The organism is Cryobacterium sp. AP23 (assembly GCF_054075385.1).
The window spans coordinates 3855892-3968468 of sequence record NZ_CM133415.1 but is presented as its reverse complement, the minus strand read 5'-3'; the positions used below and the strand labels follow the sequence as shown (position 1 = coordinate 3968468).

General features: G+C 68.8%; 104 protein-coding genes and 2 tRNA genes (2 of these 106 only partly in view). 48 read left to right on the top strand and 58 right to left on the bottom strand.

Going from position 1 to position 112577, the window contains the following annotated elements:
• Together ACU5E9_RS18725 and ACU5E9_RS18720 are read right to left on the bottom strand one after the other, a co-directional pair.
• On the bottom strand, positions 1 to 170 hold the 5' end (the start) of the coding sequence (locus ACU5E9_RS18725) for a type II secretion system F family protein (RefSeq protein ID WP_456811390.1). It extends 691 nt beyond the left edge of the window; only the first 170 of its 861 coding nucleotides appear in the window; the start codon lies at positions 168 to 170; its stop codon lies beyond the left edge, outside the window.
• On the bottom strand, positions 167 to 1399 hold the full coding sequence (locus ACU5E9_RS18720) for a CpaF family protein (protein WP_456811389.1): 1233 nt from the start codon (positions 1397 to 1399) through the stop codon (positions 167 to 169). The genes ACU5E9_RS18725 and ACU5E9_RS18720 overlap by 4 nt, the downstream gene beginning before the upstream one ends.
• 144 nt (positions 1400 to 1543) lie before the next feature.
• Between ACU5E9_RS18720 and ACU5E9_RS18715 the strand changes: the two genes are divergently transcribed.
• The 4 genes from ACU5E9_RS18715 (at position 1544) to ACU5E9_RS18700 (ending at position 3943) form a co-directional block, all read left to right on the top strand.
• Positions 1544 to 1625: transfer RNA gene (locus tag ACU5E9_RS18715), tRNA-Leu, on the top strand.
• Between the two features lie 131 nt (positions 1626 to 1756).
• Positions 1757 to 2419 carry a biliverdin-producing heme oxygenase gene (locus ACU5E9_RS18710; protein WP_456811388.1) on the top strand — a complete coding sequence of 221 codons (663 nt, stop codon included), beginning with the start codon at positions 1757 to 1759 and terminating at the stop codon, positions 2417 to 2419.
• Between the two features lie 3 nt (positions 2420 to 2422).
• On the top strand, positions 2423 to 3073 hold the full coding sequence (locus ACU5E9_RS18705; protein ID WP_456811387.1) for a DedA family protein: 651 nt from the start codon (positions 2423 to 2425) through the stop codon (positions 3071 to 3073).
• Positions 3074 to 3208: 135 nt separating this feature from the next.
• Positions 3209 to 3943, top strand: a complete 735-nt coding sequence (locus ACU5E9_RS18700; protein ID WP_456811386.1) for a DedA family protein — start codon at positions 3209 to 3211, stop codon at positions 3941 to 3943.
• Between the two features lie 40 nt (positions 3944 to 3983).
• Here the strand turns inward: ACU5E9_RS18700 and ACU5E9_RS18695 are convergent, their stop codons facing one another.
• From ACU5E9_RS18695 to murI, 4 genes are all read right to left on the bottom strand, one after another.
• Complete coding sequence (locus ACU5E9_RS18695) at positions 3984 to 4904, bottom strand: cation diffusion facilitator family transporter (protein ID WP_456811385.1); 921 nt, start codon at positions 4902 to 4904, stop codon at positions 3984 to 3986.
• A gap of 111 nt (positions 4905 to 5015) precedes the next feature.
• Positions 5016 to 5606 carry an RdgB/HAM1 family non-canonical purine NTP pyrophosphatase gene (gene rdgB / locus ACU5E9_RS18690; protein WP_456811384.1) on the bottom strand — a complete coding sequence of 197 codons (591 nt, stop codon included), beginning with the start codon at positions 5604 to 5606 and terminating at the stop codon, positions 5016 to 5018.
• A 1-nt stretch (position 5607) separates the two neighbouring features.
• A complete protein-coding gene (gene rph, locus ACU5E9_RS18685; protein ID WP_456811383.1) occupies positions 5608 to 6342 on the bottom strand; it encodes a ribonuclease PH in 735 nt (244 codons plus the stop codon).
• Positions 6339 to 7211: a glutamate racemase gene (gene murI, locus ACU5E9_RS18680; RefSeq protein WP_456811382.1), complete on the bottom strand. Its 873-nt coding sequence runs from the start codon at positions 7209 to 7211 to the stop codon at positions 6339 to 6341. The genes rph and murI overlap by 4 nt, the downstream gene beginning before the upstream one ends.
• Positions 7212 to 7389: 178 nt before the next feature.
• Between murI and ACU5E9_RS18675 the strand changes: the two genes are divergently transcribed.
• Positions 7390 to 8622, top strand: a complete 1233-nt coding sequence (locus ACU5E9_RS18675) for a beta-ketoacyl-[acyl-carrier-protein] synthase family protein (RefSeq protein ID WP_456811381.1) — start codon at positions 7390 to 7392, stop codon at positions 8620 to 8622.
• Positions 8623 to 8675: 53 nt separating this feature from the next.
• The gene (locus ACU5E9_RS18670; RefSeq protein ID WP_456811380.1) at positions 8676 to 10013 is read left to right on the top strand and encodes a nicotinate phosphoribosyltransferase; all 1338 of its coding nucleotides are present in this window, start codon (positions 8676 to 8678) and stop codon (positions 10011 to 10013) included.
• A gap of 81 nt (positions 10014 to 10094) precedes the next feature.
• Here the strand turns inward: ACU5E9_RS18670 and ACU5E9_RS18665 are convergent, their stop codons facing one another.
• Genes ACU5E9_RS18665 through ACU5E9_RS18655 form a run of 3 tightly spaced genes read right to left on the bottom strand, consistent with a single transcriptional unit; the run spans position 10095 to position 12787 of the window.
• Positions 10095 to 10391, bottom strand: coding sequence for a DUF3039 domain-containing protein (locus ACU5E9_RS18665; RefSeq protein WP_265399575.1), 297 nt, complete (start codon positions 10389 to 10391; stop codon positions 10095 to 10097).
• An 18-nt stretch (positions 10392 to 10409) separates the two neighbouring features.
• A complete protein-coding gene (locus ACU5E9_RS18660) occupies positions 10410 to 11912 on the bottom strand; it encodes a hypothetical protein (RefSeq protein WP_456811379.1) in 1503 nt (500 codons plus the stop codon).
• Between the two features lie 47 nt (positions 11913 to 11959).
• Positions 11960 to 12787, bottom strand: coding sequence for an ABC transporter ATP-binding protein (locus ACU5E9_RS18655; RefSeq protein WP_456813578.1), 828 nt, complete (start codon positions 12785 to 12787; stop codon positions 11960 to 11962).
• A gap of 1718 nt (positions 12788 to 14505) precedes the next feature.
• Here ACU5E9_RS18655 and ACU5E9_RS18650 point away from each other — a divergent pair.
• The 4 genes from ACU5E9_RS18650 to ACU5E9_RS18635 all read left to right on the top strand — a co-directional run bounded on the left by ACU5E9_RS18650 (position 14506) and on the right by ACU5E9_RS18635 (position 17836).
• Positions 14506 to 15198, top strand: a complete 693-nt coding sequence (locus ACU5E9_RS18650; protein ID WP_265399573.1) for a phosphocholine cytidylyltransferase family protein — start codon at positions 14506 to 14508, stop codon at positions 15196 to 15198.
• Between the two features lie 70 nt (positions 15199 to 15268).
• Positions 15269 to 16069, top strand: coding sequence for an ABC transporter permease (locus tag ACU5E9_RS18645; protein ID WP_456811378.1), 801 nt, complete (start codon positions 15269 to 15271; stop codon positions 16067 to 16069).
• Positions 16069 to 16815 carry an ABC transporter ATP-binding protein gene (locus tag ACU5E9_RS18640; RefSeq protein ID WP_456811377.1) on the top strand — a complete coding sequence of 249 codons (747 nt, stop codon included), beginning with the start codon at positions 16069 to 16071 and terminating at the stop codon, positions 16813 to 16815. Before ACU5E9_RS18645 ends, ACU5E9_RS18640 begins: the two co-directional genes overlap by 1 nt.
• 118 nt (positions 16816 to 16933) lie before the next feature.
• Entirely contained in the window at positions 16934 to 17836 is a 903-nt protein-coding gene (locus ACU5E9_RS18635; RefSeq protein WP_456811376.1) for a hypothetical protein, read from the top strand.
• A gap of 125 nt (positions 17837 to 17961) precedes the next feature.
• Here the strand turns inward: ACU5E9_RS18635 and ACU5E9_RS18630 are convergent, their stop codons facing one another.
• The 7 genes from ACU5E9_RS18630 to ACU5E9_RS18600 all read right to left on the bottom strand — a co-directional run bounded on the left by ACU5E9_RS18630 (position 17962) and on the right by ACU5E9_RS18600 (position 25668).
• Positions 17962 to 19245 carry a hypothetical protein gene (locus tag ACU5E9_RS18630; protein WP_456811375.1) on the bottom strand — a complete coding sequence of 428 codons (1284 nt, stop codon included), beginning with the start codon at positions 19243 to 19245 and terminating at the stop codon, positions 17962 to 17964.
• Positions 19246 to 19328: 83 nt separating this feature from the next.
• A complete protein-coding gene (locus ACU5E9_RS18625; protein WP_456811374.1) occupies positions 19329 to 20225 on the bottom strand; it encodes a glycosyltransferase family 2 protein in 897 nt (298 codons plus the stop codon).
• Positions 20226 to 20239: 14 nt separating this feature from the next.
• On the bottom strand, positions 20240 to 21052 hold the full coding sequence (locus ACU5E9_RS18620) for a CDP-alcohol phosphatidyltransferase family protein (protein ID WP_456811373.1): 813 nt from the start codon (positions 21050 to 21052) through the stop codon (positions 20240 to 20242).
• Positions 21049 to 22110: a glycosyltransferase family 2 protein gene (locus tag ACU5E9_RS18615; protein ID WP_456811372.1), complete on the bottom strand. Its 1062-nt coding sequence runs from the start codon at positions 22108 to 22110 to the stop codon at positions 21049 to 21051. Before ACU5E9_RS18615 ends, ACU5E9_RS18620 begins: the two co-directional genes overlap by 4 nt.
• A 168-nt stretch (positions 22111 to 22278) precedes the next feature.
• Positions 22279 to 23979, bottom strand: coding sequence for a trypsin-like peptidase domain-containing protein (locus tag ACU5E9_RS18610; RefSeq protein ID WP_456811371.1), 1701 nt, complete (start codon positions 23977 to 23979; stop codon positions 22279 to 22281).
• Positions 23980 to 24160: 181 nt separating this feature from the next.
• Positions 24161 to 25042, bottom strand: a complete 882-nt coding sequence (locus ACU5E9_RS18605; RefSeq protein ID WP_456811370.1) for a PKD domain-containing protein — start codon at positions 25040 to 25042, stop codon at positions 24161 to 24163.
• 38 nt (positions 25043 to 25080) lie between these two features.
• Entirely contained in the window at positions 25081 to 25668 is a 588-nt protein-coding gene (locus tag ACU5E9_RS18600) for a hypothetical protein (protein ID WP_456811369.1), read from the bottom strand.
• A gap of 128 nt (positions 25669 to 25796) precedes the next feature.
• Here ACU5E9_RS18600 and ACU5E9_RS18595 point away from each other — a divergent pair, with 128 nt between their 5' ends.
• Complete coding sequence (locus ACU5E9_RS18595) at positions 25797 to 26987, top strand: aminotransferase class I/II-fold pyridoxal phosphate-dependent enzyme (protein ID WP_456811368.1); 1191 nt, start codon at positions 25797 to 25799, stop codon at positions 26985 to 26987.
• Positions 26988 to 27066: 79 nt separating this feature from the next.
• On the opposite strand, the gene ACU5E9_RS18590 is transcribed toward ACU5E9_RS18595, so the two are convergent.
• Positions 27067 to 28140 carry an alkene reductase gene (locus ACU5E9_RS18590; RefSeq protein WP_456811367.1) on the bottom strand — a complete coding sequence of 358 codons (1074 nt, stop codon included), beginning with the start codon at positions 28138 to 28140 and terminating at the stop codon, positions 27067 to 27069.
• Between the two features lie 188 nt (positions 28141 to 28328).
• Here ACU5E9_RS18590 and ACU5E9_RS18585 point away from each other — a divergent pair, with 188 nt between their 5' ends.
• Both ACU5E9_RS18585 and ACU5E9_RS18580 read left to right on the top strand, forming a co-directional pair.
• Positions 28329 to 29312 (top strand): alpha/beta fold hydrolase, encoded by a 984-nt coding sequence (locus ACU5E9_RS18585; protein WP_456811366.1) that lies wholly within the window; start codon positions 28329 to 28331, stop codon positions 29310 to 29312.
• Positions 29313 to 29441: 129 nt separating this feature from the next.
• Positions 29442 to 29828 carry a DUF7882 family protein gene (locus ACU5E9_RS18580; RefSeq protein ID WP_456811365.1) on the top strand — a complete coding sequence of 129 codons (387 nt, stop codon included), beginning with the start codon at positions 29442 to 29444 and terminating at the stop codon, positions 29826 to 29828.
• Between the two features lie 8 nt (positions 29829 to 29836).
• Here the strand turns inward: ACU5E9_RS18580 and ACU5E9_RS18575 are convergent, their stop codons facing one another.
• Complete coding sequence (locus ACU5E9_RS18575; RefSeq protein ID WP_456811364.1) at positions 29837 to 30661, bottom strand: carbon-nitrogen hydrolase family protein; 825 nt, start codon at positions 30659 to 30661, stop codon at positions 29837 to 29839.
• A 104-nt stretch (positions 30662 to 30765) separates the two neighbouring features.
• Between ACU5E9_RS18575 and ACU5E9_RS18570 the strand changes: the two genes are divergently transcribed.
• From ACU5E9_RS18570 to ACU5E9_RS18520, 11 genes are all read left to right on the top strand, one after another.
• Positions 30766 to 31440: a response regulator transcription factor gene (locus tag ACU5E9_RS18570; RefSeq protein WP_456811363.1), complete on the top strand. Its 675-nt coding sequence runs from the start codon at positions 30766 to 30768 to the stop codon at positions 31438 to 31440.
• A gap of 13 nt (positions 31441 to 31453) precedes the next feature.
• Positions 31454 to 32833 (top strand): sensor histidine kinase, encoded by a 1380-nt coding sequence (locus ACU5E9_RS18565; RefSeq protein ID WP_456811362.1) that lies wholly within the window; start codon positions 31454 to 31456, stop codon positions 32831 to 32833.
• A gap of 126 nt (positions 32834 to 32959) precedes the next feature.
• Positions 32960 to 33715, top strand: coding sequence for a polyprenol monophosphomannose synthase (locus ACU5E9_RS18560; protein WP_456811361.1), 756 nt, complete (start codon positions 32960 to 32962; stop codon positions 33713 to 33715).
• A gap of 91 nt (positions 33716 to 33806) precedes the next feature.
• A complete protein-coding gene (locus ACU5E9_RS18555; RefSeq protein WP_456811360.1) occupies positions 33807 to 34550 on the top strand; it encodes an NUDIX hydrolase in 744 nt (247 codons plus the stop codon).
• Entirely contained in the window at positions 34547 to 35878 is a 1332-nt protein-coding gene (gene nadA / locus ACU5E9_RS18550; RefSeq protein ID WP_456811359.1) for a quinolinate synthase NadA, read from the top strand. The genes ACU5E9_RS18555 and nadA overlap by 4 nt, the downstream gene beginning before the upstream one ends.
• Positions 35879 to 35880: 2 nt before the next feature.
• Positions 35881 to 37497 carry an L-aspartate oxidase gene (gene nadB, locus ACU5E9_RS18545; RefSeq protein WP_456811358.1) on the top strand — a complete coding sequence of 539 codons (1617 nt, stop codon included), beginning with the start codon at positions 35881 to 35883 and terminating at the stop codon, positions 37495 to 37497.
• Positions 37491 to 38366: a carboxylating nicotinate-nucleotide diphosphorylase gene (nadC, locus tag ACU5E9_RS18540; RefSeq protein ID WP_456811357.1), complete on the top strand. Its 876-nt coding sequence runs from the start codon at positions 37491 to 37493 to the stop codon at positions 38364 to 38366. Before nadB ends, nadC begins: the two co-directional genes overlap by 7 nt.
• Positions 38367 to 38401: 35 nt before the next feature.
• Positions 38402 to 39547, top strand: coding sequence for a cysteine desulfurase family protein (locus ACU5E9_RS18535; protein ID WP_456811356.1), 1146 nt, complete (start codon positions 38402 to 38404; stop codon positions 39545 to 39547).
• Positions 39548 to 39794: 247 nt separating this feature from the next.
• Positions 39795 to 42488 carry a bifunctional acetaldehyde-CoA/alcohol dehydrogenase gene (gene adhE / locus ACU5E9_RS18530; protein WP_456813577.1) on the top strand — a complete coding sequence of 898 codons (2694 nt, stop codon included), beginning with the start codon at positions 39795 to 39797 and terminating at the stop codon, positions 42486 to 42488.
• Positions 42489 to 42588: 100 nt separating this feature from the next.
• Positions 42589 to 42930, top strand: a complete 342-nt coding sequence (locus tag ACU5E9_RS18525) for a hypothetical protein (protein ID WP_456811355.1) — start codon at positions 42589 to 42591, stop codon at positions 42928 to 42930.
• A 156-nt stretch (positions 42931 to 43086) separates the two neighbouring features.
• Positions 43087 to 44289 (top strand): epoxide hydrolase family protein, encoded by a 1203-nt coding sequence (locus ACU5E9_RS18520; protein ID WP_456811354.1) that lies wholly within the window; start codon positions 43087 to 43089, stop codon positions 44287 to 44289.
• An 86-nt stretch (positions 44290 to 44375) separates the two neighbouring features.
• Here the strand turns inward: ACU5E9_RS18520 and ACU5E9_RS18515 are convergent.
• The 3 genes from ACU5E9_RS18515 to ACU5E9_RS18505 all read right to left on the bottom strand — a co-directional run bounded on the left by ACU5E9_RS18515 (position 44376) and on the right by ACU5E9_RS18505 (position 48732).
• A tRNA-Met gene (locus tag ACU5E9_RS18515) sits at positions 44376 to 44449 on the bottom strand.
• A gap of 160 nt (positions 44450 to 44609) precedes the next feature.
• Entirely contained in the window at positions 44610 to 47519 is a 2910-nt protein-coding gene (locus ACU5E9_RS18510; RefSeq protein ID WP_456811353.1) for a UPF0182 family membrane protein, read from the bottom strand.
• Positions 47520 to 47628: 109 nt separating this feature from the next.
• The gene (locus tag ACU5E9_RS18505; protein ID WP_456811352.1) at positions 47629 to 48732 is read right to left on the bottom strand and encodes a YlbL family protein; all 1104 of its coding nucleotides are present in this window, start codon (positions 48730 to 48732) and stop codon (positions 47629 to 47631) included.
• A gap of 140 nt (positions 48733 to 48872) precedes the next feature.
• Here ACU5E9_RS18505 and ACU5E9_RS18500 point away from each other — a divergent pair, with 140 nt between their 5' ends.
• Positions 48873 to 50234, top strand: coding sequence for a zinc-dependent metalloprotease (locus ACU5E9_RS18500; protein ID WP_456811351.1), 1362 nt, complete (start codon positions 48873 to 48875; stop codon positions 50232 to 50234).
• A 99-nt stretch (positions 50235 to 50333) separates the two neighbouring features.
• On the opposite strand, the gene ACU5E9_RS18495 is transcribed toward ACU5E9_RS18500, so the two are convergent.
• Entirely contained in the window at positions 50334 to 51284 is a 951-nt protein-coding gene (locus ACU5E9_RS18495) for a sugar-binding transcriptional regulator (protein WP_456811350.1), read from the bottom strand.
• Positions 51285 to 51375: 91 nt separating this feature from the next.
• Complete coding sequence (locus ACU5E9_RS18490; RefSeq protein WP_456811349.1) at positions 51376 to 52605, bottom strand: MFS transporter; 1230 nt, start codon at positions 52603 to 52605, stop codon at positions 51376 to 51378.
• 23 nt (positions 52606 to 52628) lie between these two features.
• On the opposite strand from ACU5E9_RS18490, the gene ACU5E9_RS18485 reads away from it, so the two are divergent.
• A complete protein-coding gene (locus ACU5E9_RS18485; protein WP_456811348.1) occupies positions 52629 to 53315 on the top strand; it encodes a maleylpyruvate isomerase family mycothiol-dependent enzyme in 687 nt (228 codons plus the stop codon).
• Here ACU5E9_RS18485 and ACU5E9_RS18480 read toward each other — a convergent pair.
• The 5 genes from ACU5E9_RS18480 to ACU5E9_RS18460 all read right to left on the bottom strand — a co-directional run bounded on the left by ACU5E9_RS18480 (position 53312) and on the right by ACU5E9_RS18460 (position 56825).
• On the bottom strand, positions 53312 to 54253 hold the full coding sequence (locus tag ACU5E9_RS18480; protein ID WP_456813576.1) for a bifunctional riboflavin kinase/FAD synthetase: 942 nt from the start codon (positions 54251 to 54253) through the stop codon (positions 53312 to 53314). The genes ACU5E9_RS18485 and ACU5E9_RS18480 overlap by 4 nt on opposite strands.
• A gap of 20 nt (positions 54254 to 54273) precedes the next feature.
• Positions 54274 to 54738, bottom strand: a complete 465-nt coding sequence (locus tag ACU5E9_RS18475; protein ID WP_456811347.1) for a hypothetical protein — start codon at positions 54736 to 54738, stop codon at positions 54274 to 54276.
• 68 nt (positions 54739 to 54806) lie between these two features.
• Entirely contained in the window at positions 54807 to 55175 is a 369-nt protein-coding gene (locus ACU5E9_RS18470; RefSeq protein WP_456811346.1) for a hypothetical protein, read from the bottom strand.
• Positions 55172 to 56185, bottom strand: a complete 1014-nt coding sequence (gene truB / locus ACU5E9_RS18465) for a tRNA pseudouridine(55) synthase TruB (protein ID WP_456811345.1) — start codon at positions 56183 to 56185, stop codon at positions 55172 to 55174. Before truB ends, ACU5E9_RS18470 begins: the two co-directional genes overlap by 4 nt.
• Positions 56178 to 56825: a TetR/AcrR family transcriptional regulator gene (locus ACU5E9_RS18460; RefSeq protein ID WP_456811344.1), complete on the bottom strand. Its 648-nt coding sequence runs from the start codon at positions 56823 to 56825 to the stop codon at positions 56178 to 56180. The genes truB and ACU5E9_RS18460 overlap by 8 nt, the downstream gene beginning before the upstream one ends.
• Before the next feature lie 89 nt (positions 56826 to 56914).
• On the opposite strand from ACU5E9_RS18460, the gene ACU5E9_RS18455 reads away from it, so the two are divergent.
• Complete coding sequence (locus ACU5E9_RS18455) at positions 56915 to 58372, top strand: MFS transporter (protein ID WP_456811343.1); 1458 nt, start codon at positions 56915 to 56917, stop codon at positions 58370 to 58372.
• Between the two features lie 35 nt (positions 58373 to 58407).
• Positions 58408 to 59409, top strand: coding sequence for a ketopantoate reductase family protein (locus ACU5E9_RS18450; RefSeq protein WP_456811342.1), 1002 nt, complete (start codon positions 58408 to 58410; stop codon positions 59407 to 59409).
• Here the strand turns inward: ACU5E9_RS18450 and ACU5E9_RS18445 are convergent.
• The gene (locus tag ACU5E9_RS18445) at positions 59393 to 59995 is read right to left on the bottom strand and encodes a hypothetical protein (protein ID WP_456811341.1); all 603 of its coding nucleotides are present in this window, start codon (positions 59993 to 59995) and stop codon (positions 59393 to 59395) included. The genes ACU5E9_RS18450 and ACU5E9_RS18445 overlap by 17 nt on opposite strands.
• A gap of 23 nt (positions 59996 to 60018) precedes the next feature.
• Between ACU5E9_RS18445 and ACU5E9_RS18440 the strand changes: the two genes are divergently transcribed.
• The 3 genes from ACU5E9_RS18440 to ACU5E9_RS18430 are packed head-to-tail and all read left to right on the top strand — an operon-like array spanning position 60019 to position 63249.
• Positions 60019 to 60978, top strand: a complete 960-nt coding sequence (locus ACU5E9_RS18440; RefSeq protein WP_456811340.1) for an A/G-specific adenine glycosylase — start codon at positions 60019 to 60021, stop codon at positions 60976 to 60978.
• A 35-nt stretch (positions 60979 to 61013) separates the two neighbouring features.
• Positions 61014 to 62285, top strand: a complete 1272-nt coding sequence (locus ACU5E9_RS18435; protein ID WP_456811339.1) for a D-arabinono-1,4-lactone oxidase — start codon at positions 61014 to 61016, stop codon at positions 62283 to 62285.
• Positions 62278 to 63249 carry an aldose 1-epimerase family protein gene (locus ACU5E9_RS18430; protein ID WP_456811338.1) on the top strand — a complete coding sequence of 324 codons (972 nt, stop codon included), beginning with the start codon at positions 62278 to 62280 and terminating at the stop codon, positions 63247 to 63249. The genes ACU5E9_RS18435 and ACU5E9_RS18430 overlap by 8 nt, the downstream gene beginning before the upstream one ends.
• Before the next feature lie 14 nt (positions 63250 to 63263).
• Here ACU5E9_RS18430 and ACU5E9_RS18425 read toward each other — a convergent pair whose 3' ends face one another.
• The 5 genes from ACU5E9_RS18425 to nusA all read right to left on the bottom strand — a co-directional run bounded on the left by ACU5E9_RS18425 (position 63264) and on the right by nusA (position 68860).
• On the bottom strand, positions 63264 to 63728 hold the full coding sequence (locus ACU5E9_RS18425) for a DUF805 domain-containing protein (protein WP_456811337.1): 465 nt from the start codon (positions 63726 to 63728) through the stop codon (positions 63264 to 63266).
• 182 nt (positions 63729 to 63910) lie between these two features.
• A complete protein-coding gene (gene rbfA / locus ACU5E9_RS18420) occupies positions 63911 to 64453 on the bottom strand; it encodes a 30S ribosome-binding factor RbfA (protein ID WP_456811336.1) in 543 nt (180 codons plus the stop codon).
• Between the two features lie 198 nt (positions 64454 to 64651).
• A complete protein-coding gene (gene infB, locus ACU5E9_RS18415; RefSeq protein WP_456811335.1) occupies positions 64652 to 67507 on the bottom strand; it encodes a translation initiation factor IF-2 in 2856 nt (951 codons plus the stop codon).
• Between the two features lie 76 nt (positions 67508 to 67583).
• Complete coding sequence (locus ACU5E9_RS18410) at positions 67584 to 67841, bottom strand: YlxR family protein (RefSeq protein WP_110126028.1); 258 nt, start codon at positions 67839 to 67841, stop codon at positions 67584 to 67586.
• A gap of 8 nt (positions 67842 to 67849) precedes the next feature.
• The gene (gene nusA / locus ACU5E9_RS18405; RefSeq protein ID WP_110126027.1) at positions 67850 to 68860 is read right to left on the bottom strand and encodes a transcription termination factor NusA; all 1011 of its coding nucleotides are present in this window, start codon (positions 68858 to 68860) and stop codon (positions 67850 to 67852) included.
• 161 nt (positions 68861 to 69021) lie between these two features.
• On the opposite strand from nusA, the gene ACU5E9_RS18400 reads away from it, so the two are divergent.
• Positions 69022 to 69858: a DUF1206 domain-containing protein gene (locus ACU5E9_RS18400; protein WP_456811334.1), complete on the top strand. Its 837-nt coding sequence runs from the start codon at positions 69022 to 69024 to the stop codon at positions 69856 to 69858.
• Positions 69859 to 69968: 110 nt separating this feature from the next.
• Here ACU5E9_RS18400 and ACU5E9_RS18395 read toward each other — a convergent pair whose 3' ends face one another.
• From ACU5E9_RS18395 to ACU5E9_RS18370, 6 genes are all read right to left on the bottom strand, one after another.
• A complete protein-coding gene (locus ACU5E9_RS18395) occupies positions 69969 to 71738 on the bottom strand; it encodes a proline--tRNA ligase (RefSeq protein WP_456813575.1) in 1770 nt (589 codons plus the stop codon).
• Between the two features lie 153 nt (positions 71739 to 71891).
• A complete protein-coding gene (gene ispG / locus ACU5E9_RS18390; RefSeq protein WP_456811333.1) occupies positions 71892 to 73052 on the bottom strand; it encodes a flavodoxin-dependent (E)-4-hydroxy-3-methylbut-2-enyl-diphosphate synthase in 1161 nt (386 codons plus the stop codon).
• Between the two features lie 98 nt (positions 73053 to 73150).
• On the bottom strand, positions 73151 to 73480 hold the full coding sequence (locus tag ACU5E9_RS18385) for an SHOCT domain-containing protein (protein ID WP_456811332.1): 330 nt from the start codon (positions 73478 to 73480) through the stop codon (positions 73151 to 73153).
• 125 nt (positions 73481 to 73605) lie between these two features.
• Positions 73606 to 74265 (bottom strand): response regulator, encoded by a 660-nt coding sequence (locus tag ACU5E9_RS18380; RefSeq protein WP_456811331.1) that lies wholly within the window; start codon positions 74263 to 74265, stop codon positions 73606 to 73608.
• Positions 74262 to 75566, bottom strand: a complete 1305-nt coding sequence (locus ACU5E9_RS18375; RefSeq protein WP_456811330.1) for a sensor histidine kinase — start codon at positions 75564 to 75566, stop codon at positions 74262 to 74264. Before ACU5E9_RS18375 ends, ACU5E9_RS18380 begins: the two co-directional genes overlap by 4 nt.
• A gap of 93 nt (positions 75567 to 75659) precedes the next feature.
• On the bottom strand, positions 75660 to 77039 hold the full coding sequence (locus tag ACU5E9_RS18370) for a M50 family metallopeptidase (protein ID WP_456811329.1): 1380 nt from the start codon (positions 77037 to 77039) through the stop codon (positions 75660 to 75662).
• A gap of 58 nt (positions 77040 to 77097) precedes the next feature.
• Here ACU5E9_RS18370 and ACU5E9_RS18365 point away from each other — a divergent pair, with 58 nt between their 5' ends.
• Genes ACU5E9_RS18365 through ACU5E9_RS18355 form a run of 3 tightly spaced genes read left to right on the top strand, consistent with a single transcriptional unit; the run spans position 77098 to position 79992 of the window.
• The gene (locus tag ACU5E9_RS18365; RefSeq protein WP_456811328.1) at positions 77098 to 78462 is read left to right on the top strand and encodes a serine/threonine-protein kinase; all 1365 of its coding nucleotides are present in this window, start codon (positions 77098 to 77100) and stop codon (positions 78460 to 78462) included.
• Positions 78459 to 79019: a hypothetical protein gene (locus tag ACU5E9_RS18360; protein WP_456811327.1), complete on the top strand. Its 561-nt coding sequence runs from the start codon at positions 78459 to 78461 to the stop codon at positions 79017 to 79019. The genes ACU5E9_RS18365 and ACU5E9_RS18360 overlap by 4 nt, the downstream gene beginning before the upstream one ends.
• 55 nt (positions 79020 to 79074) lie before the next feature.
• Positions 79075 to 79992, top strand: a complete 918-nt coding sequence (locus ACU5E9_RS18355) for an NAD-dependent epimerase/dehydratase family protein (protein WP_456811326.1) — start codon at positions 79075 to 79077, stop codon at positions 79990 to 79992.
• A 4-nt stretch (positions 79993 to 79996) separates the two neighbouring features.
• On the opposite strand, the gene ACU5E9_RS18350 is transcribed toward ACU5E9_RS18355, so the two are convergent.
• Positions 79997 to 81085 (bottom strand): 1-deoxy-D-xylulose-5-phosphate reductoisomerase, encoded by a 1089-nt coding sequence (locus ACU5E9_RS18350; RefSeq protein ID WP_456811325.1) that lies wholly within the window; start codon positions 81083 to 81085, stop codon positions 79997 to 79999.
• 160 nt (positions 81086 to 81245) lie between these two features.
• On the opposite strand from ACU5E9_RS18350, the gene ACU5E9_RS18345 reads away from it, so the two are divergent.
• From ACU5E9_RS18345 to ACU5E9_RS18335, 3 genes are all read left to right on the top strand, one after another.
• Complete coding sequence (locus ACU5E9_RS18345; protein ID WP_456813574.1) at positions 81246 to 81983, top strand: lysophospholipid acyltransferase family protein; 738 nt, start codon at positions 81246 to 81248, stop codon at positions 81981 to 81983.
• Positions 81984 to 82142: 159 nt separating this feature from the next.
• A complete protein-coding gene (locus ACU5E9_RS18340) occupies positions 82143 to 82493 on the top strand; it encodes an ArsR/SmtB family transcription factor (RefSeq protein WP_456811324.1) in 351 nt (116 codons plus the stop codon).
• Positions 82490 to 82957, top strand: coding sequence for an SRPBCC family protein (locus ACU5E9_RS18335; RefSeq protein ID WP_456811323.1), 468 nt, complete (start codon positions 82490 to 82492; stop codon positions 82955 to 82957). The genes ACU5E9_RS18340 and ACU5E9_RS18335 overlap by 4 nt, the downstream gene beginning before the upstream one ends.
• Positions 82958 to 82967: 10 nt before the next feature.
• Here the strand turns inward: ACU5E9_RS18335 and ACU5E9_RS18330 are convergent, their stop codons facing one another.
• The 4 genes from ACU5E9_RS18330 to ACU5E9_RS18315 all read right to left on the bottom strand — a co-directional run bounded on the left by ACU5E9_RS18330 (position 82968) and on the right by ACU5E9_RS18315 (position 86495).
• Entirely contained in the window at positions 82968 to 83915 is a 948-nt protein-coding gene (locus tag ACU5E9_RS18330) for an HAD family hydrolase (RefSeq protein WP_456811322.1), read from the bottom strand.
• Between the two features lie 134 nt (positions 83916 to 84049).
• Positions 84050 to 85102, bottom strand: coding sequence for a medium chain dehydrogenase/reductase family protein (locus ACU5E9_RS18325; protein ID WP_456811321.1), 1053 nt, complete (start codon positions 85100 to 85102; stop codon positions 84050 to 84052).
• A gap of 90 nt (positions 85103 to 85192) precedes the next feature.
• Entirely contained in the window at positions 85193 to 85777 is a 585-nt protein-coding gene (locus ACU5E9_RS18320; protein ID WP_456811320.1) for a TetR/AcrR family transcriptional regulator, read from the bottom strand.
• A gap of 64 nt (positions 85778 to 85841) precedes the next feature.
• Positions 85842 to 86495 (bottom strand): IMPACT family protein, encoded by a 654-nt coding sequence (locus ACU5E9_RS18315; protein WP_456811319.1) that lies wholly within the window; start codon positions 86493 to 86495, stop codon positions 85842 to 85844.
• 122 nt (positions 86496 to 86617) lie between these two features.
• On the opposite strand from ACU5E9_RS18315, the gene ACU5E9_RS18310 reads away from it, so the two are divergent.
• On the top strand, positions 86618 to 87961 hold the full coding sequence (locus ACU5E9_RS18310) for an aminotransferase class III-fold pyridoxal phosphate-dependent enzyme (protein WP_456811318.1): 1344 nt from the start codon (positions 86618 to 86620) through the stop codon (positions 87959 to 87961).
• Positions 87962 to 88080: 119 nt separating this feature from the next.
• Here the strand turns inward: ACU5E9_RS18310 and ACU5E9_RS18305 are convergent, their stop codons facing one another.
• On the bottom strand, positions 88081 to 88569 hold the full coding sequence (locus tag ACU5E9_RS18305; RefSeq protein ID WP_456811317.1) for an OsmC family protein: 489 nt from the start codon (positions 88567 to 88569) through the stop codon (positions 88081 to 88083).
• 89 nt (positions 88570 to 88658) lie between these two features.
• On the opposite strand from ACU5E9_RS18305, the gene gabT reads away from it, so the two are divergent.
• Positions 88659 to 90041, top strand: a complete 1383-nt coding sequence (gene gabT / locus ACU5E9_RS18300) for a 4-aminobutyrate--2-oxoglutarate transaminase (protein ID WP_456811316.1) — start codon at positions 88659 to 88661, stop codon at positions 90039 to 90041.
• A gap of 2 nt (positions 90042 to 90043) precedes the next feature.
• Positions 90044 to 91081, top strand: a complete 1038-nt coding sequence (locus ACU5E9_RS18295; protein ID WP_456811315.1) for an asparaginase — start codon at positions 90044 to 90046, stop codon at positions 91079 to 91081.
• Here the strand turns inward: ACU5E9_RS18295 and ACU5E9_RS18290 are convergent.
• Positions 91078 to 91725 carry a cob(I)yrinic acid a,c-diamide adenosyltransferase gene (locus ACU5E9_RS18290; RefSeq protein WP_456811314.1) on the bottom strand — a complete coding sequence of 216 codons (648 nt, stop codon included), beginning with the start codon at positions 91723 to 91725 and terminating at the stop codon, positions 91078 to 91080. The two genes, ACU5E9_RS18295 and ACU5E9_RS18290, sit on opposite strands and share 4 nt — an antisense overlap.
• A 134-nt stretch (positions 91726 to 91859) precedes the next feature.
• On the opposite strand from ACU5E9_RS18290, the gene ACU5E9_RS18285 reads away from it, so the two are divergent.
• Positions 91860 to 93569, top strand: coding sequence for a BCCT family transporter (locus ACU5E9_RS18285; RefSeq protein ID WP_456811313.1), 1710 nt, complete (start codon positions 91860 to 91862; stop codon positions 93567 to 93569).
• On the opposite strand, the gene ACU5E9_RS18280 is transcribed toward ACU5E9_RS18285, so the two are convergent.
• Genes ACU5E9_RS18280 through ACU5E9_RS18265 form a run of 4 tightly spaced genes read right to left on the bottom strand, consistent with a single transcriptional unit; the run spans position 93566 to position 97713 of the window.
• Complete coding sequence (locus ACU5E9_RS18280; RefSeq protein WP_456811312.1) at positions 93566 to 94375, bottom strand: ABC transporter permease; 810 nt, start codon at positions 94373 to 94375, stop codon at positions 93566 to 93568. The genes ACU5E9_RS18285 and ACU5E9_RS18280 overlap by 4 nt on opposite strands.
• A complete protein-coding gene (locus ACU5E9_RS18275) occupies positions 94372 to 95289 on the bottom strand; it encodes an ABC transporter permease (RefSeq protein WP_456811311.1) in 918 nt (305 codons plus the stop codon). The genes ACU5E9_RS18280 and ACU5E9_RS18275 overlap by 4 nt, the downstream gene beginning before the upstream one ends.
• Positions 95290 to 95291: 2 nt before the next feature.
• On the bottom strand, positions 95292 to 96494 hold the full coding sequence (locus ACU5E9_RS18270) for an ABC transporter ATP-binding protein (RefSeq protein ID WP_456811310.1): 1203 nt from the start codon (positions 96492 to 96494) through the stop codon (positions 95292 to 95294).
• A gap of 4 nt (positions 96495 to 96498) precedes the next feature.
• A complete protein-coding gene (locus tag ACU5E9_RS18265; protein WP_456811309.1) occupies positions 96499 to 97713 on the bottom strand; it encodes an ABC transporter substrate-binding protein in 1215 nt (404 codons plus the stop codon).
• A 285-nt stretch (positions 97714 to 97998) separates the two neighbouring features.
• On the opposite strand from ACU5E9_RS18265, the gene ald reads away from it, so the two are divergent.
• A complete protein-coding gene (ald, locus tag ACU5E9_RS18260) occupies positions 97999 to 99114 on the top strand; it encodes an alanine dehydrogenase (RefSeq protein ID WP_456811308.1) in 1116 nt (371 codons plus the stop codon).
• Between the two features lie 13 nt (positions 99115 to 99127).
• Here the strand turns inward: ald and ACU5E9_RS18255 are convergent, their stop codons facing one another.
• The 4 genes from ACU5E9_RS18255 to ACU5E9_RS18240 form a co-directional block, all read right to left on the bottom strand.
• The gene (locus tag ACU5E9_RS18255; RefSeq protein WP_456811307.1) at positions 99128 to 102016 is read right to left on the bottom strand and encodes an FtsK/SpoIIIE domain-containing protein; all 2889 of its coding nucleotides are present in this window, start codon (positions 102014 to 102016) and stop codon (positions 99128 to 99130) included.
• A gap of 87 nt (positions 102017 to 102103) precedes the next feature.
• Positions 102104 to 102514 (bottom strand): FHA domain-containing protein, encoded by a 411-nt coding sequence (locus ACU5E9_RS18250; RefSeq protein WP_456811306.1) that lies wholly within the window; start codon positions 102512 to 102514, stop codon positions 102104 to 102106.
• Positions 102515 to 102766: 252 nt separating this feature from the next.
• Complete coding sequence (locus ACU5E9_RS18245) at positions 102767 to 103615, bottom strand: PP2C family protein-serine/threonine phosphatase (protein WP_456811305.1); 849 nt, start codon at positions 103613 to 103615, stop codon at positions 102767 to 102769.
• A gap of 136 nt (positions 103616 to 103751) precedes the next feature.
• The gene (locus ACU5E9_RS18240) at positions 103752 to 105179 is read right to left on the bottom strand and encodes a gamma-aminobutyraldehyde dehydrogenase (RefSeq protein ID WP_456811304.1); all 1428 of its coding nucleotides are present in this window, start codon (positions 105177 to 105179) and stop codon (positions 103752 to 103754) included.
• 124 nt (positions 105180 to 105303) lie between these two features.
• Between ACU5E9_RS18240 and ACU5E9_RS18235 the strand changes: the two genes are divergently transcribed.
• Genes ACU5E9_RS18235 through ACU5E9_RS18220 form a run of 4 tightly spaced genes read left to right on the top strand, consistent with a single transcriptional unit; the run spans position 105304 to position 108116 of the window.
• Positions 105304 to 105786 carry an Lrp/AsnC family transcriptional regulator gene (locus ACU5E9_RS18235; RefSeq protein WP_456811303.1) on the top strand — a complete coding sequence of 161 codons (483 nt, stop codon included), beginning with the start codon at positions 105304 to 105306 and terminating at the stop codon, positions 105784 to 105786.
• A 5-nt stretch (positions 105787 to 105791) separates the two neighbouring features.
• Positions 105792 to 107216, top strand: a complete 1425-nt coding sequence (locus ACU5E9_RS18230) for an aspartate aminotransferase family protein (protein WP_456811302.1) — start codon at positions 105792 to 105794, stop codon at positions 107214 to 107216.
• A gap of 32 nt (positions 107217 to 107248) precedes the next feature.
• Complete coding sequence (locus ACU5E9_RS18225) at positions 107249 to 107689, top strand: helix-turn-helix transcriptional regulator (protein WP_456811301.1); 441 nt, start codon at positions 107249 to 107251, stop codon at positions 107687 to 107689.
• A gap of 10 nt (positions 107690 to 107699) precedes the next feature.
• Positions 107700 to 108116, top strand: a complete 417-nt coding sequence (locus tag ACU5E9_RS18220) for a VOC family protein (protein ID WP_456811300.1) — start codon at positions 107700 to 107702, stop codon at positions 108114 to 108116.
• 3 nt (positions 108117 to 108119) lie between these two features.
• Here the strand turns inward: ACU5E9_RS18220 and ACU5E9_RS18215 are convergent, their stop codons facing one another.
• Positions 108120 to 109352 carry a DUF4192 family protein gene (locus tag ACU5E9_RS18215; protein WP_456811299.1) on the bottom strand — a complete coding sequence of 411 codons (1233 nt, stop codon included), beginning with the start codon at positions 109350 to 109352 and terminating at the stop codon, positions 108120 to 108122.
• Between the two features lie 171 nt (positions 109353 to 109523).
• Here ACU5E9_RS18215 and ACU5E9_RS18210 point away from each other — a divergent pair, with 171 nt between their 5' ends.
• Entirely contained in the window at positions 109524 to 110153 is a 630-nt protein-coding gene (locus ACU5E9_RS18210) for an acetate uptake transporter (protein WP_456811298.1), read from the top strand.
• Between the two features lie 80 nt (positions 110154 to 110233).
• Here the strand turns inward: ACU5E9_RS18210 and ACU5E9_RS18205 are convergent, their stop codons facing one another.
• Both ACU5E9_RS18205 and ACU5E9_RS18200 read right to left on the bottom strand, forming a co-directional pair.
• Positions 110234 to 112189, bottom strand: coding sequence for an ABC transporter ATP-binding protein (locus ACU5E9_RS18205; RefSeq protein WP_456811297.1), 1956 nt, complete (start codon positions 112187 to 112189; stop codon positions 110234 to 110236).
• On the bottom strand, positions 112186 to 112577 hold the final stretch of the coding sequence (locus ACU5E9_RS18200; RefSeq protein ID WP_456811296.1) for an ABC transporter ATP-binding protein. 1342 nt of this gene lie beyond the right edge of the window; 392 of the gene's 1734 nt are visible here — the last part of the coding sequence; its start codon lies off the right edge, out of view — the gene reads right to left on this strand; its stop codon occupies positions 112186 to 112188. Before ACU5E9_RS18200 ends, ACU5E9_RS18205 begins: the two co-directional genes overlap by 4 nt.

Sequence of the window (112577 nt, the reverse complement as noted above, 5' to 3'; positions counted from 1 at the left end):
GTCGCGAACACCGACAGCGGCAACGTGCCGAACCCGGCCTGGGCCAGGCGGGCCCGCCAGCCGGCCGCCAGCCGGCCACCCCGGGTGCCCGGCCGGCTGGCCGGCCACAGCAGCGGTGCGCTCATCAGCACCAGCCCGGCTCCGAGCAGGCTGCCCAACAACAGGATCATGCCGCTCCCCTCCGCAGCACCTCGGCGGGGTCCAGGCCCGCGGCCCGGAACTTGGCGAGTTTGGTGGGGAAGCCGCCGGTGTGTTCGAGCACGCCGTCCTTCATCAGGAACAACGGACTGGCCTCGATGGTGGACCCGGTCAACTGTCCGCTCGGCGCGATGATCTCCGTCACCCGACGGCGGCCGTGCCGGTCGATCTCGCAGTGCACGACGATGTCGATGCATCCGGCCACGGTGGGCAGCACGAACGCGGAATCGATGTTCCGTCCGGCCAGCAGCGGCAGGGTCGACAGCTTGCCGAGCGCGTCCCTGGCACTGTTGGCATGGATCGAGCACATGCCCGGGAGTCCGCTGTTCAGCGCGATGAGCAGGTCGAGGCTCTCCGCCTCGCGCACCTCCCCCACCACCAGCCGGTCGGGCCGCATCCGCAGCGACTCCTTGATCAGGCGGCGCAGGGTGATCTCGCCCGCACCCTCCAGGCTCGGTTGCCGGCATTGCATCGCCACCACATCACGCGCGCCAACACTCAGTTCGAACGTCTCCTCCACGGTCACGATGCGTTCTGTGCGGCGGGTGGCCGACAGCAGGGCGTTGAGCATCGTGGTCTTGCCGGTATGGGTGGCCCCGGAGACCAGGATGTTCTGCCCGCCGCGCACGCATACCCGCAGGAAGTCGGCGGCCGGCTGGGTCAGTGCGCCAAGGGCCACGAGTTGGGTGAGGTCACGGATGCGGCGGGTGAACTTGCGCACGTTCACCGCCCAGTGCTTCTGGGTGATGTCGGGGATGACCACGTGCAGCCGGGACCCATCGGGCAGGGAGGCGTCCACGAACGGCGACGACAGGTCGACCCGACGGCCGGAGGCCTGCAGCATCCGCTCGACCAGGTCACGCACTTCGCGCTCGGTGAGCACCATCGTGGTCAGCTCCGGCACGCCGTCCCTGGCGATGAAGACTCGGGTGGGTGAGTTGATCCAGATCTCCTCGATCTCGGGGTCGTCCAGGAACGGTTGCAGCGCCCCGAACCCGGTCAGGGCGGCGACCACTTCCCTGGCGGCCTGGAACTCGTCGGCGATGAGCGGCATCGACCCGCCGAGCGCCCGCTCGCTGTAACGGCGCACCTCGTCGCGCACGTACTGGTCGGCCAGGCCGACATCGGCGCCCAGGTCGACGCCGTCGCGGCGCACACGCATCCGCACCTGCTCGGTGATGATGCGCACAGCCTCGCTCATGAAGGACAGCCTGCGTCAGGAACGGTGCAGCGCGTGCAAGTTATCCACAGGCCGGGATCTGGTGGGCCGGAAACCCTTGCGACTCGGTGCTCGGAGCCCGACCGGCTACGTCTGACGTGCGCCCTCTAGACTGGATCCGCACTCGCGGGAGTGGTGAAATTGGTATACACGCAGGTTTTAGGTACCTGTGCCGGAAGGCGTGAGGGTTCAAGTCCCTTCTCCCGCACCGACGGGCTTCGGCTGTCGGCACTCAGATGCCGTCCGATTCCGCTGCACACCGAGAATCCCCCCAATTCCGACGACCGCCAAGCGGTTAAGTTAGGATTGCCTTACTCGTCCTCCAGCAGATCGGTTCTCATGCCCGCGACCCCAGCACGCACCGAGCACAGCATGGACCAGCAGCCGAGTCTGGCCGATTACCTCCGGGCCAGCTCCAGCAGCCAACACCGGGACACCGAGACCCGCTCATTCATCACCGAACTGATGAGCGGCGCCCTGTCCCTCGCCGACTACACCCGGTACCTCGGCCAATACGCCTGGGTCTACGAGGCCCTCGAGCAGCTGGTCGACCGGGTCTCGCAGGTGGACCGCAGCGAGATCTTCGACCCCGCGCTGGACCGCCTGCCGGCCATTGAGAGTGACCTGGCCGCCCTCGGGGTACAGGACTGGCGGCGCGAACATCCGCCCCTGCCGTCCACGACGGCGTACATCGCGCACCTGCAGTCGCTCACCAGCGCCGACAGTGTGCGTTGCCTGGCCCACCACTACACCCGGTATCTGGGCGACCTGTCCGGTGGCCAGGCCATCGCGGCCCTCGTCGCCCGGTACTACGGGGCGGCCCCTGAGCAGCTGGGGTTCTACCGGTTCGACGCGATCAACAACATCGTGCAGTACAAGCGTGCCTACCGCGACAAGCTGAACGCCCTGTCGCTTCCGCCCGCCGACGTGGACACCCTCGTCGCCGAGGTCGATGCGGCGTTCACCTACAACGGCGCGGTCTTCGACGGGTTGGCGCGCTAGCCGATGTTGCGCGCCGCGGCACTGGACGGCCAGCTCAGCGATTTCGTCGCGAGCGCGGGCGTCGTGGTGTTCTACCTGCTCGTCTGGGGGCTCGTGTTCGCCGGCACCGCCCTGTTTCTCGGGGTGTTCATCCCGTTCATCACCGGCGACTCCCTCTTGTTCGGCGCCGGACTGGTCGCCGCGTCCACGTCCAGCCTGAACATCGTCGTGCTCGCCGTGGGTGTGGGGGTGGCGGCGTTCCTGGGCGACCAGGTGGGCTTCCTGCTCGGCCGGCGCTACGGTCGCGGGTATCTCGATCGACGCGGCGGCCGGCGCACCCAGCAGATGATCGTGAAGACGGAGTCGTTCTACCTCAAATACGGCTGGTGGGCCGTGGTTGTGGCCCGGTTCATGCCGTGGGCCCGGGTGTTCGTCCCCGTTGTCGCGGGAGTCGGCCGGATGAACTACTACAAATTCCTCTCCAGCAACCTCGTCGGGGCGCTCGCCTGGGGTGTCGGCATCACCCTCACCGGGTACTACGCCGCCGCGATCCCCGGTGTGAAAAGTGCCGCTTACATCATCGCCGGGTTCTTCATCACGGCGTCGATAGTGTTCGGTCTGCGGACTTGGCTCGCCGACCGTGCCAACAACCGCGTGGAAGCGCGAAAAGGGTAGGGATACCTCCAACACATTGGGGGGTTAGCCCACCCCTTCATCAGGCCTTCCACAATCAGAACGCGATAACCTGTAGCGACGCACGTGATCAACGCCGACCGGCCGATCTAGCCGCCGACGACTGGAGTTTTCTTCGTGATTAACACCGCACTCATCCCGTGGCTCGACCCGGAGATCCTCATCAACGGCTTTGGGCCGTGGGCGTTGCTGGGTGTGTGTGCGATCGTCTTCGCCGAGACCGGCCTGCTCATCGGTTTCCTCCTCCCCGGCGACACCCTCCTCGTCATCACCGGCCTGTTCGTCTTCTTCGACATCATCAAGATCGACATCTGGTGGGTGGCCCTGGCGATCGGTGCCGCGGCCTTCCTCGGCGGTGAGGTGGGGTACCTCATCGGCCACCGCCTGGGCCCGCGGGTGTTCGAACGCAAGGAATCCGGCCTGTTCAGCGTGAAGAACGTCCAGCGCACCAACGCGTTCTTCGTCCGCTTCGGCGGTTTTGCCGTGATCGCGGCCCGCTTCGTGCCGATCGTGCGCACCTTCGCCCCGGTCGCCGCGGGCGTCGGGCACATGGACTACCGCAAGTACAGCCTGTACAACTTCATCGGCGCCATGATCTGGGGCGCCGGGCTCACCTTCTTCGGCTACTTCCTCGGTTACATCCCGCCGCTGGCCGACTTCGTGCGCGACTACATCGACCTGATCCTGCTCGGCGCCGTGGTGGTCACCCTGATCCCCACCATCTACCACTACATCCAGTCCACCGTGAAGGCCCGCCGCGAAGCCCGCGCTGGCGGCACCGTCGACCCGGACAAGCTCGTGCTCGACCCGGAGACCTTCGACACGAACAACGACGGCAAGCACGAGGGCTGACCCGACCGCCGGGCCGCACACCTCCGCCGGTCAGAGGCGATCAGCGGTGCGAGTGGTGCTCGTGTTCCGCATCCGCCGCATGGTCGGCGGGTTCGAGCTGGAACGTGGAGTGCTCGACGTCGAAATGGTGTGACAGGCACTCGGAGAGTTCGCTGAGCAGTTCGCCGGACCGGCCGGCAGCCAGCAGTTCGGGCTCGACCACGATGTGGGCGCTGAACACGTGCGAACCCGAGGTGATCGCCCACACGTGCACGTCGTGCACCGCTACGACCCCGGCCGTGCCCTCCAGGTGCTCCCGGATGGCGCGCACATCGGTGTCTGCCGGTACCGACTCGCTGAACACCTGCACCACGTCGCGCAGCAGGCCGAATGCCCGGGGCACGATCATGGCGGCGATCACGAGCGACGCGATGGCGTCGGCCTGCGCGAACCCGGTTGTGAGGATGACGACCGCGGCAACGATCACGGCGACCGAGCCCAGCGCATCCCCCAACACCTCGAGGTAGGCGCCGCGCATGTTGATCGATCCGGCGGCGGCCGGGCGTAGCAGCAGGATCCCGACGATGTTCGCGACCAGGCCGATCACGGCGACCACGAGCATCGGCCCGGCGAGCACCTCGGCCCGATCGCCGGACGCTAGCCGTCCGATCGCGCCGGTGACGACGAAACCGGCCACCACGAGCAGGATCAGCCCGTTGATCATCGCGCCGAACACCTCGGCCCGCTGGTAGCCGAAAGTCTGTCGGTCGGTGGCGGGGCGCGCGGCGACCACCGTGGCGGTGAGCGCGATGATGAGCCCGGCGAGGTCGGAGAACATGTGGCCGGCGTCGGCAAGCAGGGCCAGGGAGCCGGTGAACCAGGCCCCGATGATTTCGATGATCAGCACCGACGCGACCAGGCCGATCACGATTGACAGGCGCGCGCGATTGCGCGTCGAAGCGGATGCGTGATCGTGGCCCATGGTTCAACGCTACGAGCCCGCAGGGGCGAAAGCCAGCCCCGCCGCTAGATGGGAATGAGTGCCGTTCTCAGCAACCGACGCATCCCCACCGGGGAGAATATCAATCCCTGATCAGTCTGCTAAAAGCTCGGTAAGAACGGGTCCGAGCGCCGCGAACGCGATGGCGCGGTGACTTTCGGCGTTCTTCACCTCGGCGGCCAATTCGGCGGCGGACACGTCGTGCCCGTCGGGCTGGAAGATCGGGTCGTAGCCGAAGCCGCCGCCACCCGCTGGGGCGTGCAGGATCCGGCCGGGCCACTCCCCCGTGACGGCGCGCTCGACACCGTTCGGCAGGGCGAGCGCGGCGACGCAGGTGAAGTGCCCGGCGCGATGCTCATCGGCGATGTCGCTGATCTGCCAGAGCAGCAACCGCAGGTTCTCCTCGGAGTCACGCGCCGGTCCGGCCCAGCGGGCGGAGAAGATGCCCGGCGACCCGCCGAGCACGTCGACGCAGATGCCGGAGTCGTCGGCGATGGCCGGCAGCCCGGTGTGCGCGGCCGCGGCGCGCGCCTTGATCAGCGCGTTCTCGGTGAAGGTCGCGCCGTTCTCGACCGGCTCCGGGCCGTCGTAGGCCAGCACCTCAAGGTCGGGGAGCATGGGCGCGAGGATGCGGCGCAGCTCCTCGACCTTGTGGGCGTTATGGGTGGCGAGAACGACGCGCATCTCAGCGGCCCAGGGTGGTCTTCTGCAGTTCGGTGAGGCTGATCGCCCCACCGAGGGCGAGGTCGAGCAGGGAGTCGAGCTCGCTGCGGTCGAAGGGGGCGCCCTCAGCGGTGCCCTGCACCTCGATGAACTTGCCGCGGCCGGTGACGACGACGTTCATGTCGGTCTCGGCGCGCACGTCTTCGGTGTACGCCAGGTCGAGCATCGGCACCCCGGCGATGATGCCCACCGAGACGGCGGCCACGCTGTCGGTGAGCGGCTGGGCCTTCTGGGCGATGAACTTCTTCTCCCGGCCCCACTCCAAGGCGTCGGCCAGGGCCACGTAGGCGCCGGTGATCGCCGCGGTGCGGGTGCCGCCGTCGGCCTGCAGCACGTCGCAGTCGATGACGATGGTGTTCTCACCAAGCGCCTTCATGTCGACGACGGCGCGGAGGCTCCGGCCGATCAGCCGGCTGATCTCGTGGGTGCGGCCGCCGATGCGGCCCTTGACCGATTCGCGGTCCATGCGGGAGTTGGTGGAGCGGGGCAGCATCGAGTACTCGGCGGTGACCCAGCCCTTGCCCTTGCCGGCCATCCAGCGCGGCACACCGTTGGTGAACGACGCGGTGGCCAGCACCTTGGTGCGTCCGAAGGAGATCAGTGCGGAGCCTTCCGCCTGGTCGCTCCAGCCGCGTTCGATGGTGACGGGACGCAGCTGGTCGTTGGTGCGGCCATCGGCGCGCAGGATGTCGGTCACGGGTTCTCCTTGAAAAAACGCGGTGTGGTGGACGACGCGGCCAGTCTGGCCACCTCGCTGAGACTGATGGTGCCCGTCGCGACCAGGTCGACCCGGGAGATCTCCGGGCCGAGCAGCCGATGCGCGAGGCGCAGGAACTCGTCGGCGCTGTCGCCGGTGGCCTCGTAGCGGTAGCTGGGCGGTGCGGCAACGACCCGTTCGAGGCCCTGGCCCACGAGGACCCGGTAGACGTCGTTCGCGGTCTCGGTGTGGCTGGAGACCAGCGTCACCGCGTCCCCCATCACGTAGGAGATCACGCCGCGCAGGAACGGGTAGTGGGTGCAGCCGAGCACCAGGGTGTCGACGTCGGCGGCCTTGAGCGGGGCGAGGTATTCCTCGGCAACCCGCAGCACCTCGTCGCCCGTCGTGACGCCGGATTCGACGAACTCCACGAACCGCGGGCAGGCCTGGGAAAACAGCTGGATGTCGGTGGCCGCGGCGAAGGCGTCGTTGTAGGCCCTCGAGTTCACGGTGCCCGCCGTACCGACTACGCCGACGCGCTTATTGCGGGTGGTGCCCACCGCGCGGCGCACCGCCGGCTGGATCACCTCGACCACGGGAACGCTATAGCGCTCCCTGGCGTCCCGCAACACGGCCGCGGATGCGGTGTTGCAGGCGATTACCAGCAACTTCACATCCTGGGCGACCAGGTCGTCGAGAACCTCGAGGGCGTACTCGCGTACATCGGCGATCTTCTTCGGCCCGTACGGCGAATGGGCCGTGTCGCCGATATAGAGGATCGACTCGTTGGGCAGTTGGTCCTTGATGGCCCGGGCGACGGTCAACCCGCCGACGCCGGAGTCGAAAATCCCAATCGGTGCATCCGTCACGACAATCAAGCCTAGCCGGGTTCGGCATTCACCCCGCCGTGACACCGTTATATACCCAGAACGCTCCAACGTACGTTGAGACGCATATACCCGTAACTACACTCGGCATGTGGGCCAGGTCAACCAGACAGAGCCCGCACCGGAGACGTCCCTCGCGCCGTCTGAGGAGATGATCGTCATGAATGATCGAGTCGTAATCACCGGATTGGGAGCCCTCACCCCGCTCGGCAATTCCTGGACCGAAACCTGGGACGGCCTCACCAACGGACGCAGCGGCGTGGCCCGCATCACCCAGTTCGACGCCACCGACCTGCCCACCCAGATCGCCGGCGAGGTCAAGGGTTTCGACCCGGCCACGCGGATGTCGATCAAGCAGGTCAAGCGCGCCTCCCGCGCCTCGCAGATGGCCATCGCCGCCGCCCGTGAAGCCGTCGCCGACGCCGGCTTCGGCCCGTCGATGGAGGGCATCCACACTGCCGTCATCGTGAACAGCGCCGTCTCCGGCTACGCCGAGATCCAGGACGCCACCGAGCACGTCAACGCCGGCAGCCCCCGCCGCATCTCCCCCCGCTTCGTTCCGCAGTCGCTGATGAACATGGCCGCCTGCGAGATCGCCATCGACCTGGGCGTACACGGCCCGGTGAACGCCAGCGCCCTGGCGTGCGCGAGCGGCGCCTACGCGCTGCTCGAGGCGCGCACCATGCTCGTCACCGGTGACGCCGACGTCGTCATCGCCGGCGGCGTGGAAGCCGCCATCACCCCGGTGATGTTCGCCGGGCTGAACGCCATGCACGCCGCCTCCACCCACAACGACGAGCCCACCGAGGCCAGCCGCCCGTTCGATGCCAACCGCAACGGCCTCGTCTTCGGCGAGGGCGCAGTGGTCTTCGTGATGGAGCTGCTCTCCCACGCCCGCGCCCGCGGCGCCCGCATCTACGCCGAGGTGCTCGGTGGTGCGCTCACCAGCGACGGCTTCAGCATCGTCGCGCCGGACCCGTCCGGCCAGTACGCCAGCCAGGCCATCACCCGGGCCCTGGACCGGAGCAAGCTCAACCCGGCCGACATCGACATGATCGTCGCCCACGGCACCTCCACCCAGGCCAACGACAAGGCCGAAACCCTGGCCATCCGCCAATCGCTGCGCCACTTCGCCGACAAGATCTCGATCACCGCGCCCAAGTCGATGACCGGGCACATGATCGGTGCCGCCGGCGCCCTCTCCGCCCTGATCGGCGCGCTGTCGATCAAGAACGGCATCGTGCCGCCCACGATCAACCTGCGCACCCCCGACCCCGAGTGCGGCCTGGACTACACGCCGCTGACCGCGCGCATCCAGCCCATCAAGCACGCCCTGGTGAACGCGTTCGGCTTCGGCGGCCAGAACTGCATCGTCGCGTTCGGCGCCCTCTAACCGCCCCCGTCGGCTACAGCATGGTGGGCGGTGGGGCGGCTAGGCTTGCCCGCGTGACCGAGTCTTCAGCACTGCGAACCGACCGTTATGAACTCACCATGGTGGATGCCGCGATCCAGAGCGGCACCGCCGACCGGGAGTGCATGTTCGAGGCCTTCGCCCGGCGGTTGCCCGCCGGGCGGCGTTACGGGATCGTCGCCGGAACCGGCCGACTGCTCGACCTGATCGCGGACTTCCGGTTCGGGGACGCCGAGCTCGACTGGCTGCGGGACAACAACGTCGTGCGCCCGCCGACCCTGGACTGGCTGGCGGACTACTCGTTCAGCGGCAACATCTGGGGCTACAGCGAGGGTGACGCCTATTTCCCCGGCTCACCGCTGATCCAGGTGGACGGCACCTTCGCGGAGTGCGTCGTGCTCGAGACCCTGATCCTCAGTGTGCTCAACTACGACAGTGCGGTGGCCAGCGCTGCCGCACGCATGGTGTCGGTGAGCCTGGGCCGGCCACTGGCCGAGATGGGCTCGCGCCGCACCGGCGAGTACTCCGCCGTCGCGGCCGCCCGCGCCGCGTACATCGCCGGCTTCGGCTCCACCAGCAACCTCGAGGCCGGCCGCAGCTGGGGTGTTCCCACGATGGGCACCGCCGCGCACTCCTTCACCCTGCTGCACGACAGCGAGGAGGATGCCTTCCGCGCCCAGGTCGACGCCTTCGGCAGCTCGACCACGCTGCTCGTTGACACCTACAACATCGAACGCGGCATCGAACTGGCGGTGGCGGTGGCCGGGCCCGGCCTCGGCATGATCCGCATCGACTCCGGCGACCTGCCGACCGTCGCAGCCGCCGCTCGCGCCCAGCTGGACTCCCTCGGCGCCGTGAACACCGGCATCACCGTGACCAGCGACCTCGACGAATACTCCATCGCGGCATTGTCCGCGTCGCCGGTGGACGCGTTCGGCGTGGGCACCTCCCTCGTCACCGGGTCCGGTGCCCCGGCGGCTGGCATGGTCTACAAGCTCGTCGCGCACAAGGACAACGACGGCGACTGGGTGTCGGTAGCGAAGACGTCGGCGTCCAAGGCGTCCATCGGCGGCCGCAAAAGCGCCGTGCGTCGATTAGACGCCACCGGCACCGCCCGCGAAGAAGTGGTGCTGGTGGATGCCAACGGCCCGACCGCGCCGCCGGCCGAGTTGCCCCAGCCCGGCCCCGACGGCTTCGTCGAGCGCGCCCTGCTGGTGCCGCTGATGGTGGATGGCGTCGTCGACGAGCGTTACCTGGGGGCTGCGGGCACCCACCTGGCCCGGGAGACCCACGCTGCGGCGATGCGGGAACTACCGATCGACGCGTTCCGGCTTGGCCGCGGTGACGCCGTCATCCCGACCGTCTACCGTTAGTCGCCAAGCGCGGTAGTCACGACGAAGCGACAACCAGCCAGTCGCGGGCACATCACCACGTCTCGATGGGGCGGACGACGGTTAGTCCTGCTTCATCTTTTCATAGATGGCCTTGCAGGTCGGGCAGACCGGGAACTTCTCCGGGTCGCGGCCCGGCAGCCACTTCTTGCCGCACAGTGCCTTCACCGGCTTGCCGGAGAGGGCGGACTCGAGGATCTTGTCCTTGGGAACGTAGTGCGAAAAGCGTTCGTGGTCGCCAGGCTCGATCTGCTCCTGGTTGAGGAGTTCTTCGAGCTCGCGGTCGAGGGTCGAGGTTCCGCCGCCGGTTCCGGGGCCCTGGCCGGGGTCAGCAATGCTCGCGCGAGTGTCGTGTGTCATAACGTCAAGTGTAAACAGCTACGCGCGCAATGCGGAGGAGAGCATTTCGGGCCCACGACGCTCGAAGGTGCGCGAACCGGCCCACACCCCGCAGATCAGCATCAGCAAGCCGATGCCCAGGCCCCAGTACAGGGCCGGCAGGGTCCAGATCGGGTCGACGAAGATGCTCAGCACGGCGCACACGATCGCCGGGATCGCCACGATGATCGAGCCCACGAACGTGAACGACTGGATGATCGCCGCCGCGGTGTCCGACGACTGCGGCTGGGCGAACGGGCTGTCGCCCGGCTTGGTGGCCGGGTACGGGAACCGAGCGGAGGTGAAGCTGGAGAAGCCGAGCCCAGCGAGCAGGATGCAGGTGCTCACGCCCAGCAGGGCCGGCAGCACGGCCCAGTCGCCGTAGACGCCGACGCTGATGGCCGACCCGAGTCCGATCAACGGGATACCGACGAACAGAGCCGGAACGAGCCGGCCGACCCGGTCGGCCACGCCGCGCGGACCGGAGACCACATGCAACCAGATCGCCGTGTGGTCGTAGGCGACATCGTTGTGCAGGGTCCAGCCGAGGAAGACGCACATCAGTGGAACCGGCACCAGCGCCAGGTAGTCGATGGGCACGCCCGCGATCGCCAGCGGCAGGATCACGAGGACGGGCACGATCGGGATCATGATCAGGGAGACCCAGTAGCGCGGGTCGCGGCCCCAATAGGTGATGCTGCGGGCAGCGATGGCACCGATCGGGTTGTGCGGCATCCGGTCGAACCAGCCCAGGCCGCCGTATGCGCGGGCCTGCGCCTCACGGCCGGGCGTCACCAGCATCCGCGCCACCAACCCCCGCCAGGCCAGCCACAGCAGGTACACGGTCGCCGCGGCGATCAGCAGCCGGAGGAGGGAGTCGCCCCAGTCGCCCATGGCCGCGTCGCCGGGAACGGCCCACGCGGCACCCAGCGGTGTCCAGCCCAGGATGGCGGCGAACCCGCCGAGCATGTCCAGGCCGTACCGGCTCCAGTCCACGTTGACCAACAGCACGACCACCGGGGTAATCATGACGATGAGCAGGATGCCGATGATGCCGGTGAATTCGCGGGCACGGCGGGTGGAGAGCATGAACGCCGCCAGCGAGGTGCTCACCCGGGAGGCCAGCATGCACGTGGCCAACAGCAGTGCCGCCGCGAGGACAGCGAGCAGGGTCTCCCCCGGCCCCCTGGACCAGGTCACGATGGTGCCGAGCAAAACCAGCGCCAGGGTGGTGGCGGGTACGCCGACCAGCGACGAGACGGCCAGGCCGAACGCGAGCTGTTTGTTGGGGATGCCCAAGGTGGAGAACTTGCGCGGGTCCATGCTGTCGTCCACGCCGAAGATCAGCGGCACGAGGAAGAACCCGAGTACCACGACCGAACCGACGACGATCAGGCCGTCACGGATGGCGCCGATGTCGTCGACGGCGCGGAACGCGATGAGCATGGCCACCAGCGCGGCGGCGACGATCAGCCCGTAGAGGAGCCCGAGCGCAACTCCCACGACCTGCCAGGGGCTACGCCGAAAGAGATTGGCGAGAAGCCTCAGCTTCAGTCCGAGAAATTGTGCAACCACTCCAGGCCCTCCGCAACCTTTCGTCCGCCGGCCAGGTCGACGAAGCGTTCTTCGAGGGACGCGTTGCCGCGAACCTCGTCGATCGTTCCGGACGCCAGGACCGATCCCTGCACGATGATCGCCACGTGGTCGCACACCCGCTGGATGAGGTCCATTCCGTGGCTGGAGAGAATCACCGTTCCCCCGCTGGCGACGTAGCGCTGCAGGATTTCGGTGACGTTGACCGCCGACACCGGGTCGACGGATTCGAACGGTTCGTCGAGGACCAGCACCCGGGGCGAGTGGATCATGGCGCAGGCGAGGGCGATCTTCTTGGTCATGCCGGCCGAGTAGTCGGCGACAAGGCGGTTGAGGGCGCTCTCCAGCCCGAAGGCGGCGGCCAGGTCGGCCGAACGGGCCCGAACGGTCTCGGCTTCGAGTCCGCGCAGGACGCCGGAGTAGTACAGCAGCTGGGCGCCGGTGAGCCGGTCGAACAGCCGAAGCCGGTCCGGGAGCACCCCGATGGCCCGCTTGGCGGCGATGGGGTCGGCCCAGACGTCGATGCCGTGCACGTTGATCGTGCCCGAGTCCGGGCGGAGCAGCCCGGTGATCATCGACAGGGTCGTGGTCTTACCCGCGCCGTTGGGTCCGACGATGCCGTAGAACGATCCGGCGCGCACCTCGAGGTTGACTCCGGCGACGGCGACGTTCTGGCCGAAACGCTTGTTGAGGCCGCTGACAGCGATCTCGACGGGAGCGTCGGCGCGGATGACGGCGGATGCGCCGGTGCGAGGCGCGACCGGCTTGCGGGTGACGGGGGCCACGCGCGGCGCCGGCGCTATGGCCGGAGCGACCGGTGCAACAGGTGCAACAGGTGCGACCTCAGTGATCTGCGGCGCGGCCTTGGCCACGACCGCCGGGGGCGTAGTGGCCGGCGGGGTGGCGACGGGGGGCGTGACGGCCGGGGTCGTGACGGCCGCTGCGGCAGCGACCGGGGGCGCCGGGACCGGTTCGGACGGCTTCTGGGCCGACCTGTTCAGCCGCCAGAACGGGCGACGCTCGGTGCGCGCGGGCTCGGCGGCCGTGGCTGCAGGCGGCACCGTCGCGGCGACGCCCTCGGGGGCAGCCGGCAACCCGGTGTCGGCCGGCTTGGGCTCGGCGGGCGTGGCCGCAGCAGCCACCGACTCGGCGGGCTTGGCCTTGGCAACCTGCTCGGCGGGCTTGGACTTGGCGTCCTGCTCAGTCGTCACCGGTACCGAGGCGGTGGGCTCAGGCGTGGCGGACGCGTCGGTGGTCGTCGGCTGGCCTGCACCGGCATCCGGCTCAGCGCCGGACGTTGCGCGTGAAGCGGCACCGGCAGCAGCCGCGGCCGTGGCGGCCCGCGCTGCAGCGGTTGCTGCGGACCGGGCGGCGGCGGCTTTCGCCGCTGCGGACTTGGTGGCGGCCGCGCGGGCAGCGCCCGCCTTTGCTGCGGATTCCGACTTCGCCGCGGCGGCCTTGGCGGCCGCAGCCTTGGCGGCGGCCGGCCGGCTCGTGCCGGCACGGGCAGCCGTGCTCGCCGGCTGCTCCGACCCGGCTGCCTGGGCCGCTGAGGGTTCGCTCGCGGCGGCAGCCTCGACGGCGTCAGCGGTGTCGGCGGTTGCCGTCGTGGTGGCGGGCAGACGAGTGGCCTTGGCAGAAGGCGGCTTCGCGGTTGCCCTCGCCGGAGTCTTGCGGGCAGCGGGGGTACGGCTCACCGTGACCCGTGCGGCAGCGGTGGCGGGTTCGGAGCGCTGAACCTCCGACGGCTCCGCCCCGGCGTCCTGCGAAGTGGTGGGCTCGCCCACCGCAGCTTCGGATGCGGCTGCGGTTGCGGCAGCGCCTGCGCTGGTTGCGGCGGGCTTCTTCTTGGCCGGAGCACGCGTCCCGGCGGCGCGAGGCTTTGCGGGCGGCCTCGGGGCTCGGGTTGTGGTGCGCACCGGCTTGGCCGGGGCGGCTTCGCCGTCGGGCGTGGACGCAGCGGCGTCAGTGGGAGTCGCGGCATCCGCGTCGGCAGCTTCGGCGGCGGCAGCAAGGGTCGGGGGCGCAACGAGGCGCGGCACGCTCGTGCGGGGTGCACGTTTCGCCGGGGTCTTGCGGGGCGGTTTGGCGTCGGTTGTCGGCGCGGCCACGCTGGGAGTTGCAGGCTCATGGGGGCGGTCCGCAGGGGCATCCGTTTCAGGGGCGCTACCCTCGCGTTCCGGCTCCGTATCGGGAACGGGCAAGACCGGGGTCTGCTCGTCGGGCTCGGAGTTCGGAGGCACTGGAGTCACCCCGCTAACCTACCAAGTACCGTCTGACCTCGCTGAGTCGACAAGGCCTTTGAGGGCGTATTCACGAGGGCGTTAATCGTCACGATCAGGACACGCATTGTGGCATCCCTTCCCCCGGACTAGGGTATGCAGCTAGTCTGAGGTTGGCATAACGAAGTGTCTATACGTGAACTTAGGGGTGAACCGCAGGCAAACTCGGCAATAATGCCAGGCCGCCGCGGGGCCACCCAGATCTTTCTTAGGAGATATTCGTGACCACCCAGGTAGTAATACTTGCAGCAGGAATGGGCAGCCGTCTCGGCCGCTCGCTGCCCAAACCTTTGACCGAACTGAACGACGGCCGCACCATCATGCAGCAGCAGTTCGACAACATCGAGCACGCGTTCGGCAAGAAGACCAAGGTCACCATCGTTGTCGGCTACAAGCTCGAGCACATCATCGAAGCGTTCCCGCAGGCCTCCTTCGTGTACAACGAGCAGTACGACGTGACCAACACGTCCAAGAGCCTGCTCCGCGCCCTCCGCGCCTCCGCCACCGGCGGCGTGCTGTGGATGAACGGTGACGTCGTCTTCGATCCCGCGATCCTCGACCGTGCCGCTTCGATGATGAAGCGCGACCAGTCATTCGTGACGGTCAACACGTCCAAGGTGTCCGACGAGGAAGTCAAGTACACGACCAGCGCCGAGGGTTACATCAAGGAACTCTCCAAGACCGTGAAGAACGGGCTGGGCGAGGCCGTCGGCATCAACTACGTGTCTGCCGCCGACAAGGCCGTTCTCATCCATCACCTCAGCAAGGTCGACGACCAGGACTACTTCGAGCGCGGCATCGAGCTCGCGATCGAGAAGAACCGCATGCTCGTCGAGCCCGTCGACATCTCTGACTTCTACGCCGTCGAGGTCGACTTCGCCGAAGACCTCGAGCGCGCCAACCTCTTCGTCTAATCATCCGTCGCGATCGGGGCACCGCCGCCAGTGGCGCGGTGCCCCGATCTGCTCCCATACGATAGAGCGCGTGAGTAGTTACGCTCAGGTGCGTCCTGAACAGCGCACCCCGTTTGCGCGGTACCGTCATTCCCTGTGGCTGCTGACCCAGCGCGACCTGCGGGTTCGGTACTCCACCTCGGTCCTTGGCTACTTCTGGTCGATCCTCGATCCGCTCGTGATGGCCGGCATCTACTGGTTCGTCTTCACCCAGGTTTTCCAGCGCTCCGTCGGCAACGAACCGTACATCGTGTTCCTCCTCGCCGCGCTATTGCCGTGGATGTGGTTCAACGGAGCGATCTCCGACTGCACGCGGGCGTTCCTGCGGGAAGCCAAGCTCATCAGGTCCACCCGGATCCCCCGCACCATTTGGGTCAACCGGCTGGTGCTCTCCAAGGGCATTGAATTCATCGCCGCCATTCCCGTGCTGATCCTCTTCGCCATCTTCTCGGGCGCCGAGATCAACACGGATGCAGTGTTCTTCCCCCTTGCGATCCTGATCCAGGCGATTCTCACCGCCGGCGTCGGCCTGATCGTCGCCCCGCTCGTGGTGTTCTTCCGCGATCTCGAGCGTGCAGTCAAGCTGATCCTCCGCTTCCTCTTCTATGCCTCTCCGATCATCTACGGCACCAGCGACCTGCCGGAGCAGTTGCACTTCTGGGCCGCGTTCAACCCGCTCAGCGGCATCTTCAGCCTCTACCGTGCGGCGTTCTTCCCCGGCGAGCTCGACTGGTTCGTCGTGGCCGTCAGCGCCGTCATGTCGCTGGTGTTCCTCGGGGTCGGCCTGTTGGTCTTCTCCCGCACCGAGCGCGCCGTGCTGAAGGAGCTCTGATGACCGACACTGTCATCTCCCTCCACGACGTCGGCATCCGGTTCCGCCGCAACCGCCGGAGCCGCCGCAGTTTCAAGGACTTGTTCGCCGGCAGCCGCCGGCGCACCCGGTCGGGCGAGTTCTGGGCGCTGAAGAACGTGTCGTTCACCGTGCAGCGCGGTGAAGCCATCGGCGTGGTCGGCCGCAACGGGCAGGGCAAGTCCACGCTGCTCAAGCTGGTCACCGGTGTCGTCCTGCCCGACGAGGGAACCGTCGAGGTCGTCGAGGGCGTCGCGCCGCTGATCGAGATCACCGGCGGCTTCGTCGACGACCTCACCGTGCGTGACAACGTCTACCTCACCGCGGGCCTGCACGGCATGACCCGCAAACAGATCGATGCCCGGTTCGACGAGATCATCGAGTTCGCCGAGATCGCCGATTTCATCGACACCCCCTACAAACATCTCTCCAGCGGCATGAAAGTGCGTATCGCATTCGCCGTGATCTCCCGGCTCGAAGAGCCGATCATCCTCGTTGACGAGGTCCTCGCCGTGGGCGACAAGGCCTTCCGGGAGAAGTGCTACCGACGTATTGAGGAGCTGCTCGCCGGCGGCCGTACGCTGTTCATCGTCTCGCACAACGAGCGCGACCTACGCCGGTTCTGCGCGCGCGGCCTCTACCTCGACAAGGGCGCCCTGGTGCTCGATGCGCCAATCAACGAGGTCCTCGCCCGCTACAACGCCGAATACGGCGTCAAACCGGCCTGAGACGTTGCGCGGCCTCCATTCGTCACGCCTGGCGCGCAATTATCTGCTGGGAATTACCTCGCGGATGCTCAGTTTCGGCCCGTAAACTCGTGCTTCTGCACCCGAGGAGGACTGCATCATGGCTAAGAAGCCCACACCCCTGCTCTCACCCACCGGTGGAACGTCCGGTGGCGGCCCGCTGCCCGCCGGCGTCGTGACGGGATTCGACCGGGTCATGGCGATCCAGCGTCCCGCCGTCCTCGCGCACATCCGGGGCATTCGCCGGCGCCACCCCGATGCATCGCCGGAGCAGCTCGTCCGGATTCTGGAACGGCGCTATCTCGCCGCGGTGACCAGCGGTGGTGCCGCCGTCGGTGCGACGGCAGTGATCCCCGGAGTCGGAACCGGCATCACCCTGGCCCTGTCGGGCGTGGAGACGGCGGGTTTCCTCGAGGCGACGGCGCTGTTCGCGCAGTCCGTCAGTGAAGTACACGGCATCACCGTCGACGACCCCGAGCGCGCTCGCGCGCTGGTGATGACCATGATGCTCGGGCACGAAGGCTCCGACCTCGTGCGCCAGCTTGCCGGCCAGGTCACCGGAGGCGGCGTCGCCCGCACCGCGTACTGGGGCGAACTCGTCACCACGAGCCTGCCGCGCGCGATCATGGGCCCACTCACCGACAAACTGAAGCGCACGTTCATCCGTCAGTTCGCCGCCAAGGGCGGCGCCAGCCTGCTCGGCAAGGCCGTGCCGTTCGGCATCGGCGCGGTCATCGGCGGCATGGGCAACCACATTCTCGGTAAGCGCGTCGTCGGGTCGTCCCGGATGGCCTTCGGTCAGGCGCCGACCGTGTTCCGCATGGAGCTCGACCCGCACGGCCGCACCATCACGTTGCAGGACGGTGTGATCGTTCCCGGCAACCCGCTCTCCCGCCTGGGCCACGGCGCGCTTCGCGCGCTCCCCCGGCCGTTGCGCCGCCGTACGTCGGCCCCGGACCCGGTCGAACCCGAACCGTCTGTGCCGACCCAGCCCACGCGGTAGGGCGGCTCACCGGGTCTCGACAAGCTCGACCAACGAAGCGGGTGCGCCCGGCACGTCGAGTCACCAGGTCTCGACAAGCTCGACCAACGAAGCGGGTGCGTCCGGCAGGTCGGCGCACGAGGGTTTTAGACCTCTTCGGTTTCGGTGAGGTCTTCGACGAACTCGGGCAGGCCGTCTTCGTCGTCGGCGTGCAGGGCCGCGAACCGGTCCCACTCGGCCATGAGGTGCCCGATGGCGGCGTGGAAACGTGCCGTGGGGGCTCCGGGTGTCGGATCGCCGAAATACTGCTCGACCCAGCCGCGGAGCCGTTCCTCGGCCGTTCCGTCGCTCGTGAGCGCGTCGATGGTCGCAACGATGCCGGCGGTGTCGCCTGCCCCGAGCCATTCGCAGTCGGACAGGTATCCGCTGGTGTCGATGGCCGCGAGGGGGTTCTCCGGCCGGGTGACCATGAGCGGCTTGCCGGAGGCCAGGCGGTCGTAGACCATCGCGGAGATGTCGACGATGGCGACGTCGGCGGCGGAGAGCTGCCAGCCCAGTTCGGGCCCGGTGTCGACGACGTGTTGCGCCGATGCATCCCGGGCGTTCGCCGCGGTGATGGCGGCGATGATCTGCCGGTTGGCGACGCCGTAGGCGTGGTCGACGACGCCGCTGCGCGGGTGCGGCCGGTAGACCACCCGGTGCCGGGGGCTGCGGAGCAGGGCGGTGACCAGGGACACGCCGTGCGTGGCGATGGACCCGTAGGCCGCGGCGGCGCGGTCGCCCTCCCAGGTGGGGGCGTAGAGCACCACCGTGCGCGCATCCGGCGTGTACGGCAGCACGCCGGTGTAGTGGTCCGCCTGGGGGCGGCCGATCATGACGGCGCGCTTGTCGAAGTCGTAGTCCCACAGCACCTTGCCCAGACGGGTGAGGGCAGCTTGTCCGGCGACGAACGAGTAGTCGTAGGCCTTGAACTGGTTCGTGGTCATGTACATCTTGTCGCTCTCACCATGGTTGATGAAAACGTGCCAGCGACGCCCGTAACGCATCATCTGGAAGTTGCGGGAGTTCTGGTTGACGTAGAGGACGACGCGGATGTCCTGCTCGGCGATCACCCGCTCAAGGTCGGTGACCTTGCGCACGTACGCGACCGGGATCGGGCTCTCGTCGAGCAGCTTGATCGTGCCGCCGGCGGTGCGGCTGAGGATGACGACGGGCCAGGTCTCGGCGAGCTTGGCGAGCGGCTTGTACCACTGGCGCATCTGGTAGAGGTTCACCGGACCATCCGCGAAATACACGGCGATCTTGAACCGCTGGGTGGGGAGCGGTCCCCGCGCTGTGAGGCGCTCGATCGTCAGGCGCTGGGCCTTGCGAGAACCGAGCACATCCTTGACCAGCTTTGCTGCGAGTCGGACATCTCTACTGCTTACCACTGTTCCACCCTACCTACCGGGGCGGGCGGGCAACCCTGCACACCCCCGAAAGAGGCGCAACGGTAGTGAATCGTTAGCCCCACTCAGATCACCGGCGGCCGGCCCGCCCGGGTCATTCGCCAGATGGTGCGGGATTTCAGCGGGTGGCGTTCACCGGGGTCGGAGGCCCACCCTTCCCGCCAGCCGCGGAACCAGGCCATCAGAGCGCGTGGGTTGCGGGCGCCGCGCAGCACCTGGATGAGCGTCCAAGACCCGACATAGAGCGGGATCAGGGGCGCGGGCAGGTTACGTCGGGCGATCCACACCCGGTTGCGGGCGTTGAGCCGGTAGAAGTCGGCATGCCGGGTGGGCAGGATCACCGGGTGGTTGGCGACCAGGTCGCCGGCGTACCAGGTGCGCAGGCCCTGGTCCCAGACCCGCCAGGCCAGTTCGATGCCTTCGTGGGCGTAGAAGAACGGTTCGGCCCAGCCGCCCGTGGCGTCGAACACTTGCCGGGGCAGCAGCACAGCCCCCTCCCACACCGAGAACACGGCGCTGGAGTGGGCGGCGTCGCCCTTGCGGATGCGCGGAATCCAGCGCCGCGGCGCGGTGAGGCCGGCGGGGTCGATGACCTGCGGCTGCAGCAGGCCGATGCTGGGATCGGCGCGGAGCAGCGTCACGGCCTCGATCAGGAACCGGGGGTCCGGCAGGCTGGCGTCGTCGTCGAGGAAGAAGAGGTACTCCCCCGCCACCTGGTCCACACCGCGGTTGCGTCCGGCCGGGATACCCAGGTTGGTCGGCAACCCGAGCGCCTTGACGCCGGCGGGCAGGCCGGTCGGCTCCCAGCCGTTGCCGACACAAACGATGTCGAGCCGCACGTCCTGCTGCGCAAGCAGGCTGCGGATGCCGCGCTCGATGTCATCGGGACGGCGCCCCTGGGTGAGCACGACGACACCGATGGTGACCGGGGCGGGAGAGGCGGGCGGCTGAACTGCGGGCATGCGGCTGCCGGGCCTCAGGACCGCACGCGCTTGGACGCCATGATGGCCAGGAAGTGGCCGATGAGCGCCAGGAAGGCGAGCGGCACGAGCACGGCGAGGAAGAACCGATCGGTGGCGGGCTGGCCGAGCACGAGCCCGATCACTGCCGCCACGAAGATCACCATGGTCATCTCCACCGAGTGGTAGAGGCGGTGGAACGGCAAGAACCGCGCCAGGCGGCGCAGGGTGGCGATGAGGCCGGCCTGCGGAACCTTCTCGCCCTTGTTGTCGGCCAGTTTGGTGAGGCCGGCGTTGGCGCGGGCGACGTGCACCATGTCGTTGAGGGCTTTGTTGAGCACGATGATCAGCGCCAGGGCCAGCCCGAGGGTGGTGAACAGGTAGTCGGCGGGGGCCTCGAACGGGTAGGCCGCCGCGCGGATGCCCAGCGCGATGGGGATCAGGGCCTCGGTCGTGTAATGGCCGACCTTGTCGAGGAACACCCCGGCCGGCGACGAGGTCCTGCGCCAGCGGGCGACCTCTCCGTCGCAGCAGTCGACGAGCATCTGCAGCTGCCCGAGCGCCAGGGCGAGCAGGGCGCCCCAGATGCCGGGGATCAGCAGGGCCGCCGCGGTGGACCAGCCGACGAGGATCATCAGCCCGGTCACCCCGTTGGCCGAGATGCGGGTCTTCAGCAGCATCCAGGTGAGGTACGGCGACAGGTCACGCAGGTACAGCGATGCCGTCCAGTGTTCGGCGTTCGCGCGCATCCGCACCTCTGGGGGTTGCGCGACGGCACGAAGCTCTGCGATCGAGGATGGCCGAGCCGTGTTGGGCAAACCAGACGTCATTGATGTCTTCCCGTGTGTGCCGAGATGTTGGTGGTGAGCTTGAGATAGCCAAGCAGGAACCCGACACCCCAGCAGAAATGAATGCACGGCAAGACTACGAGAAACCAGAGCGCCACACGAATGCCGTCGGTACGGACCGCCGGAACGGCGGCCACCAGCACGATCAGCAGGTAGGCGAGCGGGGCCGCGAAACCCAGCAGCAGCCAGCCGGGCAGGCCGATCAGGGTCTGTACCACGCCGATCAGGCCGAGGATGGTGCCGAGGGCGACGCCGAGCACCATCACCGGTGGGGCGAAGTAGCGCAAGCCGTTGGAGGCCGGGTTGCGGCGGGCGAGTTCGCCGCGCCAGAGCCCGGTGGAAAGCATCTGCCTGGCCAGTCGGGACAGGCTGGGACGGGGCCGGTAGATCACCTTGAGCTTGGGGGTGAACCAGACCGATCCACCGCCCTCGCGCAGTCGACGGTTGAGATCCCAGTCCTGGCCGCGCTTGATGCCCTCGTCGAACATGCCCACACGCAGCAGGCTGTCGCGGCGGAAGCAGCCGAGGTACACGGTCTCCGCTTCGCCCTCGGCGCCGCCGACGTGCAGGGGGGTGCCGCCGAGGCCGATGCGGGAGCCGTAGGCGAAGGCGACGGCTTGCTGGAACGGCTCGGTGCCCTGGGCATCCATGATGCCGCCGACGTTGTCGGCGCCGGTGCGCTGCAGCGTCTCGACGGCGATGCGGGCGTAGTCCCGGGGCAGCACGGAGTGCGCGTCGACCCGGATCACCACGGGGTAGCGGGACGCACGGATGGCGATGTTGAGCCCGGCGGGAGTGGAGCCCACCTCATTGGCCACGACGCGGATGCGCGGATCCACCGCGACCATCTCCTCGACGAGCTCCGTCGTGCCGTCGATGCTCGGGCCGAGGGCCAGCGTGACCTCGAAGGGGCCGTCGTAATCCTGCTCTAGCAGGCTCTGCACCGCGGCCCGCACATGGCTGGCCTCGTTGAGCACCGGCATGATGTATGAGACGCCGATCAGCTCTGTGTCTGCGCTCTCCTGCACTGGGCTGGCCATCTTTCCACTCATTCGGACAATCGCCTGAGCCTAGCAGCCGAGCCTTTTCCCTCGCCCGCGTGCCCGCCGCTGCCGGGGAGTGTTCCGGGTGCGTGACCCCGGGTGAACGCAGCACTGCGCCGCCGGCACGAGGCCGGCGGCGCAGTCAGGAAGGAGCGTCAGGTCGGGTCAGCTGGTGAGCTCACCGACCTTGACGGTGACGGTGACCGACTTGCCGTCGCGCACGTACGTGAGGTCGGCGCTGTCGCCGGCGGCGAGGGTGCGGACCTGCGCGGTGAGGTCGGTGGCGTCGGTGATGGGCACGCCGTTGAAGTTCGTGACCACGTCACCAGCCTTGAGGCCGGCGTCCTGCGCCGCTCCGCCGGACGATACCTCGCTGATGAGGGCGCCGACGGTGGCACTGTTCTCGCTGGAGGCGCTGGTGACGCTGGCGCCGAGCAAGCCGTGTGAGGCGGAGCCGCTCTCGATGATCTCGTCGGAGACGCGCTTGGCCAGGTTGGCGGGGATCGAGAAGCCGACTCCGATGCTGCCCGCGGCGGTGGTGGAGCTGCCGCCGGCGTTGGCGATGGCCACGTTGATGCCGATCAGCTCGCCCTTGCTGTTGAGCAGGGCACCGCCGGAGTTGCCGGGGTTGATCGCGGCATCCGTCTGGATGACCGACAGCGAGATGCTGCTCTGCGTGGTCTGCGTGTCTGGTGAGCCCGGCAGGTCGTAGTTGAAGAAGTTGCCGTCGCCCTCGTCTGGCGTGGTCTCATCCGGCGTGGTGGGCGCCGCGGAGGACGCCACCGTAATGCTGCGGTTGAGGGCGCTGACGATGCCGTTGGTGACCGTGCCGGACAGGCCGAGCGGTGCGCCGATGGCGATGGCGGTGTCGCCGACATTGAGGTTGCTGGAGTCGGCCCACTTGATCGGGGTCAGCCCCGTCGCATCGGTGAGCTTGATCACGGCGAGGTCGGACACCGGGTCGGTGCCGACCAGGGTGGCGGAGTACAGCTTGCCGTCATTGGCCTTGACCTGGATGGTCGCGTCGGAGGTGGCACCGTCGAGGGTGACGACGTGCGTGTTGGTGAGGATGTAGCCGTCTTCGCTCAGGATGACGCCGGAGCCGGTTCCGCCCGAGTCGCCGGATGCGACCTCGATCGTGACCACGCTGGGCGACGCCTTGGCGGCGACGGCGGTGATCTCGTTCACACTGTCGGTGTTGTTGACGACGACGGTGTTCGGGCCTTCAGCCTGGCTGGCGGGTGTTCCGTTGCCCTGATCGGAGATGACGAATGCCGTGACGCCGGCACCGGATGCGCCGCCGACGAGGGCACCGATGGCGAGCGCGGCGATCAATGCCACGCTGCCCTTACGGCGGTTCGGGTCCTTGGGCGCCTTCGCCCCGGGAGCGGGCTGGGGGGCGTAACCGTTCGCGTTGGCGTAGGCCTGCTGCTGAGCCGGGGTGGGGTTGTAAATCGGGGTGCGACCGTCTGGACCCGGAATCGGCCGGCCGAAGGCATCCGTGGGGTACGCGGCGGGCGCAGGCTGGCCGTAGGCCTGGGCGGGCTGACCCGCGGGGTACGCGGCAGGCTGGTGGTCGGCAGCGGCGGGGGCCGGGGTGCCCACCTGGTGCGGGGCGGGGGCCGGAGTGGCGACGATGCCGCCTTCCGATCCGAGGACCTCGGTGGCTTGGTTGTCAGCGGGGTGCGGCACGGCAGGCTGCACGGCGGTGGTGTTGTCAGCGGTGCTGTTGTCAGCGGTGCTGTTGGGGGCCGCGGTGGTGTCGGGGTGAGTCGGGACGGCTTCGCCCGACGCGTTAACTTCGATCGGTGCGTTGCCCTGCGGCTGGTCGGGGGTCTTGCCCTCGTCCTGAGTGCTATCAGTCATGATGTGCTCCTTCCAAGCGAAATTAGCTTCTCGCCTGAAGCTGAACGTTTGATATGCGCAAACTGGGAGCAGTCAATGATCCAGCCGTGACCTTGCCCGGCAGCGGTGCCGCTGAATTTCGGCGGCACGCCCATGGTTGCACTTCCGCCCGTCACTTTGTCGTGAGGACCGCATCACTTCGTCACTGACAGCCGACGCCAGCTGGGTTGGCGGCGCAGGCTTCGGCCACCAGAACCGTGCCGGCGCGGTCGGCGATTGCGGTCATAGGCGCCGCCGGGACCGTCAGAACCCCTTCTACGGCGCGCCATTCGCCGCCGTCGAATCGGTACGCGGCCGCGTAGGACACGCTCAGCCCAATCGTGAGAGTGCCAGTGTTTTCGTACACATGGCTGGTGGACGTGGCCGAAAACTCCGTCAGGCCGAGGGCCGCCCAGCTCGCGCCGCCGTCCGCCGTGGTGCCCGCGCTGCCGTCACCGTAGTCCCAGGTGAAACCGACCGGACTGAAGCGCACCTCGGCAGGGGAACCGAGCAGCGGGCCGGACGTCACATGCGCAGACGCTGACGCGAAGAAGTTCGTCGGGATGCCCACGACGAGCCAGCCGTCCGGCTCCATGCCCTGAGTGGGCGCTTTGGCCTCGATGCTCACAAGGTCACTGATCCGAACCACCAGCGCTGGATCGCAGGGTGTCTGCGGCGCACACGCGGGCGCCCCCGGGACGGGCACGATCTGGCGCGGCATGGTGCCAGGCAGGCCTGCACCCGTATCCTCGCCCGCCTCTCCTGGACCCCAGGTGAAACCATCCGGCAGGGTGTCGTCGACTTCCACTTCGCCACCGCCACCGCTGTTTCCGCCGTTGCCACCCCTGCCACCGCCGCCGCCACTGCCACCGCCAGTTCCCTCAGCGCCTGTCCCCGAGGTCACTTCCTCCCAGCCCGCGCTGACCTCCACCCCGCCGTCGCCGACGGCCGCTTCGGTCTCTGGGCACTCGCCAACCCAGTCATTCGCCCGCTCACAGCCCCCGTCGTCTGCATTTGCGCTGGCAGAAGAGAAAAAGAAGAGCATGCTCGCAGTTACGACCATTAGAAGCGCGTGCGCGCGGCTCAGGAACATATTCCGTCGCCGTCCCAGACCGTGATACTCGATACAACCAAGGTGCCCAAGCTCGCATCTGAAAGGTCAAACCCGATCTCGTAGGGCTTGCGGTCTTGACGATCCGGAGCCACGACAGATTCCCCGGCTTCGTCAACAACATCGGTTTTCGAGAGGTCAGAGCAGACGTAGGCCGTGACAACCTTCACACCCGATGGATTTTGCAAAACCTGCTGCAGGGAGAAATTGGAATAGCTGCTTTCGCCGACCCCGTGCAGATTCCGTTCCTGGAGGGAAACGAACGATTCAATCTCCGACGTCGCTAAATCGTCTGAGACATACCTGCTAATCCGCGACGGATCGACCCCGCCCTCTCTTACAATCTGGTCTGCTACCAAGACGTATTGTTCATAGGCCTCGGTGGCCGCGGCGAGGGCCTCCTCATCCGAGACGAAGACCGGCGCGGCTGTAGGTGCGGCGGAGCGCGGAGTTGGCGCCGGCGCTGAGGCGCAGCCCGCCCCTGAGACCATAAGAAAGCCCACGCAGGCGACCGCCGCCATCGGTGCCATGCGTCGTGGTTTACCGCCGTCGTTCCTCATCCGGTCACCGTAGACGCAACCGGGTCACTCGCGAGCAAATTATCCACAGGCGCGCCAGGACGTCACCAGACCGCACGGCGGCGAGGGGCTTGGGGATGTCGTAAATTTGGGGGTATGCAGGTCACCACATGACGATTACCGGCGCTTGGCAGCGCACTGCCCGCGGGGCAGGCCTCCTCGGCGCCGACGGCAGCATCTCCGCCAGCATCTTCGCCGAGATGTCCGCCCTCGCCATGCGTACCGGGTCCATCAACCTCGGCCAGGGCTTCCCCGATGAGGACGGCCCGGCCGTCGTGCTCGAGGCCGCCCGCCAGGCCATCAGCGACGGTGTCAACCAGTACCCGCCGGGACGCGGCATGCCGATACTGCTCGAAGCGATCGCCCGCCACCAGCAGCGTTTCTACGACATCACCCTGAACCCCGAAACCGAGGTGCTGGTGACCGCCGGCGCCACAGAGGCGCTCTCCGCGACCCTGCTGGCCCTGCTGGAACCGGGCGACGAAGTGGTCACGTTCGAGCCGTTCTACGACGCCTACGGCGGACTGATCGCCCTGGCCGGCGGCGTGCACCGCACCGTGCGGCTGCGCTCCCCCGACTTCCAGCCCGACCTGGACGAACTGGCCGCCGTCGTCACCGACCGCACCCGGATCATCCTGATCAACAACCCGCACAACCCCACCGGCACCGTGTTCAGCCGCGAGACCCTCGAACTCATCGTGGCGCTGGCGCACAAGCACGACGCCCTGATCGTCACCGATGAGGTCTACGAGCACCTCACCTTCGGCGTGACCCACGTGCCGGTGGCGACCCTGCCCGGCGCCTGGGACCGAACCGTCACCATTTCGTCCGGCGGTAAGACGTTCAGCACCACAGGCTGGAAGATCGGCTGGCTGAGCGCCCCCGCTCCCATCGTCACCGCGATCCTCGCGGTCAAACAGTTCCTTACCTACGTCAACGGTGCGCCGTTCCAGCCCGCCACTGCCCTCGGCCTCGACCTGCCCGAGGCGTACTACACCGGCATCGCGACCGACCTGGCGGCGAAGCGCGACCTCCTGGCCGGCGGTCTCACTGCGGCCGGGTTCACGCTCACCGTGCCGCGCGGGTCCTACTTCATCGTGGCGGATGCCGCTGCCCTCGGCTATACCGACGGGGTCGAGTTCTGCCGCACCCTGCCCGACCTGGCCGGGGTGGTCGGCATCCCGATCAGCGCCTTCTGCCTGCCCGAGCACAAGCCGGAATATGCGTCCCTGGTGCGGTTCGCGTTCTGCAAGCGCGTCGACGTGCTCGAGGAGGCTGCCGCCCGCCTCGCCCGGCTGTAGCAGCGCCGTCCCCCGCCGACTCAAGCGAAACTGCCCCATGACGATGCGTCGTGGGGCAGTTTCGCGGCACTGAACCGGGTTAGTTCGCGTAGGCCGGGTAGTCGGTGTAACCCACTGCATCCGGGCCGTAGAACGTGAGCGGGTTGGGCTCGTTCAACGGCAGGTTCTCGAGCCAGCGGCGCACCAGGTCGGGGTTGGCGATCACGGCGCGACCGACGACGACGCCGTCGCCCAGTCCATCGTCGAGCACTGCCAGCGCCTCGGCGCGGGTGGTGACGGTGCCAAAGCCGGTGTTCACCAGCAGCGGTCCGCCGAAGCGGCTACGCAGGGTCTGCACGAACTCGCCGGCAGGGTCGTTGTGCAGCACGCTGAGGTAGGCCAGGCCGAGCGGGGCGAGGCCGTCAACAAGCGCACCATAGGTGGCCAGCACGTCCGCGGCGTCGGTCTCGAGCGCATCCTGGATGTTGTGCTCCGGTGAGATGCGGATGCCCACCCGGTCGGCGCCGATGGCGTCGGCAACGGCCGTGGCCACCTCGATCACGAAGCGGGCCCGGTTCTCCGGGGAGCCACCGTAGATGTCGTCGCGCACGTTGGACGCCGGCGAGAGGAATTCGTGCAGCAGGTAACCGTTTGCGGAGTGGATCTCGACCCCGTCGAGTCCTGCCGAAATGGCATTGCGGGAGCCCTGAACGAAGCCGGCGATGATGCCGGGCAGGTCGTCAATCGTGAGTGCGCGGGGCACCGGGTATGGCAGCTTGCCCTTGTAGGTGTGGCTCTCGCCCTGGATCGCGATCGCGCTGGGGGCGACGACCTCCAGGCCGCCATTGGTTTCCGGGTGGGTGACCCGCCCGGCGTGCATGACCTGCGCCACAATACGGCCGCCGGCCGCGTGCACCGAGTCGGCCACCTTGGCCCAGCCTGCGATCTGCTCGGGCGTGACCAGGCCAGGCTGACCCGGGAATCCCTGACCGGCCTGGTCGGGGTAGACACCCTCGGAAACGATCAGACCAAGAGTCGCCCGCTGGCCGTAGTGCTCGACATTCAGCTCCCCGGGGACGCCGTCGACGCCGGAACGCATCCGCGTCAGGGGCGCCATCACCAGTCGGTTGGGCAGCTCGAGGGCTCCAAGGTTCAGCGGGGTGAAAAGACTCACGTAATGCTCCTTCTAGGTTGCTTGTGCGGACGCTGTGCGTGCGCGGCTGAGCCGCCGCCGCCGGAATCGCGTCCTGTTCAGGAAACAGTGCGTCCCACCGGGGTATTCCGGCGTGGGCGCGATGAACAGGCGGCACCCAGACTCGCCGAACCGGCAATCCGGGGCCCGGTTGGCACCGAACATTAGGTATGCGCACCCACTCGATCGCTCCGGTGTCCACCGGCAGCGCGCTGGGCTACAGCCCGTACCCGCTCACCAACGACGATGCGGGGCTGGGCCTCAGCACAAGCCGTATCGCCACCGCACTCGGCCCGGTCACGGTGCGGCACGGCCGATGCGGCGGGCCGGTGGCGACGATTCTCCTGCACGGCGCCGCGGGATCGTGGACCACCTGGACGCCGCTCATCCGCGCAACCGACCTGGATCCCCTCGGTCCGCTGGTCGACCTGGTGATTCCCGACCTGCCCGGCTGGGGCGACACCGCACTGCCCGACGACCCGGCCGCCGAGAGCATCGAAGCGCTGGCTCGAGCCGTCGCCGACATCGCCCGTGCCCTGGGTTACGAGCGGTGGCAGGTGATCGGGCACTCGCTAGGCGGATTCGTGGCCCTGGAATTGGCGGCGAGCAACCCGGAGCACACCATTCATGTCGGCCTGGTGTCGGCCACGACGTACAGCGTGATCGAGAGCGCACGTCATCCCCTCGCCCGCTTTTCCCTGTTGCCGGGGTTCACCGCCCTGCTCGGCGTCATGCGGGTGTTGGCCTCGCTGCGTGGCGTCGGCCGGGGCCTGGTCATGACGCTGAACCGGCTGGGCCTGATGCGCACACTGGTCACGCCGCTGTTCGACCGGGTCGACCGGATCGATGCCAGTGTCGTTGGCGCCCTGGCGGTCGAAGCAAGGCCCCGTTCGTTCGCGCTCGCCGCCGACCGTGCCGCCCGCTACGCCGCCGACCAGTCCTGGGCACGAATCGTCTGCCCGGTGCGGGCGGTGCACGGCGACCGCGACGTTTTCGTCACGCCTGGCGATGACCGGCGGATGGCTGCCGTGATCGCCGATTTCGACGTCACCGTGCTTGCGGGCACCGGGCACTTCGGCCACATCGAACGCCCTGTCGCCACGGCACACGCCATCCGTGGAGCCGACCCCGAATACGGTGCCGGGCTTTCCTGAATCGCTTGCCATCCGGCCCCGGTGGGTGGAGAGTTGAATAATCCTCCGGTTCCCCTGTCAGTGATCCATCACCGCTTTCACTTGTTCCCGGCACCATGAAGAACCAATTGGAAGTGAAAGTGAAAACTAATGGGCACCCTGTCGTACGACCGGGTCGTTGTGGAATTTGACGACAGAATCTTGACGCACCTGCAGGTCGTGATTGTGCAGAAGTTGCGCCGCGGCGAAAGCTTCCTCTTCTCCTGGCGAAATGCCGTGGAGGTAGGCGACGGACGAAGTTCGGCCTGGATGCACCCGGCCATTCCGTTGTACTTCAAATTCACCGGCGGCCACGCTCCCAGTCTCAATCCCGAGTGGATTGCGCAGCTGACGCGGTCGGCGAACAGTTCGCAAGGGCTGATTGCCACCAGTGAGGAGCGCTGTATCGACTCGGGTCACTCCGGCGGCGCGAATGTGTCGTTCGCGGTCAAGCCCGCGGCGGCGTTGCCGAAGTCGTCGATAGCCTCGCCGGAATAGGACCCGGGTCAGGGAAGGGGGACGACTCCGAACCGGCGCAAGCTAAGGGCGGGATTGACCCGTCGTACCTCGGCCAGTCTGGTGCGGGAGATCATGGCGACGGCGACATCCGTCGTCGCCCCGAGCGTTACGAGTTCGACGCCCGACGGGTCGACCACCATGCTGGTGCCGACCCCACCGGGCGGCGCGTGGTCGGCAGCCGCGACGTAGATCGTGTTCTCGAGCGCTCGTGCGGTAACCAGGGTGCGCCAGTGCTGCTCCTTGAGCGGCCCCGGCACCCATTCCGCGGGAACGAGCACCAGCTCGGCGCCGGCGTCGACGAGTCGGCGGCTCACCTCGGGAAACCGGATGTCATAACAGGTCTGCAGGCCGACGGCGAACCCCGCCACCGTGAAGGTTTCGGGATCCTCGATGACGCCGGCACGTACCCGGTCGGATTCCCGCGCCCCGAACGCGTCATAGAGGTGCAGCTTGCGGTACCGCGCCACGATCCGGCCCGCCGGGTCCACGGCCACGATCGTGTTCTGCACCCGGGCCGGATCCGACGTGCTCTCCAGCAGGCCGGCCACGATGTGGATGCCCAGCTCGCCGGCCAGCCGGCCCAGTGCGGTCACGAATGCACCGTCCAGCGATTCGCCGGCCGCGACGGATGCCTCGCCCAGCTTCCGCTCGAAGAACGACGAGTACTCGGGAAACACCACGATTCCCGCGCCGCGGGACACCGCGGTCGCGGCCAGCGTGCGCATCTCGGCCAGGTTCGCGGCCTGGTCGGTGCCGGGCGCGAACTGGGCAACGGCAACACCGAGTTCGTCCCGCTCGCTGGATTCCGCCATGCCGTCAGCCTAGCGGCGGCATCCGGTGGATCGGTGGCCGGTTGCAAGCGGTTCTCCCGCCGACGTGCCAGCATAAGACCCTGACACGAACGAAGGGTGGCGGGATGAAGATTTTGGTCGTGGAGGACGATGACCAGATGGGCGCCCTGATCGAACGTGGGCTGAAAGCGGAGGGCTACGAGACCGCCAGGGTAGCCAACGGCGTCGACGCGCTGATCGCGCTCGCCGGCGATGGCTTCGGCCTGGCCGCCATCGACGTGATGCTGCCGCAGATGTCGGGCTTCGAGATCTGCCGACGCATCCGTGAATCGGGCAGCACCATGCCCGTGCTCCTGCTCACCGCCCGGGACACCGTCGATGACCGGGTCTACGGGCTCGACAGCGGCGCGGACGACTACCTCACCAAGCCGTTCGCCTTCGCCGAGCTGTCGGCTCGGGTGCGCGCCCTGCTGCGCCGACACTCCATGGGCGCCCCGCTCACCGTGGAGATCGGCAACCTGATGCTGGACTCCCGGGACCTGCGGGTCACCGTCGCCGGCCGCCCGGTCTCCATGAGCCCCAAGGAAGTCGCCCTGCTGCGCCTGCTGTGCAGCCGCGCCGGCACCACCGTGGACCGCACCACGATCCTCGAAGAGATCTGGAACGGTACGGCCCACATCGACCCGAACATCGTCGACCAGTACATCAGCTACCTGCGCCGCAAGATCGACACGGATGCCGCCGGCGTGCGCATCGTCACCGTGCGCGGGGCCGGCTACGCCGTGGAACTCGTCGAATGAGGCGGCCCACCCGGTGAACCGAGTCCTCCGCGCGTGGCTGCCGCCCCTGTCGATCCGGGCCCGGATCACGGTCGGCAGCCTCGTCGTCGCAACGGTCCTGTTCAGCACCGCCGCGTTCTTCTTCCGCCTCGAGGTGCAGTCGATCCTCACGGAGACGAACGAGACCATGCTGCAGGGCGATGCCGAACCCCTGATCAGCGAGCTGGCCACCGCTCCAGCGGATGCCCTCCAGGCCGCCTCCGAGGGCCAGCTGCTCGCCGTCATCGACTCCACCGGTGCCGTGCGCAAGTCATCGCTGCCGCGCAGCCTGGACCGGCAGATCGACTCACTCGCCGAGATCGGGCCGGAACCGGAGACCGTGAGCACCCCGGCGGCCACCTATCTGGTGTCCGCCACCACGGTGACCACCGACTCCGGCGACTGGGTCGTCATCGCCGCCCGCAGCCAGCAGGCCCCCGGCCTGCTGCTCGATGAGCTCACCGGCGTGCTGTCGCTGGGAACCTTGATCCTCACCGTCGGCTTCGGGTTGGCGTCGTGGCTGCTCACCGGCGCGGCCCTCCGCCCGGTGACCCGGCTGCGCGAGGAAGCGGAGAGCCTGAGCGCCACCGGGTCCTCGGCCCAGCTGCGCGTGCCGGCCGGCAACGACGAGGTGAGCCGCCTCGCCCGCACGCTGAACGTCTTCATCGACCGGCTCCGGCGCGGGGTCGACCGGGAGAAGCAGATCGTGTCCGACGCGAGCCACGAGCTGCGCACCCCGCTCGCGGTCCTGCGCGCCCAGCTGGAACTGGCCCACCTCGATTCCGGCGACGCCCCCGCACTCGAGCGGGACATCCGCGACGCCTCTGCCACCGCCGAACGGCTCAGCCGGCTGGCCACCAACCTGCTGGAACTGAGCAAGCTGGAAAGCGAGCAGGTTCCTCCCGAAACCGACTGGGCCGGCCTGGTGGGTGAGATCACGGCATCGGTAGACCGGGCCCGGGTGATGCGCGCCGGGCACGAGCTGGAGGTCATTTACCGCATCGACGGTGATGACAGCGGGGGCCGGTACGGCATCTCGGCGACGAATATGGGCCAGCTCCTCGACAACCTCATCTCGAATGCCGTGAACGCCATGGCCGGACACGGCAGCGTCACCGTCACGCTCGGGAGGTCCGGCGCTGGTGCCCTCCTCACCGTCGTCGATACCGGGCCAGGCCTGCCGGAGGATTTCATCCCGCTCGCCTTCGACAGGTTCTCCCGGCCCGACAACGCCAGGTCGAGCAGTTCCGGCGGGTCGGGGCTGGGCCTCGCGATCGTGCACGCTATCGTCGAGCGCGCCAACGGGCGGATCCTGCTGCGCAATACCGGTGACGGCCTGGCCGTCGAGATCCGGTTGCCGCGACACGTGGGCTGACCGACAGTGGGGGCGAATGTTCACCCGCGCCTTCTACTATTCGACGGCCGGGCGCTCGCAGGACCGCCGGCGCCACACCGCACGCACATCATCGAACGCACATAATCGAACTGACAAGGTAGATCCATGCCATCCACTGTGGTCATCATCCCCACGTACAACGAACGCGAGAATGTCGGCCCCATTGTGCGCCGGGTGCGCGCCAGCGTGCCCACGGCCGAGATCCTCATCGTGGACGACGACTCCCCCGACGGAACCGGCGAGCTGGCCGACCGGCTCGCCGCCGACGACGCCCAGGTGCACGTGTTGCACCGCGCCGCGAAGAACGGACTGGGCGCGGCCTACCTCGACGCGTTCGCCTGGGGACGGTCGCATGGCTTCGATTTCCTCGTTCAGCTCGACGCCGACGGGTCGCACCTGCCCGAGCAGCTGCCCACCCTGCTGGCTGCCGCGGCCACGAACGACGTCGTGATGGGATCACGCTGGATCCCGGGCGGCCGGGTGGAGAACTGGCCCTGGCACCGCCGGATGCTCTCCCGCGGCGGTTCCCTGTACTCCCGGCTGCTGCTGCGGCTCCCGCAGCACGACGTCACCGGCGGGTACCGGGTCTACAGCGCCGACGCCCTCGAACGGATGCAACTGGGCAGCGTCGACAGCCTCGGCTACTGCTTCCAGATCGACATGCTCCTGCACGCCGTGCGCGCCCGCCTGAAGGTGGTGGAGATCCCGATCACGTTCGTGGAACGCACCCTGGGCAGCTCCAAGATGAGTGGCGGGATCGTGCTCGAGGCCATGGGACGGGTGACGATCTGGGGCCTGACCGGCCACGGAGCCCGGCATTCCAACCCGGTCGCCGCGGCGAAACCCACCGAGGGCCACTAGGCCCGATTGCAGAATTTCACCTTTAGGTCAGAATGACTATATGATGGGTCTCACGTTAGAGTCATACTGACCTTTAGTTGAGGATGTCCCAATGGCCGAGATCCACGCCCCCGCGCTCGCGGTGTCGACGGTCATCTTCGCCCTGCGCCCCGACACCGAGTCGGGCTTCATGACGCTCTGGCTGCCGCTCGTGCGGCGCACCCGCGAACCCCACCTGGGCCTGTGGGCCCTGCCCGGCGGATGGCTGCCCAGCGACGAAGAGATGTCCGCCGCTGCCGCCCGCACCCTCCGCGAAACCACCGGCCTCACGCCCAGCTACCTCGAGCAGCTGTACACCTTCGGCGACGTCGGCCGCTCCCCCGGCACCCGGGTCATCTCGGTCGTCTACTGGGCGCTCGTGCAGTCCGTCGAGGCCGACCTCGCCGCCGTGGACGAGAACGTGCAGTGGTTCCCCGCCGACCGGCTGCCCTCCCTCGCCTTCGACCACAACCAGATCGTCGACTACGCGCTCTGGCGCCTGCGCACCAAGGTGGAGTACTCCCGCATCGCGCACGCCTTCCTGGGCGAGACGTTCACCCTCGCGCAGCTGCGCGACGTGCACGAGGCCGTGCTGCGCCGCGCCCTGGACCCCGCCAACTTCCGTCGCACCATCGAATCGTCCGGCACCGTCGTCGACACCGGGCTCCGCCTGGCCGGCGTGCCGCACCGGCCGCCCCGCCTTTACCGCTACAACGATTCCCAGGCCCGCGCCGAACAGGGCCCGCTCGGCCCATCCGTGGGCTTCCCCGAGACTCCCCTCCAATCCACGCCGCACCCCCCGAGGAGCACGACATGACCATCGCATCGGTCGACCGCACCATCCGCCTGATCAGCACGGGCGAAACCAAGGGCAGCACCTGCACCCCCGACCTCGCCGTCGACCCCTGGTACTTCGACGCCAAGGCTCCCGGCTACGGCCCCGGCTCCTCGATGGGCGACGTCATCCCCACCGGCTCCCCCCGCCAGGGCGAGCTGCCGGCCAAGTACCGCACCGCCTCGAACGGCGAGCTCGGCGACTGGATCCGCGCCGCCAAGGCCACCCTCGGCGAGAGGGTCGTGGTGCTCGGCCACTTCTACCAGCGCGAAGAAGTACTGCAGCACGCCGACTTCGTCGGCGACTCCTTCCAGCTCGCCGTCGCCACCCAGAGCCGGCCCGACGCCGAGGCCATCGTCTTCTGCGGCGTGCACTTCATGGCCGAGACCGCCGACCTGCTCTCCCGGCCGGAGCAGGCCGTGATCCTGCCCAACCTCGCCGCCGGCTGCTCGATGGCCGACATGGCCGACATCGACTCGGTCACCGAGTGCTGGGAGCAGCTCGAGGAGCTGTACGGCACCGAACCGGATGCCGACGGCCGCGTGCCCGTGATCCCGGTCACCTACATGAACTCCTCCGCCGCGCTCAAGGGCTTCTGCGGCGAGCACGGCGGCATCGTCTGTACCTCCTCGAACGCCGAGACGGTGCTCGAGTGGGCCTTCGAACGCGGCCAGCGGGTGCTGTTCTTCCCCGACCAGCACCTCGGCCGCAACACCGCCAAGGCCATGGGTGTGCCCCTCGAGCAGATGCCGATGTGGAACCCGCGCAAGCCCCTCGGCGGCAACACCGAGACCGAGCTCGAAGACTCACGGGTCATCCTCTGGCACGGCTTCTGCAGTGTGCACCGCCGCTTCACCGTCGACCAGATCGCCACGGCCCGCGCCGAGCACCCCGGCGTGCGCGTGATCGTGCACCCGGAATGCCCGATGGCCGTCGTCGACGCCGCCGACGAGTACGGCTCCACCGACTACATCGCCAAGGCCATCGCCGCTGCCCCGGCCGGGTCGACCTTCGCGATCGGCACCGAGATCAACCTCGTGCAGCGCCTCGCTGCCGAGTACCCGCAGCACACCATCTTCTGCCTGGACCCGGTGGTCTGCCCGTGCTCGACCATGTACCGCATCCACTCCGGCTACCTGGCCTGGGTGCTCGAGGCCCTCGTCGGCGGCGACGGCGTGCCGGCCGAGGTGCTGAACCGCATCACCGTCGCCGACGACGTCGCCGGGCACGCCCGCGTGGCCCTCGAACGGATGCTCGCGGCCAAGCCGCCCGCCGCCGGCCCCGTTGCGCCCGTCGTGGCCGGAGCCTGACCATGGCAGGCGTGCTCGTCGTCGGCAGCGGACTCGGTGGCTTGATCGCCGCGGTCCGGGCCACCGACGCGGGCCACCGGGTGACGCTGGTCACCAAGGCGGCCCTCTCCGACAGCAACACCCGCTACGCCCAGGGCGGCATCGCCGCGGCGCTGTTCCCCGACGACTCCACCGATGCGCACATCCTCGACACGCTGCGCGCGGGCGCCGGTCTCTGCGACCCGGCCGCCGTGACGGTGCTCTGCGAGGAAGGCCCCGCCCGGGTGCGTGACCTGATCCGGTTCGGCGTCGACTTCGACCGGGACGAATCCGGCATCACCCGCGGACTCGAGGCCGCGCACTCGCGTTCCCGCGTGCTGCACGCGGGCGGTGACGCCACCGGCGCCGCCATCGAGGCCGCCCTGGTGGCCACCGTGCAGGAGCGCGCGAACCGCGCGCACACTCTCGGCGGCGACCAGATCACCATCCACGAACACACCATGCTGGTCGACCTCGTGGTCGACGCCGGCCGGGTGACCGGAGCGATCCTGCTCGGCCCCGACGGGGCCCAGCACACCGTTGCCGCCGACGCGGTGATCCTCGCCACCGGAGGGGCCGGTGCGCTGTACACCCACACCACCAACCCCGCCATCGCCACCGGGGACGGCGTCGCGGCCGCCTGGCGGGCCGGCGCCGCGATCGCCGACGTGGAGTTTTACCAGTTCCACCCCACCGCCCTCGCGGTACCCGGCACTCCCCTGGTCTCCGAGGCCGTGCGCGGCGAGGGTGCCGTGCTGCTCAGCAGCACCGGCGAACGCTTCATGGCGGCGATCCACCCGGATGGCGAACTCGCGCCGCGCGACATCGTCGCCCGCGGCATCGCCGCGCAGATGCAGGCGCAGGGCGGCGCCCCGGTGCTGCTCGACGCCACCGGCCTCGGCCGCGAGCTGCTCGAGACCCGCTTCCCCACCATCACGGCCGCCTGCCGCGCAGCCGGCCTGGACTGGGCGGTCGACCCGATCCCCGTCGCCCCGGCCGCGCATTACTGGATGGGCGGGGTCGCCACCGACATCTGGGGGCGCACCTCCCTTCCCGGCCTGTTCGCCGTCGGTGAGGTCGCCCGCACCGGTGCGCACGGCGCCAACCGGCTGGCCTCGAACTCGCTGCTGGAGGCCGCGGTCTTCGCCGACCGTGCCGTCCGCGCGCTCGGCGACGCCGGCGGCCGGCATCCGCTCTTCGACGACGACTCGGACACGGTGGATTTCGACGACATCAGCGAGAACAGCGGCGCCACCCCGGTTGACCGCGGCACCCTGCAAAGCCTGCTCTGGGAGGCCGCCGGCGTGCACCGCTCCGGTGCCGGCCTGACCGCCGCCACCGCCACCCTGGCCGGCTGGCGGGGTGCCGACCGGTCCACGGCAACCGTCGGCGAGCTCGAGACCGGCAACCTGCTCGACCTCGGCCGGCTGATCGTGGCCGCCGCCCTCGCCCGGGAGGAATCCCGCGGCGCCCACCACCGGGCGGATTTCCCCGCCAGCCGGCCCGAGCTGGCCCGGCCGCGGTTCACCCGCCGCGCCGAGTCGTTCGGCCGCACCCTCGTTCCCGCTCTTTCGTCCGCTCCGGAGGCCATCGCATGCTGACCACGTCCGCCATCGACACCGTCGTTCGCGCCGCCCTCGACGAGGATGCCCCCTGGGGCGACCTCACCAGTGAGATGCTCATCCCCGCCGATTCCGTCGCCACCGCCCAGCTGGTGGCGCGGGAGGACGGCGTCTTCAGCGGCGGCGCCGTCTTCGACGCGGCGTTCCGTCTGGTCGACCCGCGCATCTCGGTACGGCTGCTCGCCCGCGACGGCAGCAGCTTCGCCGCCGGCGACCTGCTCGCCGAGGCGTCCGGCCCGGCCCGCGGCATCCTGCAGGCCGAACGCATCGGCCTCAACTTCGTGCAGCGGATGAGCGGGATCGCCACACTCACTGCGCAGTACGTAGCCGAGACCGAGGGCACCAGCGCGCGCATCGTCGACACCCGCAAGACCACGCCGGGCCTGCGCGCGTTCGAGCGCCAGGCAGTGCGGGACGGCGGCGGCCACAACCACCGGTTCAGCCTGTCCGACGCCGTGATGGCCAAGGACAACCACCTGGCCGTGCTCAGCGCCGGCGGCATCAGCCTCACCGACGCGCTGCTGGCCGTGCGGGCGAAGCTCTCGCACACCACCCACTTCGAGGTCGAGGTCGACACCCTGGAGCAGATCGAACCGGTCCTCGCCGCCGGCATCGACACGATCATGCTCGACAACTTCGCCCTCGGCGACCTGCGCGAGGGCGTGCGCCGCGTCGCCGGCCGCGCGATCGTCGAAGCCAGCGGAGGCGTGTCCCTCGAGACGGTGCGCCGGATCGCCGGGACCGGTGTGGACATCATCTCGGTGGGCGCCCTCACCCACAGTGTCCGCTCGCTCGACCTCGGCCTCGACGTCGTCATCCTGCCCGAAGCCGTCTTCCCCACCGCCTGAAACCCACCCGCACACCCCACCGCCCGGGAGCAGCCATGATCTACCTCGACAACGCAGCGACCACTCCGCTGCGCCGTGAGGTCGCCGAGGCCATCTGGCCGATCATGACCCGCGGTTTCGGCAATCCGTCCAGCCACCACCGGGTCGGCGAGGCCGCCGCCGCGGCGCTGAAGGCGGCACGCACCCGCATCGCCCGGGTGCTCGGCTGCCGCGCCGGCGAGATCACCATCACCAGCGGCGGCACCGAGGCCGACAACCTCGCGATCAAGGGCCTCGCGCTCGGAACCCCGCGCGGCCGGCACATCATCACCACGGCCCTCGAGCACGAGGCTGTCCTCGAATCCTGCGACTACCTGCACCGGCTGCACGGGTTCGAAGTCACGGTGCTGCCCACGGATGCCGCCGGCCGGGTCGATCCCGCCGACCTGGCCCGGGTCATCCGGCCCGACACCACCCTCGTCACCGTGCACTACGCCAACAACGAGATCGGCACCGTCCAGCCGATCCGCGAGTTGGCCGCCATCGCGCGCGCGGTCGGTGTGCCGTTCCACACCGATGCGGTGCAGGCCGCCGGCTGGTTGCCGCTGAACGTGACCGAGCTCGGCGTGGACGCGTTGAGCATCTCCGGGCACAAGCTCGGCGCCCCGCAGGGCGTCGGCGCCCTGTTCCTCCGCGGCCGCCTCACCGTCGAGCCGGTGCTGCACGGCGGCGGCCAGGAGCGCGGCAAGCGCAGCGGCACCGAGAACGTCGCCGGCGCCGTCGGCCTGGCCACCGCGCTCGACCTCGCCGACGCCGAACGCGTGGACCTCGCCTCCCGCCTCGCCGCCCTGCGCGACACCTTCGTGGCCGACGTGCTCCGCAGCACTCCCGGCGCCGCCCTCACGGGAGACCCCGTGCACCGCCTGCCCGGTCACGCCTCGTTCACCTTCGCGGGCACCGGCGGGGAGGCCGTGCTGCTCGAACTGGAACGCTTCGACATCGTCTGCTCGAGCGGCTCGGCCTGCGCCGCCGGCAGCGACGAGCCCTCGCACGTGCTCACCGCCCTCGGCATCCCCGGCGACCTCGCCCAGACCGCGGTGCGGTTCACCCTCTCGGCCACCACCACCGCCGCCGAGCTCGCCGAAACCGCCCTCCGCGTGCGCGACGCCGTCGCCGCCGTCCGGGCCATCTCCGCGCCGTAACTGTTCCCGTTCCGCAACAATTGCACCCGGTGCGCCGGGTTCAATTGTCCGGATTGGCAACAGTTGCACGTCGCCCGCGCCGGGCCGAATTGCCGCTGGACGTGGGACCTTTGGCACCTGTTTTGGGTGACGGCGAGTTCTAGGTTTGAACCAGAGACAAAGATCCCAGATCGGGTTGTCCAGGAGGAAAAACATGACGATCACAGACCAACCAGTCGCCACTCCATTAGCTGCGCAGATCGACACCATGGTTTCTGCCGGCGCCGTCGCGCTGAAGGAATACGCAAACTTCACGCAGGAACAGATTGACTTCATTGTCAAGAAGGCCTCCGTTGCCGCACTGTCCAAGCACGCCGAACTCGCCGTGCACGCTGTCGCCGAAACCGGCCGTGGCGTCTTCGAAGACAAGGCAGTGAAGAACCTCTTCGCTTGCGAGCACGTGACCAACTCCATGCAGAATCTCAAGACCGTCGGCATCATCAGCCGCGACGAGATCACCGGCATCACCGAGATCGCCGAGCCCGTCGGCGTCATCTGCGGCATCACCCCCGTGACCAACCCCACCTCGACCGCGATCTTCAAGTCGCTCATCGCGCTGAAGACCCGTAACCCCATCATCTTCGGCTTCCACCCGGGAGCCCAGCAGTCCTCCGTCGCCGCAGCCCGCGTCGTCCGCGACGCCGCCATCAAGGCCGGCGCCCCCGAGAACTGTATTCAGTGGATCGAAGCCCCGTCGCTCGAGGCCTCCACCCTGCTGATGAACCACCCCGGTGTCGCGACCATCCTCGCCACCGGTGGCAACGCCATGGTGCGCGCCGCGTACTCCTGCGGCAAGCCCGCCCTGGGTGTCGGCGCCGGAAACGTGCCGGCCTTCATCGAGAAGAGCGCCAAGCTCAAGCGTGCCGTCAACGACGTCGTGCTCTCCAAGTCCTTCGACTACGGCATGATCTGCGCATCGGAGCAGGCCGTCATCATCGAAGAGCCCCTCTACAAAGAGGCCATGGCCGAGTTCAAGATCCTGCACACCCACCTCGCCAGCACCGCTGAGAAGGCCCTGCTCGAAGAGTTCATCTTCGGTGTCCAGGCCAACTCGGAGAACTGCGCCGGCGCCAAGCTGAACCCCACCGTCGTCGGCAAGTCGCCGGTGTGGATCGCCCAGCAGGCCGGCTTCACCGTTCCCGAAGACACGTCGATCATCCTGGTCGAGGTGTCCGGAGTCGGACCGCACGAGCCGATGACCCGCGAAAAGCTGGCCCCCGTTCTCGCCGTCCTGCACGCCAAGGACGCCGAAGAGGGCATCTCGCTCTCCGAGCAGATGGTGGAATTCGACGGGCTGGGCCACTCTGGCTCGATCCACAGCGAAGACCCCGCGATCATCGAGGAATTCGGCAAGCGCGTCAAGGCTGTCCGGATCATCACCAACGCCCCCAGCTCGCTCGGTGGCATCGGTGACATCTACAACGCGTTCATCCCCTCGCTCACGCTCGGCTGTGGCTCGTACGGACACAACTCCGTCTCGAACAACGTGTCGGCGATCAACCTGATCAACGTCAAGCGCATCGGCCGGAGGAACAATAACTTGCAGTGGTTCAAGATCCCCGCGAAGACCTACTTCGAGCCGAACGCGGTTCGCTACCTGGCCGACATGCGCAACGTCAACCGCGTCACCATCGTGACCGACTCGACCATGACCCGCCTGGGCTTCGTCGACAAGATCCTCGACGTGCTCAACCGTCGCGAGAACCGCGTCGCCCTGCAGATCATCGACAACGTGCTCCCCGAGCCCACCGTTGCCGCCGTCGAGAAGGGCGCAGAGGAAATGCGCGCCTTCAAGCCGGACACCATCATCGCCCTCGGTGGCGGCTCGCCCATGGACGCCGCGAAGGTCATGTGGCTCCTGTACGAGCACCCTGAAATCGAATTCGCCGACATGAAGGAGAAGTTCTTCGACGTGCGCAAGCGCGCGTTCAAGTTCCCCGACCTCGGTGAGCTTGCCAAGCTGGTCTGCATCCCGACCACCTCGGGCACCGGCAGTGAAATGACCCCGTTCGCCGTCATCACCGACGACGTCACCGGAGTCAAGTACCCGCTGGCCGACTATGCGCTGATCCCGTCCGTCGCGATCATCGACCCGGTCCTCACCGCCATGATGCCGTCGTTCCTCGCCGCCGACTCGGGCTTCGACGCCCTGACCCACGCCACTGAGGCGTATGTCTCGGTGTACGCGAACGACTTCACCGACGGCCTGTGCCTGCACGCGATCAAGCTGATCTTCGAGAACATCGAGACCAGCGTCAAGGGCACCATCGGCAGCTCCGACGGCAGCGTCATCAAGGCCCGCGAGAAGATGCACAACGCCGCATCCATCTCGGGCATGGCCTTCGGTAGCGCGTTCCTGGGCATAGTCCACGCCATGGCGCACGTCACCGGCGCGCAGCTGCACCTGATCCACGGCCGGGTCAACGCGACCTACCTGCCGCACGTGATCCGGTACAACGGCACCGTCCCGACCAAGCTGACCAGCTGGCCCAAGTACGAGCACTACATCGCCCCGGAGCGCTTCCAGGAAATCGCACGGCACCTCGGGCTCCCGGCCTCGACCCCCGCTGAGGGTGTCGAGTCCTACGCCCAGGCCGTCGAGCAGCTGCGCGACAAGGTCGGCATCAAGCCGTCCTTCCAGGCTCAGGGTGTGCCCGAGGAAGACTTCATCAGCCGCCTCGACTCGCTCGCCATGGGCGCCTACGGCGACCAGTGCGCACCCGCCAACCCGCGGATGCCGATGCTGGACGACATGAAGACCCTCATGGAAGCCGCGTACTACGGCACGTCGTTCGCCGAGGTTCGCGCTGGTCGCGCAGCCGTGGTTGACGCCGCGCTCGAGACCGGTGCAGAGGTTGCCCCCGCCGAGGCCAAGAAGCCGGCCCGCAAGGCCGGCAAGTAGGCTCAACGCCCGACAGTAACCGTTCGACCTGCACCACCACAACGGCCCCGCACTCACGTGCGGGGCCGTTCTGCGTGGCAAGTGGGTGTTAGATGGGACCGTGAGCAAATCACCTGACTCCCCCGACCATAGCGACGCCGCTGCGGAACCCGACGCGACCGCCGAGGCGGCCGGCCGGGAGGAAGACCGGGAGGTCAAGAAAATCCTTGTGGACGCCGACCGGCGGGACGACGAAGCCGACGATCGGGATGCGGCGTCCGACAAACGTTCGGAAGCGGCCGATCTGCAGGCTTTCCTGGACACCAGCGAAACATACTCCGGACACGGAGAACGCCGGGCTGCGGCGATCGATCGATCCCTCGCGAAGAGCGACCGGGAATCATCCGCCGATGATCGCGCGCAACTCTCCAAGCGCAAGAAGGACTCGGACGGGCCTGACTGACCGGTCGACCCGCCTGCAGATGCCTTGTTAGAGGGTATGGCGCGGGATATTGTGTTGTCGTTGCCTCGGACGAAGAGTACCCGTCACCGCACGGAGCGCATTCGCCGCATACCGGCCCAGTCACACTCATATCCCCGACACCCACGGGAGGCTGCTGTGAGCCGCATTCTGGAAACCCAGACGGACATCCGTCCGTTCCACATCGAAATCCCCGATTCGGACCTCGACGATCTCCGCCGTCGCATTGCCCGGACCCGCTGGCCGAGCAAGGAGTTGGTCGGCGACCGCTCGCAGGGCGTGCCACTGAAGACCATCCAGCAACTGGCCGGCGATTGGACGGAGCACGACTGGCGGACGGTCGAAGCGCGACTGAACGCGCTGCCGCAGTTCGTCACCGAGATCGACGGCGTCGACATCCATTTCCTCCACGTGCGGTCCACGCACGAGGACGCCCTGCCGATGATCGTCACGCACGGTTGGCCCGGATCCATCATCGAGCAGCTCAAGATCATCGAGCCGCTGACTGATCCCACATCGGCTGGGGCGGACGCCACGGATGCGTTCCACCTGGTCATCCCGTCGCTGCCGGGCCATGGCTTCTCCGGCACACCGACGGAAACGGGCTGGGACCCCATCCGAATCGCCCGCGCCTGGGCGGAGCTGATGAACCGGCTGGGCTATGACCACTACGTCGCACAGGGCGGCGACTGGGGCAACGCCGTCACCGAGCAACTGGCTCTGCTGAAGCCGGCGGGACTCCTCGGCATCCACACCAACATGCCGGCAACGATCCCGGATGACGTGGCGCACGCCCTGCAGTTCGGTGAAGGCGCTCCCCACCCGTTCACCCCCGACGAGCAGCAGGCCTGGGACCAACTCGCGACCTTCTACCAGCACGGACTCGGCTATGCCACCGAGATGGCGAACCGGCCCCAGACGCTCTACGCCCTGCAGGACTCACCCGTCGGGCTGGCCGCCTGGATGCTCGACCACGATGCCGCCAGCCTCGAGCTGATCGTTCGGGTCTTCGACGGCGAGAAGACGGGCCTGTCGAAGAGCGACATCCTCGACAACATCACCCTCTATTGGCCGACGGAGACGGCGGTCTCGTCCGCGCGGTTGTACTGGGAGAGCAAGCTGGCCTTCTTCGCTCCGAAGGGCGTCACGCTTCCGACGGCGGTGAGTGTGTTCCCCGATGAGATCTACTCCGCGCCGCGGAGCTGGGCAGAAGAGGCGTATCCGAACCTGATCCACTACAACCGGCTCCCCGAGGGCGGCCACTTCGCCGCGTGGGAGCAGCCGCGGGCCTACTGCGACGAAATGCGAACGGCATTCCGACCGTTGCGATCGGGACGCTGAACCCGAGCGCCCGCGCGGTGATCCCGCACCCGGAGCAGTTAACGCAAAAGTCCCGGCCTCTTCCGAGACCGGGACTTTTGTTTCTGTTGCGGGGGCAGGATTTGAACCTACGACCTCTGGGTTATGAGCCCAGCGAGCTACCGAACTGCTCCACCCCGCGCTACAAGAACTAAGTTACCACAGTTCCCCAAGGCCTTCGAATCGGCCCCTCCCCCCGGGCGCGTCGCGCCGGCACGACGTCGGCAGAGACAAAACGCGGGTGGTGCGACCGGGTTTCCCCGGCGCACCACCCGCGCGCGGATGAGGCGGCGAACTACGCGCTACTGCTGGTCGAGCAGCACCAGCAGCTCGGCGACCGCATCGTTCAGCTTCTTGTCGGCAACCCCATAGGCGGAGAAGTCACCCGACGTCAGGGCCGCCTGCTTCTCGGTCACGGCCAGCTTGGCTTCCGCGAGGAGCGACCGGATCTGAGCGTCCGTCGCCGGGTCACCGGTCGTAGTCGACGGGGCTGTGCCTCCGTCGACGGGAGCCTCGCCCGTGGTGGGCGTCTCCACGGCCGGCACGTCGGTGTCGCCGGCGTTGGCCCCGGACTCACCGCCGAAGAGCACGTTGAGTGCGTTATCGAGTGTGTCCTCGAAGGCGATCTGGTCACCGAAGGCCACCAGGACCTTCTGCAGCAGCGGATAGCTGGTCTCACCGGTGGACTGCACGTAGACGGGTTGCACGTAGAGCAGTCCGCCACCGACAGGCAGCGTCAGCAGGTTGCCGTTCAACACCGTCGACTGGCCCTGCTTGAGCAGGTTGAGCTCAGCGGAGATCGTCGGATCACCGTTGAACTTGGCCTGCACCTGGCCGGGGCCGGGCACCGTGATGTCGTTCGGCAGGGTCAGCAGGCGGAGCTTGCCATAGCCTTCCGCACGTTCACCATCCGTCGCCCCCGCATCGGCATCAGCCGCCAGGTAACCGGTCAGCACGTTCCGGCTGGTCTCGCCGGACGCGTTCGGGATAAAGGTCGAGTACAGCGAGTACGACGGCGCTTCCTGGCCGGGCATCTGCATGGTCAGGTAGTACGGCGGCTGCAGGGTCGTGTTCGTCGACGGCGACACCGGGTCGTTCGGCGTGGTCCAGGCGTCGTCCTCGGAGTAGAACGAACCGGGATCGGTCACGTGGTACTTGCCCAGAACGGCGCGCTGCACCTTGAACATGTCGGCCGGGTAGCGCACGTGGCTCATCAGGTCGCCGGTCATCTCGCTCATCGGCTCGACGGTGGTGGGGAAGATCTTCTGCCAGGTCTTCAGCAGCGGGTCTTCCTCGTCCCAGGCGTACAGGGTGACGGAACCGTCGTAGGCGTCCACGGTCGCCTTGACCGAGTTGCGCATGTAGTTGATGTTGTCCAGCGCGAACGGCTGCTCGGGCGTCTCGGTGTCGGCGATCGCGTCGCTCAGGCTGACCGCGGTGGAGTACGGGTAGCTCGCCGATGTCGTGTACGCGTCGACGACCCACTTGATCCGGCCGTCGACGACTGTCGGGTACGGGTCGGAGTCCAGGGTGAGATACGGCGCAACCTTCTGCACCCGGGTGATCGGGTCGCGGTCGTAGAGGATCTGCGACTCGTCGTTCACGGCGTTGGCGAGGAAGATCTGCTCGGACTGGAACTTGAGCGCGTAGATCAGCTTGTTGAACGGGCCGCTCAGGCTCGGTCCGCCGTCACCACTGAAGGTGGTGTAGGTCTGCTGGGCGCCGTCTTCGCCGGACGGGTAGTCCAGTTCGACGGGGTCGCTGCCCTCAGGCGCTCCGACGATGGAGTAGGCCGGCGAGGTCTCACCGAAGTACACCCTCGGTTCGAAGTCGCCCAGTGCCCCCGAGGTGGGGATACCGGACTCGAGGAACACCGGCTGGCCGTCGGCCGAACGCTGGTTGCCGTACGCGGCGACGACGCCGTAGCCGTGGGTGTAGACGACCGAGGAATTGACCCAGGTCTCGCTGCTCAGGCCCTGCAGGTTGAGGTCACGCACCGACACCACGGTGTCCTGGGACTTGCCGTCGATCGTGTAACGGTCGACGTCGAGGTTGGAGGGGAACTGGTAGTACTGCTTGAACTGTTCGAGCTGCGCGAACGCGTCGCTGACCAGCGCGGGGTCGAGGATGCGGATGTTCGCGGTGGTCTCGGCGTCCTCGCGGAGGGCTCCGGGTTCGGCCTCGGTCGTTGCGGTGTACGGGATCTCCTCGACGTCTGAAACGCCGTAGGCATCCCGGGTGAGGTCGATGTTGCGCTGGATGTACGGTGCCTCGAGGGTCTTCGCGCTCGGGTCCACCTGGAAGCGCTGGACGACCCAGGGGTAGAGCGAACCGATCAGCAGGCTGCTGACGATCAGCAGCGCGGTGCCGATGACGGGCAGGCGCCAGCGGCCGATGAAGGCTGTGACGATGAAGAGGATGGCCACGAAGACCGCGGCGCCGGCGAGGATCGCGCGGCCGGGGATGGTGGCGCTGACGTCGGTGTAGCCGGCGCCGGTGATCAGGTCGTTCGCCTGGGTGAGGGTGGAGTACTGGTCGAGCCAGATGCTCACGGCCTGCAGCAGCAGGTAGACCGCGGCGGTCACGGCGATCTGCACGCGCGCGGCCTTGGCGACGTAGACCTCACGGCCGGTGATGCGGATGGCGCCGTAGAGGTAGGAGGTGGCCAGCGCGACGAGGGCGGAGATGAGCACCACGGCGGAGCTGAAGGCGAGCAGGGACTGGTAGAACGGCAGGTCGAACAGGTAGAACGACACGTCGAAGCCGAACTGCGGGTCGGAGGTGCCGGCATCCGTGCGGTTCAGCCACATCAGGATGGTCTGCCAGTGCGTCGCGGCGGCGACGCCGGCGAAGAGGCCGAGCAGGGCGGGGATGCCGTACATGGCCAGGCGACGCAGCGGTTCGATGACCTGCTGGTAGCGATCGACCTGCGAATTCAGCTTCGCGTAGACCGGGCGCAGCCGGTAGGCGACCTGGATGCTCACCCAGACGGGCACGGCCATGCCGAGGAACCCGACGACGAACAGGACGGCGCCGGCGATCCACTGCGTGGTCAGGACGCTGAGGAAGCCAAGCTGGTCGAACCAGAGCACATCCGCGTACAGCCCGGCGAAGATGAAGAACAATATCACCAGCCCGGCGATGATCGCTGCCGTGATGGCGAGCGGGGCACGGCTCCGACGTGGAGCGCTTCCGGCGGATGATGTGGTCACGAATTGGCCTCTTGCTCTGATAGATCGGGGGTCAGACCCTCATTCTATGCAGCCCTCCTCAGGGCAAACCCCCAGTTCGCTGAGGGCTCACCGAGAAGGAGCCCTGCTATCAGGCCGCGGGGCAGGTGGGCAGGGTGCTGGTGTCCGCTCCGGTGCGGATGGCGTCCAGCGCCGCGAGCGAATCGTCCAGGGTCTCCACCGCCAGCACGGTCAGCCCATCCGGGATGTGACCGGTGACTTCGTCGCAGTTCGCGGCGGGTGCCAGGAACCAGGCGGCGCCTGCCTTCTCGGCACCGAACAGCTTCTGGCGGATACCGCCGATGGGGCCCACGGTGCCGGCCTGGTCGATGGTTCCGGTCCCGGCGACATCCGCCCCGCCCTGGAGGGACCCGGGGGTGAGCTTGTCGATGATGCCCAGGGCGAACATCATGCCGGCGCTGGGCCCGCCGACCTTGTCGAGTTGGATCTCGACGTCGAAGGGGAACTGGTAGTCGGACTTGACGTTGATGCCGAGCACCACCGAGCCCTGCAGTTCGATGGGGGTCACGTCGACGCTCAGGTCGGCGCCGTCCCGGCTGAGCCCGATGGTGGCCGCCTTGTCGGCGCCGCTGGCGGCCAGCGCCTCCCGCAGCGCGGTGATGTCGGCAACGGTCTCACCGTTGACCGACCTGATCAGGTCGCCGGGCTCGATCAGGCCGGTGGCCGGGGCGTCATCGGCCAGCGACACCACGCTCAGATCGCTCGGGTAGTCGTAGTCGAGGCTGGTCAGCGCGGCAGCGATGGCGTCCTGCTGGGAGTTGACCATCGCGACCTCGTTGGCCTTGTCGCGGTCCTCGGTGGTCTCGTCGGCCGGGAAGACCGACTCCAGCGGCACGACGGCCTGGCTGGGGTCGAGCCAGGCGGCGGCCACGGTCAGCCAGTTCAACCGGTTGTCCGGGTTGCCCAGCACCGACACGGTGAGCAGGTCGAGGGAACCCTCGGTGGGGTACACGGTCTGGTCGGGGATGGTGATGAGGTCGGTGTCCTCGCCCTGGTAGTCGGCCGAGCCGAGGGTGTTGTACACCGGGCCGGGCTTCTCCACTACATACGGCGACGGCACGACGGCCAGCGCCAGCCCGGTGACCAGGGCGATGCCGAGCACCACCCAGCCCGTGCGGGAGCCGCGGCGGGGACGGCCGGGGCCTCGGGATGAATCGTCGGTGAAGAGGGCCACCAGGCTCCTTATGGGCGTGAACGGGGTTCGTACGGTGTTCGCGACAGGCGGACACTAGAAGAACCCAGCGTAGGTCATTTCCCAGTTCTGGCCGGGGTTCTCGGGCTAGCGTAGAGGCAAGCAACTGAGAGGTGCCTGAAGTGCCCGATGACTCCCGACCCGACGACGGTCAGAACCCAGAAGACGAATTCCAGGACATGCTCCGGGACATCCTGTCCGGCAAGTCGTCCATCGACCCGAGCCAGCTCGCCGGTGCGGCCGGGCTGCCCAACGACCCCGCGAGCGTCGCCGCGCTCATGCAGCAGCTGCAGGGCGCGCTCCGCGCCGGCGGTGACGGTGGCATCAACTGGGACATCGCCCTCCAGCAGGGCCAGGAACGCGCCGCCGCCGCTCAGCACACCACGACCCCCGCGCAGCGCGCCGAGCTGGAGCAGGCGTTCCACATCGCGGCCCTCTGGCTGGACGACGTGATCTCCGTGGCCGAACTCACGGTGGAACCGCGACTCATGACCCGCAAGGAATGGGTCACCGCGACCATGCCGTTGTGGAGCCAGCTGGCCGAACCCGTGGCCACGAGCATCTCCGACTCCCTCACCGACGTCCTCACCGAGCAGGCGCCCGAGGAACTCAAGGGCATGCTCGCCGGCGCCAGCCAGATGATGCGCAACCTCGGCGGCACCCTCTTCGCCATGCAGCTCGGCCAGGTCGTCGGCCAGCTCTCCAGCGAGGTCGTCTCCGGCGGCGACATCGGCATCCCCCTCTTCGGCGACCAGCAGGCCGCCCTCCTTCCCCAGAACGTCGCCGAGTTCGGCGAGGGCCTGGATGTTCCCACCGACCAGGTGCAGATCTACCTCGCGGTGCGCGAACTGGCCCATGCGCGCCTGTTCCGGCACTCCCGCTGGCTGCGCCTGCACATGATCAGCTCGATCACCGACTTCGCGCACGGCATCAGCATCGACACCAGCCGGCTGGAGTCCCTGGCGGAGGGCTTCGACCCGTCGAACCCCGAGGAGCTGCGCGACGCCATGGTCAACGGCTCGCTGATCCCGCCCAAGACCGACGCCCAGCTCGCGGCGCTCGGCCGGTTGGAGACGATGCTCGCCCTGGTCGAGGGCTGGGTCGACGTGGTCACCCTCGAAGCCACCGGCCGGCTCCCCCGTGCCGACGCCATCAACGAGACCGTCAAGCGCCGCCGCGCCTCTGGAGGCCCGGCGGAGTCGGCCTTCGCCACCCTGGTGGGGCTCGAGTTGCGCCCGCGCCGGCTGCGCGAGGCCGCCGCGATGTGGCAGGCCGTGACGGATGCCGTGGGCAACGAGGCCAGGGATGCCCTCTGGGCGCACCCCGACATCCTGCCCACCGCGGAGGATCTCGACGACCCGCAGGCCCTGGTGGCCCGCCTCACGAGCACGGCCAAGGGTGAGCCGCCCGTGCTGGACGACATCGACCAGGCCCTGGCCGACCTCCTCCGCGACGACAACACCGACCGCCCCCACGAGGCGTAGTCCCACCCTCCAGCCGCGAGTTGCCCCGCTACGGACGAGTTGCCCCCGTCTAGCGGGGCAACTCGTCCGCACGGGGGCAACTCGAGGGCCGAACCCGGCTCAGGGCTCGCGGGCTAGCAGGGCTTGGGCCGTATCCTCGTCGGTGATCAGGACGGTGCAGAGGCCGGACAGGACGACGGACCTGGCTATGGCGTGCTTGCGGGCTCCGCCGATCACCGCGATGGCGGTCTTGGCCCGGCGCAGGTGCTCCAGCGGGATTCCGAAGGTGCGCTCGTTCAGGGCCGGGTCCACGATCTGGCCGGCGCTGTCGATGAAGCGGCCGACGATGTCGCCCACGGCGCCCTTGCGCACGAGTTCGTCGACCTGGTCCGGGGTGAGGTAGCCGCTCTCCACATGCGCCGAACCGGCGTCCGCCTGGCCGGCGCTGAACAGGTACGCCGACGCGGACGACCCCATCTCCAGCACCGCCGCGACCGACCGGTCGGTTGCGATGGCCTGTTTGGTCTCCACCCGCTCGAGGATCGCGGGGCTCGGCAGCAGGGTGAACTGGCCGGCGCCCTTCTGGGCGATGCTGACCGCGGTGGCCGCGGCCGTGCCCGGTCGGGCGTTCAGGCTCACGCCGCCGTTGATCTGCACGACGTCGACCCCGCTGGCCCAGCCGGGCTTGAGCTGCACCGAGATGTCGTGCAGGGTGCGGCCCCAGCTGATGCCGAGTGTGCGCGGCACCGGGCGCAGGGCGGTGAGGTAGTCGGCAGCGGCCTGGGCGGTGCGCTTCTGCAGGTCGAGCTCGTCGGTGACACCGGCCGTGGACACCACGATGGCATCGGTGAGCCCGGTGGCGTCCCGCAGCGCGCGTTCGAGGCCGAGCCGGCGGGCGCGGGGGTGCACGATCTCGATGCGGATGAAGCCGTTCGCCTTGGCCTGCGCCAGCAGCCGGCCGACCTTCCACCGGGTGAGCCGGAGGATGGTGCCGATCTCGTCCTGGGTCTTGTCTTCTTCGTAGTACAGCTCTGCCGCCCGAATGGACAGGAGCTCGTCGATGTCGCTCATTCGTGGTGCCCTCCCGGTTGACCCAGCGTAGGTGGGCGGCAGGCGCCGGAACAACACGCGTTGACGATCTTGCTCATATGAGCAGGCCGGCTCAGCGGCCGTGGCGCCGCTCCAGGTCGTCCTCGAGCAGGTGCGGGCGCGCGATGACCGCTCCGGCCACGGTGATCGCCAGCGCCGTGCAGATCAGGAAGATGAGCGGTGCCGTCCATCCCCCGGTCAGCTCGTGTAGCAGGGCGACGCTGAGCGGGCCGAGGGCGCCGAGGGTGTACCCCACGCTCTGCACGAACCCGCTCAGCGCCACCGAGCCGGCGTGGGTGCGGGTGCGCAGGTTGATCAGCACCAGGACCAGGGGGAAGAACAGCGGGCCGAGACCGGCCATCACCACCCAGAGCCAGGTCAGGGTCGCCGGGGCCATGAGCAGGCCCAGGTCGCCGATCAGGAAAACGGCGACGCCGGCGTATACGAGCACCGCCACGTTCTTCATCCGGGCGGTCAGCCAGGGGATCAGCAGGGCGCAGGGGATCCCCATCGCCGCGTACACCGAAAGCAGGGTGCCGGCCTGGCCGGGGGTCACGCCGGCGGTGTCGATGAGCAGCCGGGGCAGCCAGGCGAACATCGCGTAGGCGTTGAGCGAGGAGGCGGCGAAGACCACGGCGAGGGCCCACGCGATCGACGAGTGCCAGATCTTGCCGATCAGGGCGGGTTCGGCTTCCTCGACGAGGGCGCCGGGGGTGACCTGCACCCGGTGGCGCACGAACATGGCCAGCCAGGGCGCGAGGGCGAACAGGACCGGCAGGATCCACAGTCCGAGCGACACCCGCCAGCCGGCGGCATCCGCGACCGGCACCGCGATCAGCGGCGGGAACAGGGTGCTCAACGACAGCATCGTGACGTACAGGGAGGTGACCAGGCCGATGCGGTCCGGGAAGTACTTCTTCACCAATGGCGGCAGCAGCACGTTGCCGACGCCGAGGCCGGCGAAGGTGACGACGCTGCCGATCATCAGGACGGTGAGCGACCCGGCGAGCCCTCGGGTGAGGTGGCCGATCAGCATCGCCGTGAGGGCGAGCACCAGCACGTTCTCCAGCCCGAGCCGGCGGGTGTAGACCGGGGTGAAGATGCCGAACACGGCGAAGCAGACCGGTGGCAGCATGCCGAGCACACCGATGGCCGTCGAGCTCAGCGGGATGTCGGTGGAGATCTCGGTGACGATGGGCGACAGGCCGGCCACGGCGGTGCGCAGCGTGGAGGCGACCAGGATGATGCCCAGCAGCGCCAGGGTACGCCCGGCCCAGAGGGAACGGGGCGGGGTGTCTGACACTCAGCAAGTCTAGGCTGGGCGGCATGGCAGAATTCGCGCGACACCTCCCCTTGAGCCTTCGGAGCGTCGGCAACGAATCGGGTGTCAACGCCCGCTGGGCCGGCCACGTCGGCGCCACGGTCACCGCGATCGCGGACCTGCTCGCCGGGCTCACCCCGGACCAGTGGGAGACGCAGAGCCTGTGCGGCGGGTGGCGGGTGCGTGACGTGGCCGGCCACTTGGTCTGGCGGCTGGGCAGCTCGAACCGGGAACTTGTCGGCAGCGCCGCCCGCGCCTACGTCGGGCATTTCCTGCGCCCCGGCCGCGCCATCGACAAGGTGAGTCGGCGGGCCGCCGAAGCCGAACCGGACCAGCTCGTGGCCCGGTTGCGCGAGATCGCCGCCGCCAAGGCCGCGGGCGTGGGCCGGGGCGGCATCACCGAACTGACCGAAGCCGTGGTGCACGGCCTGGACCTGGCGCATCCCCTGGGCCTCACCCTGCCGATCCACGCCACGGCCGGCGGCGCGGTGGCGCTCCGCCGCAGCCTGATCGCGCCCACCGAGATCAAGGGTGTGCTGCGCACCCGGCGGCTGGTGGCGACGGATGCCGAGTGGAGCGTCGGTCACGGCTCGCCGTTGCGGGGCACCGCCGCCGAGCTGATCCTGTTCCTGTTCGGGCGCGGCCCGCTGCCATCCGAGACGCCGGCGGCGCCGGGCCAGAACCCGGACTAGTCCAGCGGGCGGTGCAGGATCGCGCGGGTCTTCAGGACGTCGTCCTCGATCTGCCTGATCAACGGGTCGATGCCGGTGAAGGCGACCATGCCGCGGATGTGCTCGACGAAGGAGACCTCGACGACGTGGTCGTACAGGTCGATGTCCTGGTCGAGCACGTAGGCCTCGACCTGCTTGTGCGCGACACCGTCGAAGGTGGGGTTGTTGCCGATGGAGATGGCTGCGGGGTACCGCTTGCCGTCGTCGGTGAGCCAGCCTGCGTAGACGCCGTCGGCCGGGATCAGCCCTTCGGACTGCGGTGACAGGTTCGCGGTGGGAAACCCGAGCTCGCGGCCGCGGGCGGCGCCGTGCACGACCTCACCGCGCACCGTCGGCGCATGGCCGAGCAGGCGGGTCGCCGACCGCACGTCGCCGGCCGAGAGCAGCTCCCGGATCCAGGTGGAGGAGACCCGGCGTTCGCCGTGGGGCATGACGTCGTCGATGAGACGCACGTCGAATCCGTAGCGCTGGCCGAGCGCGGTGAGCAGGTCGGCGTCGCCGGCTCCGCGCGCGCCGAACCTGAAGTCCCGGCCGACGGAGACGTGCCGCGCGTGCAGGGTGTTCACCAGGATGTCCCGTACGAAGTCTTCCGGCGGCAGCGACGACAGGGCGGTGTCGAAGGTGAGCACCAGGGTGGCGTCTAGGCCGGTCTCGGCGAGCAGATCGAGCTTCTGTTGCACGCTGACCAGCTCGGTCGGGCACTTCTCGGGGTTCAGCAGGGCGAGCGGATGCCGGTCGAAGGTGACCACGACGGCAGCGAGGCCCTCCCGGCGGGCCAGGGTCTTGAGCTCATTGATCACGGCCCGGTGGCCGGCATGCACGCCGTCGAACTTGCCGATGCTCACGGCGGACGCCGGCCAGTCGGTGGGAACGGCGTCGACGCCGTTCAGCACCTGCATCGGGGTGGTCTTGGCGGCGGTCATGCTGCCACGCCGTCGCGGCCGGCGCGCACCGGGGCGTGCCTGGCCAGCCACCACATGCCCAGGATCGGCAGGACCAGCGGGATGAACAGGTAGCCACGGCCGTAGAACGACCAGACGGTGTCGTGCGGGAAGAGTTGCGGGTCGACCAGGCTGAGCGTGCCGATGACGAGCACGCCGACCAGTTCGAAGCCGATGGTGATCCATGCCACCCGGTACCAGGCGGCACCCCGGTTGATCAGGGCGATCGTGGCCACGATGTAGACGACCGCGGCGAGGGCCGACAGGGCGTAGGCCACGGGAGCTTCGTCGAACTTGCTCACGATCTGCACGAACGAACGCCCGGTGGCGGCGAGCGCCAGGATGCCGTACACGACGATCAGGACGCGTCCGATGCCGGTCACCCGGCCCGTTTTCATTGTGCCGGTGGCGTTGTCTCCGGTGTCGGTCTTCTGCTCATTCATCGCTCAGTAATTATCGCAGCATCCACGGCCGTCGTGTCGCCGGGGCGCCCGGCCGGCCGGGCGGGCGCTCAGACGCCCTGCACGGTCCAGATTTGCAGCATCCGGTAGACCATCACGGCCACTGACAGGCAGACGACGCCCAGGATCACCGTGCTCCAGCGGCTGCGTTCGATGAGCGCCCACGCTCCCCCGGCCAGGGGCAGCAGGATGGCGCTGACCAGGTAGGTGTAGAACTCCAACAGGCTGCCGGTGGCCTCGTTGCCGGTGAGCGGGGCGACGATCGCGACCACGAGCTGCACGATCAGGAGCAGTTCGACCAGTGCCGTCGCCCCCATGCTGAGGTCGGTGGGCTTGCGGCCGGCGAAACCGAGCCCAAGGCAGAGCAGGCCGGCGGCGATGGCGACGGCCAGTTGCAGGTAGGTGAACCACTCGATCACGAGGCCTCCTCCGGCTCCGCCGGCTGCGGGGCCGCCGACTGCGGGGCCGCCGGCGCCGGCGGCTCGTCCGGCGGGAAGTTCACGATCGATTTCGCCTGGCCGGCCCGGTACTCGGCCAGGCCGATCAGCCGGCCGTTCGGGCCGACGGCTGCGACGGGACCGCCGTCAACGGCGCCGTCCGGGGCCGCGATGCGCTTGCCCTGGCTGAGCTCGAGGGCCTGCTGCTCGTCCAGGTCGAGCCGGTCGAAGAGCCGGCAGGCGGCATCCGCCGGGCCGATCAGGGCCCGGGCCACGTCGAGCTGGTCGAGCGGGTCGGCGGCGTCGATGCCGAACGGGCCGATCCGGGTGCGGCGGAGGCTGGTGAGGTGCCCGCCGACGCCGAGGCCGGCGCCGAGGTCGCGGGCGAGGGCCCGGATGTAGGTGCCGGAGGAGCACACCACCCGCACCTCCAGCTCGAGGAACCCGTCGACCGGGGTGCTGCCGACCAGCTCGAACTCGCTCACCGTGACCGGCCGGGCCGGCAGTTCCACGTCTTCACCGGCCCGCACCCTGGCGTAGGCGCGCTTGCCGTCCACCTTGATCGCGCTCACGGCGCTGGGCCGCTGGCTGATCTCGCCGGTGAGGGCCCCGATGCCCGCGCTGATGGCCGTCTCCGAAAGCGCCTCGACGGCGCCGGCGGGCGCCCGGGTGAGCTCCTCCCCCTCGGCGTCGTCGGTGGTCGTCGCGGCGCCCAGGCGGATGGTGGCCAGGTACTCCTTGTCCAGCCCGACCACGTAGGTGAGCAGCCGGGTGGAGCTGTTGATGCCGAGGATCAGCAGGCCCGTCGCCATCGGGTCGAGGGTGCCGGCGTGACCGACCTTGCGGGTGTTGGCCAGGCGGCGGGTGCGGGCGACGGCGTCGTGGCTGGTCCAGCCCTGGGGCTTGTCGATGAGTACGAGGCCGCTCGTGGTGCTGCTCGGTTTGCGGCGGGGGGCGTTCACTGGCGGTCCTTCGTGGCTGGGATCAGGCATTCTCTGCGGCCTCGGCGGCTGTGGCGCCGAGCACAACATCGAGCTTGCCACGGAACGTGCAGCGCATGAGTTCCTCGGCGTCGGGGTCCTCGGCGAAGATGTCGGGCAGCCGGATGGCCAGGAGGGTGTTGAACAGCATGCCGTCGGCCAGGAACCCGCGAATCGCATCCGGCGGGAAGCCGGCCTCGTCGCGCAGCATCCGGTAGATCTCGAGGAAGCCGGCCCTGGCCTTGGCGCCGACGACTGGGTTGTGCCCGCTGATGAACGCCTGCATGAGCGAGAGCAGGATGCCGCGGTCTTCGATGAGGTCCACGTACGCGGCGCCGAGCCGCGCGGCCAGCAGCTCGACCTCGTCGGCGCCGTGCTCTCGCGGTTCGGCGATGATCTGCCTGAACCCGGCGACCAACCGCCCGAGGGCCCTGGCCAGGACCTCCAGGAAGAGGTTCTCCTTGGTGCCGAACATGCGCACAACGTAGGGCTGACTGATCCCGGCGGCCTTGGCCACCTGGTCGGTGGTCGCTCCGGAGTAGCCCCGCTCGCCGAAGACCACGCTGGCCGCAGCCAGGATCTGCTCACGACGCTCCGCGGCGGGGATGCGCTCGGTGGGCTGGGCGGCTGCGGTGCCGGATGTCTCGTTCACACTTGACAGGTTATCAGTCGATTACTAATCTCCTATCTTGTAATCATTCAATTACAACATTCTCCGGCTCGTTCCCGAAGGGACCTTCCATGACCACAACCTCCACTCTGCCGTTCGGGTGGCGCCTGAACCGCGTGCCCGTCTGGCTCGCCGTCGTTGCCGCGTCACTGCCCATGTTCATGGCCACCCTGGACAACCTGGTGGTCACCAGCGCCCTCCCGGTGATCAACACCGACCTCTCGGCAAGCATTGAAGAGCTGCAGTGGGTCGTGAACGCCTATTCGCTCAGCTTCGCCACCTTCATGCTGATGGCCGTGGCGATCGGCGATCGGTTCGGGCGCCGGTCGGTGTTCCTGGCCGGGATCGCGCTTTTCACCGCGGCGTCGGCGCTCTGCGCCGTGAGCGTCGAACCGTGGATGCTGATCTCCGCCCGCGCACTCCAGGGCGTCGGTGCTGCCGCGCTCATGCCGCTCTCCCTCACCCTGCTCGTCGGGTCGGTGGCCGACCGCTTCCGGCCGGCGGCCATCGGCATCTGGGGCGGCATCGCCGGCCTCGGCGTCGCCCTCGGCCCCCTCATCGGCGGCGCCGTGGTGGAAGGCTGGAACTGGGAAGCCATCTTCTGGCTGAACGTGCCGCTCGGCCTGCTGTCGATCCCCCTGGTGCTGGTGGCGTTGCCGAACAGTTTCGGAGCCCGGCTGCGCGCCGACGTGCTGGGCCTGCTGCTGGCCGGCGGCGGTGTCTTCGGCCTCGTCTACGGGATCGTGCGCGGTAACGAGGCCGGTTGGACCAGCACCGAGGTGCTCACGGCGCTCATCGGCGGCGGCGCGCTGCTGCTGGCCTTCGTCTGGTGGGAGGGCCGGGCATCCGCGCCGCTGCTGCCGCTTCGCCTGTTCCGCGACCGCAGCTTCACGATCGCGAACCTCGTGGGTGTCACCTTCAGCTTCGGCATCTTCGGGTCGATCTTCATCCTCATCCAATTCCTGCAGATCGTGCAGGGCCACAGCCCGCTCGAAGCCGGTGTGATGACGATGCCGTGGACGCTGGCGCCCATGATCGTGGCACCGCTGACCGGGATGCTGAGCCCGAGAACCGGCACCCGGCTGCCGATCGTGCTGGGGCTGGCGCTGCTCTCCATCGCCATGTTCTGGGTCGCCCTGACGATGTCGGCCGATGTCGAGTACGGCGAGCTGGTGGGCGCGTTCATCCTGGCCGGACTCGGCATGGGGCAGGTCTTCGCGCCGAGCTCGACGGCCGTGCTCGCCAACATGGTCCCGGACGACCACGCCAAGGCCTCCGGCACCAATTCCACCTTCCGCGAGATCGGCGTCGCCCTGGGCGTGGCCGTGCTCACCGCCGTGTTCACCGGCAACGGCGGCACCCTGACACCCACCGGGTACGTGGATGCGGCGGTACCCGCCGTGCTGGTCGGCGCCGGGGTGCTCGCGGTCGCTGCACTGATCGCACTGGCGCTGCCGTCGGGACGACGGGTGGTCCAGCCCGCGGTGACGGCCCCGGCCGGGGCCGACCCGGTCCTGGTGGGCGGGTAGCGCACACCGAGCGGCCGGGCTCCTAGGCTGAGGGCATGCGAATTGCTGTGATCGGTGCCGGTGCCCTCGGCGGAACCTTCGCCACCCTCCTCAGCGTCGCCGGCCATGACGTCACCGTCACCGCGCGCGGCGCCGGGTTGGCCGCCATCCGGGAGCGGGGCATCCGGCTGGAGGGCGGTTTCGGCCAGGCGACCGCGCACCCCGCCGCGCTCGAACGGCTGGTGGAGACCCCGGAGCTGGCCCTGGTGTGCACCAAGGCGCAGGATGCCGAGGCGGCCATCCGCGACAACGCCGCCGTACTCGACGGTGCCGCGGTGATCGTGATCCAGAACGGCCTCGACGGGGTCGACACCGCGCGCCGGCTGCTTCCCTCCTCCGACTGCTTCGGCGCGCTGTCGATCATCGCCGCCAACTACACCGAACCGGGCCTGGTCACCGTCACCACGGCGGCGCCCACCTACCTCGGCCGCGGCAGCGGCCCCGCCGACGCGGCCACCCGCCGGTGGCAGGAGGTGCTGGCGGCGGCAGTGCCGTGTGCGGCCATCGACAACTTCGTCGGCGCCCAGTGGACCAAGCTCGTCGTCAACATGCTCAACGCCCTGCCCGCGATCACGGGGCTGAGCGTCCAGGCCGTGGTCGCCCACCGGGGCCTCCGCCGCGTCATGACCCTGAGCATGCGCGAGGCGGTGCGGGTCGGAATGCGCCGCGGCATCCGGTTCGGTGCCATGCAGGCGCTCGGCGACCGCCGGTTGCGCGCCTTCTCCCGGCTGCCCGCCTGGGCCGGGCAGGTGCTGCCGCTGATGATGCGCGCCCGGATGGGCACCGTGCCCAACCTGGGCTCCACGCTGCAGAGCGTCACCCGCGGCCAGCGCACCGAGGTGGACTTCCTCAACGGCGCCGTGGTGCGGGAGGCCGCTGCCGCAGGGATCGGCGCCCCGGTGAATGCCACGCTCACCGCGCTGGTGCACGAGGTGGAGGAACGCGGCTCGTTCTACACCCCCGGGCAGGTGCTCGCCCGGTTCAGCAGGAGTCGCTGAACACCCGCTGCGGCTGGTGCCGCTCGCTGAGGTCGATCACCGCTGACGCCACCTGTCGGGGGCGTTCCTCCTTCTGGTAGAGATAGTCGGCCTCTGAGGTCGCTTCACTCTCGAGCAGGATGCGGTAATTCCAGCCGTCGCGGAGCTCGCCGCGGAGCGCGAACTCGCCGTCGATCACCAGGAAGGCATCCGTCGGGGCCGTGGTCCAGGTCGGTTCGATCCAGGCGTCCCGGTCGGGGTCGAACACCTGGGTGACGAAGGCCGTGCTGCCGCCGAGCCGGAACGGCTCAAGCAGCACCCGGCGAAGGGCCGAGTAATCGAAGCCGTGCCGGTAGAACCGCTCAGGGGACTCCGGCCCGAACCGGGCCTGGTCCGCCTTTGAGCGCTGGAAATACCGCAGCGAGGCCCGGAAAGCGGGCTTGTCGGCCTCGTCGAACACGGCGGCCAGGTCGTCCGCGAACGCGGTGCGCGCGGCGTGGTCGGCACCGTCCACCGCCACGATCACCCGGCCCCGGCCGTTCAGGTTGAGGATCTCGGCCGCGAGGGTACGCAGGTACTCGACGCGTGGGGTGGAAACGAGCTTCATGAATCGAGCCTAGGTTAGTTCTGATGAACGTCACAGCCCAGCGCCACGCGCCCGAATCCCCTGGCGCACCCGACACCAGCACCAACACGGGTGCCGGCCCCGGGCCGGGCCCCACGCTCAGCCACGCGATCAGCGCCTGGTTCGGCGACAATGCCAGGGACCTGCCGTGGCGGCGCGCCGGTTTCAGCGCCTGGGGCACGTTGGTGAGCGAGTTCATGCTGCAGCAGACCCCGGTGAACCGGGTCATCCCCCGACTGGCCGAGTGGCTCGAACGGTGGCCGACCCCCGGCGACCTGGCCGCCGTGCCACCGGGTGAGGCGGTGCGCGCCTGGGCCAGCCTCGGCTACCCGCGCCGAGCGCTGTGGCTGCACGCCGCGGCGGTGCAGATCACCGAGCGGCACGGCGGGGTGGTGCCGGACGACGTGGACGACCTGCTCGCCCTGACCGGCATCGGCGATTACACCGCCAGGGCCGTCGCGGCCTTCGCGTACGGCCACCGGCATCCGGTCGTGGACACCAACACCCGTCGCGTGATCGCCAGGGCCGTGGCCGGGCAGGCGCAGCCGGCTCCGCCCAGCCGCACCCGTGACCTGGAAGCGATGGCGGCGCTGCTGCCGCACGAACCCGAGGCCGCCGCCGTGTTCAACGCCGCGATCATGGAATTGGGTGCCGTCGTGTGCACCAGCCGCAGCCCGAAGTGCGCCGTGTGCCCGGTCCGGGATGCCTGCGCCTGGCGTGCCGCGGACTATCCGGAGTACACCGGACCGAAGAAGGCAGTGCAGAAGAAGTTCGAGGGCAGCGACCGGCAGGTGCGCGGACTGATCATGGCGGAGCTGCGCGCCACGCATCATCCGGTCAGCAGCACGGAGATCATCGGTCTCTGGCCGGACGAGATCCAGCGCGACCGCGCCCTGGCGGGGCTGCTCGCCGACGGTCTCGCCGTCGCGGTGGAACCAGGGCTGTACGCTCTTTCGCAGGGGTGAAAACCCCCAGCACTCCCCCTACAGAAATGGTTTCGATGAAGAACTGGGCCGGCAATGTCGAGTACTCGACCGACGACGTGAGGCATCCCACCACGGCGGACGAGGTCGCACGGATCGTGGCCGAGGTCGACGCCGCGGACGGCGTGGTCAAGGCTCTGGGCTCCCGGCACTCCTTCTCCATCATCGCCGACACGCCGGGCACCCTCGTGGCGCTGGACCAGCTGGTCGTCGAACCGTCCCTGCAGTTCGGTGACGACGGTACCGCGGTGAGCGTGCGGGTCGGTGCCGGCAGCACCTACGCGCAGGTCGGCGCGTTCCTGGCCGGCCACGACCTGGCACTGCCGAACCTGGCGTCGCTGCCGCACATCTCCGTCGCCGGCGCCATTCAGACCGGTACCCACGGTTCCGGTGTGCGCAACGGCTCGCTGGCCTCCTCGGTGCTGGCGCTGGAGATCGTGCGCGCCTCCGGCGAGGTCGAAATCGTACGCGAGCACGACCCCGATTTCGCGGCCTCGGTCGTCGGCCTCGGTGCCGTCGGCATCGTCACCGCCGTGACCCTGAGGGTGCAGCCGCACTTCCAGATCTCCCAGTACGTGCACGAGGGGCTGTCCTGGACGGCGGCCCTGGCCAACTGGTCGGCGATCATGGCCAGCGGCTACAGCGTCAGCGTGTTCACCACCTTCCAGGGCGACAATACCCACCAGGTCTGGTCGAAGCGCCGGCTCGACGTGGACGGTGCCGAGTTCGACCTCGCCGCCCTCGGCGCCACCGAGGCCACCGTTGCGCTGCATCCGCTGCCCGGCGTCTCTGCCGAAAGCGTCACCGGACAGCTGCGTGAGCCCGGGCCCTGGAACGAACGGCTCGCGCACTTCCGGAGCGAGTTCCAGCCCAGCCACGGCGAAGAGATCCAGTCCGAGTACCTCATCCCCGCCGCGCACGCCGTCGCGGCCATCACCGCCCTGCGCGCGATCGGCGACCGGATCGCCCCGTTGCTGCACATCTCCGAGCTGCGCAGCGTGGCCGCTGACACCGCCTGGCTCAGCCCGAGCTACGCCCGCGACTCGCTCGCCATCCACTTCACCTGGAAGCCGTTGCCGGAGGAGATTCTGACGGTGCTGCCCCTGATCGAGCACACCCTCGAACAGTTCGCGCCGCGCCCGCACTGGGGCAAGGTCGCCACCATGTCCCCGGCCCGGCTGCGCCGCGCCTACCCCCGCCTCGATGACTTCGCGGCGCACGTGCGGCGGGTCGACCCCGCCGGCCGCTTCGAGAACGCCTACCTGAAACGAGTCCTGAGCAATGACTGACGCCGCCATCATCCGCCCCACCGTCGACGGCCCGGATGCCCTGGTCCTGCCGCTGTCCGGCCTGCAGTTCACGATCGGGCACGGCGGTTACTCGGCCACCATCGCCAGCGTCGGCGCCAGCCTCCGCGTGCTCACCTGGCACGGCCGCGACCTCGTGGTGCCGTTCGACGCCGACGAAATCCGCCCCGGCTACCGCGGCGCCGTGCTCGCCCCCTGGCCCAACCGGGTGGTCGACGGAACGTATACCTACGACGGCATCGACTACCAGCTCCCGCTGACAGAGCCCACCCGCTCGCACGCGCTGCACGGCCTGGTCTGCTGGGCGGACTGGACCCTCGAGTCGCGGTCGGCCGATTCGGTGACCCTGCGCACCACCATCGTGCCCAGCGACGGATACCCGCACCCCGTCGCCGTCCTGGCCAGCTACCGGCTGGATGACGACGGCCTGACCACCACGGTCACCGCCGAGAACCTCGGCGCGAGCACCGCACCGTACGGCACCGGCCCGCACCCCTACCTCGTGGCCGGCCCGGGCACCGTGGACGACTGGACCCTCGAGTTCCCGGCGGCCAGCTACCTCACCGTCACGCCGGACCGGCTCAGCCCGGTGGCCACGGTGCCGGTCGAGACCACGCCGGAGTTCGACTTCCGTGCCGCCCGGCCGATCGGCGAGACCTTCATCGACCACGCCTTCACCGCTCTCGGGCGGACGGCGGACGGGACGGCGACCGTCACCGTGACCAGCCCGGCCGGAACCGGGGTGCGGATGAGCTTCGGAGTCGACCTGCCCTGGCTGCAGGTACACACCGCCGACAGGCCGGCCCCGGAGCGCAGCCGGATCGGGCTGGCCGTCGAACCGATGACCTGCCCGCCGGATGCCTTCTCAACCGGAGAAGACCTGATCCGCCTCGCTCCCGGCGCCACCCACTCCGCCAGCTGGACGATCGCCGCGACCGAGGCCTGACCCGGCCCACCGCGCTAAGCGTCGAACCGGGCACCCTCCGGCTTCGACGGCAGGAGCGTCAGGACCAGCAGGATGAGTCCGCCCACCAGCGGCACCAGGGCGACGAAGATGAAAAAGCCGGAGAAGTTGCCGTCGTGCAGTCGGCGGACCGTGAGGGCCAATTCCGGTATGAGCGTGGCCAGGCCGTAGACCGTGAGGAGCAGCACCACGACCACCGCTCCCCCGGATGGCGGCGCGACGGTCCCGTCGACGGACACCGTGGGGGTACCGTTGGCGACCAGCGCCAGGACCCCGAGGACGATGAGCACGACGTAGTTGACCAGGGCCCACCACCAGTACTCACTTCGGCTGGCCCGCCCGGAGAACACCGCGTACTTGGTGAAGAAGCGCTTGACCGCTTCGGTGATGGGTGCGCCGTAGTACGGCGCTGCGAGCGGGACGCCTCCGACAGGTGCGGTGGATTGCTGGGGTAGGGCCATGACAACTCCTTCAGATGTGGACGATTGCGTCGATCCTAGGGATATTTGGCCCCGTTCACCGGGGATTTCACAAATTGTGCCGCGTGTGTTCCGCATTGTTTCACCACTGCGAAACCTCCGGCGCCCGTTGGGGTCGACCGGAGGTTCCTGGGTGCCGCGTGCGCGGCCGTTCGTGCGTGTGCTTAGCGGGCATCCGGTTCGGTGTCGGCGGCGTGCCGGCCGGTGCGGACCGGTGCGGGCTCCACGACGGCGTCGTCGGTGTCGTCTTCGTCCGTCTCATCCACGTCGTCGTCATCCTCGGCGTACTCGCGCGGCTTGACGTACGGGTCTTCGTCGCCGGCGTACACGGCGGCGCGGGCCATCTCGCCCACCTGGGTGTCGCGCTCCCGCGCCTCACGCAAGAGGTCGTCGATGAGGGCCGCGTTCTCCGGGATGCCGTCGGCGATGAATTCGAGTGACGGCGTGAGCCGGGCGGTGATGTTCTTGCCGACCTCGCTGCGCATCATGCCGGTGGCGGCCTTGAGCGCTGCAGCGCTGTCCTTGCGCTCTTCGTCGGAGCCGTAGACCGTGTAGAACACCGAGGCGTGCTGCAGGTCGCCGGTGACCTTGACGTCGGTGATGGTCACGAAGCCGAGCCTCGGGTCGCGGATGCCGCGTTCGAGCCGCTTGGCCACGATGACCTTGATGCGGTCCGCCATCTTTCGTGCGCGTGCCGGATCTACCATGATCTACTCCTAGTTTGTGGGTACTTCTTAACGCTCTTAAGTCCTCCCCAACCATCGTGTTGACGAATGTTGTCTCGGGGACTGGGGTCGTAGCTTGATCCCCCGCTGCATTCAATCAACGCAGGGGAATCGGGGTAGGGGTCCCCGCTCTCTTCCCTTTTAGGGGGATCAAGCGGAGACCCCAGCACAACGCGGAACTTAGCCGCGCGGCTTCTCCTTCAGTTCGATCGTCTCAATCTCGTCGCCGATCTGAATGTCGTTGAACTTACCAAGACCGATACCGGCCTCGAAGTCCGTACGAACCTCAGTGACGTCGTCCTTGAAGCGACGCAGCGACTCGATGGCCAGGTTGTCGCCCACAACGATGCCGTCGCGGATGACCCGTGCCTTGGCGTTTCGCGTGATCGTTCCCGAACGCACGATGACACCGGCGACGTTTCCGAACTTGGACGAGCTGAAGACCTCGCGGATCTCGGCGATACCACTCTGCACTTCTTCGAACTCGGGCTTGAGCATTCCGGTGAGGGAAGACTCGATGTCCTCGAGCGCGTTGTAGATGACGGAGTAGAAGCGCACGTCCACGCCTTCACGAGCCGCACGTTCGCGCGCCTTCGTGTCGGGGCGAACGTTGAAGCCGATGATGATGGCGTTGTCGACGGTGGCGAGGTTGACGTCGCTCTCCGTGACCGCACCGACACCGCGGTGGATGATGCGCAGCTGAACGGAGTCGTCGACCTCGATCTTGAGCAGCGACTCTTCCAGGGCCTCAACGGCACCGGAAACGTCACCCTTGATGATGAGGTTGAGCGATTCGACCTTGCCCTCTTCGAGTGCACGGGTGAAGTCCTCGAGGCTGATGCGCTTGCGGGCCTTGGCCAGCAGGGCGTTGCGCTCGGCGGCTTCACGCTTCTCAGCGATCTGACGCGCGGTGCGGTCTTCCTCGATGACGAGGAAGGTGTCACCGGCGCGCGGAACGCTGGAGAGACCCTGCACCTGGACGGCACGGGACGGCGTGGCGGCGAGAACGGCGTTGCCGTTTTCGTCGGCCATCGCACGAACGCGGCCGTAAGCGGTACCGGCAACGATCGAGTCTCCGACGTGCAGCGTTCCCGACTGGATGAGCACGGTGGCAACTGCACCGCGGCCCTTGTCGAGCTTGGCCTCAATGGCCACACCGCGGGCATCCTTGTTCGGGTTGGCGCGCATGTCGAGTCCGGCGTCAGCGGTGAGCAGGACGGCGTCGAGGATTTCCTGGATGCCGATCTTGTTCTTCGCGGACACGTCGACGAACATGACGTCTCCGCCGTACTCTTCGGCGACCAGACCGAACTCGGTGAGCTGCTGGCGCACCTTCTGCGGGTTGGCGCCTGCCTTGTCGATCTTGTTTACTGCGACCACGATCGGCACGTTGGCGGCCTGGGCGTGGTTGAGCGCCTCAATCGTCTGCGGCATGATGCCGTCATCGGCGGCGACCACGAGGATCGCGATGTCGGTGACCTGCGCACCACGAGCACGCATGGCGGTGAACGCCTCGTGACCGGGGGTGTCGATGAAGGTGATGGCACGTTCGATGCCCTCGTGCTCGGTGACGACCTGGTACGCACCGATGTGCTGGGTGATGCCACCGGCTTCACCGGCAGCGACCTTGGCGTTACGGATGGCGTCGAGCAGCGCGGTCTTACCGTGGTCGACGTGACCCATGACGGTGACGACGGGAGGACGAACTTCGAGCTCTTCGTCGGTTTCGTCGGCCAGCTCCTGGTCGATGTCGATGTCGAAGGCGAGCAGCAGCTCGCGGTCCTCGTCGTCGGGCGAGACCATCTGGATCTTGTAACCCAGCTCGCTGCCCAGTACGTCGAAGGTGGCCTCGTCGAGCGACTCGGTCGCCGTTGCCATTTCACCGAGGTGGAACAGCACGGTGACCAGGTTGCCCGGGCTCGCGTCGATCTTGTCGGCGAAGTCGGTGATCGAGGCGCCGCGGCGCAGACGCACCACGGTGCCGCCGTCGCCACGGGGGACGCTGACGCCACCCAGCGACGGAGCTTCGCGCAGTTCGAATTCTGCTCTCTTCGTACGCTTCGACTTGCGTGCCTTGTTCTTGCCGCCTCCGCGACCGAACGCACCAGCGGTTCCACCGCCGGGGCCACGGCCACGGCCGCCGGCGCCGCCGCCACCCGCAGGGCGGGGCGGGCCGAAGCCGGGAGCGCCTGCAGGCGCACCGGGGCGGGAGAAGCCGGGGCGTGCGCCACCGGCGCCGCCCGGAGCTCCGCCGGGACGCTGGAAGCCACCCGGACGCTGGCCGAAGCCGGTCGGGCGGGGTGCCTGGCCGGGTCCACCGGGGCGCGGGGCGCCGGGGCGGGGTGCGGCAGGGCGGGGGATGTTGCTGGGCGAGGACGTGGACGGCGGACGCTGTCCCATGCCCTGCGCGCTCGCGAACGGGTTGTTGCCCGGACGCGGGGTGGGGGTCTTGCCCATGCCCTGGTTGCTGGCGAACGGGTTGTTACCCGGTCGTGCACCCGGACGCGGCACGGATCCACCGGGCTTGACGGCGGTGGCCGTCTCGCCGTCGGCCTTGGCGGCCGGCGTTGCGGCGGCCGGGCTCGCGTCGGTGCCCGCGGTGGCGGGAGCCTCGGCGGCGGCCTTCTCGGTCGCTGCAGCCTTCTCGGCGGCGGCGGCCTTCTCGGCAGCTGCAGCCTGACGTTCCGCTACGGTGAGCGGCGCGGCGGGCATCGGCGGGGCATCCGCGGCGGGAGCCTCGTCGACCGGTGCGGGCACCGGTGCAGCGGGGCGTGCCGGGGACGGACGGGCGCCGGGCTTGGCCGACGTGGTCGCGGCCGGCTTCGCGGCAGCGGGTGCCGCCGGCGTGGCGGCAGCGCCGCCGGTGGCGACTCCGTCGGCCTCGAGTGCTGCGCGCAGACGGCGCGCAACGGGGGGCTCAACGCTAGAGGACGGTCCCTTGACGAACTCGCCCATTTCCTTCAATTTCGCAAGGGCTACCTTGCTGTCGACACCGAGCTCAGTTGCGATCTCGTGTACGCGTGGTTTCGCAGCCACAATTCTCCTGTTCCGGGCCTGCACCCGGAAAGGGGCAGACCGTTAGTAACGGACGGGTCTCATTTCGAGCCGCTCATTAGTTATCCATTAGCCAAGTCAGCCTGTTCTCTAGTTGATTTGCGTCCAGGGGGCTGGTCACGCGGAGGGCACGCCCAAAAGCGCGCCTCTTTACGGCCTCCTGGAAGCACGCGATGGTGGGATGAATCCACGCACCTCTCCCAGGCAGAGTGGCGGTCTCATCGACCACCAGCAGCGAATTCTGGGCGACAACCCTCAGAAGAGAGGATCGCGAGGCGCGGGAACGGCATCCAATGCACGTTCTAACGGGATCCATCGTACCCCCTATTCGTCATCCTCCAGAATGCTGTCTGGCTGAATGTCGATTTTTGCGCCCGTGAGCTTGGCGGCGAGACGGGCGTTCTGGCCCTCCTTGCCGATCGCGAGCGACAGCTGGTAGTCCGGTACGAGCGCCCGGACGGCCTTGATCGACTCGTCGATGACGTAGGCGCTGGTGACCTTGGCGGGCGAGAGCGCGCTGGCCACGAAGGTGGCGAGGTCGGGCGAGTAGTCGACGATGTCGATCTTCTCGTTGTTGAGCTCCGCGGTCACCGCGCGTACGCGCTGGCCGAGCTCGCCGATGCAGGCACCCTTGGCATTGACGCCGGGCTCGGTGGCGCGCACGGCGATCTTGGTGCGGTGGCCGGCCTCGCGGGCCAGCGAGACGATCTCCACGACGCCGCTGGCGATCTCGGGGACCTCCAGCGCGAACAGACGGCGCACGAGTGACGGGTGGGTGCGCGAGACGGTGATCTGCGGGCCCTTCATGCCGCGGCCGACGGCCGTGACGTACACCCGGATGCGCGAGCCGTGCACGTAGCTCTCGCCGGGCACCTGCTCTTCGGGGGGAAGGATCGCTTCGATGGTGCCGAGGTCGACGTGGATCATGCGGGGGTTGGGCCCCTGCTGGATCACACCGGCGACGATCTCGCCTTCGCGGCCCTTGAATTCGCCGAGCACCGCGTCATCCGCGATGTCGCGCAGGCGCTGGTTGATAACCTGCTTGGCCGCGAATGCGGCGATACGACCGAAGTCGTCGGGGTTGTCAACGGCTTCGCCGATGATGTTGCCCTCTTCGTCGTGCTCAGGAATGTAAATGTCGACGTGACCGGACTTGCGGTCGAGTACGACGCGAGCTCCGGGTTCTTCTTCCGCAGCCTGCTTCAGCGGCTCACCCTGGTGGGTGTGCTTGAGGTAGGCCGTCAGAATTGCTTGCTCGATGATCTGCACGAGTTCCTCGAAGGGAATCTCTTTCTCGCGCTCCATCAGCCGCAACACGCTGAGGTCGATGTCCATGGCCGGCCTCCTCTATTCAGATCTTGCCGCCGCGAAACCGCGCAGCGGGCTTCTACCAAGGTACCGGAATCCCGGGGCCTGCGTCACCCGCTCGGTGCCACCGGGTGGAACACGCCAAGCACCACCGCGTGCCGGCGGCGTTCGACGGATACGATAACGCGATGAATACTCGATCTTCTGCGCAGTCCGGCGCGCAATCGGCCGGCCGTGCCGCGCGGAATGCCGGCAACAATCCCCACCTCAAGACCCTGGCCCGGGTCGGCTACGCCGTCAACGGCCTCCTGCACGCCCTGATCGGCGCCATCGCCATCAGCCTCGCGGTCGGGTCAGGCGCCGGAAGCGCCGACCAGTCCGGCGCGCTCGGTCAACTGGCGAAGTCCCCCGGCGGCATTTTCGTGATCTGGGCCATCGTCGTCGGTCTGGTCGCGCTGGGCCTGTGGCAGGTGCTGCAGGCGTTCCTGGTTCCGGCCGCGGACTCCGAGAAGAAGGTCTGGGCGCATCGGCTCAAGGAGATCGGCAAGGGCGTGGCGTACCTCTTCGTGGCCGGCACCGCCCTCACCGTCGCCCTGCAGGGTTCGGCGAACTCGTCGCAGAGCACCGCGTCGGCCAGCGCATCCGTGCTCGCGCTGCCCGGCGGGCCGGTGCTGCTGATGCTCGCCGGTCTGGGCGTGCTCGCGATCGGCGGCTACTTCGTCTACAAGGGCGTCGCCAAGACGTTCACCGAAGACCTCAGCGTGCCGTCCGGTGCGATGGGCACCGCCACGGTGGGGCTCGGCGTGTTCGGGTACGTCGCCAAGGGCATCGCCGTCGGCGTGGTCGGCATCCTCGTCATCGTCGCGGGCTTCACCGTCGACCCGAGCAAGTCGACCGGGCTGGACGGCGCGCTGCATTCGCTTGCCGCCCTGCCGTTCGGCATGGTCATCCTGGTGCTCGTCGGCGTGGGCCTGATCGCCTACGGCGTGTACTGCTTCTTCCGCGCCCGCTTCGCCAAGCTCTAACACCTCGTCGAAGCGCGACCCATCCGCTGGTCGAGCTTGTCAAGACGCCGTGAGATGTCTACTTCGACAGGCTCAGCACGGCGTCGACAAGCTCGACCAGCGATCACGGTTTAGGCGAAGTGCGCGGCCAACTCGGCCACGGGCACCTGGGTGCGCTCGCCTGAGCGGCGGTCCCAGAGTTCCACGATGCCGTCGGCCGCGCCGCGGCCCACGATCACGATGGTGGGGATCCCGATCAGTTCGGCGTCACCGAACTTGACGCCGGGCGACACCTTGCGGCGGTCGTCGTAGAGCACCTCGCGGCCGGAGGCCTCGACCATCGCGGTCACGGCCTCGCTGGTTTCGAAGACGATCTCGTCGCGGCCGGTGGCGATCACGTGCACGTCGAACGGGGCGACGGCGTCGGGCCAGATCAGGCCCTTGGCGTCGTTGTTGAGCTCGGCGATCACGGCGAGGGCACGGGTGACGCCGATGCCGTAGGAACCCATGGTGACGGTGACGAGCTTGCCGTTCTCGTCGAGCACCTTCAGGCCCAGCGACTCGGCGTACTTGCGGCCGAGCTGGAACACGTGGCCGATCTCCATGCCGCGGGCCAGCTCCACCGGGCCGGAGCCGTCGGGGGCGGGGTCGCCGGCGCGCACCTCGGCGGCCTCGACCGTGCCGTCGGCGACGAAGTCACGGCCGGCGACGAGCCCGAAGACGTGGCGGCCGGGTTCGTTGGCTCCGGTGATCCACTCGGTGCCGTCGACCACGCGCGGGTCGACGAGGAAACGGATGCCGGTGGCGGACTCTTCGCCCAGCATCGCGCCGGCCGCAGCCCACGGACCGATGTAACCCTTGACCAGGCCGGGGCGGCCGGGAACCTTGTTGAGCTTGGCGAAGTCACCGTCGTTGGCGGCCTCGACCTCGGCGGGGGCGAAGGCCACCTCGACGCGCTTGAGGTCGACCTCACGGTCACCGGGCAGGCCGATCACCACGATCTCGCGGCTGCCGTCGGGCTGCACGAGCGCGAGGACGACGTTCTTGAGCGTGTCGGCGGCGGTCCAGGGGCGGCCGTCCGGGCGCGGCTGGGTGGCGTTGGCCGAGTCGACCAGGGTCTGGATGGTGGGGGTGTCGGGGGTGTCGTGCACCTGCGCGGCCGGGAACCCGGCGAAGTCGATCGCCGCGGGCGCCAGGGTACGGAAGGCCTCGACGTTGGCCGCGTAGCCTTCGGCGGAGCGCACGAAGGTGTCTTCGCCGACGGCGGTGGGGTGCAGGAACTCTTCGCTCTTCGAGCCGCCCATGGCGCCGGCATCCGCCTGCACCACGACGTATTCGAGGCCGAGGCGGGTGAAGATGCGCTCGTACGCGTCGCGCTGGGCCTGGTAGCTGGCGTCGAGGCCGGCGTCGGTGTAGTCGAAGGAGTAGGCGTCCTTCATGGTGAACTCACGGCCGCGCAGCAGGCCGCCGCGGGAGCGGGCCTCGTCGCGGTACTTGTCCTGGATCTGGAAGATCGACAGCGGCAGGTCCTTGTAGCTGTTGTAGAGGTCCTTCACCATCAGGGTGAAGACCTCTTCGTGGGTGGGCGCCAGCAGCAGGTCGCTCCCCTTGCGGTCCTGCAGGCGGAACAGGCCGTCGCCGTACTCGTCCCAGCGGCCGGTGATCTCGTAGGGTTCGCGCGGCAGCAGGGCGGGGAAGTGCACCTCGAACGCTCCGGCGGCGGCCATCTCCTCGCGGATGATGGTCTCGATCTTCGCCTTCACGCGCAGACCCAACGGCAGCCAGGCGAAGATGCCCGGCGCCTGACGGCGGATGTAGCCGGCCCGCACAAGCAGGCGGTGGCTGGTGACCTCGGCATCAGAGGGGTCTTCACGAAGGGTCCGGAGGAAGTAGTTCGACATACGAATAGGCACGCACCTACTTTACGGCGCGCGCAGACCGTCCGTCCCCGCGGCCCCGGCCGCCCGCAACCGCAACTGTTCCCCCTGCGGACAAATGGTCCCGGCGCACCGGGACCATTTGTCCGTTTTGGGAACAGTTGGGCGAGGGTGCGGCTAGTTGGCGCCGACCGTCACCACGGGGGCGCCGAGGGAGTCCTCGCTCGGCGGCATCTCGGCGGCCATGCGATTGGCCTCCTCGATCAGGGTGGCGACGATCTCGGACTCGGGCACGGTCTTGATGACCTCGCCGCGCACGAAGATCTGGCCCTTGCCGTTACCGGATGCCACGCCAAGGTCCGCGTCGCGGGCCTCGCCCGGTCCGTTGACGACACAGCCCATCACGGCCACGCGGAGGGGAACCGTCATGCCCTCGAGGCCGTCGGTGACGTCGTTGGCGAGCTTATAGACATCCACCTGGGCCCGGCCGCAGCTGGGGCAGGAGACGATCTCGAGCTTGCGCTCACGCAGGTTCAGCGACTGCAGGATCTGCAGGCCCACCTTGATCTCCTCGGCGGGCGGGGCTGACAGCGACACGCGGATGGTGTCGCCGATGCCCTCGCCGAGCAGGATGCCGAACGCCGTGGCGCTCTTGATGGTGCCCTGGAACGACGGGCCGGCCTCGGTGACGCCGAGGTGCAACGGCCAGTCGCCGCGCTCGGCGAGCAGCCGGTAGGCCTTGACCATGACCACCGGGTCGTTGTGCTTGACCGAGATCTTGAAGTCGTGGAAGTCGTGCTCCTCGAAGAGGCTGGCTTCCCAGACGGCGCTCTCCACGAGCGCCTCCGCGGTGGCTTTGCCGTACTTCTGCAGGATGCTGGGCTCGAGCGAACCGGCGTTGACGCCGATGCGGATCGAGACGTCCGCGGCCTTGGCGGCGGCGGCGATCTTGCCGACCTGGTCGTCGAACTTGCGGATGTTGCCGGGGTTCACCCGCACGGCCGCGCAGCCGGCGTCGATGGCCTGGTACACGTAGCTGGGCTGGAAGTGGATGTCGGCGATCACCGGGATCTGGCTCTTCTTGGCGATGATCGGCAGCACTTCGGCGTCATCGCGGCTCGGCACGGCAACGCGCACGATGTCACAGCCGGAGGCGGTGAGTTCGGCGATCTGCTGCAGAGTCGCGTTGATGTTCGTCGTCGGCGTCGTCGTCATGGACTGCACGCTGACCTGCGCGTCTCCGCCGACGAGGACCTTGCCGACCTTGATCTGGCGGGACTTGCGTCGGGGAGCGAGGATTACGGGGACTTTGGGCGTACCCAGGTTGATTGCGGCCACGGACGTAGCTTACGCGTGCCCGCTCCGATCCTCCTGAACGCGTGCACGCTCTGCGCTGGCGTTCAGCAGGATCGGAGGCCGGGTGGACGCGGCGTCGTTCAGCCGGCCGGCGGTGCGGCGTCGCGGTTGGCGCGGAGCACCTCGAGCCGGGACCGGTACTCGACCTCGTCGATGTCGCCCTGGGCGAAGCGCTCGGCGAGAGTCTTCTCGGCGCTGCGGGAATCCTGCTGGCCCGCCCCGTAGCCGCCGTACGGGTACGGGCCCGGGCCGTTCCATCCGCGCCGCCAGCGCCGGCCGAAGATGGCGAAGAGCGCGACGACGACGATGAGCCAGAAGAACGGGATCAGCAGGAACCACCACCCGAATCCGCCGCCGGCGCCCCATCCGGGGTGGGCAATGACTTCTGTGAGCGCTGCCGTTGTGAGCATGATGTGTCCAATCGTTCGGGGCTCCGGTGCGAGCCGATGCCCCCAGCGTCGCCGAACGGATGCGCGGGCGAATCTGCCCCGGGGAGTCACCTGTCGTACGCCCGCGGGAGCAGCCGGCTGCCCTGCTAGCGGCCGGGAGAGACCAGGCCCGCCTCGTAGGCGAGGATCACCAGTTGCACCCGGTCGCGGGCGGCGAGCTTGCCCATGATCCGCGACACGTGCGTCTTCGCCGTCAGCGGGCTGAGGAACAGCCGCGCGCCGATCTCCGCGTTGGTCAGCCCGCGGCCGACCAGGGCGAGCACCTCTCGCTCGCGCTCGGTGAGCGCCTGCAGGGCGCTGGGGTCGCGCGGTTCGCTCTGCCCGGTCGCCATCCGTTCCAGCAGCCGCCGGGTGACGCTCGGTGAGAGCAGCCCCTCCCCCGCTGCCACGACCCGGACGGCACGGATCAGCTCGGCCGGTTCGGTGTCCTTGACCAGGAAACCGCTCGCCCCGGCGCGGATGGCCCTGGCGACGTATTCGTCCAGTTCAAAGGTGGTCACGACCACGATACGGGTGTGCGCGAGCGCGGGGTCCCGCACGATCTGTTCGGTCGCCCAGAGGCCGTCGCCGTCGGGCATCCGGATGTCCATCAGCACGACATCCGGCCGCAGCCGGGTCACCGCATCCACGGCGGCACGGCCGCTACCGGCGTCGGCCACCACCTCGAGGTCCGGCTCGGATTCGAGAAGCGACCTGAAGCCGGCGCGGATCAACTGTTGGTCGTCGGCTATGACGACCCGGATCATCCGCCGTCTCCGTCCACCGGGGCAGTGCGGCCGAGGCTTATCGGGATCCGGGCCTCGACCAGGAAGCCGCCGTTCCCGGTTCGGACGGCGCGGAGCCGGCCGCCGAGCAATTCAGCGCGCTCCCGCATACCGAGCAGGCCACCGCCGGGTTCGATCGGATCGGCCGTGGCCGACCCGTCATCGGTCACGGTCAGCAGGTAGTCGCCATGGTCGACGCCCAGGTACACGGATGCCCCGGACGACCCGGCGTGCCGCAGCACGTTGGTGAGCGCCTCCTGGCAGATCCGGTACAGCGCGAGCTGGGTCGCGGCCGGGGCGGCGGTCTCGACCTCGAGCGCATTGGCGTAGGCGACATCGAGGCCCTGCGCACGGAAGGAGTCGATCAGCCCCGGCAGCCCGGCCAGGTCGGGCTCGGGGGCCAGCGGCGCACCGTTCGGCTCGGCCGGGTCCGAGCGGAGGATGCCGAGCACGGTGCGCACCTCGTCGAGCGCGTTCTTGCTGGCGCTCTTGATGTTCGCCAGCGCTTCGGCAGCCTTCTGCGGCTGGCTGTCGATCAGGTGCAGTCCGACGCCGGCCTGCACGTTGATCTGGGAGAGCGAATGGGCGAGCACGTCGTGCAGTTCGCGGGCGATCCGCATCCGCTCGCGCTGCTCGGCCGACAGCCGGCGGGCGGCCGAGCTGCGCCGGTGCTCAAGGATGCGATCCCGGCGCCGACGGATGGCCTCTCCCGCGCCCATGAAGAGCACCAACGCCAGTGTGGTTCCGGCGATCCGGAACGGGTTGAACAGGATCCCCCACAGCCCCGCCAGCGCGATGGCCCCGAGCCAGGCCAGGGCGACGGACGCGTATACCCAGATCCGGGCGCCACGCACGATTCCCAGCACGATCGCGAAGGCCAGGGCCGCGAACGGGGTGACCACGGTGGGAAGGATCAGGATCGGGACCGCGGCGGCCGCGGCGCAGACTGCGGCGACCGGGCCGGGGAAGCGGCGGGCCATGATCAGAGCCAGCGGACCGACGAACGCGAGGGCGAGCACCAGCAGAACGGCGCCGGTGAAGCCGGGCGCACCGGAGTCGACAAACGCGCCGTCGAACCGCCGGTCGCCGAACGGATTCTCGCCGCCGGGGAAAGCCGAACGACCTCGCCAGATCTGGAACGCCGTGGAGGGAACCTGGACGACCAGGGACACCACCACCGGGATCCAGAGGCGCGCCGCGGGCGGGAGTCGTTCACCGGGCCAGCCGCGCCGGCGCTCCGGCCAGCCGGAGTCATACTCGGGCGACTCGGCAGGCGATGTCATAGTCCGATGCTACGTCCGCTCACGCTGGGGCGCGTGGCCCGCTGGCAGCAGTTGTCTGGGCTCCGACTACTCCCGCGGGAGTACGCGGCGGCGTCAGCCGAACAGGTTGACCGGCTTGACGATGTCGGCGTAGATCAGCAGCAGGCTCATTCCGCCGAGCACGATCACCACGGCGAAGGTGAGCGGCATCAGCTTGGCCGTGTCGACGGGCCCGGGGTCTGGGCGCTTGAACAGCTTGGCGAACCAGCGGCGGATGCCCTCCCAGAGCGCGCCGGCGACGTGGCCGCCGTCCAGCGGCATCAGCGGTACCAGGTTGAACACGAACAGCGCGATGTTGAGCGAACCGAGCAGGCCGATCAGGCTCGCGGTCTTGCTCGCGATCGGGATGGTGTCGATACTGGCGATCTCGCCGGCCACCCGGCCGACACCCACCACGCTGATCGGGCCGTTCGGGTCGCGTTCGCCGGGGCCGAACGCGGCGTTGGCCACGTCGATCAGGCGCTGCGGCAGGTTGAGGATCATGTGGAACACCCCGGAGATGTTCTCGCCGACCGCCGGCAGCACCGCGGAGGCCGGTTGCGGCACGAGCTCGCCGGCCGGTCCGATGCCGACGAAGCCGACCTCGGTGGTCTGCTTCGCACCATCGGCGTCGGTCACGACCTCGCCGGCGTCATCCGTGACGTAGCGTTCGGTGAGCTTGGGGGTGATCACCAGGGTCTGCTCGGCACCGTCACGTTCGACGACGACCTGCAGCGGGGTGCCGGAGGATTCCCGGATGATCGCGGTGGACTGGTCCCAGCTGGTGATGGCGGTGCCGTCGATGCTCACGAGCCGGTCGCCGGGCTTGAGGCCGGCGGCGGCGCCTGGCGCGGCCTCGTCGCCGTCGGCGCAGGTCTGCCGGTCGCTCGTGGCGGGCAGCACGCAGGCGCTGACACTGCCGACGGTGGTGCTGGCCTGGGTGGTGCCGAAGCCCATCAGCAGCACAGCGAAGAGCACCACGGCGATGAGCAGGTTCATGAACGGGCCGCCGAGCATGATGATGACGCGTTTGAACACCGGCAGCCGGTAGAACGCGCGGTGGTCCTCGCCCTCGCCGATGGTGTCGGCGCTGGCCTGGCGGGCGTCCTCGACCATGGTGCCGAGGGTGCCCTGCTTCTTCTCCGGCTCGCCCTCCTGCACCAGCTGCTGGAAGAAGCCGGTGCTGTTCGACCGGGACTTGGCGCCGTCCTTCGCGGGCGGGAACATGCCGATCATGGAGATATAGCCGCCCATGGGGATGGCCTTGACGCCGTACTCGGTTTCGCCCTTGCGCTTGGACCACAGGGTGGGGCCGAACCCGATCATGTACTGGGTGACCTTGACACCGAACAGCTTGGCGGGCACCAGGTGGCCGATCTCGTGCAGGCCGATAGAGAGCGCCAGGCCGACGACGACCACAGCTACGCCCAAGATATACAACAGCACGGTTTCCACAGTCGTAGATTAGCCTTCTCTTGCTGCAAGGCTGCTGGTCGTTGACTGGCACCCGGCTATGCTCGCTACCTCGTACCGCCCGATCCAGGAGGATTCCCTGTCTGCACCAACCGAGCCCATCGGCAACGCGTCGCCGTCTGACGGCCTGGTCGGACTGGTCCTCGCCGACCGCTTCCGCCTGGACCGGCTGGTCGGCACCGGCGGCATGGCCACGGTGTACGAGGCGGCTGACCTGGCCCTTGGCCGTACTGTCGCCCTGAAACTGTTCCGCATGGACACCGCGGACGACTCCGGCCCGCAGCGGCAGAGCGGCGAAGTCATGGTGCTCGCCAGCCTCAACCACTTCGCCCTTGTGACCCTGTTCGACGCCGGTTCCGAGCACGTCGACGGCAGCACCCGTTCGTTCATCGTGATGGAGTACATCCCGGGCCAGGACCTGCGCAGCCGCATCGGCGAGGGCCCGGTGGCCCCCGCCGAGGTGGCCAGGATGGGCGCCGACCTCGCCGAAGCCCTGCACTACGTGCACGCCAAGGGCATCATCCACCGCGACATCAAGCCCGCCAACGTCCTGCTCGCCCCGTCCGACTTCCCCGGCCGGGTGTCGCACGCGAAACTGGCCGACTTCGGCATCGCCCGGCTCTTCGACGCCACGCACCTCACCCGCACCGGGTCCGTGCTCGGCACCGCCGGCTACCTCAGCCCCGAGCAGGCGCTCGGCGAGCCGATCGGCCCGCCCAGCGACGTGTACTCCCTCGGCCTGGTGCTGCTGGAGAGCCTGACCGCCACCCGCAGCTACCCCGGCACCGCGATCGAATCGGCCATGGCCCGGTTGCAGCGCCAACCCGAGATCCCCGCCGAGCTGGGCACCCAGTGGCAGACCGTGCTGGCCGGCATGACCGCCCGCGACCCCGCGCAGCGGCTGACATCGGCGGATGCCGCTGTGCTCCTGCGCGACCTCGTGCCGGGCGGTTCGCCGGCCGATGGGGCCACCGCGGCCACGCAGCTGCTCGAGGAGCCGACGGCCCTCATGCCCGTTCCCGCCGCGGGCACGGCCGCCACCGAGCTGTATCCGGCCTCCGACGGCAACGAGCCGACCCGGGTCATGACCCGCACCGACACCCCGGCGCAGGCGGCGCCGACCGAACGATTCAACCAGGCCGCACCGTCGGCACTCAGCGCGTCGGCACCCAGCACGCCGGCCCCGGCTGGGCCGGGTTTCCGGTCCGACCGCTCCGCACCGGCCCGCCGCCGGGTGGGCCGCACACCCGTCATCATCGGCATCCTGCTGGCCGTCGCGGCGGTGATCGCGCTGGTGTTCTTCGTGCAGCCGACCGACCCTGAAGCCGACCCGCCGGCCTATCCAGCGGTCGACGGCGACCTCGGCACCCATCTGCAGCAGCTTCAGGAAAGCGTGAACCCGTGAGCGCGACCCCGAACATCCGCACCCGCCTGATGCTGGTGGTAGCCGGCATCGGACTGGCCGGCAGTCTTCTCGCCGGCTGCGCCACCGCCACCCCCGACCTGAACGCCGACACGGCAGCCGGCCTGCAGGACGGGGTGCTCACGGTCAGTGAGGCCGCCGCCAACGGCGACTTCGCCGGCGCGCAAGCCGCCCTCGAGGTGGTGCAGGCCGACCTGACCGCGGCGACCGCGGCCGACGGGGTCACCGACACGCGGGCCGCCGAGATCCAGACCGCCATCGACCTCGTCGCGACCGACCTGGCTGCCGCGGTGGCGGGTGCCCCGGTCGAGACGCCGGAGGAGGCGCCCGCCGAGACCCCGGTCGAGACCGAGACCCCCGCGCCGGAAGAAACACCCGTAGAGACCCCGACCGAAACCCCGGAGGAGACCGAGGCTCCGGTGGTCACCGACGAACCGGTCGAGCCGGAGGAGACCACCGCACCCGCCCCCGAGCCGGAGAAGCCGGACAAGGACAAGTCCGATAACGGCGCCTGCAAGAAGAAGGACGACTGCGACTAACCGCGGTGCCCTGCTAAACGGTCGCATCACCCGTCACGCCAGCCAGGAGGATCCCATGCCCCAGCACCTCATCGTCGGAGCCGGCTGGGTGGGCAGTGAACTGGCCCGACAGCTGGTGGCCCGAGGAGACGACGTCACCGTGGCCACCCGGTCGGGCACCGTGCTGCCGGGCACGACGTCGCGCACCCTGGACGCATCCGACCCGGTGGCCTTCGTGCTCGCGGCCGAACGGATGGACACCATCTTCCTGTGCACCAATCCGCCGTACCCCGACTGGGCCCGGCGTTGGCCGCCGGTGTTCGCGGCGGCGATCGCCGCGGCATCCGTCTCCGGCGCCGGCCTGGTGGTGATGGGCAATCTGTACCCGTACGGGTCGCCGGCCGGGCCGATGACCGAGCACTCCCCCGAGACCACGACGGAGTCGAAGGGGCTGATCCGCCGCAACGGCTGGCGCCGGGTGCTCGAGGCGCACGAGCACGGTGAGATCCGGGCCGTCGAGGTGCGGGCGAGCGACTACTTCGGGGCCGGCGTGACGGGCACCGCGCACCTGGGCGAGGCGTTCTTCCGCCAGGTCCTGGCGTCGAAGACGGCGCGGGTGGTCGGGCTGCCCGCAGCGTTGCATAGTTGGAGCTACCTGCCGGACATCGCCGCCACCATGATCGCCGCCGCTGGGTACGCCGGCGACTGGGGTCGCATCTGGCATGTGCCGAGCGGGGCATATAGTCGCACCGACATCGCCGGCCAGCTGAACTCGCGCTTCGGCAGCCACGGCGTCGTGGCCGGGTACCCCCGGTGGATGCTGCGGGCGCTCGGCGTGGCCAGCCCGCTGATGCGGGAGGTTGACAAGTCCAGCTACCAGTTCCGGGTGCCGTATGTGATCGATGCACAGGAGACGGAACGGGAGCTGGGCGTGGCCGCGACCCCGTGGGATGACGCGCTGGTCGCGGTGGCCGAGAGCTACCGCGGGCGCTGACCGGTCAGCGGCCGATCGAGTCGATGATCGTGTCGGCGGCGGCGCGGGCCCAGCGTTCGGCCTCCGCCAGCGACTCAAGAGTGAGCTCGCCGTCGGACTCGTGGGCGTCGACGACCCGCTGCACGGTGTCGACGATGTCGAGGTAGCCGATCCGGCCGGCGTGGAACGCCAGCACCGCCTGCTCATTGGACGCGTTGAACACCGCCGGGTAGGTGCCCCGGGCCCGGCCGACGTGCTTGGCCAGTTCCACGGCGGGGAACGCCTCGTCGTCGAGGGGTTCGAAGGTCCAGGTGTGCGGGGTGGTCCAGTCGATCGGCACGCCGACGGCGGCCACCCGGTTCGGCCAGTCCAGGCCCAGCGAGATCGGCAGGCGCATGTTCGGCGGCGACGCCTGGGCGATCGTGGAGCCGTCGATGAACTCCACCATCGAGTGGATGAGCGACTGCGGGTGCACGACAACGTCGATGCGGTCGTACGGCACGTCGAAGAGCAGGTGGGCCTCGATGATTTCGAGTCCCTTGTTCACCAGCGTCGCCGAGTTGGTGGTGATGACCAGGCCCATGTCCCAGGTCGGGTGCGCCAGCGCCTCCCGCGGGGTGACGTCAGCCAGTTCGGCGCGGGTGCGGCCGCGGAACGGGCCGCCGGATGCGGTCAGCACCAGCCGGCGCACCTCATCCGCGGTGCCGGATCGCAGCGCCTGCGCGATCGCCGAGTGCTCGGAGTCCACAGGCACGATCTGGCCGGGCGCCGCGAGCGCCTTGACGAGGTCGCCGCCGACGATGAGGGACTCCTTGTTGGCCAGCGCAAGGGTGCGGCCGGCCTTGAGCGCGGCGAGGGTCGGGCCCAGCCCCACCGACCCGGTGATGCCGTTGAGCACGACATCGGCGTCGACATCCCGCACCAACTGCTCGGCCTCGGCGGCACCGACAGCGGTGTCGTCGACGTTGAACGCGGCGGCCTGTTCGGCCAGGAGGTCACGGTTGCTGCCGGCCGAGAGGCCGACCACCTCGAACCGGGTGGGGTTGGCCTTGATGACGTCGAGCGCCTGGGTACCGATCGAGCCCGTTGACCCGAGAATGATGATTCGCTGCACGAGCCCATGGTAGGCGCACCGCGGTTATATGCCGGGCGCGACTGACCCCGCGCTGTAGGGTCGTTGAGTGACCGGAGCCAAGCACGACCCAGCATCCGAGCCCGAAACCGCGCCGGAAGCCCCCGTCGAACAGGTGCCGGCCGACGACGTGCTCGTCGAGATGCCCGTGAAGGCCAAGCGTCCCGGCTTCGTCTATTTCCTGGGTTACGGCATCATGGCGCCCATTGCGCGCCTGGTCTTCCGGCCGCGCATCACCGGCAAGGAGAACATCCCCCGTGAGGGCCGCGTGATCCTCGCCAGCAACCACCTGTCCTTCATCGACAGCATCGTGATCCCGCTCACCGCGCCGCGCCGGGTGCAGTTCCTGGCCAAGTCCACCTACTTCACCGGCACCGGCTTCAAGGGCTGGGTGTCCCGCCAGTTCTTCACCTCCATCGGCGCCGTCGGCGTGGAGCGCGGCGCCGGGCAGGCCGCCCAGGTGGCACTGGACGCAGGTAAGAACATCCTCGACGCCGACAGCGCCTTCGCGATCTACCCCGAAGGCACCCGGTCACTCGACGGGCGGCTCTACCGCGGCCGCACCGGCGTCGGTTGGCTCGCCCTCACCACCGGGGCCGTCGTGGTACCGGTGGGCCTCATCGGCACCGAGGAGATCATGCCGGTGGGCTCGAAGATGCCGCGCATCCGTCGCATCAGCGTGAAGTTCGGCGAACCGATCGACGTGAGCGGGCACGGCACCGCCGACTCCGGCCGCGCCCGTCGCCGGGCCACCGACGAGATCATGGCCGCCATCCACGAGCTGACCGGCCAGGAACTCGCGCACAGCTACAACGAGTCACCGCCCACCACCGTCGTGCAGCGGGTCACCCGCGCCATCTGGTGGCGCGAGCGGCGCTGACCGCAGTCCGGCCCGGCCGGCCTCGCAGGATTATCAGGACATAGTGCGCAAAAAAGGACGATGTCCGGGATGATCGTCCTTCTCAAGTTCCGGAGTCCTTCTAAAACATCCGATACTTAGCCCTTGCACTCAGTGATGGGCGTCGGCTAACTTAGCCGCATGGCTCAGCATCCCCTCGACGGTGTCTTCCAGGCCGTCTCGGACCCCACTCGCCGGGCGGTACTCGGCCGCCTCGGCTCCGGGCCGGCCAGCATCGGCGAGTTGGCGGCGCCGTTCGACATGGCACTGCCCTCGTTCATGAAGCACATCGGCTCCCTCGAGAAGGCAGGGCTGATCCGCACCCGCAAGACCGGCCGGGTGCGCGTCTGCACGCTCGAGCGCGGCTCGTTCGACCTGATCGAGGGGTGGCTGAGTGATCAGCGCCGCATCTGGGAGGGCCGCGCCGACCGGCTGGAGCGCTTCGTCACCACCGCCCCAGACCCCCGCCACGATGAGGAGACGCCCGCATGACCGCATCCGCTCAGCCCGACCTGGACCTCACCGTCTCCCGCATTATCCGGGCGCCCCGCGCCGCCGTCTGGAAAGCCTGGGCCGACCCGGCCAGCTTCGAACAATGGTGGGTGCCGGCGCCCACGCTCTGCCGAGTGCTGGAGATGGATCTCCGCGCGGGCGGTTCGTTCCGCACCGAGATCAGCGAGGACGGTACCGAATTCGGACCGCACATCACCGGCTGCTTCCTCGCCGTCGACCACCTCGAGCGCATCATCTTCACGGATGCCCTCGTGGCCGGTTGGCGTCCGGCTGAGGCCTCCTTCGTGACCGCGGTGATGACCATGGCCGACCACCCCGACGGCACCGAGTACACCGCCACCGCGATGCACCGCAACCGGGCCGACCGCGACCAGCACGATCAGCTGGGCTTCCACGACGGCTGGGGCACGGTCATCCGTCAGCTCGCCGACCTGGTCGAGTAACTCCGCGGACTCAATTCGTCGCCGGCTCTCGATGACCGGTCGGGTAGACCACGTCCCAGTCGTCCCGGATGCTGACGACGGTCCAGCCCAGTGCGGCGGCCCGCTCGATCGTGCGATCTGAGCCGGACGTGTACTCGAACTCGCGGTCAGCGTCATCGTGCGCCACCACAAGGGCGAAGCGGGCCGATTCCAGCATTTCGATGTCGACATCCGCATTTCCCCCGGCGAAGACGGGCAGCCGGCCGGTCTGCGCGAAGATGTGCTCTGGCTTGCCGGGGCCCGCGTCGACGCCGCCCAGCACGCCCTCGCCCCGCACGATGCGCCCGTCCACGTATCGATACTCCGCCGCGGTGCCGATCACGTTCTCCTTGTGGATGCCCCAGGCCTCCTCGGCGAACACGCGCATGAAGTCCCTGCCGCCGCCGGAGCAGACGAAGACCCGGAACTCCTGGGCGGTGAGGAAGGTGATGAGTTCCAGCATTGGCTGGTAGACGAGATCGATGTAGGGAACGCCGAACTTGGGCTGTTTCACGGTCTCGAGCCACACCCGCACCTCGGCGTCGAAGGCCTCCGGCGTCGAGCCTGCCCATGACCGGCTGAACGCCGAAAGCAGGCTGCCGATCGTCTCCGGATCCTGCGTCGCCACACCGGCGAAAAATGCCATGTCGCGCTCCACGAGCGCCTTGTACGGCTGCGTGCGGGCCAGCGCGGGATCGGCTTTCACTTCCTCGCCCCATTTGCGGAACACAAAGTCGAATTGCGGCGGCAGCGGCTGCTCCGACCACAACGTTCCGTCGTTGTCGAACGCCGCGATCCGGTCGGCCGGCTCGATGAAACCGGCACCTGGCGTTGTCGCGGTCGCCACGAAATCGAGGATGGCCTGCCGGGTGGGTCCGTCCTTCCAGCTGGGCAACGCCATCTCGGTCATGGCTTTCTCGGTCATGGCTTTCTCGATCATTGATCCGCTCCTCGCCTCACCAGCCTCATCATCTGACCCGGCCGACTCCGCCCACCTTTGCAACATCGGCGCCGCCCGGCGTCACCCGATCCGGATGACAATCGAGGCGGCGCCGAGCCTGCGGGTGGGGGTGCTCAGGGCAGCAGGATGACCTTGCCGTTGAGGGTGCGGGACTCCGCCAGCTCCAGAGCGGCGACCACGTCGGTCAGCGGGAAGCGGGCCGCGATGTTGGCGGTGATCGTTCCCTCCTTCAGCAGGGTGAGCACCGCGGTGAGGTCGTGTTCGAGGTGACGGCGGAACCGGGCCGGTCGCAGCGTGTGGCCTGCCCAGAGGTCGTAGAACGTGGCCCGCTTCCCGTTCGGGAGCGCGGACCAGAGCAGCGCCTGGCCCAACGCCTTCGCGAACGGGATCACGAGGGATCCCGTTCCGGCGGCGGCCTGGATGATGGAGAATGTCACGATTGTGCCGCCGGCAGCGAGCAGGGCGAATCCGGTGCGGGTGATGTCGCCGCCGACGTTGTCGAAGACCGCGTCGACCCCGCCGGGGGCGATCTCACGCACCCGAGCGGCCAGGTCGGGGTCGGCGTAGTCGACCGGGGAGACGCCGGCGGCGCGCAGGGCATCGTGATGGCGCGGCGACGCCGCTCCGATCACGCGCACGCCGTGCTGGGCGGCCAGCTGGATGAGGATGCCACCAACGCCGCTGTTGGCACCGAAGAGCAGGATCGTCTGACCCGGCTTGACCCGTGCGGCGCGATGCAGCATCTGCCACGCGGTCACCCCGTTCACGACTACCGTCTCGGCCTCGTCGGGGCTTATGCCGTCGGGCACGCGGATGCTGTCACGGGCCTCGACGACGGCGTATCCGGTCCAGGCGCCGGTCTTGGTCATGGTCGCGACCCTGGTGCCGACCAGAGCGGCGTCTACCGACCGGCCGGCAGTGACCACCCGGCCGACGAGGTCGTAGCCCGGGGTGAAGGGAAACGCGGGCTGGCCGGGGTACCGGCCCTTTCGCATCGACTGCTCGGCGAAGGAGATCCCGGTCGCCTCGACCTTCACCAGCAGCTGCCCGGGACCGGGGGCGGCCACCGGCACTGTCGTGACCTGCAGGCCGGCAGCCTCGACGAGACCGGGGAGCACGATGCGGGTGGTCTGGAGACCGGCGGGGGGTGTTGCGATGCTCGTCATCAGGTATCCATTCTGTTGTGTGTGACTGAACAGTCACTTATTTGGGCACAAAAGAAAGCCCGCGTCTCGGGCCCTCTCCGAGAGGGTCGGTCAGCTGGTGACCGGGTGGTGCTGAATGCCGTGGTCGACGAGTCGCGCCCACGTCGCATCCACCTCGTCGAGACCCGCCTGCACCACGAGGTGGCAGAGCTGGCCATAGGCGAGGAAGCGCTGGATCGAGTCATCGTCGGCGCCGGACTCGCGCGCGACTGCACGCACCACGGTGGCCAGCCCGCGGCGAACCGCATCGCGGATCTCCGGCACGTCACACGCACTCTGCGCGTGCACCTGGAGGGCGATCAGGGTGCGGTCGCGGATGAGGTCGACGTACGCCGTGGTCATCGCGTCGAGTTTGGCCGGTGAATCGGTGGCAGTGGCGCCTGTGGCGCCGGCGACCAGCGCGGCGGCGACCTGCTCGTAGCAGTCATCGACCGCGGCGACGAAGAGTCCGAGCTTGCCGTCGAAGAGCCGGAACACGTACGCCGGCGAGACATCGGCGGCCGCGGCGACCTCCGCCACCGGGGTGGATTGGTAGCCGGCGCGCGCGAAGACCTCCACGGCGCGAGCGATGATCCGAACGCGCTGGGCATCCGCCGTCGACCGCGGGCCGGTGCTGGTGTCTGCCGAATGCGTCATGTGACTGATTGAACACTTACTTCTCGCTGAAGTCAAGCAGCCCGTCCGACGGGGCGGCCCGTGGTCAACGCTCGCCGTCCACCCATTCGTGCCCGAGCGCCTCGAGTTCCCGGGACCCGGCGGTCACCTGGGCGACGATCGCGCCGAGCCACTCGGCATCGTCGCCGGCAATATCCAGCAGGGCCTCGTTTGCGTAGCTGGTGCCCAGGATGAGCACCCCGCGCTGGCGCAACTCGGCCTCGATGCGACCGGCATCCGCGTGGGACAGTGCGAGGCGGAACAGCTCGCGGCGTTCGCGCGTCACGAGCAGCCCGCGGGACTGGGCCAGGTCGATCGTGGTGAGCACGGCCTCCGAGTAGGCGCGCACGAGACCGCCGGCGCCCAGGAGCGTGCCGCCGAAATAGCGGGTGACGACGGCCACACAATCGACGAGACCGCGCCCGGTGAGCGCCTCCAGCATCGGGCGACCCGCGGTTCCGGATGGCTCGCCGTCGTCGTTCGACCGGCGCACCTGATCCGGCGTATCGCTCGGCCCGACCACGAAGGCCGAACAGTGGTGGCGTGCGGCAAAGTGTTCCGAGCGCGCGTCATCGATGACGGTGCGCGCCGCCGCCTCGGTGTCGACCCTGACCAGGCGGCAGAGGAAACGGGATCGCTTCACGTCGATCTCGGCCGAAACCTGGCTGCCGACGCCGCCGCGCAAAGTGAGATCCGGCATGGGCCCAGTCTCGCGCATGCCGTGGCCGGACTGCGGCCACGAGGGTCTGAGCCCCGCAACAGCGGCCGTGCCGCGGGCGAGGCTGCGGCCCCCACCCAGCCGACCTCCGTAAGCTGGGGGGCATGTCTTCTTCCTTCTCGGTCAGCCAGGAGCGCAAGCTCGTCACCGCCCTCCCGGGCCCACGGTCAATCGCGCTGCAGGAACGACGCGTGCGCGCCGTGTCTCGTGGCGCCGGAACCCTCGTCAACATCTACATGGACCACGGCGCTGGAGCGATCCTCGTCGACGTCGACGGCAACCAGATCATCGACCTCGGTTGCGGCATCGGCGTGACCACCATCGGCCACGCCCACCCCGAGGTCGCCGCGGCGGCCGCCGAGCAGGCCGGCAAGCTCACCCACACGCTCTTCACCGTCACGCCGTATGAGAACTACGTGCGCGTCGCCGAGAAGCTCGCCGAGATCACCCCCGGCGACTTCGAGAAGCACTCCATCCTGGTGAACACCGGAGCCGAAGCAGTGGAGAACGCGGTCAAGATCGCCCGCAAGTACACCGGCCGTCGCGCCATCGTGAGCCTGGACCACGCCTTCCACGGCCGCACCAATCTCACCATGGCGATGACCTACCGCCCGTGGCCGGAGCGCGCGGGCATGGGCCCGTTCCCCGGTGAGATCTACAGCGTGCCCACCAGCTACCCCTACCAGGACGGCCTGTCCGGCGAGGAAGCAGCCGAGAAGACCATCGACTACATCCAGACCCACATCGGCGCCACCGAGATCGCGGCATTCTTCGTCGAGCCGATCCAGGGCGACGGCGGCATCGTCATCCCCGCCCCCGGCTACTTCAAGCGCCTGAGCGAGTTCTGCACCGAGAACGGCATCGTGTTCGTCTCCGACGAGATCCAGGCCGGCATCGCCCGCACCGGCGCTTGGTACGGCATCGAGCACCACGGTGTCGTGCCCGACCTGGTCACCACGGCCAAGGGCATCGCCGGCGGGTTCCCGCTGGCCGCCGTCACCGGCCGCGCCGAGATCATGGATGCCGTGCAGCCCGGCGGCATCGGCGGAACCTTCGGTGGCAACCCGGTTTCGACCGCGGCAGCCCTGGCGGTATTCGACATCATCGAGCGAGACAACCTGCTGGGCGAGGCCCAGCGGGTGGAGAAGGCCCTCTGGGCCCGCATCGGCGACTGGGCCGACACGTTCGACATCGTAGGCGACGTGCGCGGCAAGGGCGCCATGTTCGGCGTTGAACTCGTGCACCCCGGCACCAAGAAGCCATTCCCGGAGGCGCTGGCGTTCGTGCTGAAGCACGCCACCACCAACGGCGTCATCGCCCTGGATGCCGGCAGCTGGGACTCCGTGCTGCGGATCATGCCGTCTGTGGTCATCTCCGAAGCCCTCATCGACGACGCCGCCTCGGTGCTCGAAGAGGCCTTCACGCTGTTCGCTGCCACCCAGAAGTAGGCAGCAACCCCGCGAAAGCGGTCCAGTGGTCACCTCCCCGTACGGAGGCAACCACGGGGCCGCTTTCGCGGTTTAACGCCACCGGGCCTCGACGGGCTCGACCGGCGAACGCTTCCGGGTTAGAGCAGCGACGCCGGTTCGGCCACGTGGGTGACGGGTTCGTGACCGATCGGAAAGTTCACCGACGCGGCGATGAAGCAGGCCTTGGATGCCTCCGCGTGCAACGCCTGGGCCAGCTCCACCTGGGCGGGGTCGGCGATGGTGACCCGGGGACGCAGGGTCGCGGCGGTGAAGTGGCCACCACCATCCGCGGTCTGCGCCATGGTGCCGATGGCGTCGTCGGTGTAGCCGAGGACGATCACCCCGTGCTTCATGGCCACGTGCAGGTAGGAGAGCATGTGGCACTGGGCGAGGGCCGACAACAGCAGCTCCTCCGGATTCCAGCGATCAACGTCGCCGTGGAACGCCCGGTCGGCCGATCCGAGGATCTGGTGCTTGCCCGGCGAGGTCAGGATGTGGTCCCGCCCGTACGCGCGGTAGGTGCTGGTGCCGGTCCCCCGGTTCCCGGTCCACTGGATCTGCACCGCGTAATGATGTGCGCCGATCATGGTGTCTCCTTCGGGTTTCACGCTTACTGTCAATTCTCGCAGGGAATCGCCCGGGCGCTCGATCAGCCGGGCGGTAAACTGGCCCGATCATGACTGACACGTTGACTGATTCCGCAGCCGCCTCCGCCCCCTCGTCCCCGGTGTACACGGTGACCCAGGAACGACGGATTGTGACGGCCATCCCGGGGCCGCGCTCGAAGGCGATGCACGAGCGACGCCTGGCCGCCGTGTCCAGCGGCGTCAGCTCCGCCCTGCCGGTGTACATCGCCAAGGCCAGCGGCGCCATCGTGGTGGACATCGACGACAACCAGTTCATCGACCTGGGCGCGGGCATCGGCGTCACCACCGTCGGTCACTCCGAGACCAGCGTCGTGGCCGCCGCGACCGGGCAGCTGGGCGACTTCGTGCACACCCTGTTCACCATCACCCCGTACGAGGAATACGTGCGGGTGGCCGAGCTGCTCGCCGCACACACGCCGGGCAGCTTCGCGAAGAAGACCGTGCTGATCAACTCGGGTGCGGAGGCCGTGGAGAACGGCGTGAAGATCGCCCGCAAGTACACCGGCCGCCGTGCCGTGGCCGTGCTCGACCACGCCTACCACGGCCGCACTGTGCTCACCATGGCGATGAACTACAAGGCCGCCCCCTACGCCACCGGCTACGGACCGCTGGCCAGCGACGTCTACCACGCCCCCAACTCGTACCCGTATCACGACGGCCTCACCGGGGAGCAGGCCGCGGCCCGCACCATCGCGTACCTCGAGAAGGTCATCGGCGCCAGCGACCTGGCCTGCCTCGTCGTCGAGCCCATCCAGGGCGAGGGCGGTTTCATGGTTCCCGCCGAGGGCTATCTGGTCCTGCTGCAGGAATGGTGCACCGCCAACGGCGTCGTGATGATCGCCGACGAGATCCAGAGCGGCATGGCCCGCACCGGCAAGTACTTCGCCAGCGAGCACTTCGGCTGGGAACCCGACCTCGTGCTCGTGGCCAAGGGCATCGCCGGCGGCATGCCGCTGGCCGCCGTCACCGGCCGCGCCGAGATCCTCGATGCCTCCCAGCCCGGCGGGCTCGGCGGCACCTTCGGCGGCAACCCGGTCGCCTGCGCCGCCGCGATCGCCGTGTTCGAGGCCATCGAGCACAATAACCTGCTCGACGAGGGGGCCCGCATCGAGAAGACCCTCGTGGCCGGCCTCACCGCGTTGGCCGAGAAGTACGACATCATCGGCGACATCCGCGGTCGGGGTGCCATGATCGCGATCGAACTGGTCGAGTCCGGCACCAAGGACACCGCGAAGGTGCCCAACGCCGCCGCGGTCACGTCGATCGCCGCCTACGCGGCGCAGCACGGCGTGCTGCTGCTCACCGCCGGCACCTACGGCAACGTGCTGCGGTTCCTGCCGAGCCTGGCCGTGACTGATGCGCTGCTGGCCGACGCCCTGTCGGTCATCGACGACGCGATGGCGGCACTGTAACCGTGGCGACGTCGACTCCAGCCGCATTCGGTGCGGCAGTTCCCTCCACCGCGGGAACCATCGAGGTCAACGACTCCGTCGAGCTGGCCGTCGTGGAACGCTCCGGCTTCATCGAATCCCGACATGCCGGTGCCGCCGTGGTGCTCAGCGGCGACGGGGCCGTGCTGCGCGCCCTCGGCGACGTCACCGCCCCGGTGTTCCCGCGGTCGTCGATGAAACCGTTCCAGGCCATCGCGGTCATGGCCAGCGGTGTGGTGCTGCGCGGGGAGGATGCCGCGATCGCGACGTCGAGCCACTCCGGCACCCAGAAGCACACCGACCTGGTGCGTGGGCTGCTGGCCCGGGCCGGCCTCTCCGAAGCCGACCTGGGCTGCACGCCCACCTGGCCCGGCGACTCCGCCACCCGGGACCACCTGGTGCGCCAGGGTAACGGGCCCGCCCCGATCTACTCGGACTGCTCCGGCAAGCACGCGGCGATGCTCGTGGCGTGCGTGCAGAACCACTGGGTCACCAACGGGTACCTCGACCCCGAGCACCCGCTGCAGAAGCGCATCCTCGACGTCGTGGAACGGTTCACCGGCGAACGGCCCGCTGCCAGTGGCGTCGACGGCTGCGGCGCCCCGGTGCACGCGCTGTCGCTGACCGCGCTGGCTCGCGGCATCGCCCGGATCGCCACCTCGAAGTCCAGCTCACCGTTCGCGATCTACCGCGAGGCCGGCTTCCTGGCCGAGGCGGTGCGCGAGAACGGTTGGGCCATCGCCGGCCCCGGCCTGCCCGACTCGATCGCGATCGAACGCCTGGGCCTGTTCATGAAGGGTGGCGCGGAGGGCATCATGGTGGCCTCGGCCGAGAACGGCACCACGGTGGCGCTCAAGATCCTGGACGGCAACCTGCGGGCCGCCACCATCGTGGCGCTGAGCCTGCTGGCGGATGCCGGCGCTGTCGCCCGCGGCGACGTCGACGCGCTCATCCCTGAGCTGAAGCTCACCGTGCTCGGCGGCGGCAAGCCGATCGGCCAGATCCGCGCCAGCTACGTCTAAACGCCCTCTGGCGCCGTCGGGGTGGTGTCGCCGCTGTCTTCCTGCGCCATGGCCAGCGCCGACGCCTCCGGCACCCATTGCACGTCGCCGTGCTCCGCGTTGGCGCCGCGGGCGAGCACGAACAAGAGCGTGGACAACCGGTTCAGGTACCTGGCGCACCAGGGGCTGACCGTCGTCGGGTGCGCCTCCACGGCGACCCAGACGGCGCGTTCGGCACGCCGCACCACGGCGCGAGCCTGGTAGAGCAGTGAGGCGGCGACGGTGCCGCCGGGAAGCACGAGGCCGCTGAGGTCCGCGGCGTCCGGCTCGAAGTGGTCCACCGCCCGTTCCAGCCGGATCAGGTGCGATTCCCGGATGCGGGCGGTCGCCGGTTCGGGAGCGTCCAGCGGCACGGCGAGGTCGGCGACCAGGTCGAACAGGTCGTTCTGCACGCTCGCCAGGGTGGACGTGATCCCGATCGGAAGGTTGCCGACGGCCATCACCACGCTCACCGCCGCGTTGGCCTCGTCGCACTCCTCGTAGGCCGCCACCCGCACGTCGGTCTTGGCCACCTCGCCGTGCCGCCCGAAGGTGGTGCGCCCGGAATCACCCCGACCGGTATACAACGCGGGCCCAGCAAATCCGGATTCATCGAGTTCAGCCATGACGGCAACTATAGTAATGTCCCCTGATTCCGCGTAGCGTTGAGCCAGACCGCGGGCTGGTACTTTCGCCATTTCGACACTGATTGTGCACAATTGAAGTTGGCCGGAGCTTGATTCGGTCGGCGAGGAGCACCATGTCCAGAGGCTTATCCGACGACGACATCGACTCCGCGCTCGGGGACGCGGTCGACGAACCCGCCCGGACGGGCTGGGCAACGGTCGACAAAACCGTCTTCGGCGTCTCCGCCGGCATCATCCTGGTGGTCTGCCTCCTCGGCGTGCTGTTCACCGACGCCGTGGGCGACGCCGCGTCGGCCGCCCTCGGCTGGGTCACCAGCAATTTGGGCTGGCTGTTCATCCTGGGGGCCTCCGGCTTCGTGATCTTCGCGCTGGTGCTGGCGTTCGGCCGGTACGGCAGCATTCCGCTCTCCCGCGAGGGCGAGAAGACCGAGTTCTCGACGCTGTCCTGGGTGTCGATGATGTTCAGCGCCGGCATGGGCATCGGGCTGATGTTCTACGGCGTCTTCGAGCCGGTGACCCACCTGGCCTCACCGCCGCCGTTCGTCGACGCTGAGCCGAACAGCCCGGAGGCCGCCAACGCAGCCATGGCGTACACCTTCTTCCACTGGGGCCTGCACCCGTGGGCGATCTACGCCGTTGTCGGCCTGGCCCTGGCCTACTCGACCTACCGGATGGGCCGCGGCAACCTGATGAGCTCCCCGTTCCAGGCCATCTTCGGCCGGGACCGCATCGTGAACAAGGGCTGGGGCAAGCCGATCGACATCCTGGCGATCATCTGCACCAAGTTCGGCTCGGCGACGTCGCTCGGGCTGGGCGCGCTGCAGATCGCCGCGGGGTTCTCGCTGCTGACGACCGGGGAGTTCGCCGACGACCCGGGCACGGCCCTGCCGATCATCATCATCTGCGTGCTCACGGTGGGCGTCGTATTCTCCGCCGCGAGCGGGCTTGCCAAGGGCATCAAGTGGCTCAGCAACACCAACATGGTGTTGTCCGGGGTGCTCGTGGTGTTCGTCTTCGTGGTCGGCCCGACCGTGTTCATCCTCAACCTGCTGCCGTCCGCCGTCGGCGCCTACCTGGCCGACCTCGTGCCGATGAGCTTCCACTCCGCCGTGTTCGGCGGCGGGGACTGGCTGGCCAGCTGGACGATCTTCTACTGGGCGTGGTGGATCTCCTGGACCCCGTTCGTCGGTACCTTCATCGCCCGGATCTCCCGTGGCCGCACCATCCGTGAGTTCGTCCTCGGCGTGCTGCTGGTGCCCACCGCGGTCAGTGTCCTCTGGTTCGTGGTGTTCGGCGGGGCCGGCCTGCACCTGCAGCTGGGCGGTATCGACATCGCCGGAACCGGCAGCGAGGCGGCCGGGTTCTTCGCCGCCCTGCAGCAGTACCCGTTCTTCATCGGCTCCGCGCTGGTGGTGATGGTGCTCACCGCGGTGTTCTTCGTCAGCGGGGCGGATGCCGGCGCCCTGGTCCTCGGCACGCTGTCGAGTCGCGGCCGCAAGGAGCCGTGGAAGCCACTGGTGATCTTCTGGGCGATCCTCACCGGCGCCGTCGCCGCGGTGCTCCTGTTCGTGGGCGGCCTTGGCGCGCTGCAGACCTTCACGATCCTGGCGGCGACCCCGTTCGTGCTCATCATCATCGGCCTGTGCGTGTCGCTGTACGTGGACCTCCGCCGTGACCCGTTGCGTCAACGCACGCTCGGACCGGTGCGCCGGTCCTCCGAGGTACTCGGCACTGTACCGTTCACCCGGCCCGCCGCCGATGGTGACGACGACCTGGCCCCGACGGACGCGGCATCCCCGCCCGCCGACGACAAGCGGCACTAACCGAGGCGGGCCTGCCGTTTGGCCCGCGCGGTGGCGGAGACCTGGGCGGTGACCACGATCACCAACGCGAGGATGAACACCGCGGAGGCGATCACATTCGCCTCCGCGGGGATGCCGCGCGACGCCGAGATGTAGATGTACTTCGGGAAGGTGGTGACGGCGCCGGAGTTGAAGTTCGTGATGATGAAGTCGTCGAAGCTCAGCGCGAACGACAGCAGCGCCGCCGCGAGGATGCCCGGCAACAGCAGCGGGAAGGTGACCCGCGCGAACACCTGCGCCGGAGACCCGTACAGGTCACGGCCGGCCTCCTCGAGCGCCGGGTCGAGGCCCGCGACCCGGGCCTTCACCGTCACCACCACGAAGCTGATGCAGAACATCGTGTGCGCCAGGATGATCGTGACCATGTCCTTGGGCACCCCGAGCGACAGGAATTGCGCGGCGAGCCCGGCACCGAGCACGACCTCCGGCGTGGCCATCGGCAGGAACAGCAGCAGGCTGGTGGCGGAGCGGAACCTGAACCGGTAGCGCACCAGGGCGATCGCGATCATCGTCCCGAGCGTGGTGGCGATCACCGTGGCGACGACGCCGATGATGAGGCTGTTGCCGAATGCCTCGCACACCGCGCCGTTCTGCACGGCGCACACGTTCAACCACTTGTCCAGGGTGAACCCGCGCCAGGTGATGTTCGACTTCTGCGAATCGTTGAACGAGAAGATGAAGGTGTACACGATCGGCACCATCAGGAAGATCAGCGCGAGCGCGGCGTACAGCGGCAGCAGCCACCGGCCCAGGGAGAGGTGCTTCACAGCAGTTCCTCCGTTCCGCTTCTCTTGACGTAGACGCCGACAATCACGAGGATCACGGTCATCAGAATCAGCGACAGGGACGCCGCCGCCGGGTAGTTCAGCAGCACCAGGAAGTTCGCCTCGATCACGTTTCCGATCATCTGGGTGTCGGCGCCGCCCAGGAAGTCCCGGCTGGCGTTGATGTAGTCGCCGGCCGCCGGGATGAAGGTGAGCAGCGTGCCCGCCACGATGCCCGGCATCGACAGCGGGATGGTGACGGTGCGGAACACGTGGAACGGGCTGCCGTAGAGGTCGTTGCCGGCCTCGAGGTACCGCAGGTCAAGCCGCTCCAGCGTCGTGTAGAGCGGCAGGGTCATGAACGGGATGAAGTTGTAGGTGAGGCCGAAGATCACCGAGAACGCGGTGCCGGTCAGGTGCGCGTCGGGGGCCAGCAGCGACACCGCTTTCAGCGACGTGACCAGGAACGACTCATCGGAGAGGAGCTGCTTCCAGGCCAGGGTGCGCAGCAGGAAGCTGATGAAGAACGGCGCGATCACCAGCACCAGCATCAGGCTCTGCAGGAGCGGCCAGCGCCGGGCGGTGACACCGATGAAGTACGCCAGCGGGTAGCTGAACGCCAGCGCGAGCACCGTGGCGATGAGCGCGTAACCGAACGAGCGCAGGATGTGCGGCCAGTACTGCCCGATCACCTCGACGTAGTTCTCCCAGCGGAACGCGTAGCTGTACTGGCCGATGTCGCCGAATTCGCTCGGCGCCTGCAGCGAGGTGAGGATGAGCGACACCAGCGGGGCGAGGAAGAACAGCACCAGGTAGAGGATGCCGGGAAGCAGGAGGAGCAGCGCCACCTTGCTGCGGCGGCGCGGCGGCGCATCGGTCGGCGGTGCCGCCGTGGTGGAGAACGCGGCGAAGGCCATTCCTAGGCCTCCTCGAGCTCCGTGACGAGGGCGGCGCGGCGTTGGGCCGCGAGGCTCTTCGTGGTCGTGTCCGCGACGAATTTCGGGTCCCCCGCGGCAGGGTCGTCGTCCAGGCCGAAGCCGTGCTCGATGTTCCAGGTCACCCAGACCTCATCGCCCTCGCCCTCGACCGGCCCGAAGGCGCGGTTCTGCTCGAACACCACCAGGGTGCCGACGCCGGGCACCGCGACCAGGTATTGGGTGCTCACCCCGGTGAACGAGACATCCGTCACCCGGCCCGGGCCCATCACGTTGTGGGCGGAGTCCGGCACCGGCATGTCCCGGTGCAGGGTCAGCTTCTCCGGGCGCACCCCGATGGTGACGTCGCCGGCATGCCGGTGCGACCTGGCCTTGGGCACGACGATGCTGCGCCCGGCCACATCGACGGCGATGGACGTGCTCGTCTCCCCCAGCACGGGACCGGTGAACAGGTTGGACTGGCCGAGGAAGTTGGCCACGAACGCGGTCCTGGGCAGTTCGTAGAGTTGCTCCGGGGTGCCGAGCTGTTCGATGCGACCCTTGTTCATCACCGCGATGGTGTCGGCCATGGTCATGGCCTCTTCCTGGTCGTGGGTGACGTGCAGGAAGGTGAGGCCGACCTCCTCCTGGATGGTCTTGAGTTCGAGTTGCATCTGCCGGCGCAGCTTGAGGTCGAGCGCGCCGAGCGGCTCGTCGAGCAGCAGCAGGGCCGGCCGGTTGACGATGGCGCGGGCCAGGGCAACACGTTGCTGCTGGCCGCCGGAGAGCTGCACGGGCTTGCGGGCGGCCAGGTGGTCGAGTTCGACCAGCCGCAGCGCCTCATGCGCCTTCCCGTGCGCATCCGCGATCTTGCGGCGGCGCAGCCCGAAGGCCACGTTCTCGAGCACCGTCATATGCGGGAACAGGGCGTAGCTCTGGAAGACCGTGTTCACCGGCCGTTGGTGGGCCTTCTGGGTGGTGACGTCCTGGCCGCCGATCAGGATACGCCCGTCACTGGGGTCCTCCAGCCCGGCAACGAGCCGGAGGGTGGTGGTCTTGCCGCAGCCGGACGGGCCGAGCAGGGCGAAGAACGAGCCGGCGGGAATGACCAGGTCGAGGTGTTCGATGGCGGTGAAGCCGGGGAACCTCTTCTGGATGCCGACGAGTTCGAGGTCGGCGCCCCGGTCGGCGAACGCTCCCGTGCCCATCGGGTCAGGCCCCCAGCAGGATGCTCTGGAACTGCGCCCCGTAGGTCTGCTCCTCGGCGCCGGTGAGGGTGCGGAACACCTTCGCCTTGGCGAGGGTGGCGTCGTCGGGGAAGATCAGCGGGTTCTCGGCGAGCTCGGGGTCGATCTCCATGGCCGCCTCCTTCGCGCCGGCGACCGGGGTGATGTAGTTCACGTACGCGGCGACTTCGGCTGCCACGGCCGGGTCGTAGTAGTAGTCGATCAGGGCCTCGACGTTGGCCTTGTGCGCCGAACCGATCGGCACCACGAAGTTGTCGTTCCAGATGGTTCCGCCCTTCTCCGGCACCGCGAAGCCCCACTTGTCGCCGTTCTCGGCGTTGAGCTGCACGATGTCGCCGGACCAGACGATCGCCGCGAGGGTGTCGCCGTTGACGAGGTCCTCCTTGTACGAGTTGCCCTTGATGTTGCGCACCTGGCCGTCGCTGACCTGCTTCTTCAGATCGTCGATCGCGGCGGTGAACTCGTCGTCCCCCCAGTCGCCGGCGATGTCGACACCCTGGTCGAGCATGATCAGGCCCATGGTGTCGCGCATCTCCGACAGCACGCCGACCCGGCCCTTGAGGTCGGGGTTGCTCCACAGCTCCTCCACGGCGCTGATGCCGTCGGGGAACTGCTCCTTGTCCCAGCAGATCCCGGTCAGGCCGCCCTGCCACGGCACCGACAGTGCGCGGCCGGGGTCAAAGTCCACGTCCTTCAGGGTGGGCAGCAAGTTGGCCAGGTTGGGGATGTTGGCGTGGTCGAGCTCCTGCAGGTAGCCGAACCGGGCCAGCCGGCCCACCATCCAGTCGGTGAGGCATACGGCGTCCGCGCCGATGTCCTTGCCCAGGGCCAGTTGGTCCTTGACCTTGCCGTAGTAGGTGTTGTTGTCGTCAACCGCCTCGGTGTACTCCACCTTGATTCCGGTCGCCGCGGTGAAGGCCTCCAGCGTCGGGTAGTCCCCCGCGTCGTCCACGTCGATGTACAGCGCCCAGTTGTCCCAGCGCAGTGTCTTGTCGCTGCCGGACTTGTCGGCCGCGGCGGTCGGCTGGGCCGCGCTGCCGGTCGAGCACGCGGCGAGCGCCAGCGCCGCCGCTCCGGCACCGGCGCCGGTGAGCAGGGTGCGCCGCCCCATCTGCGCCTGACGGGCCTGGCGGATGAGCTGCTGGATCATCGGGTCTCTGGGCAACGGCCTGGGCGCCATGGGCGGTCTCCTTGCATTCTCAGCGGCCAGGGCAGTCTCAGATCGCCCGGTCCGCTGCGTGACGAGTGGACCGATACTGACACAGACGGAGCCTTTCGCGCCATGAAATGATCAAAACGTTAACATTCCCGCAATTTTCAACCGATATCGTCGTTGTCACCGGGTCAGCGCATTCGGAATCGGTAAAACGGCCGCAGTAGGCTGTCCATCCGGGTCATCCCCCACAACGGGATCCCTCTCAGGCTGTCCCCATCCCGGCAGTCCCCCTTCAGGCTCAGGAGCGTCATGCGAGTTGCAGTCCCGTCCGAGATCAAGAACAACGAGTTCCGGGTGGCGATCACCCCGGCCGGCGTGCACGACCTGGTCCTGCACGGCCATGAGGTGCTGATCCAGAGCGGGGCGGGCACCGGTTCCACCATCACCGACGACCAGTACCGGGCCGCCGGCGCCACGATCATGCCGGATGCCGCCTCCACGTGGGCCGCCGCCGAACTGCTGCTCAAGGTGAAGGAGCCCGTGCCGAGTGAGTACGGGTATTTCCGGGACGATCTCGTGCTGTTCACCTACCTGCACCTGGCCGCGGAGGCCGGTCTCACCCACGCGCTCCTCGCGGCCGGCGTCACCGCGATTGCGTACGAGACCGTGCAGCTGCCCAACCGGGCCCTGCCTCTGCTGGCCCCGATGAGTGAGGTGGCCGGGCGGCTGGCCCCGATCGTGGGCGCGAACGCCATGCTCAAGCCGAACGGCGGCCCCGGCCTGCTGGTTCCCGGCGTACCGGGCACCCATCCCGCCCGGGTCACCGTGCTCGGCGGCGGCGTCGCCGGCACCGCCGCGATGCAGGTGGCCGTCGGCCTCGGCGCCGAGGTGACCGTGCTCGACACCAACCTGTTCCGGTTGCGCGAGCTCGACGCGCAGTACTACGGGCGGGTGAAGACCATCGCGTCCAACGCGTTCGAGATCGACACCGCCCTCGTGCAGTCGGACCTGGTGATCGGTTCGGTGCTGATCCCCGGGGCCAAGGCACCCAAGCTGGTCAGCAACGAACTCGTCTCCCGGATGAAGCCGGGCAGCGTGCTCGTGGACATCGCCGTCGACCAGGGCGGCTGCTTCGCCGACACCCATCCCACCACCCACACCGAACCCACCTTCACGGTGCACGGGTCGTTGTTCTATTGCGTGGCCAACATGCCGGGCGCCGTTCCGAGCACATCCACCTACGCCCTCACGAACGCCACCCTGCCCTATGTGCGGGCGATCGCCGCCCACGGGTGGGCCGACGCGCTCCGCGCCGACCCCGCGCTGGCGCTCGGCCTGAACACGCACGGCGGCACCTTGGTCAGCGCGCCGGTCGCCACCGCGCACGCCCTCGGGTTCCGTACCATTGCGGAGGTGTTGGCCTGAACCGGGCCGCGCGCTAGGGCACGGTCACCCGACACACGGCGCCGGACGAATCGAGCAGCCACCCCCTGGACCGGGCCGGAGCCAGTGGCGGTGGAAGGTCGCGCCGACGGGTGATGGCGCGGAAGTCGGCGATGCTGCAGCCGTCGAACAACAGGGGTGTCCGCTGGCGCAGCCCCGCCAGCACGGCCCAGTGCGCTTGCCAGGTGTCGACGTCGCCGACCAGCATCGTGCCCGCGCCGACCTCGGAGATTTCCAGCCGTCCGCCCGGCCCGTGGCCGTCGTGTGCGCCGAGGTCGATGAGGTGCGGATACCCGGGCGTGCCCGCTGCGCGCAAGGTCGCGATGGTGCGCGCCGGCGACCCGGCGACCACGATCAGGGTGGGGGCCGCGGCGGCCAGGGCGGACGGCACGTCCGGTGCCGGCCCCATCCTGCCCGTCCCGTCCGGGGGCCCCGGCTGAACCAGCTGGATGCGCCGGCCCCGCCAGTGGCCGCCGCCCGGCGGCAGGGTCTCGTCGTAGCCGGCCGCGGCCTCTCCCGCCGCCTGGTGTTCGTAGACGTTCGGCACCCGCAGCACCAACCGGCTCTGGCAGAGCGCGGAGAGGGACTGCAACGCCCCGCTGAGCCGTTGCACCGTCACCGCCAGGTGCAGCCCCGCGGCGGCCCCCTCGCGGAGCAGCCCGGTGAGCAGGTCGATGGCCGCGGCCCGGTGTTCCTCCCCCCAGCGCGCCAGCACCGCATCGACATCGTCGAGCAGCAGCAGTCGTCTGCCCGGGCGCACGTCCGGCCGGTCGAGCTCCTGCCGTGCCCGCACGAGGGCATCCCAGGTGGTCTCCACATCGGCGGGCACACGCTCAGCGGGGGGTGACGATCCTGCCGCGAGGGTCGCCAGGAGTGCCGACTTGCCCGACCCGCTCCCGCCGATCACCAGCAGGTGGCCGTCGGTCGCCGGGTCGTAGCCCACGGCACGGTACCGCTGCCGGTCGGGTTCATCCAGCAGCCCGAGCAGGAGTCCAGGCGGGCGCGGTCCCGGGTCGAGGCGAGACAGGTTCCGCGCGCTCACCCGGGCCGGGAGGGGGTCGAGCCAGGGGCGACGCGGCGGCGCGACCACGGGGCGACACCGCACGACCGCCCGCACGTCGTCGGCCGTGGTCGTGGCCACCTGGCAGGGTTGCACCGTGGCGGCTCCGCGGCGCACGATGCACCGTCCGGGCAGGGCGGCGTCCACCTGGGCGGCGGCATCCGAGCCGATGACCGCCTGGCTGTCGGCGCGGTTGTTCACCCGCAGCGAGAACCGCAGGCTGCAATTGGCCAGCAGGGCGTCTCGCACCACTCCCGCGGGTCGTTGGGTGCAGAGCACCAGGTGCACGCCGAGCGACCGTCCCCGCGCGGCGATGTCCACGAACACGGCGTGCAGCGCCGGGAAGGCGCTGAGCATGGTCGCGAACTCGTCGACGACGATCACGAGACGAGCCAGCCTGCCCGCGGCAGGCGGGTCGGTGACGTCGCGGGCACCGGCGTCGCGCAACACCCGTTCCCGGTGCCGGAGTTCGGCGGTCAGGCTGGCCAGCGCCCGGAGCGCCTCCCGCTCATCGAGGTCGGTGATCAGCCCGACGCAGTGCGGCAGCTCCCGGACGGTATCGAAGGCAGCGCCGCCCTTGAAGTCCACGAGCAGGAAAGTGACCTGGTCCGGTGGGTACCGGGCGGCGAGGGACGTCACCCAGGTGACCAGCAGTTCGCTCTTGCCACTGCCGGTCGTGCCACCGACGAGGGCGTGCGGCCCGTCGACCGCGAGGTCAACCGTGAACGGGCCGTCCGCTCCGGAGCCGATCACGCAGGCGAGGCTACCGGGGGTGACGGGCCCGTCCGGTTCGTCGCCCGCCTCGGCGCTGACCGCCGCGAACGTGACGGAATCGGGCAGTGCGGCGGCGACGGTTTCCAGCCCCGCCGCCGCGGCGGCCGCGGCGAGCTGCGCGCCGAAGCCATCGGTCTGCCGCTCCGCGATGAGGAGCGGGGCGAACACGAGGCCCGCCGGATGCCCCGGCGCCCGCACGATTTCTGCCCGGGCCGCCCCGGGTACCGCGACGATGGTGGCCAGGCCGGGCGGCAGCCGGGTGCCGGTGTCGGCCAGGGCGAGCCGGATGCCGCCGCTGACCCACCCAGTCGGCAGCGGTGAACCGGCCTCGGCCACGGTGAGCCACCGGCCAGGGGTCCCCCGGTCCGCATGCGGCAGTTGCGACGCCCACTCCCACCCGGCCACGGCCGGCACCCGCACACCCAGTGCTTGGGGGCTGAACTGGCCGGCCAGTTGCACGACCAGGCTGCGGGCGAGCGCCCGGACAAGGAGGGGCGGGCCGACCAGACCGAGCCCTCCAGCCGGGTCCACCATGATCGGGGACCGGGCGAGCACGACCGCTCTGGCCAGCAGGTCGGTGTGCTCCGGCCGCCCCTGGCCGCCGTCCAGCCGCAGCCCGCTCGGGGTGTCTCCCGACCCGAGCACCACGGCCACGGATTCCGGGTCGGCCCAGCGGTGGGCGTGATTCGGACTGGCGAGGATCTGGTGCGGAGACGCCGCGGTGCGCCAGGCCTCACGGCGCAACTGGCGCAGTCGCTCGTCGACGGCGTCGCCGGCCTCCGCCACCGCCGCCGCATAGGCGGCCGCGTCCCGGCGTCGCTGCCGGGCCGTAGACCGGCGCCCGTCGAGAAGCCCGGCCACGGCGATCACCGGGCTGAGCGCGGCGAAGACCAGTACGAAGACCGATCCCGTGATCCACCAGATCAGGCCGGCCGCGATCACTGGCGCCACGCAGGCCAGCAGCGGGAACCCCGGCTGGCCGGGCGGGGACGGATGGGCGGGCATCCGGATGGCGGAGGTCGCGGGCGGCAGCTCGGGAATGATGCTCATGCGTCCAGCAGACACCGTGCTGCTCGGCGTGGTCGCGCACGACGGGTGACGGTGCGAAACAGCGCGGCGACGGTGGCTGTGGAGGAGCTACATCAGCTCGAAGTACTGGTCGCCGATCTCGACTCGCGACCCGCGGGTGACCAGGTAGCGGCGCCCCGGTTCGCATCGCACCACGGGCGCCGGCGCCCGGACCACGACGGTGCCGTTGCTGGAGAAACGGTCGTTGACCCAGAACTCGCCGTCGTGCTGGCCGAATTCGAGGTGGCTCTTCGACACCGACCGGCCCAGGTCATTGATCTGGATCAGGTGGTCGAACGTTTCGGTGGGCTGGGGCAGCGGGCGTCTCCCGATCAGGCCGCTGCCGCGCACCGACACGGTTTCCCCCGTGCTGAACTGCAGGGTGTACCGCGCGGGCTGGATCTCGACCGGCGGCGCCGCAACGGGAATGGGTCCGTTCGGCCAGTACGGCACAGAGATCACGGTGGATCTCGGCGGCAAGGGTTGAATGATGGTGGTGTCGCTGGGGCGTGGATCGGCCCGCTTGCGAGACGCGGGGGTCGCGGTCGGGGAGCTGCCGCAGGCACCACAGAACATCGCGCCCCGTGGCATTTGTTCACCGCAAATCTGGCAGTTCACAAGCTGATTCCCTTCCTGCTCCCGCCAGCTCCCCTCAGCCCGCCGCCTGGCAACCGCCCCACCCGGTCGTCCTCATAGCGTAGCGACCGAACGGCGTCAACGAGGGCGCTCCCGTCAGGCCGTGTCGCCGGCGTCGGCCGGCCCGGTCGGATCGTCGACGCCCAGGTCGTCGACGCTCAGCACGTCGAGCACGATCGCCGTCACGTTGTCGCGTCCGCCGTTCTCCAGGGCAGCGGTCACGAGCGCCGACACCGCGTCCTCCGCCCGGGGGTTGGACATCAGGAAATGCCGGATGCCGTACGCGGTCAGTTCCTTGGTGAGCCCGTCGGAGCAGACCAGGATGCGCAGGCCCGCCGTCAGCGGCAGGATGCGGTAGTCGGGTACCGGCGGTTCGTGGAACCCGACGGCCCGGGTGATGACGTTGCCGTGCGGGTGCACGTCGGCCTCTTCGCGGGTGATCCGGCCGGCGTCGACGAGTTCCTGCACCACGGAGTGGTCGATCGTGACCTGCTCGAGGACCCCGTTGGTGAGCTGGTAGACCCGGGAATCGCCGATGTTGTAGGAGATCAGTTGCGGCGCATCCGAGACGATGGCCAGGGCGACGCCCGTGACGGTGGTGCCGGTGCCGAGGTCGGTGACGCCCTCGCCGGACTTCATGTCGGAAACGGCCAGGCCAAGGGCCGTGTTGATGGACTCGGCGGTGACGGTCCCGCCCGCTCCCCGTGCACTGTCGGCGGCCTCCGCGAGCCTGCTGACGACGGCATTGCTGGCGACGTCGCCGGCGGAGTGGCCGCCCATGCCGTCGGCCACCGCGAAGATGGGCGATCGGGCGACCAGGCTGTCTTCATTGACTTCCCGGCGATGGCCGACATCGGTGAGTGAGGCCCAGGCCAGGGTGACGGATTTCTTCACCGCGGGGAGCGCGATCGTGTGGCTGGATGAGCCTTGACCTATTTGGGTCACGGGTGGTGCCTTCCGAAGACTAACGTGCGGCAACGCAGCGAACGACAGTCAGCCCGCTGGAAGTATCTCGATCAGGTTACCGCCCCCGCTGTCCCCCGCCGTACCGCGGGTCCCCCGCCGATCAGGCCCGTCGGGCTCAGCCGATGTAGCTCATCACGTGCTTGACGCGGGTGTAGTCCTCGAAACCGTACATCGACAGGTCCTTGCCGTAGCCGGAGTGCTTGAACCCGCCGTGCGGCATCTCCGCGACGATCGGGATGTGCGTGTTGATCCACACGCAACCGAAATCGAGGCGCTTGGCCATCCGCATGGCCCGACTGTGGTTGCTGGTCCACACCGACGACGCCAGCCCGTACCGTACGTCGTTGGCCCAGGACAGCGCCTGCGCCTCGTCCTGGAAGCGCTGCACGGTGATCACCGGACCGAAGATCTCCCGCTGCACGGCCTCATCCGTTTGGCGAAGCCCGCTCACCACGGTCGCCTCGTGGAAGTAGCCGGTGCTGCCCTGCCGGTGCCCGCCGAGCTCCAGCACGGCGTGGTCGGGCAGCCGGTCGATGAACCCGGTCACCTGGGCGAGCTGCTTGCTGTTGTTGACCGGGCCGAACAGGATGCCGTCCTCGCGGGGCGCCCCGGTGCGGGCGTTCTGGGCGGCGTGGGCGGCCAGCGCCGCCACGAATTCGTCGTGGATGCCCTCTTGCACAAGCACCCGGGTGGCGGCGGTGCAGTCCTGGCCGGCGTTGAAGAAGCCGGCGGCGGAGATACCCTCGACGGCCTGGGCGATGTCGGCGTCGTCGAAGACGATGACCGGGGCCTTGCCGCCGAGCTCCAGGTGCACCCGTTTGAGGTCGGTGGCGGCGGCTTTCGCCACCTCCATCCCAGCGCGCACGGAGCCGGTGATCGACACCAGCTGCGGGGTGGCGTGGTCGATCATCGCGGCTCCGGTGCTGCGATCCCCCATCACCACGTTGAGCACCCCCGGCGGCAGGAATTCCGCGGCGACCTCGGCGAGGAGCAGGGTGGCGCTCGGGGTCGTGTCGGAGGGTTTGAGCACGGTGGTGTTGCCGGCGGCGAGCGCGGGGGCGAACTTCCAGACCGCCATGTTGAGCGGGTAGTTCCACGGCGTGACCTGGCCGACGACCCCGATCGGCTCGCGCCGGATGAAGGAGGTGTGGTCCTTCATGTACTCACCGCCGCTGCGCCCCTCGAGCACGCGGGCGGCGCCGGCGAAGAACCGGATCTGGTCGACCGACACCAGAATCTCGTCCTCGACGAGTGTCCCGCGCGGCTTGCCGGTGTCCAGGGATTCGGCGTCGGCGAATTCCTCCGCCCGGGCCTCGACGGCGTCGGCGATGCGGAACAGGGCCAGCTGGCGCTCGGCCGGGGTGGACTCACCCCAGCCCTCGAAGGCCGCGGCGGCGGCCCGGTAGGCGCTGTCGACATCGGCGGCGGACGACACCGGGCTGCTGCCATAGCTCTGCTCTGTGGCCGGGTCGATGAGATCGATGCTGGTCTCGCCGGTGGACTCGACGTGGTCGCCGTTGATGAAGTTGCGTAGCGCGCTCATGCGCGCCAGCCTAGCTTCTCCGAGGTGCGTGGGACCAGAGATCCACCGTGGTAATTCGTTGTGAAACTCGTGTTTCACGACTGATTCACTTGCCGCACCGGACCTTCACTGCCACAATCGTGGGATGAACAGCAGCGGACGCAGCAGTGCCGGCAAGCCGGCACCACTGGATGAGGTGTCCAAGAAGATCATCGAGCAATTGCAGGTCGACGGTCGGCGCTCCTATGCGGAGATCGGCAAGGCGGTCGGACTGTCCGAGGCCGCCGTGCGCCAACGGGTGCAGAAACTCACCGAGGCCGGCGTGATGCAGGTCGTCGCCGTGACCGACCCGATGCAGCTGGGTTTCTACCGGCAGGCCATGATCGGCATCCGGGCCTCAGGCGACACCCGGGTGCTGGCCGACCAGCTGGCCGAGATCCCCGCCGTCGACTATGTGGTGCTCACCGCCGGATCCTTCGACATCCTCGCCGAGGTGGTCTGCGAGAACGACGACGAGCTGATCGCCCTGCTGAATTCTCAGATCCGCAAGCTGGAGGGGGTCTCATCCACCGAGACCTTCGTCTATCTCAAACTTCACAAACAGTTGTACAACTGGGGAACACGGTGACCGGGATGACCACGACAGAGCAGACGACCGGCCCACGGGTCTACAGCGACGCCGAGAACGCCGACCTGCAGAAGAAGGCGAAGGACCATCTCTGGATGCACTTCGCGCGGCAGTCCGTGATGGAGTCCGGCCCGGGCGTTCCCATCATCACCAAGGGCGTCGGTCACCACATCTGGGACTCCACCGGGAAACGCTACATCGACGGCCTGAGCGGGCTGTTCGTCGTGAATGCCGGCCACGGCCGCACGCGCCTCGCCCAGGCCGCGGCGAAGCAGGCCGAGGAGCTGGCGTTCTTCCCGCTCTGGTCCTACGCGCACCCGAGCGCCATCGAACTCGCCGACCGACTGGCCGAGCAGGCTCCCGGCGACCTCAACCGGGTGTTCTTCTCCACCGGCGGCGGCGAGGCCGTCGAGACAGCGTTCAAGCTCGCGAAGTACTACTGGAAGCTGCAGGGCCGGCCCACCAAGCACAAGGTGATCTCCCGGTCCGTCGCCTACCACGGCACCACCCAGGGGGCCCTGGCCATCACCGGCATCCCCGCGCTCAAGGAGATGTTCGAGCCGGTCACCCCCGGCGGGTTCCGGGTGCCGAACACCAACTTCTACCGGGCGGACGAGATGGGGTCCGGCCACGGCGACGACGTGGAGGCGTTCGGCCTGTGGGCCGCGAACCGTATCGAGGAGATGATCCAGTTCGAGGGGCCGGAGACGGTCGCCGCCGTGTTCCTGGAGCCGGTGCAGAACTCCGGCGGCTGCTTCCCGCCGCCTCCTGGCTACTTCAAGCGGGTGCGTGAGATCTGCGATCAGTACGACGTGCTGCTGGTGGCTGACGAGGTGATCACGGCGTTCGGCCGGATCGGCAACATGTTCGCGTCGACCACCTTCGGCATCGAGCCGGACATGATCACCTGTGCGAAGGGCATGACCAGCGGCTACTCCCCGATCGGCGCCACCATCATCAGCGACCGCATCTACGAACCGTTCAAGCACGGCGACACGGCGTTTTATCACGGCTATACCTTCGGCGGTCACCCGGTGTCGGCGGCCGTGGCGCTGGCGAACCTCGATATCTTCGACGAGGAAAAGCTCAACGAGAACGTGCGGGAGAACTCACCGGTGTTCCGGGCCGAACTGGAGAAGCTGCTCGCTCTGCCGATCGTGGGCGATGTGCGCGGTGAGGGCTATTTCTTCGGCATCGAGCTGGTCAAGGCCAAGGCCACCAAGGAGACGTTCAGCGACGACGAGTCCGAGCGGCTGCTGCGCGGCTACCTCTCCGGTGCCCTCTTCGAGGCCGGACTGTACTGCCGGGCGGATGACCGCGGCGACCCCGTTGTGCAGCTCGCGCCGCCCTTGACCATCGGGCCGGCGGAGATCCGCGAGATCGGCGACATCCTCTACGGCGTGCTGTCGGAGGCGCCGAAACATCTCTAGCCGGCCGCATCCCCCGGCGCTATCGTGGCCGTATGACTCCGCAGGAGCTTGAGAATCTGGCCTGCCTGCGCCGGGCCAGGGACCTGATCGACCGGGACTACGCGAAGCCGCTCGACGTTCCGACCATGGCGCGCCGGGCGCTGATGTCCCCTGCCCATTTCTCCCGCCGGTTCCGGGCGGCGTACGGTGAAACGCCCTACAGCTACCTGATGACCCGTAGGATCGAGCGGGCGATGGCGTTGCTCCGCGGCGGGCTGAGCGTGACGGACGCCTGCATGACGGTGGGCTGTACCTCCCTGGGGTCGTTCAGCTCCCGCTTCACCGAGATAGTCGGCGAGAGCCCGCGCGCCTACCGGGCCCGCACCCACGATGCGGTCTCGGCGATGCCGGCCTGTGTGGCGCGGTTGCGCACCCGCCCGGTGCGGACCTCTTCGAGCAGGATCGAAGAAGCGCGCCAGCCGACCGCGGCCTAGATTGCTGCGTATGACAACGACACTCTCACTCCAGTACTGCAACATCACCGTCAACGACGTCGACGAAGCCATCGCCTTCTACCGCGACGCCCTCGGCCTCGAGGTCATCAGCGACGTGCCCTCCGGCAGGTACCGCTGGGTCACGCTGGGCACGGATGCCCAGCCCGGACTCGAGATCGTGCTGTCGGAGCCGCACGCCGGGCGTTCGCCGGCCGACGGCGACGCTCTCCAGGAACTCCTCACCAAGGGGGTCCTGCCGATGCTCGTGTTCCGGTCCGACGATGTCGACGCGACCTTCGAGAAGGTACGGGCGTCCGGCGCCGAGGTGCTCCAGGAACCGGTCGACCAGCCCTGGGGTCCCAGGGATTGCGCCTTCCGCGACCCGTCCGGTAACACGGTCCGGATCGCCCAGGCGCCGGCTGCCTGACTCTCATGGCACGACCGTGGCGTCGTCCGGTACCGCGAACGCCCACTCCGGCAGGTGCCCACTGCCGACCATCTGCAACAGCAGCAGGGTCATCCCGTAGTCGCCGTCGATGTCCCGCGCGGTATCGAGGTAGATGCCGGCAACCGACCCCTGGCCCAGCGCCCAGCTCAGCCAGGCCAGCATGCACAGCGGCGCCGGCCGGGCGGACCGCGGCGCCATTGCCACGAGCAGCTTGAGCAGCCGGATGCCGCGGATGATGCGCTCCGGATCCGGCCGGGTGCTGGTCAGGCCCAGCATCAGGTCGCCCGTCGTCGGCGTTGATTCCTCGAACTCCCGGCCGGCGGCCATGTCAGCTGCGACCAGGTCGTCCATGCTCAGCCCGGTCTCCCGCTGCCGTTGGGCGTAGTGCCGGTTGAGCGCGTAGCTGCGCCGCCCCTCCTCCTCACCGAACGCGAACTGCAGCATCATCTGGTCCCGGGTCGCCGGGCCCTGCATGAGGAACAGCACGGCGGCGGCTTCGTCGATGCTGAGGTCGGCGGGGTCCAGCCCCAGCACGGTCTCGGCCGTTCCGACCGGGTCCAGCATGTCACCCACCATCTCGATCAGTTCGGGGATGGGCCCCATGTCCGGGCCGAGGCGCTGGTACCGCGCGAGCCGTCGCGCGCAGCGTTCCCTGGTAGCCAGGTCGACCCGTGGCAGGGCGGCGCCGGTGTGCAGCTGGGCGAGCTCGCGGCGGGCTTCTGCCGGGATTTTTTCATTCACGCTGGACTCGGCGATGTCCGTCAGCGGATGCCTGAGGCTTCTGTCCCGCCCGCGGCCGGGCGGTCCGTCTGCCTCCAGGTAGGACGCCCAACCGTCGGCGGCGACGCACAGGGCGTCGCGCACGAGGAAACCGGACTGACCGGCGCGATGCCCGATCGCGGCCAGGAACGACCCGTGTGGCAGGTCGGCGGCCGTCGCCGGGTGCTCGCCGATGCTCTCCACGGTGTACACCACCGGAACGAGGGCGTCGACGCCGGGGATCTTGCACAGCGTGCCGAGCAGGGTGCCGGCGATGCGGCGCAACTCCTGGGACCCGGCATCGCCGGGTGGAAGGTTGAACCGCAGCGCACCGCAGGTACGGTTGCCGCGGAACGCGACGAGCACCAGGCTGCGTTCGGGCACGAAGCCCACCAGCTGGGGCACGAGGGCGAGGAAATCCTGGGGGGTCGGGGTCTTCACGAGTGTCTTTTCCATGCGCCCACCCTGCGCCGGATCCGGGCACCGGCCGGTGCGGGTGGGCCGACCTGTGCAGAACTCGCGGCGCAGCGGCCTGTGCACAGTGCCGTCCGCCGTGCCGGTCCGCCATCCCCGTCCGCTGGTCCGCTGCCCCGGCTGATAATCTCGGAACAAATGACACAGATTAATATGACTAATCCGGAAGCCCCCGCGGCGTCCGCCACAGCACCCTCAACACCCGCAGCAGCCTCCGCCCCCGCAGCAACGCACGGCGCCTTCGCCGATCCCGGCGCCCTGGGCCTCGGCGCGTTCGCGCTCACCACGTTCGTGCTCAGCATGTCCAACACCGGCATCGTGCCCTCCAGTGCCGCTGTCCTCGGCCTCGCCCTGTTCTACGGCGGCATCGCCCAGGTCATCGCCGGCATCTGGGAGCTGCGCAACGGCAACACCTTCGGCGCCACGGCGTTCACCTCGTTCGGCGCGTTCTGGCTGGCGTTCTGGTACCTGGAGAGCACCGGCGGGAACGTGGCGGCCGGCGCCTCCGGCATGGGCACCTTCCTGCTCGCCTGGGCCATCTTCACGGTCTACATGACCGTGGCCGCCAAGAAGACCAACGGTTCGATCTTCATCGTCTTCGTCGCACTGTCGATCACCTTCGTCCTGCTCGCGCTCGGCGCGTTCACCGGGATCACCGCCATCCACCAGCTCGGTGGTTGGTTCGGCATCCTCACGGCACTGCTGGCCTGGTACGGCTCCTTCGCCGTGGTCTACAACTCCACCTCCGGCCGCGCGTCGCTCCCCGTCTGGCCCGCGAAGTAATCCGCACCACCCGCGAACCGTGAGAAGGGCCCCGAAAACCTGAGGTTTTCGGGGCCCTTCTCACGGTTCGGGAGGGGGGATTACTCGATGGCGGCGGCGAACTGGGAGTCGTAGAGGGCTCGGTACGCGCCGTTCGCTTCGAGGAGCTCGGTGTGGCTGCCCTGCTCCACGATGCGGCCCGCCTCCATCACCAGGATGAGGTCGGCGTCGCGGATGGTCGACAGGCGGTGCGCAATCACGAAGCTGGTGCGGTCGGCGCGGAGCGCGCTCATGGCGTGCTGCACCAGCACCTCGGTGCGGGTGTCCACCGAGCTGGTGGCCTCGTCGAGGATCAGCACGCTCGGCCGGGCCAGGAACGCCCTGGCGATGGTGAGCAGCTGCTTCTCCCCCGCGCTGACATTGCCGCCCTCGTCGTCGAGCACGGTGTCGTAGCCGTCCGGCAGCGAGTGCACGAACCTGTCCACGTAGGTCGCCTTCGCGGCCTCGAGGATCTGCTCCTCGGTGGCATCCGGCCGGCCGTAGGCGATGTTGTCGCGGATGCTGCCGCCGAACAGCCAGGTGTCCTGCAGCACCATGCCCATCCGGCTGCGCAGGTCGTCCCTGGTCATCTGCGCGACGTCAACGCCGTCCAGGGTGATCCGGCCCCGGTCGAGTTCGTAGAAACGCATCATCAGGTTCACCAGCGTGGTCTTGCCCGCCCCGGTGGGGCCCACGATGGCCACGGTCTGGCCCGGCTCTGCAACCAGGTTGAGACCCTCGATGAGCGGCTTGTCGGGGCTGTAGCTGAACGACACGTCCTCGAACACCAGGCGGCCGCGGGTCTCCGCTGGTGTCTCGGCCGGGTCGGCATCCGGGGTCTGCTCGTCGGCATCCAACAGCTCGAAGACCCGCTCGGCGCTGGCCACGCCGGACTGCAGCAGGTTCGCCATCGACCCGAGCTGCGCCAGCGGCTGGGTGAACTGCCGGGAGTACTGGATGAACGCCTGCACGTCACCGAGCTGCATCGCGCCGGAGGCCACCTGCAGGCCGCCGACGACCGCGATGGCCACGTAGACCAGGTTGCCGATGAAGGTCATGGCCGGCATGATCATGCCGCTCACGAACTGGGCGCCGAAGCTGGCCTGGAAGAGCTCGTCGTTCTTGGCGCTGAAACGCTGCTCCACCTCCTTCTGCCGGCCGAAGACCTTCACCAGGGCGTGGCCGGAGAAGGTCTCCTCGATCTGGCCGTTGAGTTCGCCGGTGTGCTTCCACTGCGCCACGAACAGCTTCTGCGAGCGCTTGGCGATCATGACCGTGGTCAGCAGGGTCAGCGGCACGGTGATCAGCGCGATCACGGCCAGCACCGGCGAGAGCAGCAGCATCATCACGATGACGCCGATCACGGTGAGCAGTGAGGTGACCACCTGGCTGAGCGACTGCTGCAGGCTCTGCGAGATGTTGTCGACGTCATTCGTGACCCGGCTGAGCAGTTCGCCGCGCTTGACGGTGTCGAAGTACCCCAGCGGCAGCCGGTTGATCTTCGCCTCGATCTCCTCGCGCAGCCGGTAGACGGTGCGCTGCACGACGGCGTTGAGCACCAGGGCCTGCAGCCAGCTGAAGACGGACGCGAGGATGTACAGCGCCAACACCCAGAACAACACCGACGAGAGAGCCGCGAAGTCGATGCCGAGGCCGGGGGTGAGGGTCATGGCGCTGAGCATGTCCGCCTGCGCGGTATCGCCGGATGCGCGCAGCCCGGCGATCACCTCGGCCTGGGTCGCCCCGGCCGGCAGGGCCTTGCTCACGATGCCCGAGAAGATCAGGTTGGTGCCCTCGCCGAGCAGGCGCGGTCCGATCACCGAGAAGGTGACGCTGATCACGGCGAGGACGAGGACCAGCGCCAGCCAGACCCGCTCGGGGCGCAACTTGCCGAGCAGCCGCTTGGCGCTGACGGAGAAGTTCATCGCCTTCTCCGCCGGCACGTTCATGCCGCCGAAGGGCCCGCCGCCGCGCGGGGGCCGGGCCGGGACCTTGACGTCGTCGTCGGTGTCGCTCATGAGGTGGCCTCCGCTGCCAGCTGGGATGCCGTGATTTCCTGGTAGGTCGACGACGTTGCCAGGAGCTGCTCGTGGGAGCCGCTGGCCACGATCCGGCCGTCCTCGATGACGAGGATCTGGTCGGCGTCGATGATGGTGGAGACCCGCTGGGCGACGATGATCATGGTCGCGTCGGTGACGTCCTCGGCCAGGGCCGCCCGCAGGCGGGCATCCGTGGCGAGGTCGAGCGCCGAGAAGGAGTCGTCGAAGATGTACAGCTCCGGCCGTTTCACCAGCGCCCTGGCGATCGCGAGCCGCTGCCGCTGCCCGCCGGACACATTCGTGCCGCCCTGCGAGATCGCAGCGTCGAGGCCGCCGTCGAGCTTCTCGACGAAGTCCCGCGCCTGGG

What these genes read in the sequence shown, in the direction of transcription:
- ACU5E9_RS18720 (WP_456811389.1), bottom strand. Translation starts at nt 1,399, where the DNA reads ATGAGCGAGGCTGTGCGCATCATCACCGAGCAGGTGCGGATGCGTGTG.
- ACU5E9_RS18710 (WP_456811388.1), top strand. Translation starts at nt 1,757, where the DNA reads ATGCCCGCGACCCCAGCACGCACCGAGCACAGCATGGACCAGCAGCCG.
- ACU5E9_RS18705 (WP_456811387.1), top strand. Translation starts at nt 2,423, where the DNA reads ATGTTGCGCGCCGCGGCACTGGACGGCCAGCTCAGCGATTTCGTCGCG.
- ACU5E9_RS18695 (WP_456811385.1), bottom strand. Translation starts at nt 4,904, where the DNA reads ATGGGCCACGATCACGCATCCGCTTCGACGCGCAATCGCGCGCGCCTG.
- rdgB (WP_456811384.1), bottom strand. Translation starts at nt 5,606, where the DNA reads ATGCGCGTCGTTCTCGCCACCCATAACGCCCACAAGGTCGAGGAGCTG.
- ACU5E9_RS18675 (WP_456811381.1), top strand. Translation starts at nt 7,390, where the DNA reads ATGAATGATCGAGTCGTAATCACCGGATTGGGAGCCCTCACCCCGCTC.
- ACU5E9_RS18665 (WP_265399575.1), bottom strand. Translation starts at nt 10,391, where the DNA reads ATGACACACGACACTCGCGCGAGCATTGCTGACCCCGGCCAGGGCCCC.
- ACU5E9_RS18640 (WP_456811377.1), top strand. Translation starts at nt 16,069, where the DNA reads ATGACCGACACTGTCATCTCCCTCCACGACGTCGGCATCCGGTTCCGC.
- ACU5E9_RS18635 (WP_456811376.1), top strand. Translation starts at nt 16,934, where the DNA reads ATGGCTAAGAAGCCCACACCCCTGCTCTCACCCACCGGTGGAACGTCC.
- ACU5E9_RS18625 (WP_456811374.1), bottom strand. Translation starts at nt 20,225, where the DNA reads ATGCCCGCAGTTCAGCCGCCCGCCTCTCCCGCCCCGGTCACCATCGGT.
- ACU5E9_RS18620 (WP_456811373.1), bottom strand. Translation starts at nt 21,052, where the DNA reads ATGACGTCTGGTTTGCCCAACACGGCTCGGCCATCCTCGATCGCAGAG.
- ACU5E9_RS18615 (WP_456811372.1), bottom strand. Translation starts at nt 22,110, where the DNA reads ATGGCCAGCCCAGTGCAGGAGAGCGCAGACACAGAGCTGATCGGCGTC.
- ACU5E9_RS18610 (WP_456811371.1), bottom strand. Translation starts at nt 23,979, where the DNA reads ATGACTGATAGCACTCAGGACGAGGGCAAGACCCCCGACCAGCCGCAG.
- ACU5E9_RS18605 (WP_456811370.1), bottom strand. Translation starts at nt 25,042, where the DNA reads ATGCTCTTCTTTTTCTCTTCTGCCAGCGCAAATGCAGACGACGGGGGC.
- ACU5E9_RS18600 (WP_456811369.1), bottom strand. Translation starts at nt 25,668, where the DNA reads ATGAGGAACGACGGCGGTAAACCACGACGCATGGCACCGATGGCGGCG.
- ACU5E9_RS18595 (WP_456811368.1), top strand. Translation starts at nt 25,797, where the DNA reads ATGACGATTACCGGCGCTTGGCAGCGCACTGCCCGCGGGGCAGGCCTC.
- ACU5E9_RS18585 (WP_456811366.1), top strand. Translation starts at nt 28,329, where the DNA reads ATGCGCACCCACTCGATCGCTCCGGTGTCCACCGGCAGCGCGCTGGGC.
- ACU5E9_RS18580 (WP_456811365.1), top strand. Translation starts at nt 29,442, where the DNA reads ATGGGCACCCTGTCGTACGACCGGGTCGTTGTGGAATTTGACGACAGA.
- ACU5E9_RS18575 (WP_456811364.1), bottom strand. Translation starts at nt 30,661, where the DNA reads ATGGCGGAATCCAGCGAGCGGGACGAACTCGGTGTTGCCGTTGCCCAG.
- ACU5E9_RS18570 (WP_456811363.1), top strand. Translation starts at nt 30,766, where the DNA reads ATGAAGATTTTGGTCGTGGAGGACGATGACCAGATGGGCGCCCTGATC.
- ACU5E9_RS18560 (WP_456811361.1), top strand. Translation starts at nt 32,960, where the DNA reads ATGCCATCCACTGTGGTCATCATCCCCACGTACAACGAACGCGAGAAT.
- ACU5E9_RS18555 (WP_456811360.1), top strand. Translation starts at nt 33,807, where the DNA reads ATGGCCGAGATCCACGCCCCCGCGCTCGCGGTGTCGACGGTCATCTTC.
- nadA (WP_456811359.1), top strand. Translation starts at nt 34,547, where the DNA reads ATGACCATCGCATCGGTCGACCGCACCATCCGCCTGATCAGCACGGGC.
- nadB (WP_456811358.1), top strand. Translation starts at nt 35,881, where the DNA reads ATGGCAGGCGTGCTCGTCGTCGGCAGCGGACTCGGTGGCTTGATCGCC.
- nadC (WP_456811357.1), top strand. Translation starts at nt 37,491, where the DNA reads ATGCTGACCACGTCCGCCATCGACACCGTCGTTCGCGCCGCCCTCGAC.
- ACU5E9_RS18535 (WP_456811356.1), top strand. Translation starts at nt 38,402, where the DNA reads ATGATCTACCTCGACAACGCAGCGACCACTCCGCTGCGCCGTGAGGTC.
- adhE (WP_456813577.1), top strand. Translation starts at nt 39,795, where the DNA reads ATGGTTTCTGCCGGCGCCGTCGCGCTGAAGGAATACGCAAACTTCACG.
- ACU5E9_RS18495 (WP_456811350.1), bottom strand. Translation starts at nt 51,284, where the DNA reads ATGAGCGACATCGACGAGCTCCTGTCCATTCGGGCGGCAGAGCTGTAC.
- ACU5E9_RS18485 (WP_456811348.1), top strand. Translation starts at nt 52,629, where the DNA reads ATGGCAGAATTCGCGCGACACCTCCCCTTGAGCCTTCGGAGCGTCGGC.
- ACU5E9_RS18480 (WP_456813576.1), bottom strand. Translation starts at nt 54,253, where the DNA reads ATGCAGGTGCTGAACGGCGTCGACGCCGTTCCCACCGACTGGCCGGCG.
- ACU5E9_RS18475 (WP_456811347.1), bottom strand. Translation starts at nt 54,738, where the DNA reads ATGAATGAGCAGAAGACCGACACCGGAGACAACGCCACCGGCACAATG.
- truB (WP_456811345.1), bottom strand. Translation starts at nt 56,185, where the DNA reads ATGCCTGATCCCAGCCACGAAGGACCGCCAGTGAACGCCCCCCGCCGC.
- ACU5E9_RS18455 (WP_456811343.1), top strand. Translation starts at nt 56,915, where the DNA reads ATGACCACAACCTCCACTCTGCCGTTCGGGTGGCGCCTGAACCGCGTG.
- ACU5E9_RS18450 (WP_456811342.1), top strand. Translation starts at nt 58,408, where the DNA reads ATGCGAATTGCTGTGATCGGTGCCGGTGCCCTCGGCGGAACCTTCGCC.
- ACU5E9_RS18445 (WP_456811341.1), bottom strand. Translation starts at nt 59,995, where the DNA reads ATGAAGCTCGTTTCCACCCCACGCGTCGAGTACCTGCGTACCCTCGCG.
- ACU5E9_RS18440 (WP_456811340.1), top strand. Translation starts at nt 60,019, where the DNA reads ATGAACGTCACAGCCCAGCGCCACGCGCCCGAATCCCCTGGCGCACCC.
- ACU5E9_RS18435 (WP_456811339.1), top strand. Translation starts at nt 61,014, where the DNA reads ATGAAGAACTGGGCCGGCAATGTCGAGTACTCGACCGACGACGTGAGG.
- ACU5E9_RS18430 (WP_456811338.1), top strand. Translation starts at nt 62,278, where the DNA reads ATGACTGACGCCGCCATCATCCGCCCCACCGTCGACGGCCCGGATGCC.
- ACU5E9_RS18425 (WP_456811337.1), bottom strand. Translation starts at nt 63,728, where the DNA reads ATGGCCCTACCCCAGCAATCCACCGCACCTGTCGGAGGCGTCCCGCTC.
- rbfA (WP_456811336.1), bottom strand. Translation starts at nt 64,453, where the DNA reads ATGGTAGATCCGGCACGCGCACGAAAGATGGCGGACCGCATCAAGGTC.
- ACU5E9_RS18410 (WP_110126028.1), bottom strand. Translation starts at nt 67,841, where the DNA reads ATGGATCCCGTTAGAACGTGCATTGGATGCCGTTCCCGCGCCTCGCGA.
- nusA (WP_110126027.1), bottom strand. Translation starts at nt 68,860, where the DNA reads ATGGACATCGACCTCAGCGTGTTGCGGCTGATGGAGCGCGAGAAAGAG.
- ACU5E9_RS18400 (WP_456811334.1), top strand. Translation starts at nt 69,022, where the DNA reads ATGAATACTCGATCTTCTGCGCAGTCCGGCGCGCAATCGGCCGGCCGT.
- ACU5E9_RS18395 (WP_456813575.1), bottom strand. Translation starts at nt 71,738, where the DNA reads ATGTCGAACTACTTCCTCCGGACCCTTCGTGAAGACCCCTCTGATGCC.
- ACU5E9_RS18385 (WP_456811332.1), bottom strand. Translation starts at nt 73,480, where the DNA reads ATGCTCACAACGGCAGCGCTCACAGAAGTCATTGCCCACCCCGGATGG.
- ACU5E9_RS18380 (WP_456811331.1), bottom strand. Translation starts at nt 74,265, where the DNA reads ATGATCCGGGTCGTCATAGCCGACGACCAACAGTTGATCCGCGCCGGC.
- ACU5E9_RS18375 (WP_456811330.1), bottom strand. Translation starts at nt 75,566, where the DNA reads ATGACATCGCCTGCCGAGTCGCCCGAGTATGACTCCGGCTGGCCGGAG.
- ACU5E9_RS18365 (WP_456811328.1), top strand. Translation starts at nt 77,098, where the DNA reads ATGCTCGCTACCTCGTACCGCCCGATCCAGGAGGATTCCCTGTCTGCA.
- ACU5E9_RS18355 (WP_456811326.1), top strand. Translation starts at nt 79,075, where the DNA reads ATGCCCCAGCACCTCATCGTCGGAGCCGGCTGGGTGGGCAGTGAACTG.
- ACU5E9_RS18345 (WP_456813574.1), top strand. Translation starts at nt 81,246, where the DNA reads ATGCCCGTGAAGGCCAAGCGTCCCGGCTTCGTCTATTTCCTGGGTTAC.
- ACU5E9_RS18340 (WP_456811324.1), top strand. Translation starts at nt 82,143, where the DNA reads ATGGCTCAGCATCCCCTCGACGGTGTCTTCCAGGCCGTCTCGGACCCC.
- ACU5E9_RS18335 (WP_456811323.1), top strand. Translation starts at nt 82,490, where the DNA reads ATGACCGCATCCGCTCAGCCCGACCTGGACCTCACCGTCTCCCGCATT.
- ACU5E9_RS18330 (WP_456811322.1), bottom strand. Translation starts at nt 83,915, where the DNA reads ATGATCGAGAAAGCCATGACCGAGAAAGCCATGACCGAGATGGCGTTG.
- ACU5E9_RS18325 (WP_456811321.1), bottom strand. Translation starts at nt 85,102, where the DNA reads ATGACGAGCATCGCAACACCCCCCGCCGGTCTCCAGACCACCCGCATC.
- ACU5E9_RS18320 (WP_456811320.1), bottom strand. Translation starts at nt 85,777, where the DNA reads ATGACGCATTCGGCAGACACCAGCACCGGCCCGCGGTCGACGGCGGAT.
- ACU5E9_RS18315 (WP_456811319.1), bottom strand. Translation starts at nt 86,495, where the DNA reads ATGCCGGATCTCACTTTGCGCGGCGGCGTCGGCAGCCAGGTTTCGGCC.
- ACU5E9_RS18310 (WP_456811318.1), top strand. Translation starts at nt 86,618, where the DNA reads ATGTCTTCTTCCTTCTCGGTCAGCCAGGAGCGCAAGCTCGTCACCGCC.
- ACU5E9_RS18305 (WP_456811317.1), bottom strand. Translation starts at nt 88,569, where the DNA reads ATGATCGGCGCACATCATTACGCGGTGCAGATCCAGTGGACCGGGAAC.
- gabT (WP_456811316.1), top strand. Translation starts at nt 88,659, where the DNA reads ATGACTGACACGTTGACTGATTCCGCAGCCGCCTCCGCCCCCTCGTCC.
- ACU5E9_RS18290 (WP_456811314.1), bottom strand. Translation starts at nt 91,725, where the DNA reads ATGGCTGAACTCGATGAATCCGGATTTGCTGGGCCCGCGTTGTATACC.
- ACU5E9_RS18285 (WP_456811313.1), top strand. Translation starts at nt 91,860, where the DNA reads ATGTCCAGAGGCTTATCCGACGACGACATCGACTCCGCGCTCGGGGAC.
- ACU5E9_RS18275 (WP_456811311.1), bottom strand. Translation starts at nt 95,289, where the DNA reads ATGGCCTTCGCCGCGTTCTCCACCACGGCGGCACCGCCGACCGATGCG.
- ACU5E9_RS18270 (WP_456811310.1), bottom strand. Translation starts at nt 96,494, where the DNA reads ATGGGCACGGGAGCGTTCGCCGACCGGGGCGCCGACCTCGAACTCGTC.
- ACU5E9_RS18265 (WP_456811309.1), bottom strand. Translation starts at nt 97,713, where the DNA reads ATGGCGCCCAGGCCGTTGCCCAGAGACCCGATGATCCAGCAGCTCATC.
- ald (WP_456811308.1), top strand. Translation starts at nt 97,999, where the DNA reads ATGCGAGTTGCAGTCCCGTCCGAGATCAAGAACAACGAGTTCCGGGTG.
- ACU5E9_RS18255 (WP_456811307.1), bottom strand. Translation starts at nt 102,016, where the DNA reads ATGAGCATCATTCCCGAGCTGCCGCCCGCGACCTCCGCCATCCGGATG.
- ACU5E9_RS18240 (WP_456811304.1), bottom strand. Translation starts at nt 105,179, where the DNA reads ATGAGCGCGCTACGCAACTTCATCAACGGCGACCACGTCGAGTCCACC.
- ACU5E9_RS18235 (WP_456811303.1), top strand. Translation starts at nt 105,304, where the DNA reads ATGAACAGCAGCGGACGCAGCAGTGCCGGCAAGCCGGCACCACTGGAT.
- ACU5E9_RS18230 (WP_456811302.1), top strand. Translation starts at nt 105,792, where the DNA reads ATGACCACGACAGAGCAGACGACCGGCCCACGGGTCTACAGCGACGCC.
- ACU5E9_RS18225 (WP_456811301.1), top strand. Translation starts at nt 107,249, where the DNA reads ATGACTCCGCAGGAGCTTGAGAATCTGGCCTGCCTGCGCCGGGCCAGG.
- ACU5E9_RS18220 (WP_456811300.1), top strand. Translation starts at nt 107,700, where the DNA reads ATGACAACGACACTCTCACTCCAGTACTGCAACATCACCGTCAACGAC.
- ACU5E9_RS18215 (WP_456811299.1), bottom strand. Translation starts at nt 109,352, where the DNA reads ATGGAAAAGACACTCGTGAAGACCCCGACCCCCCAGGATTTCCTCGCC.
- ACU5E9_RS18210 (WP_456811298.1), top strand. Translation starts at nt 109,524, where the DNA reads ATGACTAATCCGGAAGCCCCCGCGGCGTCCGCCACAGCACCCTCAACA.
- ACU5E9_RS18205 (WP_456811297.1), bottom strand. Translation starts at nt 112,189, where the DNA reads ATGAGCGACACCGACGACGACGTCAAGGTCCCGGCCCGGCCCCCGCGC.